Source organism: Pseudomonas triticicola (assembly GCF_019145375.1).
GTDB classification, from domain to species: domain Bacteria; phylum Pseudomonadota; class Gammaproteobacteria; order Pseudomonadales; family Pseudomonadaceae; genus Aquipseudomonas; species Aquipseudomonas triticicola.
On the sequence record NZ_JAHSTX010000001.1, the window covers coordinates 4,727,973 to 4,842,182 of the forward strand.

103 protein-coding genes and 1 pseudogene (1 of these 104 cut by a window edge) are annotated in these 114,210 nt (G+C 58.9%); 64 read left to right on the forward strand and 40 right to left on the reverse strand.

Annotated elements, in window-relative coordinates:
- Positions 1 to 109 carry the final stretch of an HU family DNA-binding protein gene (locus KVG85_RS20805; protein ID WP_003213368.1) on the forward strand. The gene continues 167 nt to the left of window position 1, outside the view, so 109 of the gene's 276 nt are visible here — the last part of the coding sequence; its start codon lies off the left edge, out of view; it ends in the stop codon at positions 107 to 109.
- 97 nt (positions 110 to 206) lie between these two features.
- On the opposite strand, the gene KVG85_RS20810 is transcribed toward KVG85_RS20805, so the two are convergent.
- From KVG85_RS20810 to tssI, 5 genes are all read right to left on the reverse strand, one after another.
- Positions 207 to 563 carry a hypothetical protein gene (locus tag KVG85_RS20810; protein WP_071172084.1) on the reverse strand — a complete coding sequence of 119 codons (357 nt, stop codon included), beginning with the start codon at positions 561 to 563 and terminating at the stop codon, positions 207 to 209.
- Between the two features lie 94 nt (positions 564 to 657).
- The gene (locus KVG85_RS20815; protein WP_217864840.1) at positions 658 to 2,988 is read right to left on the reverse strand and encodes a lipase family protein; all 2,331 of its coding nucleotides are present in this window, start codon (positions 2,986 to 2,988) and stop codon (positions 658 to 660) included.
- Positions 2,985 to 3,770 (reverse strand): hypothetical protein, encoded by a 786-nt coding sequence (locus KVG85_RS20820; RefSeq protein ID WP_217864841.1) that lies wholly within the window; start codon positions 3,768 to 3,770, stop codon positions 2,985 to 2,987. Before KVG85_RS20820 ends, KVG85_RS20815 begins: the two co-directional genes overlap by 4 nt.
- Positions 3,767 to 4,615 carry a DUF4123 domain-containing protein gene (locus KVG85_RS20825; protein WP_217864842.1) on the reverse strand — a complete coding sequence of 283 codons (849 nt, stop codon included), beginning with the start codon at positions 4,613 to 4,615 and terminating at the stop codon, positions 3,767 to 3,769. Before KVG85_RS20825 ends, KVG85_RS20820 begins: the two co-directional genes overlap by 4 nt.
- The gene (gene tssI, locus KVG85_RS20830; protein ID WP_217864843.1) at positions 4,612 to 6,636 is read right to left on the reverse strand and encodes a type VI secretion system tip protein TssI/VgrG; all 2,025 of its coding nucleotides are present in this window, start codon (positions 6,634 to 6,636) and stop codon (positions 4,612 to 4,614) included. The genes KVG85_RS20825 and tssI overlap by 4 nt, the downstream gene beginning before the upstream one ends.
- A 699-nt stretch (positions 6,637 to 7,335) precedes the next feature.
- Between tssI and tssA the strand changes: the two genes are divergently transcribed.
- From tssA to KVG85_RS21010, 36 genes are all read left to right on the forward strand, one after another.
- A complete protein-coding gene (tssA, locus tag KVG85_RS20835; protein WP_056790892.1) occupies positions 7,336 to 8,898 on the forward strand; it encodes a type VI secretion system protein TssA in 1,563 nt (520 codons plus the stop codon).
- A 32-nt stretch (positions 8,899 to 8,930) separates the two neighbouring features.
- Positions 8,931 to 9,434: a type VI secretion system contractile sheath small subunit gene (tssB, locus tag KVG85_RS20840; RefSeq protein WP_016772498.1), complete on the forward strand. Its 504-nt coding sequence runs from the start codon at positions 8,931 to 8,933 to the stop codon at positions 9,432 to 9,434.
- A 25-nt stretch (positions 9,435 to 9,459) separates the two neighbouring features.
- The gene (gene tssC, locus KVG85_RS20845) at positions 9,460 to 10,935 is read left to right on the forward strand and encodes a type VI secretion system contractile sheath large subunit (protein ID WP_016772499.1); all 1,476 of its coding nucleotides are present in this window, start codon (positions 9,460 to 9,462) and stop codon (positions 10,933 to 10,935) included.
- A gap of 9 nt (positions 10,936 to 10,944) precedes the next feature.
- Positions 10,945 to 11,352, forward strand: a complete 408-nt coding sequence (gene tssE / locus KVG85_RS20850; protein ID WP_007920274.1) for a type VI secretion system baseplate subunit TssE — start codon at positions 10,945 to 10,947, stop codon at positions 11,350 to 11,352.
- A gap of 11 nt (positions 11,353 to 11,363) precedes the next feature.
- Entirely contained in the window at positions 11,364 to 11,888 is a 525-nt protein-coding gene (locus KVG85_RS20855; protein ID WP_217864844.1) for a PAAR domain-containing protein, read from the forward strand.
- Positions 11,889 to 11,955: 67 nt separating this feature from the next.
- Positions 11,956 to 12,888 carry a DUF6402 family protein gene (locus KVG85_RS20860; RefSeq protein WP_071172087.1) on the forward strand — a complete coding sequence of 311 codons (933 nt, stop codon included), beginning with the start codon at positions 11,956 to 11,958 and terminating at the stop codon, positions 12,886 to 12,888.
- Complete coding sequence (locus KVG85_RS20865; RefSeq protein ID WP_217864845.1) at positions 12,889 to 13,314, forward strand: hypothetical protein; 426 nt, start codon at positions 12,889 to 12,891, stop codon at positions 13,312 to 13,314.
- A complete protein-coding gene (locus KVG85_RS20870) occupies positions 13,314 to 13,751 on the forward strand; it encodes a hypothetical protein (RefSeq protein ID WP_071172089.1) in 438 nt (145 codons plus the stop codon). Before KVG85_RS20865 ends, KVG85_RS20870 begins: the two co-directional genes overlap by 1 nt.
- Positions 13,752 to 13,897: 146 nt before the next feature.
- On the forward strand, positions 13,898 to 15,685 hold the full coding sequence (gene tssF, locus KVG85_RS20875) for a type VI secretion system baseplate subunit TssF (protein WP_122698730.1): 1,788 nt from the start codon (positions 13,898 to 13,900) through the stop codon (positions 15,683 to 15,685).
- On the forward strand, positions 15,649 to 16,656 hold the full coding sequence (gene tssG, locus KVG85_RS20880; protein WP_056790879.1) for a type VI secretion system baseplate subunit TssG: 1,008 nt from the start codon (positions 15,649 to 15,651) through the stop codon (positions 16,654 to 16,656). Before tssF ends, tssG begins: the two co-directional genes overlap by 37 nt.
- A gap of 11 nt (positions 16,657 to 16,667) precedes the next feature.
- A complete protein-coding gene (gene tssH / locus KVG85_RS20885) occupies positions 16,668 to 19,325 on the forward strand; it encodes a type VI secretion system ATPase TssH (RefSeq protein ID WP_217864846.1) in 2,658 nt (885 codons plus the stop codon).
- 10 nt (positions 19,326 to 19,335) lie between these two features.
- Positions 19,336 to 20,856 carry a sigma-54 interaction domain-containing protein gene (locus tag KVG85_RS20890; RefSeq protein ID WP_217864847.1) on the forward strand — a complete coding sequence of 507 codons (1,521 nt, stop codon included), beginning with the start codon at positions 19,336 to 19,338 and terminating at the stop codon, positions 20,854 to 20,856.
- 297 nt (positions 20,857 to 21,153) lie between these two features.
- A complete protein-coding gene (locus tag KVG85_RS20895) occupies positions 21,154 to 21,294 on the forward strand; it encodes a hypothetical protein (protein WP_003229566.1) in 141 nt (46 codons plus the stop codon).
- An 18-nt stretch (positions 21,295 to 21,312) separates the two neighbouring features.
- On the forward strand, positions 21,313 to 22,509 hold the full coding sequence (gene tagH / locus KVG85_RS20900) for a type VI secretion system-associated FHA domain protein TagH (RefSeq protein WP_217864848.1): 1,197 nt from the start codon (positions 21,313 to 21,315) through the stop codon (positions 22,507 to 22,509).
- 5 nt (positions 22,510 to 22,514) lie between these two features.
- Positions 22,515 to 23,015 (forward strand): type VI secretion system lipoprotein TssJ, encoded by a 501-nt coding sequence (gene tssJ / locus KVG85_RS20905; RefSeq protein ID WP_016772509.1) that lies wholly within the window; start codon positions 22,515 to 22,517, stop codon positions 23,013 to 23,015.
- A gap of 2 nt (positions 23,016 to 23,017) precedes the next feature.
- Complete coding sequence (gene tssK, locus KVG85_RS20910; RefSeq protein ID WP_016772510.1) at positions 23,018 to 24,349, forward strand: type VI secretion system baseplate subunit TssK; 1,332 nt, start codon at positions 23,018 to 23,020, stop codon at positions 24,347 to 24,349.
- A gap of 5 nt (positions 24,350 to 24,354) precedes the next feature.
- Positions 24,355 to 25,230 carry a type IVB secretion system protein IcmH/DotU gene (gene icmH / locus KVG85_RS20915; RefSeq protein ID WP_016772511.1) on the forward strand — a complete coding sequence of 292 codons (876 nt, stop codon included), beginning with the start codon at positions 24,355 to 24,357 and terminating at the stop codon, positions 25,228 to 25,230.
- Between the two features lie 14 nt (positions 25,231 to 25,244).
- Positions 25,245 to 28,784 (forward strand): type VI secretion system membrane subunit TssM, encoded by a 3,540-nt coding sequence (gene tssM, locus KVG85_RS20920; RefSeq protein ID WP_217864849.1) that lies wholly within the window; start codon positions 25,245 to 25,247, stop codon positions 28,782 to 28,784.
- A complete protein-coding gene (locus KVG85_RS20925; protein ID WP_041476618.1) occupies positions 28,784 to 29,512 on the forward strand; it encodes a PP2C family protein-serine/threonine phosphatase in 729 nt (242 codons plus the stop codon). Before tssM ends, KVG85_RS20925 begins: the two co-directional genes overlap by 1 nt.
- Complete coding sequence (locus KVG85_RS20930) at positions 29,509 to 30,510, forward strand: serine/threonine-protein kinase (protein WP_217864850.1); 1,002 nt, start codon at positions 29,509 to 29,511, stop codon at positions 30,508 to 30,510. The genes KVG85_RS20925 and KVG85_RS20930 overlap by 4 nt, the downstream gene beginning before the upstream one ends.
- 28 nt (positions 30,511 to 30,538) lie before the next feature.
- Positions 30,539 to 32,575 carry a type VI secretion system Vgr family protein gene (locus KVG85_RS20935; protein WP_217864851.1) on the forward strand — a complete coding sequence of 679 codons (2,037 nt, stop codon included), beginning with the start codon at positions 30,539 to 30,541 and terminating at the stop codon, positions 32,573 to 32,575.
- A gap of 10 nt (positions 32,576 to 32,585) precedes the next feature.
- A complete protein-coding gene (locus KVG85_RS20940) occupies positions 32,586 to 33,599 on the forward strand; it encodes an SEL1-like repeat protein (RefSeq protein ID WP_225926698.1) in 1,014 nt (337 codons plus the stop codon).
- Between the two features lie 15 nt (positions 33,600 to 33,614).
- Positions 33,615 to 36,671 carry a glycoside hydrolase family 19 protein gene (locus tag KVG85_RS26000; protein WP_225926699.1) on the forward strand — a complete coding sequence of 1,019 codons (3,057 nt, stop codon included), beginning with the start codon at positions 33,615 to 33,617 and terminating at the stop codon, positions 36,669 to 36,671.
- Positions 36,652 to 37,362 carry a hypothetical protein gene (locus KVG85_RS20950; RefSeq protein ID WP_217864852.1) on the forward strand — a complete coding sequence of 237 codons (711 nt, stop codon included), beginning with the start codon at positions 36,652 to 36,654 and terminating at the stop codon, positions 37,360 to 37,362. The genes KVG85_RS26000 and KVG85_RS20950 overlap by 20 nt, the downstream gene beginning before the upstream one ends.
- A 142-nt stretch (positions 37,363 to 37,504) precedes the next feature.
- On the forward strand, positions 37,505 to 38,080 hold the full coding sequence (locus tag KVG85_RS20955) for a hypothetical protein (protein ID WP_217864853.1): 576 nt from the start codon (positions 37,505 to 37,507) through the stop codon (positions 38,078 to 38,080).
- A 216-nt stretch (positions 38,081 to 38,296) separates the two neighbouring features.
- Positions 38,297 to 39,046, forward strand: coding sequence for a lysozyme inhibitor LprI family protein (locus tag KVG85_RS20960; protein WP_225926700.1), 750 nt, complete (start codon positions 38,297 to 38,299; stop codon positions 39,044 to 39,046).
- A 181-nt stretch (positions 39,047 to 39,227) separates the two neighbouring features.
- Positions 39,228 to 40,592 (forward strand): lysozyme inhibitor LprI family protein, encoded by a 1,365-nt coding sequence (locus tag KVG85_RS20965; RefSeq protein WP_217865010.1) that lies wholly within the window; start codon positions 39,228 to 39,230, stop codon positions 40,590 to 40,592.
- Between the two features lie 138 nt (positions 40,593 to 40,730).
- Positions 40,731 to 42,125, forward strand: a complete 1,395-nt coding sequence (locus tag KVG85_RS20970) for a TIGR01777 family oxidoreductase (protein WP_217864854.1) — start codon at positions 40,731 to 40,733, stop codon at positions 42,123 to 42,125.
- A 9-nt stretch (positions 42,126 to 42,134) separates the two neighbouring features.
- Entirely contained in the window at positions 42,135 to 44,585 is a 2,451-nt protein-coding gene (locus KVG85_RS20975) for an alpha/beta fold hydrolase (protein WP_217864855.1), read from the forward strand.
- Positions 44,582 to 45,091 (forward strand): hypothetical protein, encoded by a 510-nt coding sequence (locus tag KVG85_RS20980; RefSeq protein WP_349251726.1) that lies wholly within the window; start codon positions 44,582 to 44,584, stop codon positions 45,089 to 45,091. Before KVG85_RS20975 ends, KVG85_RS20980 begins: the two co-directional genes overlap by 4 nt.
- An 86-nt stretch (positions 45,092 to 45,177) precedes the next feature.
- Positions 45,178 to 45,633, forward strand: coding sequence for a hypothetical protein (locus KVG85_RS20985; RefSeq protein ID WP_217865011.1), 456 nt, complete (start codon positions 45,178 to 45,180; stop codon positions 45,631 to 45,633).
- 4 nt (positions 45,634 to 45,637) lie between these two features.
- Positions 45,638 to 46,009: a hypothetical protein gene (locus tag KVG85_RS20990; RefSeq protein ID WP_217864856.1), complete on the forward strand. Its 372-nt coding sequence runs from the start codon at positions 45,638 to 45,640 to the stop codon at positions 46,007 to 46,009.
- A 19-nt stretch (positions 46,010 to 46,028) separates the two neighbouring features.
- A complete protein-coding gene (locus KVG85_RS20995; RefSeq protein WP_217864857.1) occupies positions 46,029 to 46,577 on the forward strand; it encodes a hypothetical protein in 549 nt (182 codons plus the stop codon).
- Positions 46,564 to 46,743 carry a hypothetical protein gene (locus tag KVG85_RS21000; RefSeq protein WP_186568798.1) on the forward strand — a complete coding sequence of 60 codons (180 nt, stop codon included), beginning with the start codon at positions 46,564 to 46,566 and terminating at the stop codon, positions 46,741 to 46,743. The genes KVG85_RS20995 and KVG85_RS21000 overlap by 14 nt, the downstream gene beginning before the upstream one ends.
- Positions 46,744 to 46,745: 2 nt before the next feature.
- The gene (locus tag KVG85_RS21005; protein ID WP_217864858.1) at positions 46,746 to 47,819 is read left to right on the forward strand and encodes a tetratricopeptide repeat protein; all 1,074 of its coding nucleotides are present in this window, start codon (positions 46,746 to 46,748) and stop codon (positions 47,817 to 47,819) included.
- A 66-nt stretch (positions 47,820 to 47,885) separates the two neighbouring features.
- On the forward strand, positions 47,886 to 48,317 hold the full coding sequence (locus KVG85_RS21010) for a hypothetical protein (protein ID WP_217864859.1): 432 nt from the start codon (positions 47,886 to 47,888) through the stop codon (positions 48,315 to 48,317).
- A 57-nt stretch (positions 48,318 to 48,374) separates the two neighbouring features.
- Here the strand turns inward: KVG85_RS21010 and KVG85_RS21015 are convergent, their stop codons facing one another.
- Entirely contained in the window at positions 48,375 to 48,746 is a 372-nt protein-coding gene (locus KVG85_RS21015) for a DUF6124 family protein (RefSeq protein WP_016985802.1), read from the reverse strand.
- A 518-nt stretch (positions 48,747 to 49,264) separates the two neighbouring features.
- Between KVG85_RS21015 and KVG85_RS21020 the strand changes: the two genes are divergently transcribed.
- Together KVG85_RS21020 and KVG85_RS21025 are read left to right on the forward strand one after the other, a co-directional pair.
- Positions 49,265 to 49,648 carry a hypothetical protein gene (locus KVG85_RS21020; RefSeq protein WP_007920327.1) on the forward strand — a complete coding sequence of 128 codons (384 nt, stop codon included), beginning with the start codon at positions 49,265 to 49,267 and terminating at the stop codon, positions 49,646 to 49,648.
- 187 nt (positions 49,649 to 49,835) lie between these two features.
- Positions 49,836 to 52,400, forward strand: coding sequence for a hypothetical protein (locus KVG85_RS21025; RefSeq protein WP_217864860.1), 2,565 nt, complete (start codon positions 49,836 to 49,838; stop codon positions 52,398 to 52,400).
- Between the two features lie 87 nt (positions 52,401 to 52,487).
- On the opposite strand, the gene KVG85_RS21030 is transcribed toward KVG85_RS21025, so the two are convergent.
- The 6 genes from KVG85_RS21030 to exbB all read right to left on the reverse strand — a co-directional run bounded on the left by KVG85_RS21030 (position 52,488) and on the right by exbB (position 59,374).
- Positions 52,488 to 53,888: an aminoacyl-tRNA deacylase and HDOD domain-containing protein gene (locus tag KVG85_RS21030; protein ID WP_041476626.1), complete on the reverse strand. Its 1,401-nt coding sequence runs from the start codon at positions 53,886 to 53,888 to the stop codon at positions 52,488 to 52,490.
- Between the two features lie 79 nt (positions 53,889 to 53,967).
- Positions 53,968 to 56,043, reverse strand: a complete 2,076-nt coding sequence (recG, locus tag KVG85_RS21035; protein ID WP_217864861.1) for an ATP-dependent DNA helicase RecG — start codon at positions 56,041 to 56,043, stop codon at positions 53,968 to 53,970.
- Positions 56,044 to 56,052: 9 nt separating this feature from the next.
- Entirely contained in the window at positions 56,053 to 56,982 is a 930-nt protein-coding gene (locus tag KVG85_RS21040) for a hydrogen peroxide-inducible genes activator (protein WP_024014805.1), read from the reverse strand.
- A gap of 260 nt (positions 56,983 to 57,242) precedes the next feature.
- On the reverse strand, positions 57,243 to 57,989 hold the full coding sequence (locus KVG85_RS21045) for a TonB family protein (RefSeq protein ID WP_217864862.1): 747 nt from the start codon (positions 57,987 to 57,989) through the stop codon (positions 57,243 to 57,245).
- On the reverse strand, positions 57,986 to 58,414 hold the full coding sequence (exbD, locus tag KVG85_RS21050; protein WP_016772535.1) for a TonB system transport protein ExbD: 429 nt from the start codon (positions 58,412 to 58,414) through the stop codon (positions 57,986 to 57,988). Before exbD ends, KVG85_RS21045 begins: the two co-directional genes overlap by 4 nt.
- A gap of 6 nt (positions 58,415 to 58,420) precedes the next feature.
- Positions 58,421 to 59,374 carry a tonB-system energizer ExbB gene (gene exbB, locus KVG85_RS21055; RefSeq protein WP_024014803.1) on the reverse strand — a complete coding sequence of 318 codons (954 nt, stop codon included), beginning with the start codon at positions 59,372 to 59,374 and terminating at the stop codon, positions 58,421 to 58,423.
- Positions 59,375 to 59,562: 188 nt separating this feature from the next.
- On the opposite strand from exbB, the gene KVG85_RS21060 reads away from it, so the two are divergent.
- Positions 59,563 to 60,420, forward strand: a complete 858-nt coding sequence (locus KVG85_RS21060) for an SDR family oxidoreductase (RefSeq protein WP_217864863.1) — start codon at positions 59,563 to 59,565, stop codon at positions 60,418 to 60,420.
- A 140-nt stretch (positions 60,421 to 60,560) separates the two neighbouring features.
- Here KVG85_RS21060 and KVG85_RS21065 read toward each other — a convergent pair whose 3' ends face one another.
- From KVG85_RS21065 to KVG85_RS21090, 6 genes are all read right to left on the reverse strand, one after another.
- Positions 60,561 to 61,301, reverse strand: a complete 741-nt coding sequence (locus KVG85_RS21065) for a hypothetical protein (protein ID WP_217864864.1) — start codon at positions 61,299 to 61,301, stop codon at positions 60,561 to 60,563.
- 65 nt (positions 61,302 to 61,366) lie between these two features.
- On the reverse strand, positions 61,367 to 61,747 hold the full coding sequence (locus KVG85_RS21070; protein WP_014340863.1) for a RidA family protein: 381 nt from the start codon (positions 61,745 to 61,747) through the stop codon (positions 61,367 to 61,369).
- Between the two features lie 24 nt (positions 61,748 to 61,771).
- A complete protein-coding gene (gene spoT / locus KVG85_RS21075) occupies positions 61,772 to 63,877 on the reverse strand; it encodes a bifunctional GTP diphosphokinase/guanosine-3',5'-bis pyrophosphate 3'-pyrophosphohydrolase (RefSeq protein WP_007920338.1) in 2,106 nt (701 codons plus the stop codon).
- Positions 63,878 to 63,934: 57 nt separating this feature from the next.
- On the reverse strand, positions 63,935 to 64,198 hold the full coding sequence (rpoZ, locus tag KVG85_RS21080) for a DNA-directed RNA polymerase subunit omega (RefSeq protein WP_008030604.1): 264 nt from the start codon (positions 64,196 to 64,198) through the stop codon (positions 63,935 to 63,937).
- Positions 64,199 to 64,366: 168 nt separating this feature from the next.
- Positions 64,367 to 64,987, reverse strand: coding sequence for a guanylate kinase (gene gmk, locus KVG85_RS21085; protein ID WP_039757364.1), 621 nt, complete (start codon positions 64,985 to 64,987; stop codon positions 64,367 to 64,369).
- 12 nt (positions 64,988 to 64,999) lie between these two features.
- Complete coding sequence (locus KVG85_RS21090; RefSeq protein ID WP_016770639.1) at positions 65,000 to 65,863, reverse strand: YicC/YloC family endoribonuclease; 864 nt, start codon at positions 65,861 to 65,863, stop codon at positions 65,000 to 65,002.
- A 268-nt stretch (positions 65,864 to 66,131) separates the two neighbouring features.
- On the opposite strand from KVG85_RS21090, the gene rph reads away from it, so the two are divergent.
- The 3 genes from rph (at position 66,132) to gltS (ending at position 68,828) form a co-directional block, all read left to right on the forward strand.
- Positions 66,132 to 66,854, forward strand: a complete 723-nt coding sequence (rph, locus tag KVG85_RS21095; protein ID WP_024014799.1) for a ribonuclease PH — start codon at positions 66,132 to 66,134, stop codon at positions 66,852 to 66,854.
- 25 nt (positions 66,855 to 66,879) lie between these two features.
- Positions 66,880 to 67,248, forward strand: a complete 369-nt coding sequence (locus KVG85_RS21100; RefSeq protein ID WP_016772541.1) for a DUF4870 domain-containing protein — start codon at positions 66,880 to 66,882, stop codon at positions 67,246 to 67,248.
- A gap of 371 nt (positions 67,249 to 67,619) precedes the next feature.
- The gene (gltS, locus tag KVG85_RS21105; protein WP_217864865.1) at positions 67,620 to 68,828 is read left to right on the forward strand and encodes a sodium/glutamate symporter; all 1,209 of its coding nucleotides are present in this window, start codon (positions 67,620 to 67,622) and stop codon (positions 68,826 to 68,828) included.
- A 65-nt stretch (positions 68,829 to 68,893) separates the two neighbouring features.
- Here the strand turns inward: gltS and crc are convergent, their stop codons facing one another.
- A complete protein-coding gene (gene crc / locus KVG85_RS21110) occupies positions 68,894 to 69,673 on the reverse strand; it encodes a catabolite repression control protein Crc (protein WP_217864866.1) in 780 nt (259 codons plus the stop codon).
- An 82-nt stretch (positions 69,674 to 69,755) separates the two neighbouring features.
- Between crc and pyrE the strand changes: the two genes are divergently transcribed.
- Positions 69,756 to 70,400, forward strand: coding sequence for an orotate phosphoribosyltransferase (gene pyrE, locus KVG85_RS21115; RefSeq protein ID WP_008062842.1), 645 nt, complete (start codon positions 69,756 to 69,758; stop codon positions 70,398 to 70,400).
- Positions 70,401 to 70,488: 88 nt separating this feature from the next.
- Here pyrE and KVG85_RS21120 read toward each other — a convergent pair whose 3' ends face one another.
- The 6 genes and pseudogenes from KVG85_RS21120 to coaBC form a co-directional block, all read right to left on the reverse strand.
- A complete protein-coding gene (locus KVG85_RS21120) occupies positions 70,489 to 70,881 on the reverse strand; it encodes a hypothetical protein (protein ID WP_217864867.1) in 393 nt (130 codons plus the stop codon).
- Positions 70,868 to 71,440, reverse strand: coding sequence for a hypothetical protein (locus tag KVG85_RS21125; protein ID WP_123441840.1), 573 nt, complete (start codon positions 71,438 to 71,440; stop codon positions 70,868 to 70,870). Before KVG85_RS21125 ends, KVG85_RS21120 begins: the two co-directional genes overlap by 14 nt.
- Before the next feature lie 436 nt (positions 71,441 to 71,876).
- Complete coding sequence (gene argB, locus KVG85_RS21130) at positions 71,877 to 72,782, reverse strand: acetylglutamate kinase (protein ID WP_016772548.1); 906 nt, start codon at positions 72,780 to 72,782, stop codon at positions 71,877 to 71,879.
- Between the two features lie 17 nt (positions 72,783 to 72,799).
- Positions 72,800 to 74,203: pseudogene (locus KVG85_RS21135) on the reverse strand (phosphomannomutase/phosphoglucomutase); the annotation flags it as partial.
- Positions 74,204 to 74,442: 239 nt separating this feature from the next.
- Complete coding sequence (gene dut / locus KVG85_RS21140; RefSeq protein ID WP_041476635.1) at positions 74,443 to 74,898, reverse strand: dUTP diphosphatase; 456 nt, start codon at positions 74,896 to 74,898, stop codon at positions 74,443 to 74,445.
- Between the two features lie 5 nt (positions 74,899 to 74,903).
- The gene (gene coaBC / locus KVG85_RS21145) at positions 74,904 to 76,112 is read right to left on the reverse strand and encodes a bifunctional phosphopantothenoylcysteine decarboxylase/phosphopantothenate--cysteine ligase CoaBC (RefSeq protein ID WP_016772551.1); all 1,209 of its coding nucleotides are present in this window, start codon (positions 76,110 to 76,112) and stop codon (positions 74,904 to 74,906) included.
- Positions 76,113 to 76,245: 133 nt separating this feature from the next.
- On the opposite strand from coaBC, the gene radC reads away from it, so the two are divergent.
- Positions 76,246 to 76,920, forward strand: a complete 675-nt coding sequence (gene radC / locus KVG85_RS21150) for a RadC family protein (RefSeq protein WP_042608121.1) — start codon at positions 76,246 to 76,248, stop codon at positions 76,918 to 76,920.
- A gap of 147 nt (positions 76,921 to 77,067) precedes the next feature.
- Here radC and KVG85_RS21155 read toward each other — a convergent pair whose 3' ends face one another.
- Positions 77,068 to 78,654, reverse strand: a complete 1,587-nt coding sequence (locus KVG85_RS21155; RefSeq protein ID WP_217864868.1) for an ABC transporter substrate-binding protein — start codon at positions 78,652 to 78,654, stop codon at positions 77,068 to 77,070.
- A gap of 446 nt (positions 78,655 to 79,100) precedes the next feature.
- Here KVG85_RS21155 and rpmB point away from each other — a divergent pair, with 446 nt between their 5' ends.
- Positions 79,101 to 79,334 (forward strand): 50S ribosomal protein L28, encoded by a 234-nt coding sequence (gene rpmB / locus KVG85_RS21160; protein WP_007920377.1) that lies wholly within the window; start codon positions 79,101 to 79,103, stop codon positions 79,332 to 79,334.
- Between the two features lie 11 nt (positions 79,335 to 79,345).
- Positions 79,346 to 79,501: a 50S ribosomal protein L33 gene (gene rpmG, locus KVG85_RS21165; RefSeq protein ID WP_016772554.1), complete on the forward strand. Its 156-nt coding sequence runs from the start codon at positions 79,346 to 79,348 to the stop codon at positions 79,499 to 79,501.
- A gap of 161 nt (positions 79,502 to 79,662) precedes the next feature.
- On the opposite strand, the gene KVG85_RS21170 is transcribed toward rpmG, so the two are convergent.
- Positions 79,663 to 80,025 (reverse strand): cupin domain-containing protein, encoded by a 363-nt coding sequence (locus KVG85_RS21170; protein WP_016772555.1) that lies wholly within the window; start codon positions 80,023 to 80,025, stop codon positions 79,663 to 79,665.
- Positions 80,026 to 80,261: 236 nt separating this feature from the next.
- On the opposite strand from KVG85_RS21170, the gene KVG85_RS21175 reads away from it, so the two are divergent.
- Together KVG85_RS21175 and KVG85_RS21180 are read left to right on the forward strand one after the other, a co-directional pair.
- On the forward strand, positions 80,262 to 81,755 hold the full coding sequence (locus KVG85_RS21175) for an aldehyde dehydrogenase (RefSeq protein WP_217864869.1): 1,494 nt from the start codon (positions 80,262 to 80,264) through the stop codon (positions 81,753 to 81,755).
- Positions 81,756 to 82,015: 260 nt separating this feature from the next.
- A complete protein-coding gene (locus tag KVG85_RS21180; RefSeq protein WP_217864870.1) occupies positions 82,016 to 83,161 on the forward strand; it encodes an MFS transporter in 1,146 nt (381 codons plus the stop codon).
- A 104-nt stretch (positions 83,162 to 83,265) separates the two neighbouring features.
- Here the strand turns inward: KVG85_RS21180 and KVG85_RS21185 are convergent, their stop codons facing one another.
- Both KVG85_RS21185 and KVG85_RS21190 read right to left on the reverse strand, forming a co-directional pair.
- Positions 83,266 to 84,834 carry a phospholipase D family protein gene (locus tag KVG85_RS21185; protein ID WP_217864871.1) on the reverse strand — a complete coding sequence of 523 codons (1,569 nt, stop codon included), beginning with the start codon at positions 84,832 to 84,834 and terminating at the stop codon, positions 83,266 to 83,268.
- Between the two features lie 61 nt (positions 84,835 to 84,895).
- A complete protein-coding gene (locus KVG85_RS21190) occupies positions 84,896 to 86,317 on the reverse strand; it encodes an aminotransferase-like domain-containing protein (RefSeq protein ID WP_041476641.1) in 1,422 nt (473 codons plus the stop codon).
- Between the two features lie 175 nt (positions 86,318 to 86,492).
- Here KVG85_RS21190 and KVG85_RS21195 point away from each other — a divergent pair, with 175 nt between their 5' ends.
- Positions 86,493 to 86,735, forward strand: coding sequence for a DUF1127 domain-containing protein (locus tag KVG85_RS21195; RefSeq protein WP_186569467.1), 243 nt, complete (start codon positions 86,493 to 86,495; stop codon positions 86,733 to 86,735).
- 47 nt (positions 86,736 to 86,782) lie between these two features.
- On the opposite strand, the gene KVG85_RS21200 is transcribed toward KVG85_RS21195, so the two are convergent.
- Positions 86,783 to 88,093 carry an NAD(P)/FAD-dependent oxidoreductase gene (locus tag KVG85_RS21200; protein WP_217864872.1) on the reverse strand — a complete coding sequence of 437 codons (1,311 nt, stop codon included), beginning with the start codon at positions 88,091 to 88,093 and terminating at the stop codon, positions 86,783 to 86,785.
- A gap of 146 nt (positions 88,094 to 88,239) precedes the next feature.
- Between KVG85_RS21200 and KVG85_RS21205 the strand changes: the two genes are divergently transcribed.
- Entirely contained in the window at positions 88,240 to 88,593 is a 354-nt protein-coding gene (locus KVG85_RS21205; RefSeq protein WP_039757789.1) for a YkgJ family cysteine cluster protein, read from the forward strand.
- Between the two features lie 113 nt (positions 88,594 to 88,706).
- On the opposite strand, the gene KVG85_RS21210 is transcribed toward KVG85_RS21205, so the two are convergent.
- Positions 88,707 to 89,195, reverse strand: a complete 489-nt coding sequence (locus tag KVG85_RS21210; protein ID WP_010465173.1) for an Lrp/AsnC ligand binding domain-containing protein — start codon at positions 89,193 to 89,195, stop codon at positions 88,707 to 88,709.
- A gap of 153 nt (positions 89,196 to 89,348) precedes the next feature.
- Here KVG85_RS21210 and dadA point away from each other — a divergent pair, with 153 nt between their 5' ends.
- The 5 genes from dadA to KVG85_RS21235 all read left to right on the forward strand — a co-directional run bounded on the left by dadA (position 89,349) and on the right by KVG85_RS21235 (position 93,377).
- Positions 89,349 to 90,653: a D-amino acid dehydrogenase gene (dadA, locus tag KVG85_RS21215; RefSeq protein ID WP_217864873.1), complete on the forward strand. Its 1,305-nt coding sequence runs from the start codon at positions 89,349 to 89,351 to the stop codon at positions 90,651 to 90,653.
- Positions 90,625 to 90,978, forward strand: a complete 354-nt coding sequence (locus KVG85_RS21220) for a RidA family protein (RefSeq protein ID WP_217864874.1) — start codon at positions 90,625 to 90,627, stop codon at positions 90,976 to 90,978. The genes dadA and KVG85_RS21220 overlap by 29 nt, the downstream gene beginning before the upstream one ends.
- Positions 90,979 to 91,071: 93 nt before the next feature.
- Positions 91,072 to 92,145: an alanine racemase gene (alr, locus tag KVG85_RS21225; protein ID WP_051600813.1), complete on the forward strand. Its 1,074-nt coding sequence runs from the start codon at positions 91,072 to 91,074 to the stop codon at positions 92,143 to 92,145.
- Between the two features lie 88 nt (positions 92,146 to 92,233).
- Positions 92,234 to 92,782: a cupin domain-containing protein gene (locus KVG85_RS21230; RefSeq protein ID WP_016772566.1), complete on the forward strand. Its 549-nt coding sequence runs from the start codon at positions 92,234 to 92,236 to the stop codon at positions 92,780 to 92,782.
- A 181-nt stretch (positions 92,783 to 92,963) separates the two neighbouring features.
- The gene (locus tag KVG85_RS21235) at positions 92,964 to 93,377 is read left to right on the forward strand and encodes a c-type cytochrome (RefSeq protein WP_073470925.1); all 414 of its coding nucleotides are present in this window, start codon (positions 92,964 to 92,966) and stop codon (positions 93,375 to 93,377) included.
- Between the two features lie 55 nt (positions 93,378 to 93,432).
- On the opposite strand, the gene KVG85_RS21240 is transcribed toward KVG85_RS21235, so the two are convergent.
- From KVG85_RS21240 to KVG85_RS21250, 3 genes are all read right to left on the reverse strand, one after another.
- A complete protein-coding gene (locus KVG85_RS21240; RefSeq protein WP_016772568.1) occupies positions 93,433 to 94,152 on the reverse strand; it encodes an AAA family ATPase in 720 nt (239 codons plus the stop codon).
- Entirely contained in the window at positions 94,145 to 94,807 is a 663-nt protein-coding gene (locus tag KVG85_RS21245) for an ABC transporter ATP-binding protein (protein ID WP_217864875.1), read from the reverse strand. Before KVG85_RS21245 ends, KVG85_RS21240 begins: the two co-directional genes overlap by 8 nt.
- A gap of 222 nt (positions 94,808 to 95,029) precedes the next feature.
- Positions 95,030 to 95,908, reverse strand: coding sequence for an ABC transporter transmembrane domain-containing protein (locus KVG85_RS21250; protein ID WP_217864876.1), 879 nt, complete (start codon positions 95,906 to 95,908; stop codon positions 95,030 to 95,032).
- 305 nt (positions 95,909 to 96,213) lie between these two features.
- Between KVG85_RS21250 and KVG85_RS21255 the strand changes: the two genes are divergently transcribed.
- Positions 96,214 to 98,136, forward strand: a complete 1,923-nt coding sequence (locus tag KVG85_RS21255; RefSeq protein ID WP_217864877.1) for an acetyl-CoA hydrolase/transferase C-terminal domain-containing protein — start codon at positions 96,214 to 96,216, stop codon at positions 98,134 to 98,136.
- 133 nt (positions 98,137 to 98,269) lie between these two features.
- Here the strand turns inward: KVG85_RS21255 and KVG85_RS21260 are convergent, their stop codons facing one another.
- Both KVG85_RS21260 and rep read right to left on the reverse strand, forming a co-directional pair.
- Positions 98,270 to 98,842 carry a xanthine phosphoribosyltransferase gene (locus tag KVG85_RS21260; RefSeq protein ID WP_016772573.1) on the reverse strand — a complete coding sequence of 191 codons (573 nt, stop codon included), beginning with the start codon at positions 98,840 to 98,842 and terminating at the stop codon, positions 98,270 to 98,272.
- 57 nt (positions 98,843 to 98,899) lie between these two features.
- Positions 98,900 to 100,909, reverse strand: a complete 2,010-nt coding sequence (rep, locus tag KVG85_RS21265; protein WP_016772574.1) for a DNA helicase Rep — start codon at positions 100,907 to 100,909, stop codon at positions 98,900 to 98,902.
- A gap of 272 nt (positions 100,910 to 101,181) precedes the next feature.
- Here rep and KVG85_RS21270 point away from each other — a divergent pair, with 272 nt between their 5' ends.
- Positions 101,182 to 102,858, forward strand: a complete 1,677-nt coding sequence (locus KVG85_RS21270) for a putative bifunctional diguanylate cyclase/phosphodiesterase (protein ID WP_217864878.1) — start codon at positions 101,182 to 101,184, stop codon at positions 102,856 to 102,858.
- 78 nt (positions 102,859 to 102,936) lie between these two features.
- On the opposite strand, the gene KVG85_RS21275 is transcribed toward KVG85_RS21270, so the two are convergent.
- Positions 102,937 to 104,331 carry a NorM family multidrug efflux MATE transporter gene (locus KVG85_RS21275; RefSeq protein ID WP_217864879.1) on the reverse strand — a complete coding sequence of 465 codons (1,395 nt, stop codon included), beginning with the start codon at positions 104,329 to 104,331 and terminating at the stop codon, positions 102,937 to 102,939.
- 159 nt (positions 104,332 to 104,490) lie between these two features.
- On the opposite strand from KVG85_RS21275, the gene KVG85_RS21280 reads away from it, so the two are divergent.
- The 3 genes from KVG85_RS21280 to KVG85_RS21290 all read left to right on the forward strand — a co-directional run bounded on the left by KVG85_RS21280 (position 104,491) and on the right by KVG85_RS21290 (position 108,985).
- Complete coding sequence (locus KVG85_RS21280) at positions 104,491 to 105,411, forward strand: LysR substrate-binding domain-containing protein (protein ID WP_217864880.1); 921 nt, start codon at positions 104,491 to 104,493, stop codon at positions 105,409 to 105,411.
- A gap of 187 nt (positions 105,412 to 105,598) precedes the next feature.
- Positions 105,599 to 107,575 (forward strand): methyl-accepting chemotaxis protein, encoded by a 1,977-nt coding sequence (locus KVG85_RS21285; protein ID WP_016772578.1) that lies wholly within the window; start codon positions 105,599 to 105,601, stop codon positions 107,573 to 107,575.
- 195 nt (positions 107,576 to 107,770) lie between these two features.
- Positions 107,771 to 108,985 carry an aldose 1-epimerase family protein gene (locus KVG85_RS21290; protein WP_217864881.1) on the forward strand — a complete coding sequence of 405 codons (1,215 nt, stop codon included), beginning with the start codon at positions 107,771 to 107,773 and terminating at the stop codon, positions 108,983 to 108,985.
- Here the strand turns inward: KVG85_RS21290 and KVG85_RS21295 are convergent.
- Both KVG85_RS21295 and KVG85_RS21300 read right to left on the reverse strand, forming a co-directional pair.
- Positions 108,982 to 110,475, reverse strand: a complete 1,494-nt coding sequence (locus KVG85_RS21295; RefSeq protein ID WP_217864882.1) for a YifB family Mg chelatase-like AAA ATPase — start codon at positions 110,473 to 110,475, stop codon at positions 108,982 to 108,984. The two genes, KVG85_RS21290 and KVG85_RS21295, sit on opposite strands and share 4 nt — an antisense overlap.
- A 172-nt stretch (positions 110,476 to 110,647) precedes the next feature.
- Positions 110,648 to 110,818 (reverse strand): hypothetical protein, encoded by a 171-nt coding sequence (locus tag KVG85_RS21300; protein WP_185015296.1) that lies wholly within the window; start codon positions 110,816 to 110,818, stop codon positions 110,648 to 110,650.
- A 404-nt stretch (positions 110,819 to 111,222) separates the two neighbouring features.
- On the opposite strand from KVG85_RS21300, the gene KVG85_RS21305 reads away from it, so the two are divergent.
- Positions 111,223 to 111,492 (forward strand): HigA family addiction module antitoxin, encoded by a 270-nt coding sequence (locus KVG85_RS21305; RefSeq protein WP_150793773.1) that lies wholly within the window; start codon positions 111,223 to 111,225, stop codon positions 111,490 to 111,492.
- 213 nt (positions 111,493 to 111,705) lie between these two features.
- Here KVG85_RS21305 and KVG85_RS21310 read toward each other — a convergent pair whose 3' ends face one another.
- Positions 111,706 to 111,966, reverse strand: coding sequence for an accessory factor UbiK family protein (locus tag KVG85_RS21310; protein WP_007920416.1), 261 nt, complete (start codon positions 111,964 to 111,966; stop codon positions 111,706 to 111,708).
- 394 nt (positions 111,967 to 112,360) lie between these two features.
- On the opposite strand from KVG85_RS21310, the gene glnK reads away from it, so the two are divergent.
- Entirely contained in the window at positions 112,361 to 112,699 is a 339-nt protein-coding gene (glnK, locus tag KVG85_RS21315) for a P-II family nitrogen regulator (RefSeq protein WP_002555808.1), read from the forward strand.
- A 37-nt stretch (positions 112,700 to 112,736) separates the two neighbouring features.
- The gene (locus KVG85_RS21320; RefSeq protein WP_041476939.1) at positions 112,737 to 114,074 is read left to right on the forward strand and encodes an ammonium transporter; all 1,338 of its coding nucleotides are present in this window, start codon (positions 112,737 to 112,739) and stop codon (positions 114,072 to 114,074) included.
- Positions 114,075 to 114,210: the final 136 nt, after the last annotated feature.

Below are 114,210 nucleotides of genomic sequence, written 5' to 3' on the forward strand. Positions count from 1 at the left end.
CGCCCGCACCGGCAAAAACCCGCAGACCGGCGAGCCGGTCAAGATCAAGGCCAGCAACACCGTGGCATTCAAGCCAGGCAAATCGTTGAAAGACAGCGTCAATCCTTGATGGCGGCGTACTCCCCTGAATGACGGGGAGTACCGCAAATGAAAAATGGGCACACCGATTGCGGTCGGGTGCCCATTTTTTGTGGCTGTCTGTTGGCTTACTGGCGTCGGAAGCAGGCCTTGCCGTTGCCGAAATCCACGGCCAGGCAGTTTGGCTCGATCGCCAGTTGCAGGTCCTGGAACAGTCCGCCCAGATCGCTGTTGGAGGCAGGCTTGGTTTTGCTTTCCAGCACTACTGTCTGGTTCTCGACTTTCCAGGTGCCTTTGGCAAAGCCATCGGCGCTGCCATACGCCACACCGGCATCAAAGGTGCCGTCCTTGCGCAAGAGCAACTCGGCGCCCATTTCCATTGCGCCGGTCAGGTAGTAATGGCCGTCCAATGGTGGGGTTTCCGCTGACGCGTGGGTGATGGGCAGCCACATGAGCGCGGCGAAAAACAGTGGTTTCAGTTCCATGAAATGAAGCTCCTTGGCAGTTGTAGTAGAGGGATCGCATTTTCGAGCGTTGGATTCTGGCACAGCCATGTTTTGCCCGCCCGTTGTTCAGGCGCTACACAATCGAATCAATATCCAGCTGAAACGGCGCGCCAACCGAATGCCCGCCGGTCATCGCGGCGATTGCGGCATCGTGTTCTTCAGCGGCTGGCGGAATCATCGCCAGTTGCTCCTGAACCAGGTTTTCAGGGTGGGCGTTCCAGCGCAGCAGACTTTCCTCAACCCATTCGGGCTGGTCGGCATAGCTGCCGTAAACGTCGGTCTCAGTGACCCGTTGACTGCGCAGCGCTGTCAGGCGGGCCTTGGTCATGCTGATCTTGTCTATTTCCTGATTGAGCATCAGCGTCTTGTGCGCGCGCTCCTGCTCTCGCACGTAAGAACGGTGGTTGTTTTGCAGATCGCGCTTAACGGCCCGCAGCTGTTGCTGAATATTCTCCAGGGCGCTGCTGATCCACTCGTATTCGCGATTGGTCACCAGCGAACGCTTGAGCTGCAGTGCTTCCTGCCAACGGCGCAAGCTGGACCAGCAGCCTGGGATGTAGCTGCCGACCATTGAGTGGTGACCCCGGTCGAACAACTGCCGCAGAAACGATCCGCGTTCGGGCAAGCCGTTGGTAGCGCGCAGGGCCTTGGCGCAGCCGTGATCGACTATCGTGCTGCAACCCGGCTCCCAGAGAAGGGAGGATCGGTGGTCCTTGTCGAACTCAACGGGCATGAAGTGGCGCAAAGCACCGTGATGCCCATAGTCGTCGCCAAAGAAATTGATGATTCCCCAGATCAGCAGGCCGAGGCCGGCGACCGGGTTGAGGCCCAGCACTACGGCGTTGGTTGCGTACATCGGCACAGGCTTGGCAAAGGTGTTCATCCAGGTCGCCGGCACGCTCGGCACCGGATCGTTCTGATTGACGATGCGGTGATGAACCAGCGACTGGGCGCTTTCGATGAAGGTAGTGTCGTCGGCGCGGGGGGCGCCGTAGGTGTAGAGCACGATTTGCGGGGAGAACTCCAGGTTGCGTCTCAGCATCTCGGACAGGATCAATGCAACTGCACCGCCCAGACTGTGACCCGTGATCAGCAGCTTTTGCCCGCTGTAGAATTTTTCCAGATAAGTCACGATAAATGGGTAAGCCGCCAAAGCGCCACCGTAGAAACCGCGGTGCACTTTGCCTTCGCCTTCGGCAAAGGGAACCTGATAGGCATCGCCGTCACGCCGGCCGTCGGGCCAGATCTCACTGGTACCGCGTACGCTGATCAGGATCAGTTCGTCGTGGTGGCAGATGAAAGCTTGGGTGTCAGTACTGTTGTCTTTGTTACGGTCATCGAGACAGTGCAACTTGGCCGGGTGTTCTTGTTCGTCGCCCAACGCGGGGTCATTCACTTCGGGGTAAAGGTTCGGGTCGAACGGCACCACTTCCAAGCGTTTCGAATACGGCACGTCTTCGTACAGTGGGTAGTATTTCTGCGTTTGCGAGTCATCGACCTTCCACAACTCGTCGAACTGCGGTAGCGCGTGGCCGAACCAGTTGCCGCTGCTGGGCTGTAGCGGAAAGCTTACCGTGTCGGTCTGCACCGGTTGAGTGTTGGGTTCCTGCCCGAAATCGGTGTAGCTCAGCGTCGCCATCACCGACAGCTGATAAAGGTTAAGCGCGCAGAACGCTTCGCCTGTCGACAGCATTGGCCGTAGTGCTCTCATCGGCCGTACTTCCAGCACATGGTGTTTGTTCGGCAGCAGTGCGACGCCCTTGGGCGGCGGCGGGGAAAACCCCAGTTCGACGGTGGCCATCTCCGCCGCACTCAAGATTGTGTGCAGTCCGCCATCCGCAGAAGTTTTATCGACGAGCGTGAAGTCTCTGGACTTCGCCGCCGATCGCATGAGCTTGTGCGCCGCCCTCTTCGGAGGGTCGCGACGAGCAACCAGTGGTGGCAGGTGGGCGATGTGCTTTACCAGTTCACTGACTTCGACCTGACAGTACGCGTCGGTTTCGGGCAGGTCCTTGGCGGGGTTTGCCTGGGTGCGAGTGCCTGTTTTGTGGAAGAAGCGGGTTTTTTCGGCGCGGACTTGGAGTTCGGTGATGGGAAGGGGATAGTGGGGGCGCTTTTGCAAAAATGTGTAAGATTTTTCGCTGCCTTGATAGCGGCTCTTCAATTTGAGTACTAGCGGACCGCAATAATGATCGTCGATCTTTGCAGATCCAGTCGCATCAAGTTTTCCGCTATGGACCGTGTCTTCGTAATCAATCACTTCGTAAGACAGACCAGCGTATGGCTTACCGTCGCCGAATTCGTCCACTAGCTGGAAGCTGGTACGATGGCCGCGTTTAGGGCAGGCATGTATGTCGCCCTGCATGAAGCGCAAATCGGTCGCCGAGGGAGTCTCAATGTTCATGGTGCCCCTTGCTCCGTGCATCCCGGATAGATGGTGCAAACCCGCCCATCGACCATTTTAAAAGTGCTGAAATTTGTGTCGTTGCCGTAGCAAAAGGCGTATTGATCCTCGAAGTTCTCACCCATACAGCGCTTCCAGCCGCGGGTTACTTTGATCCAGGTATCGCCGATGGCTGGAAGTTCTTCACTTGCCAGCCTGACCTTCAGCGTCACCGTTTTGCCCTCAAGTTGAGTCAATGTGTACGCCGTGGAAGGTCTCGTTCGCAGCACGTTGCCCTGTGCATCCATGTTTTTGCAGGTCAGCAGTTTGATCAGGAAACGATGTGGACCGACGGTGCGGAATGACCACCTGCATTCACCATAAAACTCCCCTGCACCGTCCTCGTTGAAAGTGCCCTTTAGTCGTTCCAGCAACTCTGGACGCACGAAAATCGAGGCGTAGTCCATGCTGAAGTTGCTTCGGCCTTTTCCATAAAAGCCGATGACCTTGATTTCCACTTTGTTGAGCGCCAACGGACAATCGCTGACGGTTTTGTACAACTCGATTTCCGCAGTGCTTACATATTCCATGGTGGGTTTATTGAAGCTCACCCAGAAATCCGGCTTTCCTGGCACGCGGCAGGTTTCACCCGCTGCGGGCAGGTAGATAGCCTTCAGCTCATATTTGAATCCAGGCGGAAAATCCGGAACAAACGTAAACGTGTTCGGGGTCTTCACCGTCGTACAACCCACCAGCAATCCAAGGCAACCACTCAGCAGCAACCCTCGTTTCAAGTTCCTCATCGACCTACCTCTCCCTGCCAATACAACGCTTCCTGATATACCCGCTCAAAATGCATCGCCGGATCTTCACCGGGTTTGGGCAGCCATGATTTGCCTGGCCGATATCCCGGTAACTGCAAACTGCGGGTCAGCAAGAAATGCACGTGCTCCGGTTGTTGCCAGCCCCACAGGTGCGTCAGTTGAATCAGGCCCCACAACCATTCATCGACGTCCAGTTGTTCGGCCAGCTCGGCCATGGCTTCGGTGTGTTCGCCGACCAGGTAACGGCGGGTGTTGTCGAACAGCACGTTGGCGTAGATCAGCTCCGGGGTCGGGGTGTGCAGCCACGGCGGATCCATCGGCAGCGGATGGTGGCCGGGGTCCGGGTTGTCGATCGCGTTCCATCGCTCTGCGTGCCAATAGCAGACGCTGTTGAATGGCCCGAGAAACGCCGCGCGGTGCTCGGGTTGCAGGTGCGCCAGCGCACGGCCCAGAACCCGGTTGTCATGCACGCGGTACACCGCATGATTCGGGCGTTCGCCGGTTATCAGGCGCTCGCGCCAGTGCGCCGCCAGCGCGTCAAGTTCGACGTGACGGGCACTAGCCAGCCAGCCCCAATTGCGCTCGGGCGTGGCGAGCAAGGTCTGGAGGGCGGGATGCTGCGCCGTATCGATTTGCAACAGTAGCGGGCCGGTCGGCACCAGCGACTCGGCCGGCGTGCCGCTGTAGAGCGGACGAAACCGCTCGGTGCCGAGGTCGCGGGTCAACGCAGCGTGCTCTGCGCTTTGGCCGTCGGTGTCGAGCATCAGATACAGTTCGCAGCCGGCGCGGGACTGAGCGTGCAACCATTGTTCGACCGGGCTCATGCGACTTCTCCCAGCTCGCACAGACCCGCTGCGCAGGCTTCGCACAGCGGGCAAAAATCCGCTGCCTGCTGGCGGGCACTGTTGACGATCGACAGCGGCGTGGCGTTGATCGCAGCTGGCAGGCCGGCCTCAACTTGCAGCGGTTGTAGCGGTGCGAGACCCGGTAGTGGCGCTCCGCCCTGAACGATGGGCACACTGCTGAAAATCCCGCCGGCATTGATCACGATGTGATGACCGCCCGCTGACAGCGTCAGGCTCATGCCGGCATCGATCACCACGTTGCTTGCCGTGACATGCGCCTGCTGGCCGGCCTGGATTACCAGGGCGCCCAGGGTCTGGCTGCTGGTGCCGCTGACCTGCAACAAGTCGTCGGCGTTGATTACTGTGCTGCGCAGTCCTTGATGAGTGCGCGAATCCTTGCCCTCGATGAGACTGGTGCTGTCCTTGCCGACATGCTCATGGCGGTCGCGAGTGATCAGGCTGCGGCTGTCGTTGAGGATCAGTTGCTCGAGGTCGCGCTGCGCGCGCAGGTAGATCTTCTCCTGCCCGGCGCGATCCTCGATCGACAGTTCGTTGTAGCCGCCATTGCGCGGTGAGCTCTGGCTGCGTAATACCGTGCGGGTTTTACTCGCCGGCAAGGGATGGGCGACGGCATTGACCTTGTTGGCGATGCAGCCGGTAATCAGCGGTTGGTCCGGGTCGCCTTCCTGGAAGGTCACGACCACTTCCATGTCGACCCGGGGAATGGTCACCGCACCGAATCCGTCACCTGCCCAACTGGAAGCTACGCGTAACCAGCAGCTGCTTTTTTCGCTGTTGCGTTCAGCGCGATCCCAGGGAAACTCGACACGAACCCTGCCGTACTCATCGCAGAAGATCTCTTCTCCGGGAGGCCCGGTAACGCGCGCGGTCTGGCAGACCAGCAAGGGCCTTGGCGCGGGCAAAGGCGGACGGTAGACCACCTCTGCGGGAATGGCCCTGAAGGTATTGCGATAGCCCTGGGAAAAACCATCGGCAGGTTTCGCCTCGCTGCTGAAAGCCTCTTCGAGCACTGCCGGTTGCTTGCCTTCGTGACTGAGACTGACCAACAACCACAACTCGTTGCACTCGGCCCTGGGATGTTCGCTCAGCTCGAACAGGTGACCGCTGCGCAAAATCGCCTGATCGCTTTTGCCTTCAATCCATTGATAGTCGCTGCGATGGCGCTCCAAGGCCTGACGCGCCAGCTGTTTGCCGTGCTTCTCGGACTTCATCAACAGTGGATAGCGATACTCCTCCAGAGCCGGCGTGAACTCTGCGGTGAAGCGGCTTTCCAGCAGCAGGCTTGGCCGCTTGAGGTCATAGTCACGGCGGGTGACGGTGCTGGTACGGGTGTTGAAGCCCATGGTCAGGTGGTTGACCACCGGGTGTTCGGCAACCATGCCGCTATCAACCCGAAAGGCTGTCGTACCCAATTTGGGGGCGAACACCGGGCTGTCGCTGAATACCAGTAAGTGCCCGTCGAGCGAATGTTGATGGTGCCAGGCGATACCCTCTTCGGCGCACAGGCGCTGGATGAACAGGAAGTCGCTTTCGCCGTACTGCGTGCAGTACTCACGAGGCTCACCGGCGGCGACATTGAAGGTGAAGTCATCGGCCTGGATGCCATGCCCTTTGAGCACTTGCGCGATGATCTGCGGCACTGTCAGCTGCTGGAAAATCCGCTGGTCGTGGCTCAGTTGCAGATAATGCAGCGCCGGTACCAGTGTCAGTTCATAGCGGGTCAGGCGCTTGCCTGATTCGCCGAGCATGACGTTTTCGATCCGCCCGTGAATGCCTTCGCCCGCTGATCCGAACTGCAGAAACGCAGGTTGGCTGAGCAAGCTTTCCAGATCGAAATCTGCGTGCTCGCTCACCAGCTCAAGGCGAAATGCGTACAGCTGACTGATGGCTTCGGTGCCCGTGAACGCGAGCACCTTGAAGTCGTGACGAATGGCGGGGATATGGAGAAAGAATGGCGCGCAGTGGCCTTTGCCGAACATGGGCTTGTCCTTAAGCAAAGTGAGTCAAAGCGCGATGCTGTCCTCCCTGATCGCCGCGCATGAAAAGTCGCCAGGGCAAGCTAGCGGCGCGGCAAACTAATTGATGTAAGAAGTATCCCTGAAATTTGTCAGAGTATTCCGGTGTGGAAGTCTTGGTCGTGATGCGAGAAGTATCTGAAGGACGCGGCTTCGATAACTATCGAGTTGGCAGTGTTTGTTGGCGCGAGAAAGTTTCAGAATAATGAAATGCCATCATTATAGTGGCACTTTTTGCGTTGATCGTTGTCGCAGAAAACTTGTTGAGGCAAACCAGCTATTTTCGGAAGTGTCCTACTTCTATTTTTTTTTGAATTTGGCATCCTGCACGCCGCTCGAGGATACGAGCGTCAGGTAAACTCGCCCGGCTGCGGCGCAGGGCTCTGGGTCAAGGGTTTGGCAGAGCGGTGGAAAATTCGTCGTGTATTAATCGGCCTCAGGGAAACCCCTGCGACATATAGGGCGATCTCCTACAGACCTCAACGAACAGTTCGTCTTGTTGTTTAATCAGATGCTTGCTAGTGGCCATCATAGTGATTACGATGCGCCCACTTGAAAGAGCACATCTCAATTGGATGAGTCGCTGAACTGCTCTTCGATACTGTCCCGCGTTGCCGAAACTCCATTCGCGCGCATGACTGTAATCCTTAATAAAGGCCATGGATGTCCTACTCAAGCAAACTTTCCGCCCATTACCTCGAACTCGCAAAAGTCTCTGTTTCCAAAGAGAATTTCGCGGGCGAAGACGTTCGTTTTTCGAGCGAATTCGAGGCGCTGGAAAGTGAGCTGGCCAAGGCTTCGTCGATGCACGAAAGCGGGCAGATCGACTGGCTGAAAATCCGCGAAAACAGCGAAAATCTGCTGCGTACCCAATCCAAGGATCTGCGTGTCGGCGCCTGGCTGACCTGGTCGCTGTACCAGCGCGAATCCTTCCCCGGGCTGCTCGCCGGCCTCGGTCTGCTGCACCATCTGTCGGAAAACAACTGGGCCGACGTCCACCCGCTCAAACCCCGCACCCGTGCCGCCGCGATCGGCTGGCTGGTACCGCGTCTCGAGCAGGTCATCACCGAAAACATTGCGATCAAAGAGCAGTTGCCGATGTTCCGGCAGCTCTCCGAGCACCTGGCCGGCCTTGAGGCCGCGTGCACTGAACATCTGGGCGATGACGCGCCGCTGTTATTGCCGATCTCCCGCCGCCTGAAAACCATGATCCAGCGCGCCGCCGACAACCAGCCGGCACCCGGTGTGGTGGGCGCGGCGGTAGCGCAGGTCAAGCAGGCCGCGACCCAACTACTCACCCCTGGCGCGCCGATCGACAACGAGCGGGATGCGCACAAAGCCCTGCGCGCCCAGCAGGACAGCGCCCGGCCATTGTGTGCCTGGTGGCTGAAACAGAAAGCCACCGACCTGCGTGCCCTGCGCCTCAATCGCACGCTGCTGTGGATGACCATCGACGCGGTGCCCGAGCGCAACGCCGAGCAGATCACCGTGCTGCGCGGTCTGCCGCTGGAAAAGCTCAAGCTCTATCAGGACCGTTTCGATCAGGGCAAATACGCCGACCTGCTGGTGGAACTGGAGGCGAGCCTGGCGAAGGCGCCGTTCTGGTTCGATGGCCAGAGGATGGTCTGGGAATGTCTCCAGAACCTCAACGCCGAGCTGGCCATGCGCGAAGTGGAAATCCACTTCGCGCTTTTGATTCAGCGCCTGCCGGGCATCATCGAGTTGCGCTTCCATGACGGCGCGCCGTTTGCCGATCCGTCCACCCGGGCGTGGATCGCCGCCAACGTCATGCCGCATCTGCAAAGCGCCAGCGCGCCGCGCAAGGTTGAAAGCGAGAACGTCGAAACCCAGCCGGCCTGGGAAAAAGCCCTCGAGGAAGTCCAGCCGATTCTGCGCAAGGAAGGCTTGAAGCCGGCCGTGCAGATTCTCAAGCAGGGCCTGCAATCGGCCCACGGTGGCCGCGAACGCTTCTTCTGGCAGTTCACCCTCGCGCGGCTGTGTTTCCTGGCCAAGAAATACGAACTGGCCAAGAACCAGCTCGAAACCCTCGATCAGACATTACAGGACTCAGGCCTGCACGCCTGGGAGCCCGATCTTGCATTGCAAGTGCTGCACCTGCTGCACAGTTGCTGCGAGTTGTTGCCGCAGAACCACGCCGTACGTGAAAGCAAGGAAGAGATTTATCGCAGGCTGTGCCACCTCGACCTCGAAGTGGTACTCGAATAGGCCCCAGGGCCACAACCGCAAGGAGAAAAGCCATGGCCAAAGAAGGCTCGGTAGCCCCCAAGGAACGCATCAACGTCACCTTCAAACCCGCCACCGGCGGAGCTCAGGAAGAGATTGAACTGCCGCTGAAGCTGCTGGCAATCGGTGACTACACCCACCGCAAGGACGATCGCAAAATCGAAGATCGCAAGCCGATCAGCATCGACAAGATGACCTTCGACGAAGTGTTGGCCAAGCAAGAGCTGGGTCTGACGCTGAGCGTGCCGAACCGTCTGCAGGAAGATGGCGAGGCTGAAGAGCTGGCCGTGCAATTGCGCGTCAATTCGATGAAGGACTTCAACCCGGCCAGCCTGGTCGAGCAAGTGCCTGAGCTGAAAAAACTGATGGAACTGCGCGATGCGCTGGTGGCCCTCAAAGGCCCGCTGGGTAACGCACCTGCGTTCCGTAAAGCGATCGAAGGCGTGCTCGCCGACGACGAATCCCGCGGTCGCGTACTCGGTGAGCTGGGCCTGAACGCCGCAGCCCCGGACGCCTGAGACTCTTGCCAAGGAAGCCAACACAATGAGCACTAGCGCAGCACAAGAGAAGAGCGCCGCCAGCGGCGAATACAGCATTCTCGACAGCATCATCGCCGAAACCCGTCTGACCCCGGACGACGAAGCCTACGACATCGCCAAGCGTGGCGTGTCGGCGTTCATCGAAGAGCTGCTCAAACCGCAGAACAACGGTGAGCCGGTCAAGAAAGCCATGGTTGACCGCATGATCGCCGAGATCGATGCCAAGCTCAGCCGTCAGATGGACGAGATCCTGCACCACCCGGATTTCCAGGCGCTGGAATCGTCGTGGCGTGGTCTGCAGTTGCTGGTCGACCGCACCAACTTCCGCGAAAACATCAAGATCGAAATCCTCAACGTCTCCAAAGAAGACCTGCTGGACGATTTCGAAGATTCGCCGGAAGTCATGCAGTCGGGCCTGTACAAGCACATCTACACCGCTGAATACGGCCAGTTCGGTGGTCAGCCGGTGGGCGCGATCATCGCCAACTACTACATGTCGCCAAGCTCGCCAGACGTCAAGCTGATGCAGTACGTGGCCAGCGTTTCGTGCATGTCCCACGCGCCGTTCATCGCTGCCGCCGGGCCGAAATTCTTCGGTCTGGAAAGCTTCACCGGCCTGCCGGATCTGAAAGATCTGAAAGACCACTTCGAAGGCCCGCAATTCGCCAAATGGCAGAGCTTCCGTACCTCGGAAGACTCGCGCTACGTTGGCCTGACCGTGCCGCGTTTCCTGCTGCGTAACCCGTACGATCCGGAAGAAAACCCGGTGAAATCGTTCGTGTACAAGGAAACCGTTGCCAACAGCCATGAGCATTACCTGTGGGGCAACACCGCTTACGCCTTCGGCACCAAGCTGACCGACAGCTTCGCCAAATTCCGCTGGTGCCCGAACATCATCGGCCCGCAGAGCGGTGGCGCGGTTGAAGACCTGCCTCTGCACCATTTCGAAAGCATGGGCGAAATCGAAACCAAGATTCCTACTGAAGTATTGGTTTCCGACCGTCGTGAATACGAACTGGCCGAGGAAGGCTTCATCTCCCTGACCATGCGCAAAGGCTCCGACAACGCGGCGTTCTTCTCCGCAAGCTCAGTGCAGAAGCCGAAGTTCTTCGGCATCAGCGCAGAAGGCAAGGCGGCAGAGCTGAACTACAAGCTTGGCACCCAACTGCCGTACATGATGATCGTCAACCGCCTGGCTCACTACTTGAAAGTGCTGCAGCGCGAGCAACTCGGTTCGTGGAAAGAGCGTACCGACCTCGAGCTGGAACTGAACAAGTGGATCCGTCAGTACGTGGCCGACCAGGAAAACCCGAGCGCCGAAGTCCGTGGCCGTCGTCCGCTGCGCGCTGCGCAAGTGATCGTCAGCGACGTAGAAGGCGAGCCGGGCTGGTACCGCGTGAGCTTGAACGTGCGTCCGCACTTCAAGTACATGGGTGCCGATTTCACCCTGTCGCTGGTTGGCAAGCTGGACAAAGAGTAAGAGCGACTCATGGACGGATACGGCAGCCTGTTCGAACGCCTCAACGGCGACGCACAACTACGCAAGGGCAACAGCCTTGAGGCTTGCGCCATGGCGTCAGTGGCTGCCCATCTGGCCAAAATGCTCAGCACCCGGGCCGGCAGCGTGCAAACGCTGGCCGACTACGGGTTGCCCGATCTCAATGACATGCGTCTGAGCCTGCACGACTCCCTGAGTCAGGCACGTCTGGCTATCGAAAACTTCATCGAAGCCTACGAGCCACGCCTGAGCAATGTGCGTGTCATTTCCCTGCCGCGTGACCACGATCAACTTCGCCTGGCCTTCAGTATCGAAGGCCTGCTGGAAGTCGAGGGGTTCAAGCGTCAGGTCAGTTTCTCCGCGCGCCTGGATGGCAGCGGTCAAGTCAAGGTCACCTAAGGAGATCCCCGATGTCTGGCAAACCCGCAGCACGCGTATCCGACCCCACCGCTTGCCCGCTCCCCGGCCACGGCACCAACCCGATCGCCGCCGGTTCCGGCGACGTGTTCTTCGACGGCCTCGCGGCCGCCCGTGAAGGCGATGCCTCTGCGTGTGGTGGTGCGTTGGTCGGCGATCTTGCGACTACCGTGTTGATCAACGGAAAACCGGCCGCCACGGTTGATTCGGTGGGGACCCATGGCAACAAGGTTACGGCTGGATCCGGCACGGTGATTATTGGCAATTCGCATTCGCCAGCGCCGTTTGTTCCGCCGTTGCCGGTGGAGCTCAGTTGGCCGTTCAATGAGCACTTCGTCATCAATTGTCAGGACACCGGAAAACCGTTGTCCGGAATCGAGTACACATTGAAAACGGCATCCGGAAAAACCGTGAACGGTGTTACGGGCGCCGATGGCAAGACAAAGATGATTCATTCGGAGATCGCCGAGCCTGTTGAGCTGATCATTGAACAGCAAACTAAGGTGGCGATCGCTTGAGAATGTACAGAATGGCTCTCCGCTGTCTGTGGCAGGGTGGACGAGTAACAATGACCGGGATGTTGAAATGGCAAATACAACAGTAACTGCGACGCTGTCGCCGGCGAGTAACAAGACCGGGCAGACGGCAACTGCACGTCGATTTTCAGTCTCAGACATCCCTGGGGCAATGGACAAAATAAACTGGCCTGTTGCTGCTGGATTGATGCGCTATTGGTTTAAAGGCAATCCATGGGCCACCGAAGATGGCGGGATGGATGAACTCACCAAGGATCATAAAAAAGAGCCACTCGATCCCTATATAGAAAGCTCGATCGTAAAAATGGCTTGGGTGCTAAAGTTTGAACGCGCCAACAAGGTATTTAAAGAACTAAAGCTGAAATGGAATAGTCCGAACGCGCTGATTCGAATGCGTAATGATTTTCCGGCGAAGTTCGCAGGTAAAGTCGACGGTGCCTATCAGCAGAAATTTGGAAGTGCACGGGACGCTGAGAAATTTGGGTATACCAATACAATTTCGATTCAGACCTCAAATGCTAATGTTTTTCTGTTGGATGAACTTAGGGGTGCCCTTGCAAATTTCAATATGAGGGTCATTGCCGAAGGTGAAATTATTATTGCCTCAGGAAAAATCAGCTTTCTGGTTAATCGTCTGGGGTATTACGTTGATGATAGTTACGATTTCAGCGACGTGGGCAACCGTTTCAGTCAGCCTCTGGGTTATTGGAATTATGACGGTGTAGCTGATCCAGTAACAAGCAATGGGTCGAATTTCCTTGCGGCAATGGGTAAAGCAGAAATGGCCAGAACCGCTGCAATGCGTGGGGAGGACGTACAAGCTCTATTTAGGGATATAGACGGTAAACGCTACCACTTGATCCAAAACAGTGATTTTGCCGAGTACCGGGCGACCTATGGAAAAGGCGGAGATTTTACCGTGTATTCTGACATTTTGTATGAGGACGTAACTCCGCCTGTCTTAATCAAGGTAGTTGAGTAGATGCCTCTCAGAATCGCAGGTCTGGTTTTGTCAGCGACCCTGATGTTCGGGGCACTATCGTTTTATTTATTTATCGATAATCTTTCTGTGCGGCGTCCAGCTGTTATCGAGTTAAGTGATTCAAGGCAGTATATTGTTGAGCGTGTAGATTTTCCGTCTTTATTTTTCGGCGAAGATTTTTCTTATCTGCGAGTTACAGATCAAGATGCGCCTAAGTATATTTACCGTAGTCCTCTGTATCCAACCCGACTCTTGCTCCTGCAAGTAAATGAAGGCGAGGGAAGGGTAAGTGTTCCTAATATAGATTTTCTCACGGCTGAGAAGATATTTGTTTTTCATGATCGCCGTTGGATGGATCATGCGATGAATTATTTTGTGAGCAATACACCGTACGTTGTCGAGTCATTGGGTGAGGGTGAAAGATAATGGCTGGCCTGAAGTATTTAATATTTCATAAGTACAGGAAGGCGGCTTTCTGGGTGGCTGTATTATTTGTGTTTTTTTCTGTTTCATTGTTTTTTGTTGTGTCTGCCATGCGAAATTACCCGGCTAGCTCAACGGTAATTAGCCCTTCCGGCCGATATGTTATGGAAAACGTGCGGGTTGGAAAGATTCTTACCCTCGGTGGAATGGCCTATTTGAGAGTTATTGACAGGCAAAATCCGCAAGAAGTTTATCGTACACCGCTGTATGACACTCAGTCGTTGGACATGAGGGCATCAGAGAATGCATCAACTGTCGGTATTGTATGGATATATTTTAATAAGGATAAGAAAACTTTCGAGATAGCATTGCCTCAATGGGAAACCCATTGGTTGAATATTTTTATCAGTAATACGCCGTATGTATATCTTGAGAACTGAGATCCGTATGGGCCATTACGCAAATCTAGCCTGCACGCCTGATCTTAAGTTCAGGTCGGATACCGCGCATCATGCACAGGACAATCGGGACTGCGAATCCGGGCGGGATATTTTTTTGATGAGCTCCATTACCAGGCAGGTACCCCGTGTCCTTTAACCACTACTACCAAAGCGAACTCACCGCACTGCGCCAGCTCGGTCGCCGATTCGCCGAGCGTAGTCCGGCGCTGGCACCGTATCTGGGGCAGGCCGGGCGGGATCCGGATGTGGAGCGGTTGCTGGAAGGCTTTGCGTTCCTCACCGGGCGGCTGCGGCAGAAGCTCGATGACGAACTGCCGGAGCTCAGCCATTCGCTGATGCAACTGCTGTGGCCGAACTACATGCGCCCGCTGCCGGCGTTCAGCATTCTGCAGTTTGATCCGCTCAAGCGTTCCGGGCCGGCGCTGTTGGTTGAGCGCGATACGCCGATCGAGAGCAAGCCGATAGAAGACGTGCGCTGCCGTTTCCGCACCTGTTACCCGACCGAAGTCTTGCCGCTGGATCTGGCTGCGCTGAACTACTCGGTCAAGGGCGATGGCTCGCTGCTCAGCCTGCGTCTGGAAATGAGCGCTGACGGCCACCTCGGCGAACTGGAGCTGAGCAAGTTGCGCCTGCACTTTGCCGGCGAGCGTTACATCAGCCAGATGCTCTACCTGAGCCTGCTGCGCAACCTCGACGGCATCGAGCTGATTCCGCTCGACGCCGCCGGCAAGCCGATCGATGGCGTCAGCGGCAAGCCGATGGCGTTCAAGATTCCCGGCGACCGGGTGAAACCGGTGGGTTTTGCCGAAGAAGAAGCGTTGATCCCGTATCCGCTGAACACCTTCCGTGGCTATCGCTACCTGCAGGAATACTTCGCCTTCCAGGACAAATTCCTGTTCGTCGACGTCAACGGTCTGGACATTCTCAAGGCGCTGCCGGAAGACACGCTCAAGCAGATGCGTGGCCTCGAATTGCGTTTCGACATCCGCAAGAGCGGCATCATGCGCATGCGCCCGACGCTCGATAACGTGAAGCTGTTCTGCACGCCGATCGTCAATCTGTTCGAGCACGACGCTCTGCCGATCCGTCTCGACGGCAAGCAGGACGAATACCTGCTGCTGCCGGCGGAATACGACCTGGAAAACTGCGGTGTGTTCTCGGTGGAGACCGTCACTGGCTGGAAGCCCGGCGGCCTCGGTTATCAGGAGTACGTGCCGTTCGAATCCTTCGAGCACGACCCGAGTTTCGACGTGCCCAACAGCCGTCCGCATTACAGCATTCGCCAGCGTTCGTCCTTGTTGCATGACGGCCTCGACACCTACCTGAGCTTCGGCATCCGCCACACCGAAGCCCACGAAACGCTGTCGATCGAGCTGATGTGCACCAACCAGAACCTGCCGAAAAAGCTCAAGCTCGGCGACATCTGCATGGCCAGCGAGCAGACCCCGGAATTCCTCAGTTTCCGCAACATCACCCCGGCCACGTCGAGCTTCGCGCCGCCGCTGAACCGCGACTTCCTGTGGAAGCTGATCAGCAACATGTCGCTTAACTATCTGTCGCTGGCCGACGTCAATGCGTTGAAGGTGATTCTGGAAACCTACGACCTGCCGCGCTACTACGACCAGCACGCGGAGAAGGTCAGCAAGCGCCTGCTCGGCGGCCTCAAGCACATCAAGCATCACCACGTCGACCGACTGCATCGTGGTCTGCCGGTACGCGGTTTGCGCACCGAACTGACCATCGACCCGGAAGGCTATATCGGCGAAGGCGACCTGTTCGTCTTCGCTTCGGTTCTCAACGAGTTTTTCGCGCTTTACGCCAGTCTCAATTCATTCCATGAGCTGCGGGTAAAAAGCACACAGGGAGAGGTGTACCAATGGACACCACGTATGGGCCTGCAGCCCCTGCTTTAAGCGGGCTGACCAAGGTAATACGCGAGTACTCGCTGTTTCAGGCCGTGCTGCTGGTGATCGACCGGCTGCGCGAGGCACACCCGCATCTGAGCGAAGACGATCTGTACGACCAGGTCGAGTTCCAGGCCAACCCGAGTCTGGGCTTTCCGCGCAGCGACGTCGATCGCGTCGAGTTTTTCGAAGAACACGGCAAGATGCGCGCGCGCATGCGTTTCAACCTGATCGGTCTGGTCGGCTCCGGTTCGCCGCTGCCGGCGTTCTACGGCGAACAAGCCTTGGGCGACAGCGAGGACGGCAACCCGACGCGCAATTTCCTCGACCTGTTCCACCATCGCCTGCAACGGCTGATGCTGCCGATCTGGCGCAAGTACCGTTACCGCGCGAGCTTCCAGAGCGGCGCGATCGACCCGTTCTCGGCGCAACTTTTTGCGCTGATCGGACTGGGCGGCGACGAGATCCGCAAGGCCAAGGAACTCAACTGGAAACGCCTGCTGCCGTACCTCGGCCTGCTCAGTTTGCGCGCGCACTCGGCGGCGCTGATCGAAGCCGTGCTGCGTTACTACTTCAAGCACGAAGACCTGGTCATCGAGCAGTGCATCGAGCGCCGCGTGGAAATTCTCGACGAGCAGCGCAATCGTTTGGGCCGTGCCAACAGCGTACTCGGCGAAGACCTGGTGCTGGGCGAACACGTGCGCGATCGAAGCGGCAAATTCCGCATTCACATCACCGAACTCGACTGGCAGCGATTCCATGAATTCCTGCCGATCGGTTTCGGTTACCAGCCGCTCTGCGCGCTGGTGCGGTTCACCTTGCGTGACCCGCTCGATTACGACATTCGCCTGGTCCTGCGCCAGGAAGAAATCCGCGAACTGCGCATCGGTGAGCAGAACGCCTGTCGCCTCGGTTGGACCAGTTGGCTGGGCCGCGAAAAAGCGGACGGCGTGGTGACCCTGGGCAGCAAAATTCATTAAGGACGTGAGCCATGATCAACGTAGACCTGCAACAACTCATCCAGGCGCTGGACGCCGAAACCCGTCGTGATCTGGAACGTTCGGCCGAGCGTTGCGTCGCCCGTGGCGGCAGCAAGATTCTCGTCGAAGACTTGCTGCTGGGCTTGCTCGAGCGCCCGAACGGCTTGCTGTCGCGCGCGTTGCAAGATGCTGACGTCGACGCCGGTGAACTGACCGCTGCATTGCAATCGCGGGTCGAGCACAGCGCTTCGCGCAACCCGGTGTTCGCCCCGGAACTGGTGCAGTGGCTGCAAGACGCACTGCTGGTGGCCAACCTCGAGCTGGGCCAGACCCAGGTCGAAGACGCCGCGCTGATCCTGGCGTTGCTGCGCAACCCGATGCGTTATGCCGGCAGCCGCTATCAACCGCTGCTCGCCAAACTGAACATTGATCGCCTGAAGGAATTTGCCCTGTCGCAACAGGAGCAACCGGCGGCCAACGGCAAGCCGGCGGCGCAAGGCGAGTCGCTGTTGCAGCGCTTCACCCACAACCTGACCCAACAGGCCCGCGACGGCAAACTCGACCCGGTGCTGTGCCGTGACGGCGCGATCCGGCAGATGGTCGACATCCTCGCCCGTCGCCGCAAGAACAACCCGATCGTCGTCGGTGAGGCCGGTGTCGGCAAGACCGCGATCGTCGAAGGTCTGGCTTCGCGCATCGCTGCCGGTGAAGTGCCGCAGGTGCTCAAAGGCGTTGAATTACTCTCGCTGGACATGGGCCTGTTGCAGGCCGGCGCCAGCGTCAAAGGTGAATTCGAGCGTCGTTTGAAAGGCGTGATTGATGAGGTCAAAGCGTCGCCAAAACCGATCATCCTGTTCATCGACGAAGCTCACACCCTGATCGGCGCGGGCGGCAATGCCGGCGGTTCCGACGCGGCCAACCTGCTGAAACCGGCGCTGGCCCGTGGCGAACTGCGCACCATCGCCGCGACCACCTGGGCCGAGTACAAGAAATACTTCGAGAAAGACCCGGCGCTGGCCCGTCGTTTCCAGCCTGTGCAATTGCACGAACCGACCGTCAGCGAAGCGGTGACCATTCTGCGTGGTCTGGCTCAGGTCTACGAGAAGAGCCACGGCATCTACCTGCGCGATGACGCGGTGGTGTCCGCTGCTGAATTGTCCGCGCGTTACCTGGCCGGTCGGCAACTGCCGGACAAAGCCGTCGACGTCCTCGACACCGCGTGCGCCCGCGTGCGCATCAGCCTCGCTGCGGCCCCGGAAAGTCTGGAGCGCCTGCGTGGCGAACTGGCTGAAGGCGGCCGTCAGCGTCAGGCCCTGCGCCGCGATGCCGAGGCCGGTCTGCTGATCGACCACGAAGCGCTGGAAGCACTGGAAGCGCGTCTGGACGAAGCCGAAAGCGAGATGGTTGCGCTCGAGACCTTGTGGACTGAGCAAAAAGAACTGGCCGAGCGCCTGCTGGAACTGCGTCAGCAACTGGCCAAGGCCCGCGAGGCTGCAGCTGTTGAGCCGACCGTCAGCGTGGAAGAAGACGCCGAAGGCACCGTGATTGAAACTCTGGTCGCCGAAGTCGAAGAAGGCCAGAGCGTCGAAGCGCTGGAAGCCCAATTGCATGAAACCCACGCCGCGTTGACGGCTGCGCAAGTCAAAGAAGGTCTGGTCAGCTTCGAAGTCTGCCCGCGTCTGGTTGCCGAAGTGATCAGCGCCTGGACCGGTGTGCCGTTGGCGCAATTGGCCCGCGAGCACAACGCCAAGGTCGCCAGTTTCGCCACCGATCTGCGCACACGCATCCGTGGTCAGGAGCAAGCCGTGCATGCGCTGGATCGTTCGATGCGCGCGACCGCTGCCGGTCTGAACAAGCCTGATGCACCGGTCGGTGTGTTCCTGCTGGTCGGCCCGAGCGGCGTCGGCAAGACCGAAACCGCGCTGGCCCTGGCTGACCTGCTGTACGGCGGCGACCGCTTCATCACCACCATCAACATGTCCGAGTTCCAGGAAAAGCACACCGTCTCGCGTCTGATTGGCGCGCCACCGGGCTACGTCGGTTACGGCGAGGGCGGCATGCTCACCGAAGCGGTGCGTCAGAAGCCGTATTCGGTGGTGTTGCTCGATGAAGTCGAGAAGGCTGATCCGGACGTGCTCAACCTGTTCTACCAAATCTTCGACAAAGGCGTGGCCAACGATGGCGAAGGTCGCGAGATCGACTTCCGCAACACGTTGATCCTGATGACCTCCAACCTCGGTAGCGACAAGATCAGCGAACTCTGCGAAGACGGCGCGCGGCCGACCGCCGAAGTGCTCGAAGAAACCATTCGCCCGGTACTCAGCAAACACTTCAAGCCGGCGCTGCTGGCGCGGATGAAAGTGGTGCCGTACTACCCGGTGGGCGGGCCGGTACTGCGCGAGCTGATCGAGATCAAACTCGGCCGTCTCGGCGAGCGCCTGAACCGTCGTCAGCTGGAGTTCAGCTGGTGCCAGAACCTCGTCGATCACCTGTCCGAGCGCTGCACGCAAAGCGAAAGCGGCGCGCGCCTGATCGATCATCTGCTCGATCAACACGTGCTGCCGTTGGTGGCCGACCGTCTGCTCGACGCGATGGCGACCGGCGAGAGCCTCAAGCGTGTGCATGCCACGCTTGACGGCAACTCCAGCGTGACCTGCGAGTTCGTCTGAGGTGGGCGTGATGTTCACTCAAGTGCCGCAGCCACTGGTCTATGCCGAAGCGTTGCTGGCGCAGTTCGCCAGTCTGTCGCGGGCGGCGGACAGTGCTGCGCTGCTGGGTGAATTCGTCCGTGGCCTGGCCGAACTGAGTGGCTGCGAACTGACGCAGCTGTATCTGCTCGACGCCACCCACACCTGCCTGGGGATGAACGCCGAGTGTCTCGACGGCGCGTTGCAACCGCGTCAGGCGGCGAGCCTGCCGGCGGATTACAACGGTGAACAACTGCTGCAATTCGCCCTGTGCCAGAACCGCGTGGTGTGCCTCGACGACCTGACCGGCAGCCTGCACGAAACCAGTTTTCTGCCGGCGACGAGCACGCCGTGGCAGTCGCTGTTGTGCGTGCCGCTGGTCAATCAGCACAAGTCGGTTGAGGGCTTGTTGCTGTGTGCCAGTCGTCGTCGCACTGACTTGCAGGGTTTCGCCGACTCCCTTGGCCAGCTCGGCTCGTTCGTGCTCGGCCAGCTGCATCTGCTGCAACGCCTGCGTCAGCCAGCCGCCGAATCGGCCACCGCCACTCGCAGTGTGCCGAGCATCAGCGGCTACGGCCTGATCGGCAAAAGCGCGGCGATGCGCCAGACCTACTCGCTGATCAGCAAGATCCTCCACAGCCCGTACACCGTGCTGTTGCGTGGCGAGACCGGCACCGGCAAGGAAGTAGTGGCGCGGGCGATCCACGATTGCGGTCCGCGTCGCTCCCAGTCGTTCATCGTGCAGAACTGCGCGGCGTTCCCGGAAAACCTGCTGGAAAGCGAACTGTTCGGCTATCGCAAAGGCGCCTTCACTGGTGCCGATCGCGATCGGGCCGGGCTGTTCGACGCGGCCAATGGCGGCACGTTGCTGCTCGATGAAATCGGCGACATGCCGTTGTCGCTGCAAGCGAAGATTCTGCGTGTGTTGCAGGAAGGCGAGATTCGTCCGCTGGGTTCCAACGACACGCACAAGATCGACGTGCGCATCATCGCCGCGACGCACCGTGATCTGGCGGCACTGGTCAGCGAAGGCAAGTTCCGCGAGGACTTGTACTACCGCCTCGCGCAGTTCCCGATCGAGCTGCCGGCCCTGCGTCAGCGCGAAGGCGACATCCTCGATCTGGCTCGACATTTCGCCGAGAAGACCTGCACGTTTTTGCAGCGTGATCCGGTGCGCTGGTCGGATTCGGCGCTGGAGCATCTGTGCGGCTACAACTTCCCCGGCAACGTTCGCGAACTCAAGGCACTGGTCGAACGCGCGGTGTTGCTCTGCGAGGGCGGCGAGTTGCTCGCAGAACATTTTTCCCTGCGTCTGGAACCGATGCCCGAGGACAACAGCGGCTTGAATCTGCGCGAACGCCTGGAGCAGGTCGAGCGCACATTGCTGCTCGATTGCCTGCGCAAGAACGACGGCAACCAGACCCTCGCCGCCCGCGAGCTGGGCCTGCCACGGCGCACGCTGCTGTACCGCCTCGGGCGCCTGAATATCAATTTGGGTGACTTTGATGGTTGAGCTACAGCACTTCTTCGAACCCAACACATACCCTGTGGCGAGGGGATTTATCCCCGTCCGGCTGCGCAGTAGTCGCAGTCCGGTAAATACGGTTTCACTGAGAGACCGCGCTGGCAGGTTTTGGGGGCGCTGCGCACCCCAATGGGGACAAGTCCCCTCGCCACGGGAGGTCGCCGTACCTCCAGGCTATGGCGCAAGGCCCCGATCCAGAGGCTTCGAGCCCACCTCAAAAACTTATTTCAGCGCCGCCCGCAAGGGTCGGCGCTTTGTGCTTTGTCTACACCTGGAGACCCTCTGATGTCTGTTCGTCACTGGCACGCTGTCCTGCTGACCCTCGTCGTTCTATGCGGCCTTGGCGGCTGTAGCGGCAATTACAAATTCAACGACAACGACTATCGCCCGTTGGGTGATCCGCAAGCGGTCAATCGCGGCAAGTGACCGCAAGGAGCATCAAACATGGAATTGGTTTTCGAAATGCTGAACACCAAGCAGTTCGTGCCCACCGAGCTGTGCCAGCGGACCTTCAAACAGGCCGGTGGCGTGATCGGGCGCGGCGAGGACTGCGACTGGATCATCCCTGACCGCAAGCGGCACCTGTCCAATCATCACGCGATTGTCAGTTACCGCGAGGGCTCGTTCTTCCTTACCGACACCAGCAGCAACGGTGTCCAGGACGGCAGCAGTGGCGCACGCTTGCACAAGGGCGAGCCGGTGCGCATCGAGCACGGCAGCACCTACATTCTCGGCGACTTCGAGATCCGTGCGCGGCTGGTCCGTGACCCGGCGACCTTCGACGGCGAAGTCGGCCGTCCGCGCGCCGCTGGCAGCATCATTCCGGACGACGCGTTCCTCGACCTCGACCCGCTCAACGCCCTCGAACAGCAAGAGCGCGTGTACTCGGAAATCGACGAACTGCTGTCGCCCACCGCCAAGCCGGAAGACTCCCGTCAACGTGCCGACTACGCGCGCATCGACATGGAAAGCCTGATGGTCCCGGAGCTGATCGCCGCCCCGGTCGAACCTGAGCCGGCGCCTGCACCGAAAGCCGTCGAGCGTCAGAGCGAAGGTTTCTGGGAGCACTTCGGCGCGGCGCTGGGCGTCGACGTCAAAGGCCTCGGCCACGACGAACGCGAAGCGCTGGCGCTCAACGCTGCGCGCCTGCTGCGCCAGAGCATCGGCGGTTTGCAGCAAAGCCTGCGCACCCGCTCCGAGCTGAAAAACGAACTGCGTCTGGCGCAGACCACCGTGCAAGGCACCAACAAGAACCCGCTGAAATTCGCCGTCGATCCGAGCGAAGCACTGCAGATTCTGTTGCAGCCAAGCAAGCCTGGACACCTGCCGGCCGAGCAGGCGATCTCCCGTGCATTCCGTGATTTGCAGGCGCACCAAGTGGCTTTGCTGACCGCCAGTCGCGCCGCTGTGCGTGGCACGCTGGAGCACTTCTCGCCGGAGCAGCTGACCCTGCGTTTCGAGCGCGACAGCAAGCCATTGATCGCCACTTCGGGCGGGCGCTGGAGAGCATTCGGCCGCTACCACCAGGCACTGCGTCAGGACGATGACTGGAGCGAGCGTCTGCTGGCCCGCGACTTTGCTCAGGCCTACGAAGAACAGATCCGCCTGATCTCCACCCTCCACACCGACCACCAAGGATGATGCGCATGTCTCGCCGCTCGACCGCTTTTTTCAAGACGCTGACTGCGCTCACCGTGCTGGTGCTGCTGGCCGGTTGCTCGTCGCTGTCGCCGTACTCGAAAGTGACCAAGATCAATCTGAAACTGACCGGCAGCGATCAGCTCAACCCGGACCTCAACGGGCGGCCGTCGCCGATCGTCGTGCGCCTGTTCGAACTCAAGCACCCGGTGACTTTCGAGAACGCTGATTTCTTCAGCCTCTACGAACGCGCCAAGGAATCCCTCAACCCGGATCTGGTGGCCAGCGAAGAACTCGAACTGCGCCCGGGTGAAACCGTGGAACTGAAACTCAGCGTGGAGGAGGGCAGCCGTTACGTAGGCATCCTCGCTGCCTATCGCGACCTGCCGGATACCCAATGGCGGCACACCGTGCAGATCACTCCGCTGGAACTCACCGAGGCTGATCTGACCCTCGATCAGGCCGGTATCCGCAATACCCAACAAGTGCTCGCCAAGGCGGATGACTGATCATGAACACCCATAAAGTCATTTGGCAGGAAGGCATGCTGCTGCGCCCGCAGCACTTCCAGCACAACGATCGTTACTACGATCACCAGATGAAAACCCGCACGCAATTGCTCGGTGGCTACACCTGGGGTTTTCTCAATCTGGAAATCGACTTGCAGTTCCTCAACATGGGCAAACTGGTGATCAGTGAAGCCTCGGGGATTCTGCCGGACGGCAGTCTGTTCGAACTCGGTGGCAACACTGAGCCGCTGGCGCTGGACGTGCCGCCGAACACCGGCAACACGCCGATCTATCTGGCGCTGCCGCTGGTCACCGGCAACCACATCGAGGCCCGGCGCCCGGAGCAATCCGACGTGCTCGCGCGCTACACCGCCTATGACGCCGAAGTCGCCGACTCCAACGCCGGCGACGATTCCGCCAGTCAGGTCAGCTGCGGTCGCCCGGATTTCAAACTGTTGCTCGGCGAGCAGCAGAGCGATCAGGCCTACGTGAAGCTGAAAATCTGCGACGTGCTCGACACCACGCCCGACGGCGTGATCAGCCTCGACCCGGATTTCGTCCCGACCTACATTCAGGCCCACGCCTCCAGCTACCTGCTGTCGTGCCTGAAAGAAGTCATCAGCATGCTCAGCCACCGTGGCGACACCATCGCCGAGCGGATTCGCTCCAACGGCAAGGTCGGCGGCGCTGAAGTCGGCGACTTCATGATGCTGCAACTGATCAACCGCACCGAACTGCTGCTGCGCCATTACCTCGGTCTGGAACAAGTGCATCCGGAAGAGTTGTATCGCACGCTGCTGACCATGCTCGGCGATCTGGCGACTTTCTCCGGCGAGAGCAAACGCCCGCGCCTGGACAGCCGCTATTCCCACGCCGATCAGGGCGCAAGCTTCCGCAAACTGATGGAAGCGATTCGTCAGGTGCTGTCGATGGTGCTCGAACAGCACGCCATCGAGTTGATCTTGCAGGCGCGTCAGTACGGCATCATCGTCTCGCCGTTGCACGATCACAAACTGCTCGGCTCGGCCTCGTTCGTGCTAGCAGCCAGTGCCAACTGCGACTCCGAAGAACTGCGTCAGCGTTTGCCGCAGCACCTCAAGGTCGGCCCGGTGGAGCGCATCCGCCAACTGGTCAACCTGCACTTGCCGGGGATCAAGGTCAAACCGTTGCCGGTGGCCCCACGGCAGATCGCGTTCCATTCGAACAAAACCTATTTCATCCTCGAACTCAGTTCCGAAGACCTGGCACAACTCGAGCGCTCCGGCGGTTTCGCGTTCCACGTGTCCGGCGAATTCGCCGAGCTTGAACTGAAATTCTGGGCCATCAGGAACTGACCGACATGATCAAGGAAACGGATTACAACCAGGACGACAAAACCGTTCTGCTCGACCGTCAGGGCCACGGACCGGCATCGAGTCCGCTGACCGACTTCGCCGCGCCGCCGCGTTTCGAGCAACTGGAAGAACGCATGATCTACGCCGCGCGCCTGCGTCCGGCGGAGGCGTTCAACATCAGCCTCAACTCGCTGGTCGCGGCCTCGTCCGATCTGCTCTCGGAAGTGGTGCGTCTCAAGCACAGCGAAACCCGCGAAGACCTGTATGCGCTGAATGAGCGGCTGACCGCCGGGCTGAAATTGTTTGAAGTGCGCGCCCTGCACAACGGCGCCGAAAGCAGCCAGGTGATGGCCGCGCGTTACGTGCTCTGCACCGTGGTCGACGAAGCCGTCGTGACCACGCCGTGGGGCAACGAAAGCGAGTGGTCGCAGATGAGCCTGCTGAGCAGCTTCCACAACGAAACCTTCGGCGGCGAGAAGTTTTTCCAGCTGCTCGATCGGCTGTCGAAAAACCCGGTCAAGCACCTGCCGATGCTCGAACTGATGTACCTGTGCCTGTCCCTCGGTTTCGAGGGCAAGTACCGCGTGCAGGCGCGCGGCATGCTTGAGCTTGAAGGCATCCGCGACGCCTTGTACCGGCAGATCCGTCAGTTGCGTGGCGACGTGCCGCGCGAACTGTCGCCGCACTGGGAAGGCCTCAACGATCAGCGCCGCAACCTGGTGCGCATCGTGCCGGCGTGGATGGTGGTGCTCTTTACTCTGGTCTGCCTGGTGGTGATGTATTCGGGCTTCGCCTGGGTCCTGAGCGAACAACGCGACACTGTTCTGCATCCTTATCAGCCGCTTGATCCAGCCGCGGTGCAACCGCAGGCGCAGCCGTAAAACAGGGACGTGTGATGAAAAAGTTTTTCAAGAAAGTCGGCGCCTTCCTGCGCCAGACCTGGGTCTGGACTCTGCTGCTGGTGCTGTTCGTGGCGCTGCTGGTGTGGTTCGTCGGCCCGTTGTTGGCGGTCGATGATTACAAGTTCTGGGAAAGCGCGACCTCGCGCCTGCTGACAATCAGCGTGCTGTTCCTGATCTGGGGCCTGACCATGGTCTTCGTCAGCTGGCGCGCGGGTATCCGCAAGAAAGCCGAGGAGGAAAGCGAGGACGGCCAGGACCGTATCCGCCGCGAAGAGCTGATCGACGAAGAACAGAAAGAGTTGAAGGCGCGGTTCAAGGACGCGCTGAAAACCCTGAAGACGTCGAGCCTGTATCGCGGTCGCAGCGAGCGCTGGCGCAGTGACTTGCCGTGGTACCTGCTGATCGGTCCGCAGGCCTCGGGTAAGACCAGCCTGCTGGACTTTTCCGGTCTGGAATTCCCGATCAACAAGATCGACCGCAAGCTGACCCGCGACACCCTCGGCACCCGTCATTGCGACTGGTATTTCGCCGATCACGGTGTACTGATCGACACCGCCGGGCGCTACACCACTCAACCGGACGCGGAAGTCGACGGCAACGCCTGGACCACCCTGCTGGAGCTGCTGCGCAAGCGTCGTCGCGGCCGTCCGTTGAACGGCGTGCTGGTGACCATTCCGGTGGAAACCCTCACCGGCGGCAGCGAGCAGGACATCGAGACTCTCGCACGCCAGGTGCGCAGCCGTCTGCAGGACGTGCATCAGAAACTGCACGTCGACGTGCCGGTGTATCTGGTCCTGAGCAAGGCTGACAAGCTGCTCGGCTTCGACGAGTTCTTCGATCAACTGACCCGCGAAGAAAGCGATCAGGTGCTCGGCACCAGTTTCCGCAAGGATCAGGTCGGCACCGACGTCACGGTCCTGCGCAACGAGTTCGAAGAGCTGCTGCGCCGCCTGAACAGCCAAGTGATCATGCGCATGCACTCCGAGCGCGATACTCAGCGCCGTGGCCGCATTCTCGATTTCCCGCATCAGTTGGGGCAGATCGGCGAGCGTCTGTGCCTGTTCGTCGACATGGCGTTCACCGGCAACCGTTATCAGCGCGCCACGCAACTGCGCGGCTTCTACCTGACCAGCGCACCGCACCTGACCCAGGAAATGGATTCGACCACCGCCGGCATCGGCGCCAGCCTGGGCATGAACGCCGGCGTGCTGCCGACTCTGCGCAGCGGCCGTTCGCGGTTCATCCACCACTTGCTCAGCCAGGTGATTTTCCCCGAAGCCGATCTGGCCGGTCTGGACAAGCGCGAGCGCAGCCGCATTCATTGGGGCCAGCGGGCGCTGTACGTCGGTGCACTGGCGGCACTGGCACTGTTCGGCATGCTCTGGGCCGGTGGTTTCTCGGCCAACTACGAGCGGCTGGAAAACCTGCGCACGCTGGCGCAGAACTGGACCCAGCAACGCTCGGCCGTCACGCCGCGCGATGACGCCATGGGCGTGCTGAAAGTGCTCGACACCAGCTACGCTGCGACCCAGGTGTTCCCGAGCAAGGGCGACGTCTCGTACCACGAGCGTGGCGGCCTGTATCAGGGCGAAGAGATCAACCCGGTGGTGAAAACCGCCTACGAGCGCGAGCTGGAAGCGCAGTTGCTGCCACGGGTGGCGACCATGCTCGAAGGGCAGATCCGCGCCAACATGAAGGACCGCGATCGCCTGCTCAACAGCCTGCGTGCGTACCTGATGCTGAACATGAAGGATCGTCGCGACGCGGCGTGGCTCAAGGACTGGGTCGCCACTGACTGGTCGCAGCGCTACACCGGCAACACCGCGGTGCAGAACGGTCTGAACACGCACCTCGAACGTTTGCTCAAGCAGCCGTTCATCTACCCGCTGAACGATCAACTGGTGACGCAGGCGCGTCAGGTCCTGCGCAGCGAATCGTTGGCCAACGTGGTTTACCGCATGCTCCGCGAGCAGGCGCGCAACCTGCCGGACTATCGCTTCAGCCAACACCTCGGCCCACAAGGCTCGCTGTTCATCGGCACTGAATACGTGATCCCGGGTTTCTACACCCAGCAGGGTTATCAGCAGTATTTCTCGGTGCAGGGCGCCGCGCTGGTCACCGACATCCTGCGTGACAACTGGGTGCTGGGCGAAGGCGCGGGCATCAGCGACATGGACTTGCGTCGCCTGATGGTCGAGCTTGAGCAGCTGTACTTCCGCGACTACGCCAACTACTGGAGCGAAGCCGTTGGCCAGGTCGCACTCCCACCAATCAGCGACGCCGGCGAAGGCGCCGAGCAACTGGCGGGCCTGACGTCGGCCAACTCGCCGGTTCTCGCATTGCTCACCGAAGTACGTGAAAACACCCGCTTCGAAGCCGCTGCTGATCCGGTCGATGAAGCCGGCGAAGCTGCCGATGCGCTGGCCGGACAGAAAGGCAAACTGGGCAAGGTCGGCAAACTCGCCGCCGCTGCCGCCGACAAGGCTTCGGCGCTGAACGTGGCGAAGAACCTGCCGGACACCGCGAAGAAATCCCTGCAACGCCGCTTCGAACCGCTGCATCGTCTGCTCGACGACAACAACGGCCCGGGCGCCGACCTGACGCCAGCGTTCAGCGCACTCAACGACCTGCAACTGCAACTGGCCGGTCTGGCCCGTTCCAGCACGCCGGAGCAAGCCGCGTTCGAGATGGCCAAGACGCGCATGAGCGGCCAGCGTGATGCGCTGACCAACCTGCGCAATGCCTCCGGTCGTCTGCCGCGTCCGCTGAGCGTGTGGTTCAACGTGCTGGCCGAGGACTCGTGGCGCCTGGTGCTCAACGATGCCTATCAATACCTGAACGGCCGTTATCAGAACGAGCTGTACAGCGTGTATGGCAAAACCATCAGCAAGCGCTATCCGTTCAGCGCCAGCAGCACCAGCGACGTGGCGATCAGCGACTTCCGCGAGTTCTTCCGTGCTCAAGGTACCGTCGACCGCTTCTTCGACAGCTACATGCGTCCGTTCGTCAGCGGCGATCCGGGCAACTACCGCATGCGCAGCGTCGACGGCCACAGCCTGCCGGTATCGAAGGTCTACCTCGATCAGATGGCGGCGGCGCAGACCATTCGCCAGAGCTTCTTCTCGATCAACCCGGCCGAGCCGACCGTGCAGTTCAAGCTGGAGCCGTACACCCTCGATCCGGCGGTCAGCCGTTCCGAATTCAAGTTCGGCGACAAGACCATGGAATACCGTCACGGCCCGATCCTGCCAATGACCTTCAAGTGGCCGACCGATGCTGAAGACGGTCGCACCAGTCTGGTCATGGACAAAATGGCCGGGCGTCCTATCGGGATCGAGAAAAACTCCGGCCCATGGTCGCTGTTCCGTCTGTTCGACCTGATGCAGACCGAGTACCTGAACGGTCGTGACGTGCTGGTACTGAAAGCGGACGTGGGCGGCCTGCGCGCCAACTATCTGCTGACCAGCCAGCGCTCGCCGAACCCGTTCGACATGGGCGTGCTGCGCACCTTCCGTATGCCGGTGCAGCTCTGATGCTGGTGGCCAGTCCCTGGCGCAGCGCGGCGCGTACCGACCCGGGCAAGGTGCGGGCGCGCAACGAAGATGCCTTCCTCGACTCCCCGCAGCACGGGCTGTGGGTGGTCGCGGACGGCATGGGCGGTCATCAGGGTGGCGACATCGCCAGCCAGTTGATCGTCGCCAGCCTGGCTGAGTTGCCGCAACACGAGGACTTCGACGAACGCCTCAAAGCCATCCGCCAGTGCCTGCACTGGCTGAACCGGCGTTTGGGGCAGGAGTTGACCGTCACTGCCGGACGCCACGACAGCATCATGGGCAGCACCGTCGTTGCGCTGCTGGTGGAAGGCAATCGCGCGGCCTGCATCTGGGCAGGCGACAGCCGATGCTACATGTGGCGCGGGCAGCGGCTGTATCAGCTGTCCAAGGACCATTCGCTGCAACAGCAGCTGATCGACGAGCAGCAAATGAGCGTCGAACAGGCGGCAGCGCACCCGGCGGCTCAGGCACTGACCCGAGCCGTCGGCGCCGCCGACACACTGACCCTGGATGTGCTTGAACTCGAGGTCTATCCGGGCGATGTGTTTTTGCTCTGCAGCGATGGTTTGTATCAGGGCCTGAGCAGCGACGCCCTCGGCAACGCCCTCAGCCTCAGCGCGCCGCACGTGGCGCTGGAACGTTTGTTCGACGGCGCTCTGCGTGGCGCCGCGCGTGACAACCTGACTGCCGTGGTGATCCGCCAATGAGTGAACTCGAATCGCCCATCGATGACTTGCTGATCAGCGAAGAACAGGCCAACAACCTGACCTACTTCGCCTTCGCCAAGGGCAACAAGGCCGAACCGTTGCTGGCGCCAACCAAGGCCAGCATCGGTGCGCTGCCGGATGTACTCGCCGGTCGCTACCACCTCGAGCGTCTGCTCGGGGCCGGTGGCATGGGCGCCGTTTACCGGGCGCGGGATCTGCTGCACGAACAGTTCGGCGATCCCGACCCTTACATCGCGCTGAAAATCCTCAGCGAAGAATTTGCCGAATCGCCGGACGCCAGTGCCTTGCTCTACAGCGAGTTCGCCCTGACCCGACGCTTGCGCCACGACAACGTCGTGCGTGCGCACACCTTTGAAGTCGACACCGATTGCCAGCGGGCCTTCATCACCATGGAATACATGCGTGGCCTGACCCTGGACAAATTGCTCTGCGAGCGGCCCCTCGGCCTGCCGTGGCAAGAACTGCGCGACATCGTCCTGCCGCTGCTCGACACGTTGGCCTACGCCCACCGTCGCGGCGTGCTGCACGGTGACCTGAAGCCGAGCAACGTCATGCTCAGCGAAGACGGCCTGCGCCTGTTCGACTTCGGTCTGGGGCAGGCAGAGGAGGGCACCTTGCCCGGCCTGCCGCACCTGAGCCGCGAGCGCTTTAACGCCTGGACCCCGGGCTACGCCGCCCCCGAACTGCTTGAGGGCCAACCGTTGTCGGCCAGCGCGGACGTGTACGGCGTGGCCTGCGTAATCTATGAACTGGCGGGCGGCAAACACCCGTTCCGCCGCTTGCCCTCGACCCAGGCCCGCGACGAGCACCTGGAGCGCGAGCTGCGCGCCCCAGCGAATCTACCCCAGCACGGCTGGCAAGCGCTGCGAACCGCGCTGAGCTTCAACCCGGCAGAACGCACCATCACTGCCCAACAATTGCGTGACGCCTTGGGCGCCACTTCGTCCTGGCTGCAACGGTTGCGACTTCGGGCGTAACGGATGACATTCGAACAGGGAGCACACGATGTTCAACTCAGCTAACGAAACCCACTTCAGCCTAAAGGTCGAAGACTACGTCGGCGACCTGCAAGTGCTGTCGTTCACCGGCACCGAAGGCATCAGCCAGGCGTATCGCTTCGACCTCGAACTGGTCAGCGAAAACCCCGATCTGGACCTCGAACAACTGCTGCACAAGCAGGCGTTTCTCGCATTTGATCCGCAGGGCTCGGGGATTCACGGGCAGATCTACCGCGTCGCCCAGGGCGATGCCGGCAAGCGCCTGACCCGCTACAAAGTCTCGATCGTGCCGCAACTGCAATACCTGCATCACCGCACCAACCAGCGCATCTACCAGCAGATGTCGGCGCCGAAAATCATCGCGCTGATCCTCGAAGAACACGGCATCAAGAGCAACGCCTATAGCTTCCAGCTCAGCCAGCCGTGCCCGGATCGCGACTACTGCGTGCAGTACGACGAAACCGACCTGCATTTCGTCCAGCGCCTGTGCGAAGAGGAAGGCATTCACTACCACTTCCAGCACAGCGAAAAAGCGCACCTGCTGGTGTTCGGCGACGACCAGACCGTGTTCCAGAATCTCGGTCAGCCGACTGCGTACGTGCAGGGCAGCGGTATGGTCGCCGACGAGCCGGTGATCAAAGCTTTCAAACTGCGCCTGGAAACCCGCACCACGCGCACCACGCGCCGCGACTACGATTTCGAAAAACCGCGCCTGCGAATGGAAGCCGCGTACAAACCGGACGGCGACAGCACTGAACCGGATCTCGAAGACTACGACTACCCCGGCCGCTTCATCGACCGCGCGCGCGGCAAGTTCCTCAGCCAGCGCGCCCTCGAACGCCACCGCGTCGACTACCGCCAGGCCGAAGGTCGCGGCGACCAGACCAGACTGGTCAGCGGCCACTTCATGGAAATGTCCGACCACCCGCGCAGTGAGTGGAACGACCTCTGGCTGCTCACGGAAATCTTCCACGAAGGCAAACAACCGCAAGTCCTCGAAGAAGGCGTGACCAGCGACACCACCGACAACAAGGACGACTTCCACCAGGGCTACCGCAACACCTTCCTCGCCACCCCGTGGGACGTGTTCTACCGCCCGGCCCTCGAACACCCCAAACCACGCGTGCTCGGCAGCCAGACCGCGATGGTCACCGGCCCCAAAGGCGAAGAAATCCACTGCGACCAGTACGGCCGCATCAAAGTGCAGTTCCACTGGGACCGCGAAGGCCTCGCCGACGACAAAACCAGCTGCTGGCTGCGCGTCTCCAGCTCCTGGGCCGGCGACCGCTACGGCGCCATCAGCATCCCGCGCATCGGCATGGAAGTCCTCGTCACCTTCCTCGAAGGCGACCCCGATCAACCGCTGGTAACCGGCTGCCTGTACCACAAGGAAAACCCGGTGCCGTACGCCTTGCCGGCGAACAAGACGCGCAGCGTGTTCAAAACGCTTAGCTCGCCGGGGGGCGGTGGCTATAACGAGCTGCGCATTGAAGACAAGAAAGGTGCGGAGCAGATCTACATCCATGCCCAGCGCGATTGGGATGAGAACGTTGAGCACGACCAGAAGATTCGGGTCGGCAATGAACGTCATGACACGGTGGTGAAGAACACTTACACCGAGCTGAAGGCTGAAGAACACCGCACCACGATTGCCGACCGCAAGGTTGAAGCGAAGCTGGATGATCACCTGACGGTTGGGCAGAACCAGCATGTGAAGCTGGGGACTGCGCAACTGACCAGTGTGGGGAAAGAGATTCACCTCAAGGCTGGGGACAAGATCGTTATCGAGGCGGGGACGGAGCTGACCATTCTTGGGGGTGGGAGCTTTATCAAGCTGGATGGCGGTGGGGTCACGGTGGTTGGGCCGGTGATCAAAATCAATGCCGGTGGGTCGGCTGGGTCGGGTACTGGCATCGGGATTAAACCGCCGGTGCTGCCGGGGGCGGCGGATAAGGATAAGGCGGGGAGTTTGATGGATCAGGCGTTGGCGAATTCGCCGCCTGAGAAGGTTAAGCCGAAGGCTTTTTTTGTGTTTTCTGAGTGATGAGTTCGTGATGAGAAAGAACAACCGAGTGCGTCAATTCAAGCTGAAATGTCTGGCGCTGCTGGCGTTCGGGGCGTGTTCAGGAGCCTTTGCTGCGCAATCGAGCACAGTGCAATGCCCGAGTGATAACTTCGCAGATTTCGTAAAAGAATTCTCGGCCAAGCCGGAGGTGCAGCAAGCGTTTATTGCCTCGCCCGTGATCGAGCAGACGGTAGCCGCCACCGACTCGAAGCCGCGAGTGTTGGAGCGGAAGTCGAAGGTGTTAGACCTCCAGTCGCTAGTGATGCTTGCTCCGGACAGCATCGCGAAGTCTGAGTTGAGCATGCAAGTCCAGTTGCCAAACCAAGTGATTGTTCGCGATCACAACGGTGAAGTGCTGAAGATCTTTGTTTTCAAACATAACGACTGCTGGGTATTGACCCGTATTGAAGACTGGTCGCTTGAGGCAGTACTTGATGCTCAATACCCGAAGTTAAAAAACTCGTCGGGTGAGCGCGCATTAAAAAGAGGGGCATTGTATAACCAGCTGGGTATTGATACCGACTCATCTTCTGCCAGCCAGTTGTACATTTCCGCTCTGAATAGTTACTTGAATGGGGCAGATCAAGGCTCAGCAGAGGCGGCCTTCGCAGCGGCGGGGATCAGCCTTTCAGGTCAAGCACCACGGTTGGAAAATGGAAAGATCCTTCAGCTCCTGGAATCAGCTGCCATAAACGTGCCTGAAGCAGGGGTCGCCCTTGCCGATTTCTATTGCGACGAAGGCAATTACGAAGAGACACGAGCCTGTGTCAGTCCAGAAAAATCATTGGGCGCTCTTGTGAACTCTGCCCGGCTCGGCTCCCCGGATGCACTGATTCAACTAGGAGGCGCCTATGAGGCCGGCGCCATCGTCTCTGGTGATTTGCCCCGGGCGATGGCCTGTTATCAAGAGGCCGACAAGAAAGGCAATGAGGCAGGTGCAAGAGGCGTTGAACGACTAAGCACCCAAGGCATTACCGCAAATAATTCAATTCATTGCCTTTAAAGCAGGATGCTATCGATGAGCACAGGACTACTCGAGCAGCGGGTCAACTACCCCAGCAGCGGATACGAATACGGTTACGGTAAGGGTGGAACTGCGGACGAAGACAGTGACGGCCGGAAGGAAATCGATTGTTCTCACTTACTCAATCTCATGCTCGGTGATGCGGGGTACAACATTCCGTACCGCACCACACGCCAACTCGCGACAGACACCACGCACTTCGAAGTCATACCCCTCAACAGTGTTCAGCCGGGTGATATTGCGCTTTGGACAGGAATGCACCATACCGGTGTGATCGAGGATATGGACGTCCACCGGACCAAGGGTAACTTCTTCGGCTCACAGAGCTCGACTGGGCCGAAGTCCGCAAAGTACGGTGCCGGTAGCGGTTACTGGCCGATGCCTGACAAGTACTTGCGGCCGAAAGCAGAGTACAAAAGCGGTGCGCAACCGGCGCCTGCTCCCGCGCCTGCACCGACCCCTGCTCCAGCGGGGTCGCCGCTCATGAGTTTCCAATACCCATTCAGAAAGGCGGATGGGAAGCAGTTTGAGAGTGCCGATGAAATATATAAGGCGTTAGAAAAAGAAACTTCGGGTCACTATCTCCTCGGCAGTAATAAGTTCTGGCATGGTGGCATTCATATCAGCAATGCCAGCGCTCCCCAGTGCATCTTGAACGAACCGATCCGCTGCATGGCCGACGGCGAGGTGGTGGCCTATCGACTTAACGAAGACTATCTGGAGTCGACGTTCGGTGATAACGAGAAAAAACTGAAGTATTCCAACTCGTTCTGTCTGGTACGGCATGAGTACAAATCTGCGCCGAATCCGGAGGAAGGGCCTAATAAGGGCAAACAAAACAAGCTGACCTTTTTCAGTCTTTACATGCATTTGCTTCCCTTCAAACGTTACCCCTTGTCCGATAACGAAAGACCCAAAACAAAAGTAACCATGAAGGTTAGTGACTTCAAGGCTTACGATGATTTTCCCGCAACCAGTAGTGTTGAGAATGTAGGGAAATTAGTCGCCGGTACGAAGCTCGAGATCTTAGAGCAGAAGGATGTAGTTAACCTCACCTACGCCAAAGGAAAGATCTTGTCGGGTAGTGTGAAGAAAAATTCGCATAAGGTGAGGGAAGTCGGGCAAGAAGTCTGGTTCGTCTATCTGAAAGATGGAGAGCCCTACAAAAACTCCAAACCTGCTCGTATATGGCTGGAAGACCCGATCCCGGAGCGATCCAAGCCCAAATATTGGCAAGGTAAGGTGAAGGGTACTGCAGTCAAAAAGCTGGATCTCTATCAGGACCCCGCTTCACCGCAGAATGGTCAGCCTGCTGGCGCGAAAATGGGGACGATGCAGCTTACACAGGGCAGTATTGTAGAATTCGAAAGCAAGGACGTTTTGAACCTCAATGTCTCTGGTTCGACTCGCAGTATGGCGAAATGTACCAGCAGTGGTAGCTTGGCTGGGGCGGGCAACCTCCCTCCCAGCTTCTGGGCAATTGTAGAAAATGAGTTCGTTGCCTGGGAGGTAATCCCTGCTAGTTTTGATTCGGTAGAGCCAGCCAATAGCGGGATCAAGGCTGGTGACCCGATAGGATATCTAGGATTGACTGAAAACCTGACTGGCGAAGATGGAGGCGTCGCGAGTAAGCACCAAGTTCATGTTGAAATTTTTACCGCTGAGGCTGATGTTCAAGATTTTCTGAAGAATACGGCTGGGTTGAAGGTCGGCAAGCAGTACTTGTATTTGCCCGCTGAAAGTGAATTAAAGAAAAAATCTCCTGTAACTGGCAGTTCAGTGTTGAAGCTAGAGCACTCGGTTGATTTGAACATTGCACCTATTATTAAAGAAGGTAATGATGAGTATTATGAAATCACCGTTGCCGAAAAAGAGGGGGCAGTCAGCGGGCTGGTAAAAAAAGCAGGCGCGCAGATTATCACGCAACACGACTGGGAAAAGCTTGGTTTCAAGATTGTAGAGGAAACCAATGCAGCAGCGGATGGGTTTCTTGATCATAAGGATATGCCTCAGTTCTTTCAGGATCTTTTTAATAAGGTCGATAAAAGCGGCAATGGTGAAGTCGAACCGGATGAATTGACTGACGCTTTGAAAAATCCTGATACGAGAATGCAGTGGTCAAAATTGGTAGCCCATCATCCGACCGAATGGAAAGACAAGGCAGATGCACCTAAGTGGAGCAAACTGGATACAGAGCTGGTACATTCGCCCAAAACTCTAAAGCATGAAAAAGAAAGAATAAATAACTATGTTTTTTGGGATGAGTTGAGAGCAAAAGCTTCCATAAGTACCGGCATGATTTGGCATTTTCACCCTGTTGAATTCATTGCGAACGCCAAAGCGCAAAGCTCTATGATTATTACTTTGGCGATGCTTAAGGCGGTTTTCAAAAGTGCTGATGATTCCTCCCAATTGCAGCTTTTAGCGGATGAATTAAATCCAAGGCTTTCAGAGTATAAACTCGATACCCCTCTACGGTTAAGTCATTTTTTTGCACAAGTGCGCGTCGAGGTTGGCGATAGCTATGCTCTTGTGGAGTCGCTTAAATACCGGCCTCAAGTGTTGATTGATAAATTTGTTTATTTCAGAAACAGGCCAGACGAAGCTGATCTGTATGGGTTTAAACCTAATGTGCAAAGTGCGAATCAAGTTGAAATCGCCAACAGAGCATATAATGGAATTACTGGAAACTCTGATCTAGGTAATGGGAATATTGCAAGTGGAGATGGTTGGAAATATCGAGGTCGTGGTCTGAAACAGTTAACTGGGCGATACAACTACAATGATTTTACTAATAAGTACCCAGGGCTTTGGCCTGGTGAAAATTTGAATTTTATAAATAATCCAGCTTTATTGGAGCAGCCAAAGTATGCTGCTAGGTCAGCAGTCTATTTTTGGTTAAAAAATGAGCTGTATAATATTGCGGATAAGGGAGACTCTGGATCCTTTGTTAATGATATTACGAAAGTCATAAATCTGTACACGAGTAGTTATGCTGAGCGTCGAGCTCAATTTACAAGGATATGGGAAAATGAAAAAATTTTTAGATAGTTTGTTTTTGGGCTTATTTATTTTTTGCTTCGCTGCTAGGGTCAGTGCAGGGGATTATCTTGTCATTAATGCTGATGTGACGGGGGATGGGCAAGCAGACGTTATAAAGTTGTCCGAGGGCGGGCCTGATTTTTATGATCTCGTGGTCACTTCTGGCGGAAAAGATGTTCTTGAAAATAACAGTCTTGTACCAACGAAAAAAATGAACAATAGCGGGGGGCTGGATGTATCGCATGGTCTATCTGTAATAGACGGAAATTTGGTAATTCAGTATCACTTCTGTGAGCCATCAACCAGTGTTTGCTACAGCAGAAATGTTGTGGGCACTTATAAGGATGGAAGCTTTTTGTTTTCTCGTGAAGAAGTTGTCGCTTCAGCTGAAAAAACGATAACGCGTGACGTTTTTTACCAACGCCCTGCCACGCCTCTGAGTGATCTAACCTATCAAAAGTTTCTCGAGAACGATGGCGATGCAAAGAAGTTATTTTCTTCTGCGTTTGGCACGTGTGTTCAAGAGCTAGGAGGGGATTCTCTGATGAAAATCTCTGATGAGTTGGAGAAAGAAAGTCCCGCGGAGTGGGTCCGGAACACTGGTTGTGTGACACCTGCTTTGGTATTCAGTTTACAGGGTCAAGGATTGCTCACTATGGAAGCTGCTTTGCGGTATGTCAGCTCCTTAGCTATTAAGTGAAGCTTATTTAACTGTTGCAGGGGAATGGGAACAGACCACGGTTTGAGTAATTACCCACAAAACGTGGTCTGTCCCATTTTTTCCTTTTTTCTGTCCCCTTTTTTCTTAAGCTCCCAGATCTGTTTAAGGCGAGGAGACAGTGATGAAGGTTTGGTTGATTATTTTGGTTCTTTCAATTTCGTCGGTTTCGTTCGCTAATGAAGCGAATGTGAAGTCGTCGGTCATATTTGCAGATATCAATGCGTGCAAATTTAAAATGAATAATTTGTACGGAGGTGATTATGTGGTGGATAAGGAAGAAGTACCTGCGCTCTTATTTTATTCGAAGATTATTAAGCCTAATTCTAGGCGGCCGATAGAAGTCGATTTGAAATTACGATGTGTGGATCCCGCCGATGCCCAAACTTTTGCTAACTTTTCGGGTGGGAAAATGACTGACAAAGGATGGGTAATGAGTTTGGATCCAGATGTTGAGGCTGACACGTCCATGCATAATACTTTTTATGTATTAAAAGGGAAGAACTGGGAAGGTCTCGCGATATCTCAGGATGTTACAAATGGTGAAGAAGAGGATCGAACGCGTGGGTTTGGATTCTGCATCCCCCATGGATCTGCTGCACTTTGTGGAGGTGGAAGTGTGGCCTACTTGAATGATCTAAATGGTTCTGCGTTGAAGGAGGTTATTAAGATGGTTGAAACTATTGAGTTTGTTGAGTGAGGCTCTAAGGTAGAGGAAGGATTTGTTTTCATCTGAATTTTTTAATAATCAAAGGGGACGAATCAAAGTGGACGGATTTATTTGTTGCGTTCGATCGCTTTGAATTTGGTTGAGAACTTAAATAGATCTGGCCCGTTTTTCGGTTCTGACTCTATCTTCTGTCGCAGGCCCGTTCAGAATTGAACGGATCACTGAGTTTTTTACGGACGCCAAGGAATGCAGATTTTCAGATTCAGCCTCATTTTTTTACTTTCAATACTGTCGCCTGTGGTCATGGCTGAGGGCACGATGATTGCCACCATCCTTCAGGCCGACTTTTCCAAGGATCCGGAAGTCCGGTTGCTTGTCAGAGTCGTTGATGTGGGTGGCGGTTCGGATACCCCTTCCATGGCGGTTCGTACTCAATGCCTGGAGAGGAAGGCGTCCGCAGAACGTCCTGGGCCGGATCCGTGCTTTTCGATAGAGATCACTGAGAGCAATAAGCAACGGGCCATTGTTCGGCAAACGCTATTGAATGATCCTCAGCGCACAACCGACCCTATCTATTTGGAAATTGTTTATCGCTCAGAGGTCAGCGAAAGCGATCCGACGAATCACCATCAGCGATCCGCCACACTGAAGATCGAAGAAAACGGCCTCTACAATTGGAACAATGAGAGCGAACAGGCATTGGCGGACGTTGAGTGGTTTCCCTCGGGAAATGGCGTTCTTGATCTGATGGTTCCTGACGCGGATGCATTGTTGAATTCTGTATTTCGGGATCGTATGAGTCGGCTGGACGAAAGCGGTCAGAAAGCACTGAGAGAAACTCAAAGAGCCTGGATGAAATTTCGAGATGCGGAGTGCCAAGCCGACCCGAAATTGCATCAATCAGTTTTCGGTGAGTGGTCCGATGCCTGCCTAATTCGCGCGACGATAGAGCGTACTCGCCAATTGGCTTTGGCACCGGACAAAAGCAGACATTGAAAAGGACCAAAACCGGTGTGTTCGAAGAGTGGTAGCCGGACTGCGGCGATGGCTTCGTTAACCTGCGCGTCGACAAAAAAAGCAAAGCGTTGCTCAGCACTTACTGGGAAATGAACATACCCAAGCAATGCATCACCCGATTCACCAAACGCAAAACCTGAATGACTCAAAGATGAACACAGTGAACCGTTTTGTTTTAACCCTGCTGGCCGTAATGCTGCCGGCTTCAGCTGCCTATGCGCAGGACGACTGCAGCCAAGTCACCTCAAGTCTGGAAATGGTGCCGTGCTCGGAGGCGGCGAAGAAGGCTGCCGATACGCAGTTGAATGTCAGCTACAAGCAACTGATGTCGCGGCTTGAGTCTGACTATCGGGCAAATCCGGCGTTGGGTGCGGAGTACGCGGCGAAGGTTAAAGAGTCGCAACGTGCGTGGCTGAAATTGCGCGATGCGAATTGTCCGTTGGAGGCATTCGAAATCGAGACTGGGATGTCAGCGCATGTGTTTGCCGTTAACTCGTGTATCGCCAGAATGAGTCGCGAGCGCTCGGCGTATCTGGAGAAGATCGCCCCTGCTCTTGCATTCGACAAGAGCGCTTCGACGGCACCGACCAATGACGCTTGCCCCTCGGAGGAGTTCGCTCCTTTCCTGACAGCGTTTTCCGCCAACAGCGAATCACAACGTCGGCTCACTGCGATGACGGTCAAGTCGCTGGTGTTGAAACCGGTAGCGGGGAAGGATCGAAGTACCTTCGAGCCTTCGACCTCGGGTGTCAGTGGAACAACCTTCACCTATCCGCTGATGGCTGCAATCACACCCGGCAAGACACCTGGAGTCGAGATCGAAGAGGTCGATGACAGTCACGTCAACGTTGTGGACAAACGGGCGGGCAACAGCAATATCAAGATTTTCAACTTCTCTCGTCAGGCGTGCTGGGTGCTTGAGGGGATTGAGGATTGGTCGATCAGCGAAAAGGATCTTGTTGCAACAGATAACCTTGGAATGAGCCGCGCCGAAAACTTTTGTTATCAGCGTGCCGAAGCGTTAGGTGGGCTGGGGTTTCTTGAGCAATACCGGCTGACTGCGGAGTTGATTGAGGCGTCCCTGGAGAATTTTGTGTGTGCTGCAGAGTCAGGTGATGCACAGGCCAGCCTGTCGGCGGCAAGCCTGAGTCTTTCGCAAATGGCACCTCAGTTAGAAACCCCGAAGGTTGAGGCTTTGTTCAAAGCGGCTTCGAAAATACCAAAGGGTGCGATGGGCTATGCGACGTTTCTTTGTTCAGGAAACTCCACTGACTATAACGGCCCCTGCCTCCATCCCAAGCAGGCAGAAGAGCAGGTTATTCGAGCGATTACCATGGGCTCCACGGACGCGATGAATTACCTGGCCTCGACCTTTGAGGGTGGGGAATTGGGAACGAAGGATATATCGCGGGCGTTAGCCTGTTATCAAATGGCGGCTGACAAAGGTGATCAGTTGGGCCTCTTCAACGTGGGGCGATTGGGATCGCAGGGCGCTGAACCTATCAAGGCCAGTCACTGCATCTGAAATGCCGGGTCATGTCTGATGCGTTTTCGCAGTCGTTGAGTCTGAATCCGTCCGGTAAAACGTTTAGTTTTTGAGCATCTGACGACCGCGATTTTCCTTTAAACTCCCCACCCCCAAGGAACGCGCTCAGGATACGGAATGCCAGCCCCCTCGAACTCCCTTCGCCCAGCATTCGTGCTTTGGCTATATGCCGCTGGGATCACGCATATCCTCGCCGGTCTCACCCTGACCTGGGCCGGTCATTCCGGATTACTCGACGGCTATCTGCAAGTTCTCGAACTGGCATTCTGGGGCGCCGAAGCGGTGCCCGCCGCCGGCCACGAACAACAAGTCTGGTGGCTCGCGCTGTTCGGCGCGACGCTGCAAAGTTATTCGCTGTACATGCTCGCGCTGGTGCACCTGGGCAATCGCTTGAAAACCCCGGCAGTCTGGGGCTGGTTGATCGCCGGCATCCTGTTATGGGCGCCGCAGGACATGTGGCTTTCGGCGCAACAACAGGTCTGGTCGCACTTGTGGCTCGACGGTTTTGCGTTGCTGGTGTTGTTGCCGCCGCTGTTCTGGTTGTATCGGCATGACCGCCGGAAATCCCCTTCAGAAAAGACTCCGAGCCAATCCAACCCGTTTGCCGGCGGCGCTTTCAAGCGTGTGCTAATCACCGGCGGCACCGGGTTCATCGGTGAAACCTTGGTCAATCAATTACTCGACGCGGGCCACTCGGTCAGCGTACTGACGCGCGATCCATTGAGCGCGGCCAATCTATTCAACGGCCGCGTCCGCTGCGTGTATTCGCTCAGCGAACTCAGCCGCGACGAAGCCTTCGACGTAGTGATCAATCTCGCCGGTGCCCCTGTCGCCGGCCCACGCTGGACTCCCAAACGTCAGGCGCAACTGCTCGCCAGTCGAGTCGGCACCACCGAAGCGTTGATGACCTGGCTGAAGAAAACCAAGCACAAACCCACGCTATGGATTCAAGCCTCGGCCATCGGCTTCTACGGCGTGCGCGACGCCAGTGAAAACCTCGACGAACACGCCAGCAAGGGCGACGGTTTCATGGCCGAACTCTGTGCGCGTTGGGAAGCCGCCGCGCAACCGGCCACGGAATTTGGCGTGCGTCAGGTGGTGCTGCGCCTCGGCGTGGTGTTCGGCCCGGGCGGTGCGTTGACGCCACTGTTGCTGCCGTTCCGCTTTGGCTTCGGCGGGCGCATGGGCGATGGTCGGCAGATCATGAGTTGGGTGCATCGCGACGATGTGCTTCAGGTGATCGCGCGGGCTTTCAACGATGACACTCTGCGTGGCACCTACAACATTGTCGCGCCCGAAACGGTCAGTCAGGCAGCGTTCGCCGAGCAGGCCGGCAAGGTCCTCAAGCGTCCGGTGTGGTTGCACATTCCCGCCGCGCCAGTGCGTGCAATGGCGGGGGAGATGGCGCAGCTGTTTTTCGATGGTCAGCGCGTGGTGCCGGAGCGTTTGACCGAGGCCGGCTACACATTCCGCTATCCAACCCTCGACGCCGCTCTGCGCGATCTGATCTGAGGATCGTTCATGAGCAAGCCGTTGATGTACCTGCTGGCCGGCAACGGCAGCGCTGCCGATTGGTGGGATGACGCGCTGCCGCACTTTCAGCGCTACGACGTGGTGCCGCTGGAGTTGCCGGGCTTCGGCGCCAATCCGCTGCCACCCTGCGAGGATCTGGCGGACTACGCGCAATCCTTGCTGGCGATGACACAGCAGGGCAGTGCGATCATGGCGGTCGGGGTCAATGCGTTGCTGGTGTTGCATGCGTTGCAACGTCGGCCCGGACACTTTTCCCGCAGCGTTTTGTTGGCGCCGGTGGGGGCGTTTCTCTGGCAGCGGCGGTTGCCGGCGCTGATGTCACCGCTTCCGATCCGCAAGACCATCCACTGGCTGCTGTCGAACAACCCCACGCTGTTCGCGCGCAAGTTTTCCAACCAGACCTGGACACCCGCGCAGTACCAGCGCATGGGCGCCGGCTATGCTCGCTGCCGTGCGTTTGTGCCGCATTGGGATCTGGTGCGCGCCGACACCGCGCTGCCACTGTTGGAGTGGATCACCGATCCGGTCGAATTGGTCTGGGGCGATCAGGACGCGGTGCTCGGCATCGAGCAAGCGGCGGCATGGTCGGCGATTCTCGCCCGCGCTGATCTGACCATCAGCTTGAAACCCGGTTGGGGCCATTACCCGTGGATCGACTCGCCCGCTGAATTCGCACAGTGGCTGGAGTCGGACGAGCGCGGGTTTGTTGCGCACACCAAGGGCGGGCGTTTGCGCCTGGCTGAACTGGCCCGGCAAGCGGTGCCGGCGGCGCTGACCCTCAACGATTGCACCGATCCGCGTCTGCCTGCGTTTCTCGCCGCCCAACCTGATGTGATCTGGGCGGTGCGCTCCTCCAGTTATGGCGAGGATCAGGCCGATTCGGCGAATGCCGGTTTGAGCACCACCTATCTGCGCGAACCGACCGCCAACGTGCCGAAACGCATTGCCGAACTGACGGCCGAAGGCGTCGAGGAAGTGGTGGTGCAGCGCTTCATCACCCCGGTCGTTTCCGGCATCGCTTTCGTGCGCCATCTCTCGGTAGAACTGGAATGGGTGGAAGGCCATCTCGAATCGCTGGCCGACGGTCACGTCAGCCCCTCAAGGGCAACGCTTTCGCGGCTCGGTGATGCCTGGCGCAGCGGCACATTCACGCCATCCCACGGCTTGACCGAAGACTTGCTGTGGCGCTTTCTGCAAGACGTGCTGCGCGTGTTCCACTACGTGCCCGGCGACGTCGAGTGGGCCTGGGACGGCTCACAACTGTGGCTGCTGCAATACCGGCCAATCAGCGATTACGGCTGGCGCCGCCACCTGACTGCCGCCAACATCGCCGAGATCCTGCCGCCGCAACCGAGCGTACTGGTGGAATACGCCCAGCGCCGCGCGGCAGCGAGTATCCCGGCGATCATGGCGCGCTGGGATGCGCGGGTGTTGCAGGACAACGAGCCGTTCACCGCCGTGTTCGGCGGCGCGTCCTACATCAACAACGACCTGTTCCTCGCCCGACTCGCCGACTGGGGCATTAGCGCCGCTAACTACGCCGGTGAAGTCGGCGGTGCGACGCCGCATCTGCCGTGGCAACCGCTGAAGATACTGCGTTCGTTGCCGCTGTTTTTGCGTATGCAACGCAAGGCTCGCGGCCATTTGCTGAACCTTGAAAATGGCTTGCAGCGCTTCGATCGGGAGCTGGCTGAACTCGTCGCCCAAGCTGCCGATGGTCAACAACTCGCAGACTGGTTCACCCGGTTTTACGTGTTCGTGGTGCAAGGCAATCTGTGCATCGCCACGGCGCTGGCCAGCAGCGGCGGTGACGCGTTGGGCCGCCCGCCGACCGCTTACAACAATTTAGAAAACAGTCCACATCGATTGCCGTGGGAAACCGATCCGGCTACACCTCGACCCGCGTCGAGCGAACTGCCGTTACAGCCATTCCCGCCATGGTCAGGGCTGATCCGCCTCGCGCATTCGACCGGCCTGCCGGGCCTGCGTGGCTACTACCTGCAAGTACGCGAGTGGTATCGCGACAACCTGATGCGCATCTTCTTCCGCCTGCACCACGCGATGCCGCTGGCGGATCGCGAGCACTGGTTTGCACCGCATCCCGACGTTCGCACCCGAGACGGCAGCTTCTGGCAGGACGGTCGCGAAGGTGCGGAGCAGGCGACCGGGTTCATGATTTATCCGGGGCAAGTGCGGGGCATCCTCGGCGAGGACATCTTGCTGGAAGACACTCTCGATCCGGGGCGGCACGCGCATTACCAAACAGCGCGGGCAGTGATTGCGCGGATGGGTGGGCGGTTGTCGCATGGCTCGACGTTGCTGCGCGAATTGCGAAAGCCGTCGGCGGTGATGCCGCAGGTGGACCCCGCATGGGTGGGGTGTGAGGTGTTGTATCGGGATGGTGAGTTGGAATTGATTAATTCGAAGGATGCGAAGTGAAACGACTGTTGTTGATGTGTTTGACCTGGTTGCCGATGGTGAGCATGGCGACGGATCTGTGCAATTCGGAGACCGATACGAAGAACTTTCTCTCGCAATGGGTGGAAAGATCCGATTACGTCTTGGACATACATTCAAGTCTTCAAACTGATGGATTCAGTCTGGAGGAGGGCAAGGTGGTGTACCGCGGCGATCTCAATGACGACGGTCAGGAGGACTTCATTTTCACCTCCTACTCAAGCCGTGGTTCAGCGGGTGACTCGACCTTCGCCTTTCTCATCCAGTGCCACGGTTACTTGAAGCATGTAGGGGGCGATTATTTCGCCGAGGTCAAGGTTCTGGACGGTCCGCCCAAGAACGGCGGCGATGTAAAAGACATCGAGATCTACTCCTACATCCGCGATAAGCGCGACCAGATCCGCTACAAGGGCAAAGAAGCCATGACCCGACCCCATCTATGGCAATTCAACTCGCAAACACAGCTTTATGAAGGGCAGTCTGAGTAAGCCGACGCTCCCCACTGCATTTACGGAGTTATTACGTGAAAGGATTTTCAGTTCTTCTCGGCAGCTTGATATTGGCTGCCGCGTCCATGGCATTCGCTGCCGATCCAGCCTTCAAGGATTACACCGTCACGCCAGTTTTCACCGGCCCCAGCCATAAGCTGGTGCCGCAAGAAAACAGCAGCCCAAAGATGGATCAGGCACGGGTGCAAGCCCTGAAAGGCAAGGTCAACTTCGCCGGCCATTACATCCTGCACAGGCTCGGCTGTGGCGGTAGCGCCATTTGTGGCGAAGTGCTGGACGCCCAGACCGGTGAAGTGGTTGGCGGTCTACCGAATGCTTACGACGGCAGCACCTTCGGTATGGTTTACCAGCCCGACAGCCGCTTGATCATCGTCTCCGGCGTCACGCTCGACGGCGAAGAAGATGCCCAAGGGAATGCGTTGGAAAGCGGTAACCGGGATCGTTACTACGAGTTTGTGGACAATGAGTTTCGGCTGCTGAGCATGACCGACGTGGAATCGTCGCCGATGGATGAGGAGTGAGTGGATGAACCGGTTTTTCATTCGGCCTATGCTGATTGCGCTTTTGCTTTTACCTCATTCACTGCCCGCGACTGCCAGCGAAGGGAGTTGCTACGGCTACCTTACTGAGCTTGTCAGGAGCAGCGATTTTCCGTTTCGTTATGTCGGCAAGGACAAGGTCAATTTGCTGATCGACGAGGACGACGGTGAAGTAGTGCGCGCTCAGCTGTTTTTCGACACCGACGGAACCGGAACAATCGGCTGGATCAAATACACCCCGGCTACCCGTGTATTGCTCAATAGCTCGGCGGAGTTGGAGGAGCCAGTGGCATTGTCATTCGATGCCAAGTTTGCGGACGGCTATGCGAAGTGCTTGGCGGAACAACAGGCTGGTTAACGGCGAAAAGGATTTCTCAATGAATCAGCTTTTGTTCGCCGGGAGCCTGGCATGGTTGTTCTCTTCCCCAGCCTTCGCCGCGCCGACGGATGCTTACACCCAACGCGATGTCATGCAGTGTGGCGGTGTTGAAGTGGTGTTGGTTTCGTCCTGTCGATCCGTGACAGTGGATGATGCGGAAACCCACGTCATCCCGGTCTGCTCCGACCAGACCATCAATATCGACGGCAAAGTGCTTCGGCGTGATATCAGCAAAGTTTCACAACTCACTTCCGACGGTGCGAAGACGAAAATGTTGAGCAATGTTGTTGTGGCGATGGATTGCGTGGAAGGCACCCAAGGCAGCCTTGTTTCGATAGGCGGATATGGCGGTTGCGGTGCCTGTGCGGAGTGGCATGGGTATTACTCGACAGCAGGGCGATTGGAGCAATACAGCTTCGATAATAACCAACGCTTGTTTGGCTCGAAGGGATCTCGGGAAGAGTTGATCAAGGCCTATGGCGTTACGAAGAGACAGTTAATGTCAGAAAGCCCGGCGGTGAAGAGGATCGTCTATGGCCAGCCTTAAATGGGTGTTGATGATCAGCAGTTTGTTCAGCGCTACCAATGTCTCGGCAAGAAGAAGCGCAGCGTTATTACCGCGATACCGCGACGCGATGAGTGCCGCCGGTAAAGCGCAGAAGATTCCGCAACGCGTCGTTGAGCGATCTGAAATTCAGGGACTGAGACAGTAAATATGTTCTTCCGCTTTATCGTGTTGAGCCTTGGGCTGCTAACCACTTCATACGCACTCGCTGCCCCACAAGTCCTGAAGGAAATTCCGGCTAGCTTGCTGGGTGATGCATCACGGCAAAAGGTATTTGTTCTGACAGGGGATGCGGACGAGGCCTCCAATCGGTTGTTGATCGCGCCGGTGCAGGCACGTAATGAGGAAATTTTGCTCGATACGTCGAAGGCGCTGCCTCTGATCAAGAGTCAGTACTCGTCCGCTCTTCAGGGTGTCTTCAGCGTCCATGTACTCAAAGGTCGCGCTGGCGTCATGACCGTCATTGATCCACAGGCTGAGGAAGCTGTGGTCAAGCAACCGTTCGTTGAGGCTGGGGATTACATCGCGCTGGTAACCAGCGAGGAAGATAACGCGGTTTACAACTTCAACCTGTTGTTCGCCTTCAACAAAGGTTCAAAGCAGTTTGAGCTGAAAGCTCTGCTGGAAGTGGCGAACAACGACTCCTGTGACCGGTCGCTTGTTAGCGTAGTGGAGTTGCCGGTGCAGACACTGGGCCCCATCGCTCTCGCTTCTTTCGATGGGCGTGAAGTGCTGCAGAAGCTGCAGGTTGCTCGTACTGGCAGTATTGAGGGCGTTAGAAAGAAGTTGATGACCGTCGATTCGGCTGATTTGCTGGATATGGCGCTGGCAGCCTACCGAAAGGGTGATGACTCTTCCTTCAAGGATACGATGAGCTACGCGTTGATGGGCGGTGGTTCGCATGACACTTGTCCCCCGGATAGCTATATCGTCGCAAAGTACTACTACCCGCAGCGTCCCGGCTGGTCCAACGACCTTGGGTTTTTACTGGGCGAGGCGGGTTTCTACGCTGAGTCGATTGAGTTGCTCGATGCAGTGGTTGCCAGCCACCCAAATAGGACGGTTGCTTACCTGAATCTCGCTGACAGTTATTGGGCCGTGAACGATAAAGAGCGGGCGGTGGCGGCGTACAAGCAATACGCATCGCGAATGTCTGAAGCGGGAAAAGCTTCGAAAATCCCGGCGAGGGTGGGTGAGCGCAGCGCTGTGGCGCCCGAGGCGTGACAAGAGCTCGTTGAGTTGCTGTAACTGTGTGTTCTGTACCCATGAACCGCTAAAGGAATATTCGGTTTGAAATTTTCGTCTGCAGTGTTTTCCGCGTTGCTCGTTTTCGTTCCTCTGGCGGCTCATAGCGAGGTCACGACCGAGGTTTTTTGCTTCCGCTCCTACGAAGGCAAACCCATAAATTTTGAATTCCGAACCTATTACGACTCTGTCGCCAAGTGGAGCGGTGCTGGCGTCAAATACAGCAAGTCAAAAAAGGCTATTGGGCTGGTTCATCGCAGTACTGAACAAGAAGAACTCGTGTATGGCCGGCCCTACCAGTACACGACAACTTGGGTTGAAGTAGTTGATGGCGCACTGACAGGTGAGTATCAGATGGTCACTCAGGGTGGCCGGGTTGATGCGATGTCGTATACGAATTACAAATCCGCAAAGAAGTATTCGTTTGAAAACGATTACAACGTGGATTCGAAACCTGAAACAGGTTGCCAGTGGTGAAGCAGGGAATATTCAGAAAGGGGACTTAACGTCCCCTTTTTTCATCCACAGACTTCGCTACGGCTTGGCCGCCACGCTTCGCACTTCAATCTGGTCGAGCGTCCCTTCCACCATCAATCTCACCCCGTCCGCCATTCTGCTCAGGGCCAGTGCCACCGAGCGGCGGGAGCCGTGGAGGTCGTCGGCGAGGTCGCAGGCGATGACGCTGATGGACAGGAGGTCTTCGGAGGCGTTGGCCATGAGGGCTTCGGCGTCGGTGCCGGGAGAGAGTTTGAAGAGGCCGTTTTCACGTTTGGGATGTGGTTCGACGGCTGGTTTGAAATGGTGGTCGAGGGCGCGTTCGGCGGCTTCGTGGAATTTCTTTGATTCCAGAGATTCGTAGGGCGAAATATCCGGGTTTTCTGGGGGGTTAGGTGTTGGTTTGATCATTCGGTCTTACTCCAGTTTAAGGAGCCGACACCGTTTCGCTCGCACTTCGAAAGTGGTGGCAGCTGTGCATAGGTGTGCAAGACCGGTGGAGTAACCCGGCAGACCCGAAGGCCTCCCATACACAGCCGCCATAACGATCCGCGAGCATAGGAAAACGCTCGGCGAATTGCCATAACCAATGTGTACTCCAACCGGACTTGCACGTCCGTATCGCCAATCTGCGGCGACACACAGAGCCTATCGATAGCCAGCCAACTCGCCTAGTTCATGGACAGCACCGCACTTTGCAGGAAATTTCCCATAGATTCGCGCGCCGGAAGATCAAAAGATCGCAGGCTTCGCCAGCTCCTACAGGGATGTGTTTCAACAGGTGTAGGACGTTGTTTTCGGAATCGTGACTTGGCAGTCATCGTGCGCGAAATGGTCTGCATCCTCTTCCAATAGAGTCAGATACTGGCGTTATCGTCCGAATCCCTTACACTGCCCCGGCCGTTCATTTTCCTTTTGAGGCTGTGCGCATGAAATTTCGTTTTCTCCTGTGGATGATGGGTTTGTTGATGGGTAAGGCCAGCCGGACAAATCCTGCGTTCCAGCAGCAGTTGGGTGACAAGGATCTGGTGTTTCAGCTGCAGACGCTGGACGGGAAAGTGGCGCGGCATTTCGTGGTCAAGGATCAGCGCATCACCAGCAAGTCTGGGGTGGTCGCAGAACCGGCGTTTGCGATTGCGTTTAAAGATGCCGGTTATGGCTTTGCGACGATGCAGGCGAAGAACAAGCAGTTGGCGTTTATGCAGGGGATTCAGGACAAGTCGATCCAGCTCAAGGGCAATCCGGCGCTGGTGATGTGGTTTCAGGGATTGATGAAGTATTTGAAGCCGAGGAAGGCAAAGGCCAAGGCTTGAGATTCTCCTGGTTGGCTCCAAGCGAAGCGCATCGAAGAATGGTGTGCTCGCTGGCTCGCAAGGTTGCTGTTTAGGCCTGTAAAGACAGTCGAACTGTCATTTCTGTCAGGTGCTTCGCTCATCTTCACGATGCTCTACTCAAGTTCTGGTCCCATAAAGGACGTAACGCACTTGATGGAGCAAGAACATGACTCAGGCTCAAGTCTTAACCACCCCAGGTACCCCTGATCCATCTTTCGCCCTGAATGGTTTATTGAAGTTGCCGATACCGGGCATCGCGAGCCATGAGGCTGCGGCCGTTTTGGCACTCCCCGACGGGAAGTTGCTGGTCGCTCTTCCTCTGGAAGGAAATGATGCGCCGCTGGCCATCGCACGATTGGCCGAAGACGGGACGCTCGACAAGTCCTTCGGCAGTCATGAGACAGGTTTCGTCGAGATATCTTTAAAGGACGCGAGCATCAGCACCGTGTTTGGGCTCGATGCGCTGCAGGACGGCGGCTGGCTGGTGCGTGTTCAGTACTTCACACAGAAGGCCGTCGACGCTGGCCAAGCAATGATCCGCTTGAAAGGCAACGGTGAGCTGGACGATTCGTTCGGCGATAACGGTGTGAGTTTATTTTCTTTCTACAAGATCCCAAGCTCCACGCCTGCGTCGTCGGCAGGGGCGAAGTCAAGACAAAAGTCCCCCGCTACAAATGCCTTTACCGGCTCTCCAGTTCAGCAGGCCGATGGCAAAATCGTCCTGCTCCATTTCCTGCTGATCGATGAGCCATGGCCATCGCCCGTCGTGATGCGTCTTTTGGCGAACGGCTCGCTCGATCCATCATTTGACGGCGCGGGGTACGTCTTGGTAGATGTTGGTGCCACCTCGAGCACCGCCAGCGCTATCGCTGTTCAAGCCGATGGCAAGGTGTTGGTTTGCGGATCCTTTCAGAATGGTGAGACAGGCTCCGGAGTTTTTCTGGCACGTTTGGACGCAGCGGGGAAGCTGGATAAGGATTTCAACAATGGCCAGGCGAAGCTGATTTTCAACGAGGATGGCGAGCGCTCTCTGAAAGCCATTTCGGTGCGGGGAAGTGATGGCCGGATCGTTGCGGTCGGTGATGCCTGGCAAGAAAACGTCCACGGCGGGTTAGTGGTTGTGCTGACCGCCAGTGGAGCGGCCAATCTTGTATTCAATGATGGCCAGCCTCTGTTTTCTCCGTTACTGCCAGACGGGTTGACGTGGTGGCATACATCACAGCTCGACGGTTCGATCATTGTCGTTGGTGCCGGGGATTCAGCGGTAATGACCGCGCGCTTTCTTGCTGACGGCAAACTGGACACGGCCTTCAACGGTATTGGCTATACGCTCTTCGATGACGTCGCGGGGCCAGTGTTTCCTCGGGATCTGGCAATCATGGAGGACGGTCGGATAGTGGTGTCCATGACCCACACCAGCCTTTCTGACCCTTCTCGGGTGGATGGCTGGATCACCCGCTATCTAAGCGCAAACCTGACGAGTGGCACGCTGAATTTTGATCCGTCTTTTGGCGAAAACGGCATTGTCAGATTTCCGCTGGGAGGATTGTCTGAGTTTGACGTAAGAGCGGTATTGGCTCTGCCGGACAACAAGTTGCTGGTGGCTATTCGTCGACGCAAGGATGGCCTGGAAACGCTGATCGCCCGGCTTCTGGAGGACGGCCAACTGGACCTCGGTTTTGGTGAAGAAAAGACCGGATTCGTCGAGATTTCACTCAAGGACGGTTTGTATATGCACTCGATGCTCGAGTTGACGCCGTTTCCGGATGGCGGTTGGCTCGTTCGTGCCGAGTACCAGAACAATGGGCCTGATGTTTCTGCCGGGCTGGTTGTCGTGAAACAAGACAAAGATGGACGGCTGGATCACAACTTTGCTGACCAGGGTGTGCGTTACATTCCTTATGCGCAGATGGGGAGCGCGGGTCATGGCGACAATGTCGCGCGGCAAGACGAGAAAATCCTGCTGGTCGGCTCCGTCGAAGACGATACTGGCCGTGTGAGCGGCATCGTCATGCGGCTCAATGCGGATGGCTCCGACGACACCACGTTCAATGGCACGGGTTTCGCGCTTGTCGAAATCGCTGGCATTGCACACCAACACAGTTCTGCGCAGCTGGTCGCGCATCAACCTGACGGTGCTGTGGTGGTTGGCGGCAGATATAGCGGGCCATCTTCGGGCGCGTATGTCATTCGATTCGACGCTAACGGCAAGATCGACAGGTCATTCGGCGAGAGCGGTAACGGCGTCGTGATCATCTCTGGTGAGGATGAGATGCACCTGTCCGCCATTTCAATTGTGGATAGCAAGATTGTTCTTGCAGGGGCTGCCGTAAGGGACGGTGCCATGCGTGGAGTGATTGCGGTCCTCACGTCCAAAGGCTCCTACAATCTCGTATTCAATAACGGTAAACCGTTGTTCTCCGCCTTCGTCCCGCAAGGCTTGAGGTGGTTGCACTGCGTGGCGCGACTTGACGGTTCAATCGTCGTCAGCGGCGATACCGGGATCGGAGTCACTGACGATGATCCGAGTGCGATCACGGCGAAGTTTTTGGCGGACGGAACACCAGACCTGTCATTCAACGGCACAGGGTTCAGTATTTTCGACGAGGACGGCGTCCTGGAAGCTCTTTATGACATGACGGTATTGGCGGACGGCCGAATTGTAGTGGGAGGGTATTTCATTGGAAGCTTCCCGAACCCGCAGGGCTGGGTGATTCGGTACCGCGGTTGATTACGCCAATAATCAACAGTTGGCCGCAACTCACCCGCTCCCAAAGATCGCATCGATCTTTGGGAGCGGGCTTGCCCGCGAAGCTTTTCAGGCCTGGCTGAATTGCGAAGCCAGTTCACGTAGCAGCACTTCAGCCTCAAGCACTTTGCTGACGACATCGTTGGCTTTGTCGCGGCTCAAACCAACACGTTCCAACAGTGCATCCGGAATATCTTCATCCGGGCCAGAGCCAATCCCGCGACTACGCAGCAGGCGCACGGCCAGGCAGACGAGGTTCGGGTATTCGGCGTAGGCGCCGTCGTAGCTTGGGTCGTGCTGGAAGCGCAGGGCGGTGGCCAGCTCATCCGGCATGTCCCAGTAGCGCATCAGCCACGAGCCGATCTGTTCACGGCTGATACCGAGCAGGTGTTGCTCGATGTAGCTGTGGCACAGGTGCGGGTTGACCTCCAGGTGGCGGCAGATCAGTGAGAAGTGCGGCGGGAACACGTGGGCCAGCAGCAGGTAACCGAAGTTGTGCAGTAGACCGGCCAGATAGGTCAGGCCGGCTTCCGGGCGCTGGGCGCGGGGCATGGCGCGGGTCAGGCCTTCGATGACGGCGGCGGTGTAGATCGATTGCTGCCAGTACGGCGTAGTGTGTTGCGGGTGGTCTTTGGGCAGGCTCAGGGTCTTGCCGAGGGCCAGGCCCAGCGCGAGGTTGATCACCAGATCGAAGCCCAACACGCGGACGATCGCGTCTTCCACCGAACGAATCTTGCCCGGCGAGGCGTAGTAGGGCGACGCCGCCCAGCTCACCACTTGCGCGGCCAGCGCCGGGTCGGTTTCGACGACGCCGGTGATGTCGTCGATGGTGGCGTTGGGGTCGACGCGCAGCTTGATGATTTTTTGCGCGGTTTCGGCCAGCGGTGGAATCTCGATGGTCGCTTCCAGACGCTGCTGAATGCGCCGCGCAGTGAACGCCTGCACGGCCTGGGTGATTTCCTCGCGGTCATCGTCCGGGCGGTCGAGGTTCGGGCGGATGCTGCTCAGGGCTTCGCCGAAGTTGGCAGCGCTGGCTTTGGTCAGCATCGATTTGAAGTCTTCGCTGCTGATTTCCAGCAGCAGGCCCGGCTCGCCGGAGTTGATCAGCAACTTCGGCTCGCGCAGCAGGCTTTCTTCGTAGAGGCACGGCGAACTGGTCAGCGCCGGCAGGCCCGGCAACAGGCTCAGATTGTGTTTGCCGAGCATCTTCTCCAGGCGCTCGGTGGACACGGCTGTGAGGCGGCGGCCAGTGAGTTCGGCGAGGCGATTGAGATCCAGCAACTGGCTCTGTGGAAACAGCACCATCAACGCGCCCACGGCGTCGTCCAGCAACACGGCCTGCACTTTGCGCGAGGCATTGAGGCCGTGGTGGTCGAGCACTTCTTCGTAGGCAACGCCCAGCTTGTTGAGCAGCAGCCGAATAACAGACGGAGCTTGCGGAGATTCGGGGACGAGAGCAGCTTCGGTCATGGTCTGTATCCGTTTTTGAAACAATTGCAGGAGTATAACCAGCTCTGTAGGAACGATCCTGCACAAACTGCGACGGTGCTCACACTTGGCCGTATTGCTGCCCATGGCGCAGCCAACGGTCAAGCAATGGGCTGACGTGGGTCGGCCAGCGCTCCAGCAGAGCCTGGGCGGCGTCGCGCACGGCGGGCAGCAGGTCGGCGTCGCGCATCAGGTCGGCGACCTTGAATTGCAGCAGGCCGGTCTGACGGGTGCCGAGCATTTCCCCGGGGCCGCGCAGTTCGAGGTCTTTTTCGGCGATGACGAAACCGTCGTTGGTCTCGCGCATGATGCCCAAACGCTGACGGCCGATCTGCGACAGCGGCGGGTGGTAAAGCAGTACGCAGTGGCTGGCCGCGCTACCCCGACCAACCCGACCGCGCAACTGGTGCAGTTGCGCGAGGCCGAGACGCTCGGGGTTTTCGATGATCATCAGGCTGGCGTTGGGCACGTCGACGCCAACTTCGATCACGGTGGTGGCGACCAGCAGTTGCAGGTTGCCGGCCTTGAACTCAGCCATCACTGCGGCTTTCTCGACCGGCTTCATGCGCCCGTGAATCAGCCCGACTTTCAATTCGCCGAGGGCGGCGGTGAGGTCTTCAAACGTGGTTTCGGCGGCCTGGCAGGTCAGCTCTTCGGATTCTTCAATCAGCGTGCACACCCAATAGGCCTGCCGCCCTTCGGCACAGGCGCTGCGCACGCGTTCGATGACTTCGACGCGGCGGGTGTCGGTGACCAGCACGGTGTTGACCGGGGTTCGGCCGGGCGGCAGTTCGTCGAGGATCGAGGTGTCGAGGTCGGCGTAGGCACTCATCGCCAGTGTGCGTGGAATCGGCGTGGCGGTCATGATCAGTTGGTGCGGGCACATGCGCCCGCCGACGCCTTTCTGCCGCAACGCCAGACGCTGCTGCACACCGAAGCGGTGCTGTTCGTCGATGATCACCAGAGCGAGGTTCTTGAACTGCACTTCGTCCTGAAACAGCGCGTGGGTGCCGACCACCATCGGCGTGCCGCTGGCGATCTGTTCCAGCGCGGCGACGCGATTCTTGCCCTTGAGCTTACCGGCCAGCCACGCGACTTCAATGCCCAGCGGTTCGAGCCAGCGCTTGAAGGTGATGAAGTGCTGTTCGGCGAGGATCTCGGTCGGCGCCATCAATGCAACCTGGTAACCGGCCTCCAGCGCCTGCAACGCGGCGAGCGCGGCAACCACGGTTTTGCCCGCGCCAACGTCACCCTGAATCAGGCGCAACATCGGTTCGTGCTGGCTGAGGTCGTAGGCGATTTCGTTGCCGACGCGCTGTTGCGCGCCGGTCGGGTTGAAGCCGAGGTTTTTCAGGTATTTCGGTGGCAGCTTTGTGGCTTTCGGCATCGCCGGCGCGCGCAGTGAACGCATGCTTTCGCGCAGACGCTGCTGCGACAGTTGATGAGTCAGTAGCTCTTCGAAAGCCAGGCGATGCTGGGCCCAGTGATGACCAAGGGCGAGTTCGTCGACGTCGGCGTCAGCGGGCGGGTTGTGCAGGTAACGGATCGCGTCGGCCAGCGGCGCCAGTTGATAGTCGCGGGCGAGTTCGGTCGGCAGCCAGTCGGGCAGGGTGCTCGGCTTGAGCAGCGTCAGGGTCTGCATGCACAACTGACGCAGGCGCTGTTGGGTCAGGCCTTCGGTGAGCGGGTAGACCGGGGTCAGGGTTTCGTCCACTGGCGGTGGTTCATCACCGGTGATCGCGCGGTATTCCGGATGATAGATTTCCAGGCCTGAGGCGCCGGGCCGGGCTTCACCGTAGCAGCGAACCCGCGTGCCACGCTTGAGCCCTTCCTTCTGCGCGTTGCTGAAATGGTAGAAACGCAGGCTCAGCCCGCCGGTGCCGTCCTGCAAGCGCACGACCAGACTGCGCCGGCGACCCATGACCACGTCGGCACCGCTGACGGTGCCTTCGACCACGGCGTCCTGCCCCGGCCGCAATGCGCCGATCGGCACCACGCGGGTGCGATCCTGATAACGCAGCGGCAGGTGAAACAGCACGTCCTGCAGATTCTCGAGGCCGACCTTGGCCAGTTTCTCGGCCATGGCCACGCCGACACCCTTGAGTGCCGTCACCGACACTTGCGACAGCTCCGTCATGACGCTCGCTTAACCAGCCGTAACCGGCGCGGCAGGCTTGGCCACCGAGCACAGGCGAATGGAATCGGCGAGGATCTCGATGGCTTTCGGCCGTGGGAAGCTCGCGCGCCAAGCGATCGCCACGGTGCGGAACGGCACCGGCGCGGTCAGTGGACGCACTTCAATAACGCCCGGGGCGTAGTGATGGCTGTCCACCGCCGACAGCGGCAGGATCGAGATGCCCAGGCCGGAAGCGACCATGTGGCGAATGGTTTCCAGCGAGCTGGACTCGACCGTGGTGTGCTTGGCGCCGTCGTTGCCTTTGGTCAGGGTCGGGCAGGCCTCGAGCACCTGATCGCGGAAACAGTGGCCTTCACCGAGCAGCAGCAGACTCTTGTCATTGAGCAGGCCGGCGTCGATGGATTCTTTCTTGGTCCACGGGTGCTGCGCCGGCATCAGGACGTAGAAAGGCTCGTCGTACAGCGGCAGGGTCAGCACGTCGGCTTCGTTGAACGGCAGGGCGATGATGATCGCGTCGAGTTCGCCGTTGCGCAGTTTGTCGCGCAGCACGTGGGTGAAGTTCTCTTCGATGTACAACGGCATCTGCGGGGCAACCCGGTGCAGTTGTGGGATCAGGTGCGGGAACAGGTACGGGCCGACGGTGTAGATGGCGCCGACTTTCAGCGGTGCGGTCAGCTGGTTCTTGCCGGCCTGGGCCAGCTCGCGGATGCCCTGGGCCTGTTCCAGGACTTTCTGCGCCTGGGCGACGATGCCTTCGCCGACTGGGGTCAGGCGCACGGCGCTTTTGCTGCGCTCGAAAATCAGCACACCGAGTTCGTCTTCAAGCTTTTTCACGCCCACCGACAGCGTCGGCTGGCTGACGTGGCAACGCTCGGCCGCGTGGCCGAAGTGCTGCTCTTGGGCGAGGGTAACGATGTAGCGTAATTCTGTGAGGGTCATAGCAAGCGTCCATGAAGATGCGCCAAGCATACCGGCTGCAATCGATAGACGCACGTTATCAGACTGCGGGTTGAGTGCGACACCGGTCGAGGACGGTTTGCCGCTGGCAAATACGCAAAAGGCACCTTTCGGTGCCTCTCCCTGTTTACGCTGAACCCTGTGGGAGCGAGCCTGCTCGCGAAAGCGGTGGGTCAGGCAAAAATGTGCTGACTGACACGACCTCTTCGCGAGCAGGCTTGCTCCCACAGGTTGCGGTGTATCTAACGGCGACGTTCCAGCGAATAAACAAACGGCGCAACAATTTCGATCGAGCCGTTATTGAGCATGTCGGCCGGTGGCTTGGGCAGCGGTTGGGCGCGGCGGATCATGTCCAGGGTGGCCCGGTCCAGATCGGCGTTACCAGAGCGGCCGACCAGTTCGAACGACAGCACATTACCTTCGCCATCAACCACGAAGCGCAGACGATTCAAACCTTCCTTGCCACGCGACTGTGCACTCTGCGGGTACTTCTTGTACTTGGCCAGATGCGTGAGCAGGGCGCCTTGCCAACTGGCCTTGGCCGCCAGTTGCGCTGGCGACGGGCCCGGTGCCGGCTGGGCGGATTTCTCCGTTGGCGCCTGGGTCGGCTGAGTGTCGGCCGGTTTTTCCTCGGAAGGTTTTTCCTTCGGCGGCTCTGGCAGTTTTTTCTCGACCGGCTTCGGCGGTTTTGGCTTGGGCTTCGGCTTGGGTTTCGGTACCGCGATTTCCGCTTTCGGTGCTTCAGCCAGTTTCGGAATCGGCAATTCTTCCACCGGAGCCGGTGGCTGCGGCGGTGTGACGACTTTCGGCGGAGCCGGCGGTGGCGGGGCAGGCAACGGGGCCAACTCGACCATCATTGCCTGCGGCGGCAATTCGATGGGCGGGCGGGCAGTCCAGTTCAGCGCCAGCGCGATGGCCAGTGCATGCACGCCCAGCACCACGGCCAGGCTACCGCTGTAACGCGTCAGCTTATGGCGCGTCGTGATCATTTCTTGGCTGCCGTCTCGAGACCGACCAGACCGACCTTCAGGTAACCGGCGGCGCGCAGGCTGTCCATCACGCTCATCAGGTCACCGTAATCCACGCCTTTGTCGGCCTGGAAGAAGATGGTGGTGTCTTTCTTGCCCTGGGTTTTGGCGTCGAGGGTAGCGCCGAGGGTTTCGGCTTTCACTTCGTCGTCACCGAGGAACAGGCGCTGGTCAGCTTTCACACTGAGGAACACCGGTTTCTCCGGCCGCGGCGCCGGTTTGGCGGTCGAGGCGGGCAGGTCGACTTTGATGTCCACAGTGGCCAACGGCGCGGCCACCATGAAGATGATCAACAGCACCAGCATCACGTCGATGAACGGCGTGACGTTGATTTCGTGATTCTCGGCCAGATCGTCGTCTGCGCCTTCTTTCAAATGCAGGCCCATGGCCGATTACCCCACTTTAACCATGTGCGGCTGCGAGCTGCGCTCAGGCTGGTGGTCGAGATCGCGGCTGACCAGCAGCAGGACTTCTGCCGAGGCATCGGAGACCTGCGCCTTGTAACCGGCGATGGAGCGGGCGAAGACGTTGTAGATCACTACCGCAGGAATCGCCGCAACCAGACCCAGTGCAGTGGCCAGCAGGGCTTCAGCGATACCCGGTGCGACAACGGCGAGGTTGGTGGTCTGGGTTTTGGCGATGCCGATGAACGAGTTCATGATGCCCCACACGGTACCGAAGAGACCTACGAACGGTGCGGTCGAACCGATGGTGGCGAGGACGCCGGTGCCGCTGCTCATGTTGCGACCGCAGGCCGCTACGAGGCGCTCGAGGCGGAAGCTGACACGCTCCTTGATGCCTTCTTTCTCGCGGCTGTTGACCGACAGGCGCATCTCTTCGAGCGCGTCATGCACCAGCAGGTTGGCGAGGGTGCCTTCTTTACCAGCGGTGGCGCTGGCTTCCTTGAGGGTGGTGGCTTTTTTCAGTGCGGCAATTTCGCCACGCAGACGACGCTTGGCGCCCATCAGCTCGAAGCCTTTGGCGATCCAGATAGTCCAGGTGATGATCGATGCGATGGCCAGACCGATCATCACGATTTTCACGATGATGTCGGCGTTCTGGTACATGCCCCACGGCGACAGGTCGTGGGCCATGCCCAAGGTGTTGTCGGCTTCGAGGACTTCAGGTGCGTCGGCCGCGTCGACAGCCTGCACTGGATCGGTGGCGGCCGGTGCAGCCGGAGCGGCAGCGGGTGCGCTCTGCTCGGTGGCGGCTGGGGTGGCGGGTGCTTGAGCGTCGGCGAAGGCGGCGGTCGGTGCCAGCATCAGGCTGAGCAGCAAAGCCGCGACAGCGCTCCAGGCGCGAGGTCGAGTGGTTGGCGAAGCGGGAGTTTGATTACGTGTCATGCTGGCCGGACCTGAGATAGAAAAACGTTGTTGCTCTTCCAGGCCTCGTGAGGCCGAGAACAAAAGTGGCGTGCATTATTGCAAGTAATTCTTGTTAACAAAAGTAATAGAGTAACTTTTTTTCCTTCATTGCTAGCCGTTCGTCCTGTGCCAGAGCTAGTCTGTGCCTTTCTGATGGGAGTTTTCTGATGTCCGCGCCTTCTGTTTTGATTGCCGGTTGTGGTGATGTCGGCAGTCGTCTGGCCACGCAATTGCTGGCGGCTGGCTGGCAAGTTCATGGCCTGCGCCGCGACGTTTCCAAGCTGCCGGAGGGTGTCATCGGCGTCACCGGCGATCTGTTCAACGAAGAGTGCCCGGCGACCTGGCCGGTGGGTGCCGTGGATTATCTGGTGTATTGCGCTGCGGCCACCGACCACGATGAAGAGGGCTACCGCAAGGCCTACGTGCAAGGCTTGCAGAACGTGCTGAGCTGGCTGGACGACTATGGGCAAGTGCCTGAGCGGCTGATCTTCGTGTCGAGCAGCAGCGTGTACGGCCAGCAGGATGGAGCATGGGTGGATGAGACCTCCGAGACTGTCGCGGCCGGATATTCAGGTCGCTTGATGCTTGAAGCCGAGCAGGTCGCGCTCAATAGTGGCATCCCGGCTAGCGTGGTGCGCCTGACCGGCATTTACGGCCCGGGCCGCGAGTGGCTGCTGACTCAGGTGCGTCGCGGGTATCGCGTGGCTACGGAGCCACCGCTGTATGGCAATCGTATTCATGCCGATGATGCAGCGGGGCTGCTGGCGTTCTTGCTGGAAAAAGACCGCGAGGGCATCAAGCTGGACCAGCTCTATATCGGTGTGGATGACGCGCCAGCGCCGTTGGCCGAAGTGGTGGGCTGGTTGCGCGAGTATCTGGGCGTGACTGAATGGGCGGAAGACGCCAGTGTGCGGCGCACTGGCAGCAAGCGTTGCAGCAATGCGCGGGCGAAAGCGTTGGGGTGGGTGCCGAAGTATTCGAGTTATCGCGAAGGCTATGCAGCGATTCTTGAAGGTAAGTGCTGAATTTTCAGCAACACAAAAACCACTGTGGGAGCGAGCCTGCTCGCGAATGCGGTATGTCAGTCATTATCAGTTTGACTGACCCACCGCGTTCGCGAGCAGGCTCGCTCCCACATTTGATCTTCTGAGATTTCGGAGGCAGGTTACTGCTTCTCCAGCAACCACTTGCGCTCACCTGCGGCAAACTGCGGTTGCTCATCCGCCAGCGCAGCGTTGACTGCCTGCAAAATCTCCAGCTCCTTGCCCTTGCGCACAAAGATCCAGTTGTTGCCCTGGCCATTGAGTTGTAGCCACATGCTGTCGTTGCCATTGCTCATCGATGCGCAATCGCCGGCCAGGCACAAGGCATAACGATCAACGCCCGGCAGGCCCGTCACCTGGCCGTCGGCCTGGAACTGCACGGTGCCGCCTTCACCCTGGCCGCTGGCGATGGTCCAGTTGCCGCCCAGATACGCTGAATACAGAGCGCGTTCGAAGCTGGCACCGATTGGAGCGCCTTCCGGCACCGGGATCTGTGCACGATCGAAAAGCTGCTCGGGTTCGTTGTCACTGGCAGCTTGCTGCAAACGTCCACCGTCGCGTTTCAGTTCGCTGGCGGAGCTGCCATAGAAGTCGACTTTCCAGGCGCCGGACTCTCCGCCCAGCAGCCGTCCTTCGACGTTCTCAAAACCGTTGGTGTAGCGGGCCTGACCGGCCTTGGTGTTGACGTCCCACTCCAGATTCGGGCCGTAAGCCTGCAGCGCTTCACGCAGGGGACCGCCCTTGGCGGCGGCATCGATCGCCACCTGGTTGATCCAGGTGCCGCTGATGTCACGGTCGGCAGGGTCGCTGGCGCAGCCGCCGAGAAACAGGGCGAGCAGCGAGAGAGCTAGCGCTTTGCGCATGGTGAAATCCTTTCAAAACCTTTTCTTGCAGCAGTCGGCGCGGCGTGAAGGCCGCGCCGTGCGCATCACTCGATGACCAGAATGGCATCCATTTCAACCTGCGCACCCTTCGGCAGGGCGGCCACGCCAATGGCGGCGCGGGCAGGGTATGGCTGGTCGAAGTACTTGCCCATGATCTCGTTGACCTTGGCGAAGTGGCTCAGGTCGGTGAGGAAGATGTTCAGTTTGACGATGTCCTTGAACGAACCGCCGGCAGCTTCGGCCACGGCTTTGAGGTTCTCGAAGACCTGGACGGTCTGGGCTTCGAAGCCCTCAACCAGTTCCATGGTTTTTGGGTCCAGAGGAATCTGGCCCGACATGTAAACGGTGTTGCCTGCCTTGATCGCTTGGGAGTAAGTGCCGATGGCGGCCGGGGCCTTGTCGCTGGTGATGACGGTTTTGGTCATGTAGGACTCCTTGTAATAGGCAGGTTATGCGCGCATGCGGGTGATGCGGATCACCCCGGTCAAGGCGCGCAGTTTCTTGATCACGCGGGCCAGGTGCACACGGTCGTGGACGCTGACCACCAACTGCACGACGCTGATGCGACCATCGCGTTCGTCCATGCTGATTTTCTCGATATTGCCGTCGGCCGCGTTGACGCTGCTGGCCAGCAGTGCGATCAGGCCGCGCTGGTGTTCCAGCTCGACGCGCAGCTCGACGTTGAATTCGCCGGTGACATCCTTGGCCCACGAGAGCTGGATGCATTTTTCCGGGTTGTGCCTGATTTCGCTGATGTTGCGGCAGTTATCCAGGTGCACGACCATGCCTTTGCCCGCCGACAGGTGCCCGACAATCGGGTCGCCCGGGATCGGCGTGCAGCATTTGGCGTAGCTGAGCACCAGGCCTTCGGTACCGCGAATCGCCAGCGGACCTTCCGGGCTCGGCAGCTGCTCACCTTCGCCGAGCAGGCGACGGGCAACGACATAGGCCATGCGGTTGCCCAGGCCGATGTCTTCGAGCAGGTCTTCGATCAGTTCGAGGCGGTACTCGGTAAGCATTGCTTTGACGCGCTCTGCCGGGATCTTCTCCAGGGAGCTGTCGAAACCGTTGAGGACCTTGTTCAGCAGGCGTTCGCCAAGACTGATGGACTCGGAGCGGCGTTGTAGCTTCAGCGCATGACGAATATGTGTGCGTGCCTTGCCGGTGACCACGAAGTTGAGCCACGCCGGGTTCGGCCGTGCGCCGGGAGCGCTGACGATCTCGACCGTGGAGCCGCTTTGCAGCGGTTCCGACAGCGGCGCGAGACGACGATTGATGCGGCAGGCGATGCAGCTGTTGCCGACATCGGTGTGCACTGCGTAGGCAAAGTCGACCGCCGTGGAGCCTTTTGGCAGCTCCATGATCCGGCCTTTCGGCGTGAACACGTAGACCTCGTCCGGGAACAAGTCGATCTTCACGCTTTCGATGAATTCCAGCGAGTTGCCGGCACGTTGTTGCATTTCCAGCACGCCTTTGACCCACTGGCGAGCGCGGGCGTGCGTGCCTTTCGGTTGCTCGTCACCGCTGGATTTGTACAGCCAATGGGCGGCGATGCCGTTGTTGGCCATTTCTTCCATTTCGCGGGTGCGGATCTGGATCTCGATCGGTACACCGTGCATGCCGAACAACGTGGTGTGCAGCGACTGATAGCCGTTGGCCTTGGGGATCGCGATGTAATCCTTGAAGCGCCCTGGCAACGGTTTGTACAAATTATGCACAGCACCCAATACGCGGTAGCAGGTATCGACCTTGTCGACGATGATCCGGAACGCGTAAACGTCCATGATTTCGTTGAAGGCCCGACGCTTGCCGCGCATTTTCTTGTAGATGCCGTAGAGGTGTTTCTGCCGACCGCTGACTTCGCCCTGGATGCCGTCGATGGCGAGGCAATGGCCGAGGGACTCTTCGATCTTGTTGACGATTTCCTTGCGGTTGCCCCGGGCGCGCTTGACCGCCTGGTAGATCCGCGCGGAACGCATCGGGTGCATGGCCTTGAAGCCGAGGTCTTCGAATTCGATGCGGATCGCGTGCATGCCCAGCCGGTTGGCGATGGGTGCGTAGATCTCGAGGGTTTCCTTGGCGATACGCCGGCGTTTTTCGCCGGACAGCACTTCCAGCGTGCGCATGTTGTGCAGACGGTCGGCGAGCTTGACCAGGATCACCCGGATGTCGCGCGCCATGGCCATGGCCATTTTCTGGAAGTTTTCAGCCTGTGCTTCGGCCTTGGTCTCGAAGTTCATCTGGGTCAGTTTGCTGACCCCGTCGACCAGTTCGGCCACGGTTTCACCAAACTGCGCTTGCAGCGCTTCCTTGGCGATACCGGTGTCTTCGATCACGTCATGCAGCATCGCGGCCATCAGGCTCTGATGGTCCATGTGCATGTCGGCAAGTATATTGGCCACGGCAAGAGGATGCGTGACGTACGCCTCACCACTGCGACGGCGTTGACCGTCATGGGCTTGTTCGGCGTAGAAATACGCTCGGCGGACCAGGTTGACCTGGTCGTTGCCGAGGTAGGTCGATAAGCGATCGGCGAGGGCGTCTATGCTCGGCATGATGATTCCTGCCGAAAGCTGTGACCCCGCGCCGTGCTACGTCGACCAGGCATAGGCTTAGACGGCCTCGTTCGACTCGTCCTCGAACGCTGCGAACAGCGGTTCATCCTGGACGATTTCCTGCTCGGCGATGAACTCGTAGCTCATCAGGCCTTCAGCAATTTCACGCAGCGCGACAACGGTCGGCTTGTCGTTTTCCCACTGCACCAATGGCTCTTTGCCGCCGGTGGCCAGTTGACGGGCACGCTTGGTAGAGAGCATGACCAGCTCAAAGCGGTTTTCCACGTGTTCTAGGCAGTCTTCAACGGTTACGCGGGCCATGGTATTCCTCGGAGCGAATGCAATATGCGCGCTGCCCGGTTGGGCGAGCGGACTGAGCAGTTTAAAAAATCACCAGCGATTAGGGAAGCGCTGATTTTTTGACCAGACCCTTCAACGCGCTGCAAGCACCAATGTAAAGCGCTTGCGGGCGTTTTGGGAAGTGCTGTTTTAACCGAGCAATTCAGCCAGTAATTTGCCGAAACGCACTTGCTGGCGCTTCTGTTGCAACTGATTGGCGCGGAAAATCGCTTTCAGATCGTCCAGCGCGTGAGCGAAATCGTCGTTGATGATCAGGTAGTCGTAATCGACATAGTGGCTCATCTCGCTGACCGCTTCGCGCATGCGGCCGTCGATGATCTCGTCGCTGTCCTGGCCGCGGTTGGTCAGGCGCTGGTGCAGGGCCTGCAGCGATGGTGGCAGGATGAAGATCGAGCGCGCTTGCGGCATCAGCTTGCGCACTTGCTCGGCGCCTTGCCAGTCGATTTCCAGAATCAGGTCGTGACCTTCGTCCAGGGTCTGTTGCAAACGGCTTTGCGAGGTGCCGTAGAAGTTGCCGAAGACTTCGGCGCGCTCAAGAAAGTCGCCGTGCTCGCCCATCTTCACGAACTCTTCGCGGGTCACGAAGTGATAGTTCACGCCATCCACTTCGCCCGGGCGCATGGCGCGGGTGGTGTGCGAAACGGAAACGCGGATCTCCGGATCGGCGTCGGTCAAGGCCTTGACCAGACTGCTCTTGCCCGCGCCCGATGGCGCGGAAATGATGTACAGGGTGCCGGTGTGTTGGGTCATGTCAGGGTAGCCTTACTCAATATTCTGCACTTGTTCGCGCATCTGCTCGATCAACACCTTGAGGTTGACGGCGGCCTGGGTGCTGCGCGGGTCGAAGGCTTTGGAGCCCAGTGTGTTGGCCTCGCGGTTGAGCTCCTGCATCAGGAAGTCCAGACGCCGCCCGGCGGCACCACCGGACTTGAGCACCCGGCGAACTTCGATGATGTGAGTGCTCAGGCGATCCAGTTCTTCGGCCACGTCGCTTTTTTGCGCGAGGATGACCATTTCCTGTTCCAGGCGCTGCGGGTCGAGCTCGGCCTTCATGTCGGCGAAGCGGTCGAGGACCTTCTGGCGCTGGGTGGCGAGCATCTGCGGCACCAGTTCTCGAAGGGTCACCACGTCTTCTTCGATGGACGTCAGGCGGTCGTTGATCAAGCGAGCCAGCTCCGCGCCTTCGCGCTCGCGGCCAGCCTTCAGATCCTTCAAGCCCTGATTGAACAGCGCCAGCGCTTCGGCGTTCAGCGCTTGCGGGTCGGTCGCATCGGCCACCAGCACGCCGGGCCAGGCCAGCACTTCCAGCGGATTCAGCGCAGCCGGATTCTTGATCAGCCCGGCAACGGTTTCCGCAGCGGCCACCAGTTGCGCGGCGCGTTCGCGGTCCACTTGCAGCGGTTTGCCGGTGCTTTCTTCAGTGAAGCGCAGCGTGCATTCCAGTTTGCCCCGCGACAGGCCCTGACGCAGCGCTTCACGCACGGCGCCTTCGAGGTCGCGGAACGATTCGGGCAAGCGCAGGTGCGGTTCCAGATAGCGGCTGTTGACCGAGCGCAGTTCCCAGCTCAGGGTGCCCTGAACGCCGGCTTTCTCGACGCGGGCGAAGGCGGTCATGCTGTGCACCATGGCGGTGACCTCGCAATGCAGATCGGCGCGAAACGCTGTTTCGCAGGCGCGATTTCAATGAATTTAAGCCGACTGGCAGCAAAGGCGCAGGATTGTAGCGCAGTGCGGCGAATGCGCCCAAACACACGGTGTGACAAACCGCTGCAGCCCGTCGGTTATGCGCGCTTGAGGGGCTTCGGTCGTCGGCCGGCGGTTTTAACCAGTGCCCACTCGCGGTGCAGCGCTCTATAATGCTCGGCAGTTTTCCGTCCTCAGTACAGGTATCCCTATGAAACGTCCAAGTGGTCGCGCTGCCGATCAGCTCCGCTCGATCCGCATCACCCGCAACTACACCAAACACGCCGAGGGATCCGTACTGGTCGAATTCGGTGATACCAAAGTCATTTGCACCGTCAGCGTCGAAAACGGCGTACCGCGCTTCCTCAAAGGCCAGGGCCAGGGCTGGTTGACTGCCGAGTACGGCATGCTGCCACGCGCCACCGGCGAGCGTAACCAGCGTGAAGCCAGCCGTGGCAAGCAGGGCGGTCGTACTCTCGAAATCCAGCGCCTGATCGGCCGTTCCCTGCGCGCAGCGCTGGACATGTCCAAGCTCGGCGACGTGACCCTGTACGTCGATTGCGACGTGATCCAGGCCGATGGCGGTACTCGCACCGCCTCCATCACCGGCGCCATGGTTGCGCTGGTCGATGCCCTGAAAGTGATCAAGAAGCGCGGCGGCCTGAAAGGCGGCGATCCGCTCAAGCAGATGATCGGTGCGGTCTCGGTCGGCATGTACCAGGGCGAGCCCGTGCTGGATCTGGACTATCTTGAAGATTCTGCAGCTGAAACCGACCTGAACGTGGTGATGACCAGCACCGGCGGCTTCATCGAAGTGCAGGGCACCGCTGAAGGCGCGCCGTTCCAGCCTGACGAGCTCAATGCCATGCTGGAACTGGCCAAGCAGGGCATGAACGAAATCTTCGAATTGCAGAAGGCTGCGCTGGCCGACTGAGGTTTTTGACCACAAGGAGGACGTGATGAGTGACGAGCAAGAGTTGCTGCCCAAGCCGAGCCAGGAGGTTCGCCAGTGGGCGATGTTCTGTCACTTGTCCGCCTTGCTGGGGATCTGGATTCCGTTCGGCAATCTGATCGGGCCGCTGATCCTTTGGCAGATGAAGCGCGAGAAGGACCCGTTCATCGACGCGCAGGGTAAAGAGGCGCTGAATTTTCAGATCACTGTCGCCATTGCCTCGATGATCTGCTTCCTGCTCATGCTGCTGATCATTGGTTTCTTCCTCTTTGGCTTGCTGGCGATAGCGGCACTGGTCCTGACGATCATTGCAGGGGTCAAAGCCAACGAAGGTTTTCCTTACAGATATCCGTTCACTTGGCGACTGATCAAGTAATAGTCTGTTGTATCGCTATATGAAAATGCCCCCGACTTATCGGGGTCTTTTTATTTGTGCAACTCAATAATTGGTTTTTGTTGTAGGACTAGTCTGTTAACGATGTGCGGTTTGGCATTTATTTGCTGATATTTCTCTATTACATCTTTGGTCACAACTGATCGACCACGTGCTTATTCTCGTTCTTGTTATTGGCGAGAACTGGTTGTTAAAGTTGCCCGATGCAATGTTTCGATTGAAACATTTCGATATGTTCAAGCCATCGATGGCACTTGAATTCCCCAGTAATCAGTGTTGATAAAATCAGCCGGTTCACCCGTCGAGCCCAGGTAAACGCTCGCCTCGTGAATACTTAGCCAAGAATAATCCACATGATTGAGCTCGATTTCTACGGCACGCTCGTGGCCGCTTCTTTAGTACTACTGCTCGGACGCGGGCTTGTTACGCGTGTCGGCTTTCTGCGAAGTTACAATATTCCTGAACCGGTAGCGGGCGGCCTTCTGGTTGCCATGCTCCTGTTGATATTGCGCACTTTCGATATTGAAGTCCGCTTTGATACATCATTGCAAACACCGTTAATGTTGGCTTTCTTTGCCACCATTGGCTTGAGTGCCGACCTTGCCAGTCTGAAGAAGGGCGGCCGCATTGTCGGTATCTTCCTGCTTGCGGTCATTGGCTTGCTGGTGGTGCAGAACGCCATGGGCATCGGGTTGGCAACCCTGCTCGGGCTCGACCCTTTGATGGGCTTGCTGACGGGCTCGATCACGCTGGCCGGCGGCCACGGCACTGGCGCTGCATGGGGCGCGGTGTTCAGCGAGAAATATGGCCTGGCTTCGGCTTCGGAGCTGGCGCTGGCCTCAGCGACGTTCGGTCTGGTGCTGGGCGGGTTGATCGGTGGGCCCGTCGCCCGGTTGCTGATCAAGCGTGTTCAAGTGCCAGGTTGCAATCCGCAACAAGCGCCGCGACTGCCAAGAGGTTTTGAACAGCCGAACAAGGAACGCTCGATCACGCCGTTTTCTTTCGTCGAAACGCTGGCGCTGATTGCCGTCAGCCTGCTCGCTGGCAATCTTTTGAATGGCTTGCTGCAGGGCACTGCTTTCGAGCTGCCGACGTTTGTTTGCGTGCTGTTCGTGGGTGTGGTTTTGCGCAACAGTCTGTCAGCGCTTGGCTTGTATCAGGTATTCGAGCGCGAAGTTTCTGTGCTCGGCAATGTCAGCCTCTCGCTGTTTCTGGCGATCGCGCTGATGTCGCTGAAGCTTTGGGATCTGGCGGCGTTGGCATTGCCGATCTTTATCATTCTGGCCGTGCAGGCGCTGGTCATGGCGCTGTTCGCGATTTTCGTGACGTTCCGGGTGATGGGCGCTAACTACGATGCCGCAGTGCTGGCTGCGGGACATTGCGGCTTCGGTCTGGGCGCCACGCCGACGGCGATTGCCAACATGCAAGCGGTGACGCAGCGCTATGGGCCATCGCAGATCGCGTTTCTGGTAGTGCCGATGGTAGGAGCGTTCTTCATCGATATCGTTAACGTCATCGTGATCAAGCTGTACCTGGCCTTGCCATTCTTCGCTGCCGTCTAGAAAGCATGGCGCATAAAAAATGCCCGCATCTCACGATGCGGGCATTTTTTTGGCTGCGAGGACGCTTAGGTGGTCAGCGTCCAGTCGTAGTCGACGATCAGCGGCGCGTGCTGCGAGAACCGTGGCTGACGCGGCAGGCGTGCACTGCGCACCGAGCGACGCAGGCCCGGGGTCAGGATCTGATAATCGAAACGCCAGCCCAGATTGAGCATCTCGGCCTGTTCGTTGTCCGGCCACCAGCTGTACTGGTCGCCTTCGCGGCTGACTTCGCGCAGCGCATCGACATAGCCCATGTTGCCGACAATCTCGTCCATCCAGGCGCGTTCCGGCGCCAGGAAGCCTGGAGATTGCTGGCTGTCGCGCCAGTTCTTGATGTCGAGCTTCTGCTGCGCGACGTACAGCGAGCCACAATAAATGTACTCGCGACGTTTGCGTCGCTGTTTGTCCAGGTACTTGCCGAAATCGTCCATGAGCTTGAACTTCTGGTTCAAGTCCTCATCGCCGTTCATCCCCGAAGGAAACAGCAAGGTGGCAATACTGACTTTGTCGAAATCTGCTTGCAGGTAGCGCCCGTAGCGGTCGGCCGTCTCGAAACCGAGACCGCTGATGACAGCCTTCGGTTGCAACCGCGAATACAAAGCCACGCCGCCTTGGGCAGGGACTTCAGCATCGCAGGCATAAAGGAAGTAGCCATCCAGTTGGAAGGCTGGGTCATCCAGTTCAAAGGCGGAGGCACGGGTGTCCTGCAGGCAGATGACGTCGGCATTCTGGGCTTGCAGCCAACTGAGCAAACCGCGCTCGACTGCCGCCTGAATACCATTGACGTTCACACTGATGATCCGCATAAATGGCCCCAAAAATCGCGTGCGTGTATGATACACGGCGTCAAGCTAATTAGCTAAATCCGTGGTATTTGGGGTTTTTTTCATGCAAGCGTATCAGCGCGATTTCATTCGTTTTGCCATCGATCGCGGCGTTTTGCGCTTCGGTGAGTTCACCCTGAAGTCCGGGCGCACCAGTCCCTACTTCTTCAACGCCGGCCTGTTCAACTCGGGTTCGGCCCTGGCGCAGCTGGGGCGTTTCTACGCCGCTGCCATCGCCGAGAGCGGCATCTCCTTCGACGTTCTGTTTGGCCCGGCTTATAAAGGCATTCCGCTGGCGGCCACGACCGCCGTTGCGCTGGCCGAACATCACGGCCGTGACCTGCCATGGTGCTTCAACCGCAAGGAAGCCAAGGCCCACGGCGAGGGCGGCAGCCTGGTCGGCGCACCGCTGACTGGCGACGTGCTGATCATCGACGACGTGATCACCGCCGGCACCGCGATTCGTGAAGTGATGCAGATTATCGCTTCCCAGGACGGCGCCAAGGCCGCCGGTGTGCTGATCGCACTGAACCGCCAGGAGCGTGGCAACGGCGAATTGTCGGCCATCCAGGAAGTCGAGCGTGATTTCGGCATTCCGGTGATCAGCATTGTCTCGCTGAATCAGGTGCTGGAATTCCTCGCCGATGATCCGCAGCTCAAACAGCATTTGCCAGCCGTGGAAGCGTACCGCGCGCAATTTGGCGTGTGATCCATACCTGTAGGAGCTGCCGAAGGCTGCGATCTTTTGATCTTGTTTTTCAGGATCAAGATCAAAAGATCGCAGCCTTCGGCAGCTCCTACAGTGGTCTACGCAGTTTTTGCCATTTCCTGAGCAGTCTCAGCGCGAATCCGACATTGACCAGCGCAAACACCAATAGCGCAACAACCACCATCACGTACAACGTGCGATCCACATCGAAATCCCACAAATCCAGCGTGCTGCTGCGCATGATCCCGACTGCTGCCGGCAAGTTAACGTAAAACAGCGCCACGAAAGCGCACGTCAATGGCAATGCTCGCCAGTAGAAAGCTGCCATCACCTTGTCTCGACTGCGCTTGCGGCCCTGCGAACCTTTTTGAAATTCATCCTCAGCCAGCGCTGCATTGAGCGCCGGCCACGCCAGATTGAACATGAACGTGGTCAGGGTCAGCAGCAAGCCACTGACCGCGACGATGTCACTGAACGGCATTCAGACCCAACGTTGCACAGAGCAATGCGTGGGAATCTTCGCTGATCTCGAATTGCCCGGCGCTGCCCTTGCGTTTGGTGATGGGTTTGAAGGTCGGCTCGTTCTGGGTGATGAGCATGTTCAATTCATCGCGGATCACGTCCGAGCTGATCACCACCAGAAACACGTTTTGCGCATGTTCGGCGGACTCGATCACTGCGCGCATGCTGTGCTGCAGGATGTCGTCGAGCTGATTGCGAAAACGCGAAACGGTGTTTTTCAGCAGGGTTTTGCTTTGACTCTGGGTCAGTTGAAAGATCGTCGAGATCTGCGATTCGGTCGGCAGGGTTTGCCCGAAGTAACTCTGAATCAGATACAGCAGGCGATCCTGCTTGGCTTCGTCGGCCCGGCTGGGCATGCCGCCCTCGACCAGCATTTTCAGGTATTCGGTCAGGCTGGCTTTGGCGATGCGCTCCAGCGCATGGGCGATTTCAGCGTCGCCGATGCGCAAGGTCTTTTTTACCGGTTCCTTTTGTTCCTGCTCGAAAGCATCGGCGTCGATCGTGAACGAGATCTGCATGAGGCGCCGCTCCGGTTATTTGTCGCTGGCGGCTGGATAGGGATCCTGGGGTGCATCTCCTTGGCCGCTGAGCACTTTCCAGCCCTTGAGTGGGTGAGAGGCTTCGGTGAAGTCAGGGCAGGGCGGCATCGAAGTCTGCGAAGGGGCTGAATATTCTCGGCCGCAGTCCACGCAGGCGTAAGTGCCAGCCGAAATGTCACTGCCGTAAGGAACGCTGTTTTTTTGCATGGGAGGATCTCCGTTGGATGAGAGGAAGATCCTATGGAGATTTGTTCTGAAGGGATGTCGGACGTTTCGCTGTGTCGAGTCAGGCTTTTCCTGCGCGCATAAAAAGATCGCAGCCTTCGTCAGTTCCTACAAAAGCGGATTCTCGCGTGTGCGAAATCCCTGTAGGAGCTGCCGAAGGCTGCGATCTTTTGCTTTCAGCGATCAGCCATCAAGGACGCTTGCGATTACTGATCAGCGTGCCCACGCCGGTATCAGTGAAGATTTCCAGCAGAATCGCGTTCGGCACACGACCGTCGATGATCAACGAACTGCCAACCCCACCCTGAACCGCTTCCAGTGCGCAGCGGATCTTCGGCAGCATGCCGCCGTAGATCGTGCCGTCAGCGATCAGGTCGTCGACCTGCTGCGTGCTCAGGCCGGTCAGCACGGTGCCCGACTTGTCCATCAGGCCGGCAATGTTGGTCAGCAGCATCAGCTTTTCAGCTTTCAGCGCTTCGGCAACCTTGCCCGCCACCAGATCGGCGTTGATGTTGTACGACTCGCCGTTCTCACCGACGCCAATCGGTGCGATGACCGGGATGAAGTTGCCTTTGACCAGCAGGTTCAGCAGCTCGGTATTGATGCCTACGACTTCGCCGACATGGCCGATGTCGATGATTTCCGGCTGGGTCATCTCAGGGGTCTGGCGGGAAACGGTGAGCTTCTTCGCCCGGATCAGCCCGGCATCCTTACCGGTCAGGCCGATGGCGCTGCCGCCATGGCGGTTGATCAGGTTGACGATGCTCTTGTTGACCTGACCGCCAAGGACCATTTCCACCACGTCCATGGTCGCCGCATCGGTGACGCGCATGCCGTCGACGAAATGGCTTTCGATCGACAGACGCTTGAGCAGGTCACCGATCTGAGGGCCGCCACCGTGCACGACCACCGGGTTGATGCCCACGGCTTTCATCAGCACGATGTCGCGGGCGAAGCCGGTTTTCAGCTCCTCGCTTTCCATCGCGTTGCCGCCGTATTTGATCACCAGGGTCTTGCCGACATAGCGTCGGATGTAAGGCAGCGCTTCGGACAGGACCTTGGCAGTGTTGGCGGCGGCTTCGCGTTCGAGGGTCATTCAGGGCTCCGGGTGGATCAGAACGGTAGTTGGAGATCAGGTGCAACGCGTTTCAGTTGGGCGTGGAACACATCCTTGATGCGCTGCAATTCAGCCTCGTCATCGGCCTCGAAGCGCAGCACCAGCACCGGTGTGGTGTTGGACGCGCGCACCAGGCCCCAGCCTTTGGCGTAATCGACCCGCACGCCGTCGATGGTGGTCAGGTCGGCGCCTTCGCCCCACTGAGCATCGTGCAGTGCATCAATGATGCTGAATTTGCTCTCTTCGGTCACATGGATATTGATTTCCGGCGTGGAAATATCGTTCGGGAAGGTCGCAAACAGCTCTTCCGCAGTGGATTTTTCCTTGCTGAGAATCTCCAGCAGGCGTGCGGCGCTGTAGATGCCGTCGTCGAAACCGAACCAGCGCTCCTTGAAGAAGATGTGCCCGCTCATTTCGCCGGCCAACAGCGCGCCGGATTGTTTCATTTTCTTTTTGATCAACGAGTGACCGGTCTTCCACATTAGCGGCCGACCGCCGTATTCCTTGATCAACGGCACCAGGCGACGGGTGCATTTGACGTCAAAGATGATTTCCGCGTCCGGGTTGCGCGCCACTACGTCGCGAGCGAACAGCATCAGCAGACGATCCGGGTAGACGATACTGCCGGTGTTGGTCACCACGCCGACGCGGTCGCCGTCGCCGTCGAAGGCCAGGCCGATATCGGCGTTGGTTTCCTTGACCTTGGCGATCAGGTCGACAAGGTTTTCCGGTTTGCCCGGGTCCGGGTGATGGTTAGGGAAGTTGCCGTCGACTTCGCAGAACAGCGGGATGACTTCGCAGTTCAGCGCTTCGATCAGTTGCGGGGCGATCACGCCGGCCGCGCCGTTGCCGCAGTCGACCACGACTTTCAGGCGACGAGCGAGTTTGATGTCCTGGACGATTTCGGTGTTGTAGCGGTCGAGGATTTCGACCTGAGTGACGCTGCCCTGGCCAGTGCTCAGGTCGTTGTTCTTGATGCGCTCGTGGAGCACCTGAATCTGCTCGTTGGCGAGGGTGTCGCCGGCGATGACGATTTTGAAACCGTTGTAGTTCGACGGATTGTGGCTGCCGGTGAGCATCACCCCGGACTTGCCGGCCAGCACGTTGGCTGCGTAATACAGCGCTGGCGTGGGCACCAGGCCGACATCGCTGACGTGGCAACCGCTCTCGGCGATGCCGCGAATGAGCTCCGCCACCAGCTCCGGGCCGGACAGGCGGCCGTCACGACCGACCGACACATTCGGTTCGCCCTGGGCCAGGCTCTGCGAGCCGATGGCACGGCCGATCCAGTAGGCGGTTTCGCCGTTGAGGAATTCCGGCACGGTGCCACGAATGTCGTAGGCGCGGAAAATGCTGTCAGGCAGCTTCGGGGCGATCTTGGCGGGGGTGCTCATCTGTGGACATGCTCCATCTCGAAAAGGGCGGGACAGACCGGCGAAATGTTCGACGGCAGGCTCAAACTGAAGGGTATGACGGCGTTTTCCACAGAGAGTTCGTGCTATGAAAGGGCCATGACGCCCCGGCTGGCGTGGCTTTCGGCCGGCAAAACCTTGATTTACGGTGTTAAAACCTGCTGCCGATGTAGCGCATTTTTTGTGGTGAGGGGATAAACCCCCTCACCACAATAATTTTTATCCGGTTATTTGGTGCCGGTATGGCCAAAACCACCGGTACCGCGCTCGGTCTCGACAAACTCTTCAACCATTTCGAAATGCGCCTGCACCACCGGCACCAGCACCAATTGCGCCAGACGTTCGCCGACGGTCATGGTGAAGTCGCTCTGGCCGCGGTTCCAGCAGGAGACCATCAGGGGGCCCTGGTAATCGGAGTCGATCAGGCCGACCAGATTGCCCAGCACGATGCCATGTTTGTGGCCCATGCCCGAGCGCGGCAGGATCAGCGCGGCGAGATTCGGGTCGCCGATATAGACCGACAGGCCGGTGGGAATCAGCACGGTTTCACCCGGTTTGATCACGATGTCCTGTTCCAGCATGGCGCGCAGGTCGAGGCCGGCGGAGCCCGGAGTGGCGTATTGCGGCAGCGGGAATTCGCTACCGATGCGTGGATCGAGGATCTTGGCTTGCAAAGCGTGCATGTAAATTAAACCTGGTTCAGACGTTCGGCGATAAAAGTGACCAGTTGACGAGCGATCTTGCTCTTGCTGGTCTGGGCGAAAACCGTGGCGTGCAGCTCACGGTCGATGACGCTGCAGGCGTTTTCTTCGCTGTTGAAACCGATGCTCGGGTTGGCGACGTCGTTGGCGACGATCAGATCGAGATTCTTGTCCTTCAGCTTGCGTGCAGCGTAGTCGAGCAGGTGTTCGGTTTCGGCAGCGAAGCCGACACTGAACGGACGGTCGGGACGGGTCGCGATGGTGGCCAGGATGTCCGGGTTGCGCACCATTTGCAGGACGAAGCCGTCACCGCTCGTAGGATCTTTCTTGAGTTTATGCGGAGCTACTACTTCCGGGCGGTAGTCCGCCACCGCTGCCGACGAGATGAACACGTCGCAAGGCATGGCCGATTCGCAGGCGGCGAGCATGTCGCGGGCGCTGACCACATCGATCCGCGTCACGCGATCAGGTGTCGGCAGGTGCACCGGGCCGCTGATCAACGTCACACGGGCGCCGGCTTCCACGGCTGCTTCGGCGAGGGCAAAGCCCATTTTTCCCGAGCTGTGGTTGGTGATGTAGCGCACCGGGTCGATGTTTTCCTGAGTCGGGCCGGCGGTGATCACCACATGCTTGCCGGTCAATGCCTGGCGCTGGAAGCAATCAGCGGCGAGCAGCGCCAGGTCGGTGGCTTCCATCATGCGGCCCATGCCGACGTCGCCGCAGGCCTGGCTGCCCGAGGCCGGGCCGAAAGTCTTCAGGCCTCGGCTTTCCAGCAGTTGCAGGTTGGCCTGGGTCGCCGGGTCGCGCCACATCGCCTGGTTCATCGCTGGCGCGACAGCAACCACGGCGTCGGTGGCCAGCACCAGCGTGGTCAGCAGATCGTTGGCAATGCCTTGGGCCAGGCGGGCGATCAGGTCGGCGGTGGCCGGAGCGATCAGCACCAGATCGGCCCATTTCGCCAACTCGATATGGCCCATGGCGGCTTCGGCGGCAGGGTCGAGCAAGTCGAGGTGAACGGGATGGCCCGACAGGGCCTGCATGGTCAGCGGGGTGATGAATTCGGCGCCGCCATGGGTCATGACCACGCGCACTTCGGCACCCTGGTCGATCAGGCGGCGAACCAGATCAGCGCTCTTGTAGGCCGCAATGCCGCCGCCGACGCCCAGAACGATGCGTTTCCGATACAGCCGCTGCATAGGTCTGCCTTTCATTTCGTTGATGACTGCGGTGCGATGCCCCTCCCCAGGGTTGAATCGACCGCCAAAAAGATGGGCTACGATATCACAGCGACCGCTACGGAACAGCGGCGCCCACAGACAAGGAGGTGCTATGAGTATTCGCGATTGGCCGGCGGCGGAACGGCCGCGGGAAAGGCTGTTGGAGCATGGGGCGGGAAGTCTTTCGGACGCCGAGTTGTTGGCGATTTTTCTGCGCACCGGATTGCCCGGAAAAAGCGCTGTCGACCTTGCCAGACATCTGCTGACGCAATTCGGTGGCCTGCGTTTGCTGCTTGAGGCCGATCAGGACGCATTCAGCAAACAAATGGGCCTCGGCCCGGCCAAGTTCGCCCAGCTGCAAGCCGCGCAGGAAATGAGCAAGCGCCATCTGGCCGAGCGCTCACGACAGAAGCCGGCACTGGAGAACCCTCAGGTCGTCCGCGATTACCTCAAAGCGATGCTGCGGCATGAGCCGCACGAGGTGTTCGGCTGCCTGTTTCTCGATTCAAAGCACCAGGTGCTCAATTTCGAGGCGCTGTTTCGCGGCTCGATCGACAACACCAGCGTGCACCCCCGGGAAGTGGTGAAGCGCGCGCTGGCCAATAACGCTGCAGCGGTGATCCTCTGTCACAACCACCCGTCCGGCAACACCGATCCGAGTCAGGCGGACAGGCTGCTGACCAAACGGCTACAGAAGACCCTGGAGTTGATCGACGTGCGAGTGCTCGATCACTTTATCGTCGGAGACGGCGAACCATTGTCGATGGCGGAGTGTGGCTGGATGTAGTTCTCGGCGCCAATTCTGGACCCTGTGGGAGCGAGCCTGCTCGCGAAGGCGTTTTATCAGTCAGCATCATTGTTTGCTGACAGACCGCTTTCGCGAGCAGGCTCGCTCCCACAGATTGTTTACATCCACCGGTTTGTGTCAGACAGGTTATTTGAGGATGACCTTGGAATAATCCTGCCGGCCAAACGGGCTGACGGAATAACCCTGAACATCCTTGCGCGTCAAAGCGTAGGCCGTCGGGTGCGCCAGTGGCAGCCACAACGCCTGCTGCTGGATCTGCGCCTGTGCCTGTTCATACAGCTTGGTGCGCACGCCTTGCTCGCTGGTGGTCTTGCCGGCGCTGATCAGCTTGTCCAGATCGGCGTTGCAGTACCGCGCGAAGTTGGTCCCGGACTTCACCGCCGCGCAGGAAAACTGCGGAGTGAGGAAGTTGTCCGGGTCGCCGTTGTCGCCGGCCCAGCCCATGAACAGCAGATCATGCTCGCCGGCCTTGGCGCGACGAATCAGCTCGCCCCATTCGATCACACGAATTTCTGCCTGGATGCCGATCTCGGCCAGATCCGATTGCAGCATCTGCGCGCCGAGACTTGGGTTCGGGTTGAGCAGGCTGCCCGATGGCCGCGTCCAGATTGTGGTCTGGAAGCCATCCTTCAAGCCGGCCTTGGCCAGCAGCGCCTTGGCTTTGGCCACGTCGTGTGGATAGCCCGGCAGGTTCTTCGCGTAGCTCCAGGTGTTCGGCGGGTACGGGCCGTTGGCCGCTTCGGCGGTGTCTTCGAACACGGCTTTGATGTAGTTGGCCTTGTCGAAAGCGAGGTTGATCGCCTGGCGCACTTCCGGCTTGTCCAGCGGCGGATGCTGGCTGTTAATGCCCACGAAAGCGGTCATGAACGCGTCAGTCTTTTCGACTTTCAGCGTCGGCTCCTTCAGCGCAGCCTGTACGTCCAGTGGTTTTGGCGACAGGGCAATCTGGCATTCATTGCGCCGCAGCTTTTGCAGGCGCACGTTGGCGTCCGGCGTGATGGCGAAAATCAACGGGTCGACGGCAGGCTTGCCACGGAAATAGTCTGGATTGGCCTTGTAGCGAATCGCCGCGTCTTTCTGGAAGCGATTGAACACGAACGGGCCGGTGCCGATCGGCTGGCTGTTGAGTTTGTCGGTGGCGCCGGCCTTCATCAGTTTGTCGGCATATTCGGCGGAATAGATCGAGGCGAAACCCATGCTCAGCGTCGCGAGGAAGGTCGAATCCGGATGGTCGAGGGTAAAACGCACGGTCAGCGGGTCGAGGGCGTCGATCTTCTTGATCAGGCTCGGCAGTTGCATCGACTGCGCATGGGGGAAGCCGCTCTGGGCGACCTTGTGCCACGGGTTGGCCGGGTCGAGCATGCGGTCGAAGCTGAACTTGACGTCTTCAGCGCTCAGCTCGCGGCTCGGCTTGAAATAATCGGTTGTATGAAATTTCACCTGCGGGTGCAGCTTGAACACGTAGGTCAGGCCGTCGGTGCTGACTTCCCAGCTATCGGCGAGGCTCGGGATGACCTTGCCACTGGCGGTGTCGAAATCCACCAAGCGGTTCATCAGTACGTCAGCCGAAGCATTGGTGGTGGTCAGCGAGTTGTACTGCACCACGTCGAACCCTTCGGGGCTGGCCTCGGTACACACGCTCAACGCGGCGGCCTGGGCGAGGGGGCTCAGCAACAGCGGAGCGAGTAACAGGGGTAGGGCAGCGAGGCGCATGGTCGGTTTCCTTTACAGATCGAAGGCCCATCTGCAAGTGCAGTCTGGAAAAGTCCTACCCTAGAGCTCTGAATTGCAAATGACTATCCCCTTTTTGCATTTTCAGGCGCACTCTTGCGCGGTTTCGAGCGTGGGCAGCCAGATGAAAAGTCTGAATCGGCTGTAGGACGGGATTTCTGCGACGAGTGGTCAAAACTGGCCGCAGCCTTTGCCCAAGGCGTCTGCGGCGGAAAAAATCGCCCTTTTGCCGATTGATTGCACACCGATTGTTGTTGCACCCCGGTCTTTCTGGTATAAAGCAGCGCTCTTTTCTAGGGGCCCGGTTCCTTCACTGTAGGTGTAGCCGGTAAGACCTCTAAAGAAACGCGGCGCCTGGCGCCAAATGACTGAGAGATTAAGCGGCCAACCCATGCCGGGTTGGGCATGTGGTTTTAGAGGGCTGAGGCATGTCGAGAGTATGTCAAGTTACCGGTAAGGGTCCGGTGACTGGGAATAACATTTCCCACGCAAACAACAAAACCCGTCGTCGTTTCCTGCCGAACCTGCAGCATCACCGCTTCTGGGTTGAAGAAGAGAAACGTTTTGTGCGTCTGCGCGTATCTGCCAAAGGCATGCGTATCATCGACAAGCGTGGCATCACTGTCGTGCTCGCCGAACTTCGCCGCGATGGCAAGATTTAAGGGAGCTAATCATGCGTGAATTGATTCGTTTGATCTCGAGCGCCGGTACTGGTCACTTCTACACTACCGACAAGAACAAGCGTACTACCCCGGACAAAATCGAGATCAAGAAATATGATCCGGTTGTTCGCAAGCACGTGATGTACAAGGAAGGCAAAATCAAGTAATTGATTTTTCCTGACTGCGAAAAAGGCCCGTATCGTGAGATGCGGGCCTTTTTTGTTTGCCTTGCATTTGGTGTTGCCTGTCCTGCGCTCCCACAATGGAATGCGTTCGAATGTGGGAGCGAGCCTGCTCGCGAAGAGGCCGGTGAAATCAGCGCACAGACTCAAGCCTTCTGTTCAAAGATCACATAAACCTTGCGGCAAGCCTCAAGCACTTCCCAGGTTCCGCGAAACCCTGCCGGAATCACGAAGCGATCGCCAACGCGCAAGGTCTTGGCATTGCCATCGCTGTCACGCAATACCGAAACCCCCTGCAGAATCTCGCAGTACTCATGCTCGGTGTAATTTACCGTCCACTGACCCACCGCGCCTTCCCACACACCCACGCCCATTTGCCCACAAGGGCTGTCGTATTGATGAAACACCGCCTGCTCAGGATCGCCCTTGAGCACCTTCGCCGGGTCCGGGCGATAGCGCTCGGCTTCGCTGCTGGCGAGGCTGATGTCGACGACGTTCTGGATGTTCATTGTTGTTTTCTCCGCTAATGACGGCGCGTGGGCTGGAATGGGCCAAAGTCTATGTTTATTAAAATGAACACCGCAAGGCCGTATGGCCAGCTTATGTCAAATATATTGAAACAAACCCGGCCGCTGGTTTAGGGTGGCGGGTGCCTCGGGCCGAAAGTGCAGGCTGGCCGGGCAGAATTCTTGAACAGCGCCGCAGCGCTTGCGGTGCTCGTATTCAATAAGAGGAGGACACCCGAATGACCACCCTGACTCGTGCCGACTGGGAACAACGCGCCCGCGATTTGAAAGTCGAAGGTCGCGCCTTCCTGAATGGCGAATACACCGACGCCGTCTCCGGCGAAACCTTCGAATGCATCAGCCCGGTCGATGGCCGCCTGCTCGGCAAGATCGCCAGCTGTGATGCAGCTGATGCCGACCGTGCCGTGGAAAACGCCCGTGCCACTTTCAATTCCGGCGTCTGGTCGCGCCTGGCGCCGACCAAGCGCAAAGCCACCATGATCCGCTTCGCCAGCCTGCTGAAACAGCACGCCGAAGAACTGGCGCTGCTGGAAACCCTCGACATGGGCAAGCCGATTAGCGACTCGCTGTACATCGACGTACCGGGCGCGGCGCAGGCGTTGAGCTGGAGCGGCGAAGCGATCGACAAGATCTACGACGAAGTCGCCGCGACTCCACATGATCAACTGGGGCTGGTGACTCGCGAGCCGGTAGGCGTGGTCGGCGCTATCGTGCCGTGGAACTTCCCGCTGATGATGGCTTGCTGGAAACTCGGCCCGGCGCTGTCGACCGGTAACTCGGTGATCCTCAAGCCGTCGGAAAAGTCGCCGTTGACCGCCATCCGCATCGCTGCGCTGGCCATTGAAGCCGGGATTCCGAAAGGCGTGCTCAACGTGCTGCCGGGCTATGGCCACACCGTCGGCAAGGCGCTGGGTCTGCACAATGACGTCGACACGCTGGTGTTCACCGGTTCGACCAAGATTGCCAAGCAACTGATGGTCTATGCCGGCGAATCGAACATGAAGCGCGTCTGGCTGGAAGCCGGCGGCAAGAGCCCGAACATCGTCTTCGCCGATGCGCCGGATCTGCAGGCCGCCGCTGAATCCGCCGCCAGCGCCATCGCCTTCAACCAGGGCGAAGTGTGCACCGCCGGTTCGCGCCTGCTGGTCGAGCGTTCGATCAAGGAAAAATTCCTGCCGATGGTGATCGAGGCGCTGAAAGCCTGGAAGCCGGGCAATCCGCTGGACCCGGCGACCAACGTCGGCGCGCTGGTCGATACCCAGCAGATGAACACCGTGCTGTCGTACATCGAATCCGGCCATAGCGATGGCGCCAAATTGGTCGCCGGCGGCAAGCGCATCCTCCAGGAGACCGGTGGTACTTACGTCGAGCCAACCATTTTCGATGGTGTGAGCAATGCGATGAAGATTGCTCAGGAAGAGATTTTCGGTCCAGTGTTGTCGGTGATCGCTTTCGACAGCGCCGAAGAAGCCATCCAGATTGCCAACGACACGCCATACGGTCTGGCCGCAGCGGTGTGGACCCAGGACATTTCCAAGGCGCACCTGACCGCCAAGGCCTTGCGCGCCGGTAGCGTGTGGGTCAACCAGTACGATGGCGGCGACATGACCGCGCCGTTCGGTGGCTTCAAGCAGTCGGGCAACGGTCGCGACAAATCGCTGCATGCCTTCGACAAGTACACCGAGCTGAAGGCCACGTGGATCAAGCTGTGATTCATTAAGAGAGCCTGAGTTAATCAGGCTCTCGAACCTACAGAGATCCCCTGTGGGAGCGAGCCTCTGTGGTGAGGGGATTTATCCCCGTTCGGCTGCGAAGCAGTCGCTAAACCATTGCACGCGGTGTACCTGGTACATCGTGGATGCAGGTTTTGGGGCCGCTGCGCGACCCAACGGGGATAAATCCCCTCGCCACAGGGGCTCGCTCCCACAGTGATTTTGTGGTGCATATAAAAATATCCACAGGAGCGTGGAACATGCGGTGGGCGACGTATTTCGCCGTGTTGGCGTCTGTCTTGAGTGTCGGCCTGGCCCTGGGGGTCAGCATGCCGCTGGTGTCGTTGCGTCTGGAGGGCTGGGGCTACGGCTCGTTCGCAATCGGTGTGATGGCGGCGATGCCGGCAATAGGCGTGCTGCTTGGGGCGAAGATTTCCAGCCACCTCGCCGCGTATTTCGGCACGGCGAACCTGATGCGTCTGTGCCTGTGGGCCGGGGCATTGTCGATCGGCCTGCTGGCGCTGCTGCCGAGTTACCCGATCTGGTTGCTGCTGCGCCTGCTGATCGGGGTGATCCTGACCATCGTGTTCATCCTCGGCGAGAGCTGGATCAATCAACTGGTGGTCGAGCAGTGGCGCGGGCGTCTGGTCGCGCTGTATGGCAGCAGCTATGCGCTGAGCCAACTGTCTGGTCCGTTGCTGCTGGGGGCGCTCGGTACCGAGCATGATTACGGTTTCTGGGTCGGGGTCGGTCTACTGACGCTCTCGCCCCTTCTGCTGCTGGGGCGCAGCGGTGCTCCAAGCAGTGAGGCCAACAGCGTCACGTTTGGCGATCTATGGGGCTTCGCCCGTGAGTTGCCGACGATTGCCTGGGCGGTGTCGTTGTTCGCCGCGTTCGAGGCGATGATTCTGACGCTGCTGCCGGTGTACTGCCTGCAACAAGGGTTCACCGCCGAAATCGCGCTGGCCATGGTCAGCACCGTGGTGGTCGGCGATGCGCTGCTGCAATTACCGATCGGCGCGTTGGCCGATTACCTGTCGCGGCGCACGCTGTTCGCCGGATGCGCGGTGGTATTGATGCTGTCGAGTCTGGCCATTCCGATGTTGCTCGACACGCTGCTGATCTGGCCGCTGTGGGTGCTGTTCGGCGCCAGTGCCGGCGGCTTGTTCACCCTGTCGCTGATTCTGATTGGCGAGCGTTATCGAGACGATGCGCTGGTTCGCGCCAATGCGCATATCGCGCAGTTGTGGGGTGTCGGTTGTCTGGTCGGGCCGTTGGCGGCAGGGGCGGGCAGTCAGTGGATCAACGGACATGCGTTGCCGCTGTTGATGGCGGCTGGGGCGTTTGGCCTGGTGCTTTTGTTGTTGCGCCAAGGGGCCTTTGGCACAACGGCGGAAGCAGCCTGAGCGCATTCTTGTGGGAGCGAGCCTGCTCGCGAAAGCGGTGCACCAGTCAGCTCATTTGCTGGATGTGAAACCGTTTTCGCGATCAGGCTCGCTCCCACAAAGGATTACAACATCCGCTCCAGGCCAACGCTGGTGCTGAACCACGAGTTGAACCGCCGCCACCAGCTCCCCGGCTCCTTGGTCAGAGTGTGCATCTGGCCGTTGTCCTCGGTGACCCAGACGACCTTACCGTCCTCGAGTTTCGCCTGATAACTCAAGGTCGGCGCCATGCCTTGCAGTGCCAGTGCGCGGACGTGTTCGGCCAGTTCCGGGCTGTCGACGAGCACGCCGACTTCGGTGTTCCACAGCACCGAGCGCGGGTCGAAGTTGAACGAGCCGATAAACGATTTGCGCCGGTCGAAGATCATCGCCTTGCTGTGCAAACTCGAATCCGAACCGCGAAACGACTTGCTGTAGAACACCCGCGGCCCGCTGCCATAGTTATCCCCAGGCTGGCGGCGCAGTTCATAGAGTTTCACGCCGTGTTCGAGCAACGCCTTGCGATAGGGCGCATAACCACCATGCACCGCCGGCACGTCAGTGGCCTCCAGCGAATTGGTCAGCAGGCTCACGGAAACCCCTGCATCGGCGCGCCCGGTCAGGTAGACCAGCCCCGGCTGGCCGGGCACGAAGTAGGCGGAAATCATGATCAGCTCTTTGCTGACACCGGTCAGTTCCGGCGCCAGTTGTGTGGTCAGCAACAGATGCGGATCGGGTTCGCCCTTGGACAGGACCTTGCTCGGTGCATCCCATAGTGCCTGGTTCCAGGCCCAGATCAGCTCTCTGCGCCAGATGTCCATGCGCGGGTCAGTAGTGAATTTCATCAACTGTTGATACAGCGCGTGGTTCTGCTTGCGGGTTTCTTCCAGCGATTCTTCCAGGCGCGTGCGCGTGTTTTGCAGGTCGGCGGCGGTCGGTTGGCTGGAGAGGAATTCGTCGATCGGCTTGCTCAGCGCACTGTTCCAGTACTGGTCGAAACTGTGTCCGAGCTGCTCGGCCACCGGGCCGATGCTGAGCATGTCGATGTCGGTGAAATTCAGGTTGGCTTCGGCATCGAAATATTCATCGCCCAGATTGCGCCCGCCGACGATGGCCGCGCTGTTGTCCGCCAGCCACAGTTTGTTGTGCATGCGCCGGTGCTGCACGGACAGATTGAACAGTCGCCCGGCCGCACGCGTGACGCCGGTGCTGCGCCCGAGATGCAACGGATTGAACAAACGAATCTGGATCTGCGGATGTGCCGCCAGCGTCGCGATGATCTGGTCGAGGCCGTCGCTGGTGGTGTCGTCGAGCAGGATGCGCACGCGCACACCACGGTCGGCCGCCTTGAGCACTTCCTCCACCAACATCCGCGTGCTGATGCCGTCGTGGACGATGTAGTACTGCAAATCGAGGCTGACCTGCGCATGACGAATCAGCTCGGCGCGGGCGGTAAACGCCTCGCCGCTGTCGGAGAGCAGGCGAAACCCCGACTGCCCTTTGTAGGGCGCGGCCTGAGCCTGAATCGAACGGCCGAAGCTGGAGTCCGACGCCGGCAGGGCCTGGCTTGGTTCGCGCGGCACATCAAGGCTGGCGCAGCCGCTGAGGAACGAGGCGAGTATCAGTAAAGCGAGTAAGGGCTGTCTGAAGCTCACGTAGGGTCGTTCCGGTTGGCGGCTGAGGTCGGCATTTTGGACGCCGGGTGCGCAAAAAAGGTCAGTCGGTCTCAGCGAGTAATTTGATTGCCGCAGCGCCGACCTTGCGCACCGCTTCTTCGATCTGCGCTGTTGGTTTGGCAGCGTAGTTCATCCGCAGACAATTGCGGTACTTGCCCGAGGCGGAAAAGATGCTGCCAACGGCAATCTGTACGCCCTGATCGTGCAGCGCGCGATTCAGTTTCAGCGTGTCGAAGCCCTCCGGCAGCTCCACCCAGAGCATGAAGCTGCCCTGCGGTCGACTGGCGCGGGTGCCGGCGGGAAAGTAGCGCGTCACCCAGTCGATCATCGCGTCACGATTGCGTTGGTACTGCATGCGCATACGCCGCAAGTGCGGCTCGAAATGGCCGGCCTTGATGAATTCGGCGATGGCGATCTGCGGTTGCGGCGCGGTGGATCCGGTGCTGATGTATTTCATGTGCAGCACCCGCTCGAGATATCGGCCCGGCGCCACCCAGCCGATGCGCAGCCCCGGCGCCAGGGTCTTGGAAAACGAGCTGCACAGCAACACGCGGCCGTCTTCGTCGAAGGATTTGATCGTGCGCGGGCGCGGGTAGGTATAGGCCAGCTCGCCATACACATCGTCTTCGATGATCGCCACGTCGAAACGCTGGGCGAGCGTCAACAGCGCGCGTTTGCGCGATTCGGGCATGACGTAGCCGAGCGGGTTGTTGCAGTTCGGCGTTAGTTGAATGGCCTTGATCGGCCACTGTTCCAGCGCCAGTTCAAGGGCGTCGAGGCTGATGCCGGTGAGCGGATCGGTGGGGATTTCCAGGGCTTTCATGCCCAGGCCTTTGAGGGTCTGCATGGCGCCGTGGAAACTTGGCGAGTCCACCGCGACGATGTCGCCCGGCTCGCAGATCGCGTGGATGCTGGTGGACAGCGCTTCGTGGCAGCCAGTGGTGATCACCAGATCGCTGGCGCTCAACTGGCAGCCGGAATCGAGCATCAGCCGTGCGATCTGTTCGCGCAGTTCGAGGTTGCCATGGATGTTGTCGTAATACAGACCGGGCATATCCTGCCGCCGGCTGATTCGCGCCAGTCCGCGCAGCAGCGGCTTCATGGTCGGCGAGCCAACATCGGGCATGCCACGGCCCAATTGCACGACGTCCTTGCGCGGTACCGCGCGGATCAATTCCAGCACCTGATCCCATTGCGAAATCTCGACTGGCCGCTGCGCCGGGCGGCCGACCGCGGGCAATTCCGGCAGCTCTCGACCGACCGGCACAAAATAGCCGGACTTGGGTTTCGGCGTGGCGAGGCCGCTGTCTTCAAGCACGCGATACGCCTGCTGCACCGTGCTCAAACTGACTCCGTGCTCGACACTCAAGGCGCGCACCGACGGCAAGCGATCGCCAGGACGATAGAAGCCCTGTTCGATGCGGGTGCCGAGCAATTCGGCGAGGTTTACATACAGAGTCATGGAAGCCTCGGTGCGTCTTGGTGGAAACCAGTACAGATGTGGCAAAAATCAGTCATTCAGTCGACGAATCGGCAAATCTGTATGGAGTTAATACAGGCTCTTTGAGTCTGTAATGGTTTTGCTCGCCCGCGCATCATGGAATCTCTGGCTACCCAAGTAAACAGGAGCAACGAAAATGAACGGCTTGAGCGATGTGCGGCTGACGTTACACAGTCAGGAACTGGCGGCAGGGCAGAAGGACAGCGCGCGCAATCTGCTGCGTAACGCACCGTCCGGCCTCAGTCGCTGGGGTCTGTTCTGGCATCGTCTGCACACGCGCAAGGCTTTGCTCGGACTGACAGCGGAGCAACTCAGGGATGTCGGGCTGACGCGAGAGCAGGCAAGGGAGGAGGGGTTGAAGCCGTTTTGGCGGATATGAATACCACAGAGCGTTCCCACGCTCTGCGTGGGAACGATCCTGATTCGTCAGACCAATTCTTTCAGCCGATGCCACAACATCCCCAACGCCAACAACGGCGAGCGCAAATGCTTGCCGCCCGGGAAGGTGATGTGCGGCACCTTGGCGAACAGATCAAAGCCGCCGCTGTGCTGCCCGCTGATTGCTTCGGCAAGCAGCTTGCCGGCCAGGTGCGTGGCATTCACCCCATGCCCTGAATAGGCCTGGGCGTAATACACGTTCGGCTGCTCGGCGAGCCGGCTAATCTGCGGCAGGCGGTTGGCACCGATGCCGATCATTCCGCCCCACTGATAATCGATTTTCACCCCGGCCAGTTGCGGGAACACTTCAAGCATCTTCGGCTGCATATAGGCGCCGATGTCTTTCGGATCGCGTCCCGAGTAATGACACGCGCCGCCGAACAGCAAACGTCGATCCGCCGAGAGCCGGTAGTAATCCAGCGCTACCCGCTGGTCGCAGACCGCCATGTTCTGCGGCAGCAGGTTGTGCGCCTGCTCTTCGCTCAGCGGTTCGGTGGCGATGATGTAGCTGCCGGCGGGCAGGACCTTGCCGCTCAGTTGCGGGTTGAGGTCATTGAGATAGGCATTACAGCCCAGCACCAGCGTCTTCGCCCGCACCGAGCCTTGCGCGGTGTGCACCTTCACTTCGGGGCCGTAATCGATGCGCGTCACTGCCGAACGCTCGAACAACCGCACGCCCAGTTGCTGCGCCGCTGCCGCTTCGCCCAGCGCCAGATTCAGCGGATGCAGATGCCCGGAGCCCATGTCGATCAAGCCGCCGACATAGCGCTTGGAGCCGACCACCGTGTGCATTTCACTGGCTTGTAACAGGCGGGTTTCGTAGCGGTAACCGAGGCTGCGCAGTTCTTCGGCGTCTTCGGCAAAACCATCGAGATCAGCAGGTTTGTTGGCGAGGTCGCAGTAGCCCCAGGTCAGGTCGCAGGCAATGCCGAAACGCTCGACGCGCCGGCGGACAATCTCCACCGCTTCCAGGCCCATGAGTTTCATCTCGCGCACGCCCTCGGCACCGATGACATTGGCGAACTGATCAAGGCCGTGACCGACACCGCGAATCAACTGCCCGCCGTTGCGACCGCTGGCGCCCCAACCGATCCGGTGCGCTTCCAGCAACACCACGCTGAAACCGCGTTCGGCGAGTTCCAGCGCCGTGTTCAGCCCGGAAAAGCCACCGCCGACCACGCAGACATCCGCCACCACCTCGCCTTGCAGCACGGGATGGTCAGGCTGCGGCAGGCTGCTGGCGGCGTAATAGGAGGCAACGTGGGGTTGGCTCGCGGTGATCGGGGCGCGGGCGGTCATGGGCATCATCCAACGGCTGAGTGTCGAGAAAATTTGACGGAGCATAAGCCGCACGCCCGAACGTGGGCAACATCGGTCGGCCTGCGGTGTCTGGACCCGGGCTTTTGCGGCACAATCATCAGCCCGCCACTTTGGTCACCGTTTCGATGAGCTGCAACAGCCAGAAAATCCGCACCCTGCGTCAGCAGATTCCCACGTTCGACTGCGTGCCGGGCTGCCACGACTGCTGCGGGCCGGTGACCACTTCGCCCGAGGAAATGGCCCGGCTGCCGCGCAAGACCCGCGCCGAGCAGGATGCCGCGCTGGAAGAACTCAACTGTGTGCATCTGGGGCCGAATGGCTGCACGGTGTATGAAGAGCGACCGCTGATCTGTCGGCTGTTTGGTACGACCAAGACCCTGCCATGTCCGAACGAGCGGCGGCCGGTGGAGCTGATTCATCCGCGGGTAGAGAAGCAGATTTTCCAGTACATGGCGGCGAATCGGCAGGTGTTGGTTTAGCCGTTGCGTTCAGTTCAGACCGAGTCGACTTCTTCGCGAGCAGGCTCGCTCCCACAGGAGATTGCATTTCAAATGTGGGAGCGAGCCTGCTCGCGAAGGGGACGCCGCCGATTTCAGTCCGGAATCGGCAGGCACAGGCTCTCTTTCACCTCTTCCATGACGATATAGCTTTTCGATTCACGCACATGCGGCAGCTTCAACAGAATGTCGCCGAGCAGTTTGCGATACGAGGCCATCTCGGAAATCCGCGCCTTCACCAGATAGTCGAAATCCCCTGACACCAAATGGCACTCCAGCACATGCGGCAGCTTCAGCACCGCGCGTCTGAATTCTTCGAATGTGTCGCCGGATTTGTAGTCGAGACTGATCTCGACGAACACCAGCAGGCTACCCTTCAAGTGCTGCGGATTGAGCCGGGCGTTGTAGCCCATGATGATCCCCTCGCGCTCCAGACGCCGCACGCGCTCGGTGCACGGCGTGGTCGAGAGGCCGACCTTTTCCCCGAGTTCGGTGAAGGAAATCCGCCCGTCCGCCTGGAGGATGCGCAGGATATTGCGGTCGATCTTGTCCAGCTCACGTTTGGTCTGAGTGTTGGTACGCATAGGGGATGCGCCTCCGTGAAAAGGGTTTTTGCCGAGAATTGTCGCCAAATATAGGCGCTTATATAGTGAAAAGCACTGGCATTTCTTTTTTACACTGCGCCCATCATTGCTCTAACAAACAGTTCGGCGAAAAGCCGCGATGAGGGATTGAAAATGCGCGTCATGGTCTTGGGTAGCGGCGTCATCGGTACCGCCAGTGCTTACTATCTGGCCCGTGCCGGGTTTGAAGTGGTGGTGGTCGACCGGCAGCCTGCTGCAGCCATGGAGACCAGTTTCGCCAACGCCGGCCAGGTCTCGCCGGGTTACGCCTCGCCGTGGGCCGCGCCGGGCGTGCCGCTCAAGGCCATCAAGTGGCTGCTGCAACGCCACGCGCCGCTGGCGATCAAAGCCACTGCCGACATCGACCAATACCTGTGGATGGCGCAGATGCTGCGCAACTGCACCGCCAGCCGTTACGCGGTGAACAAGGAGCGCATGGTGCGTCTGTCCGAGTACAGCCGCGACTGCCTCGATGAATTGCGCACTGAAACCGGTATCGCTTACGAAGGCCGCAGCCTCGGCACCACGCAGTTGTTCCGCACTCAGGCGCAACTGGATAACGCCGCCAAAGACATCGCCGTGCTGAAAGAATCCGGTGTGCCGTTTGAAGTCCTCGACCGCGCCGGCATCGCCCGCGTCGAACCGGCGCTGGCAGGCGTGACTGACATTCTCGCTGGCGCGCTGCGTCTGCCCAATGACCAGACCGGCGACTGCCAGATGTTCACCACCCGTCTCGCCGAAATGGCGCGCAAGCTCGGCGTGGAATTCCGTTTCGGCCAGGACATCCAAAAACTCGACTACGCCGGGGATCGCATCAACGGTGTGTGGATCGACGGCAAGCTGGAAACCGCTGATCGCTACGTGCTGGCGCTCGGCAGCTACTCGCCGCAACTGCTCAAGCCGTTGGGCATCAAGGCCCCGGTGTATCCGCTCAAGGGCTACTCGCTGACCGTGCCGATCACCAACCCGGACATGGCGCCGACCTCGACCATTCTCGACGAGACCTACAAGGTCGCGATCACCCGCTTCGACAACCGCATCCGCGTCGGCGGCATGGCCGAGATCGCCGGTTTTGACCTGTCGCTTAACCCGCGTCGGCGCGAAACCCTGGAGATGATCGTCAACGACCTTTATCCTCAGGGCGGCAATCTGGCCGAGGCGAGTTTCTGGACCGGCCTGCGTCCGACCACGCCTGACGGCACGCCGATCGTTGGCGCCACGCCGTTCAAGAATCTGTTCCTCAACACCGGTCACGGTACGCTCGGCTGGACCATGGCCTGCGGTTCCGGCCGTTTGCTCGCCGACCTTATGGCGAAGAAAAAGCCGCAGATCAGCGCCGAAGGCCTCGATATTTCCCGTTACGGCAACCAGACCCAGGAGTCCGCAAAACATGTCAATCCAGCGCCAGCTCACCAATGAGCGCATGAGTCAGATCGTCAGCCACAACGGCATCGTGTATCTGGCCGGGCAGGTCGGCGACGACTTCGACGCCGGAATTGAACAGCAGACCCGCGACGTGCTCGCCAATATCGAACGTCTGCTCGATCTGGCCGGGACGGACAAACAGCATCTGTTGTCGGCAACGATCTATTTGAACGACATCGAAGCGCACTTCGCCGGGATGAACGCGGTGTGGGACCAGTGGCTGCCAAAAGGCGCCGCGCCGGCCCGCGCCACCGTCGAAGCGAAGATGGCCAAGCCGAGCATTCTGGTGGAGATCTCCATCGTCGCCGCGCTGCCATAACGTTCCCAAGATCCCTCTCCCGGTGCTGTTGGCGGTTCACGTCGTCAGTCAGCGCCGGTTTTTCTTCCCATGACCGCCCAGAAGTCTGCCGCCATGCGTCCTGCCCGTGCTCTGATCGACCTTCAAGCCCTGCGCCACAACTACCGAATTGCCCGCGAAGTCACCGGCGCCAAGGCGCTCGCGGTGATCAAGGCGGACGCCTATGGCCATGGCGCGGTACGTTGCGCCCAGGCGCTGGAAGCCGAGGCTGACGGGTTTGCGGTGGCCTGCATTGAAGAAGCATTGGAGCTGCGTTCCGCCGGGATTCGCGCGCCGGTATTGCTGCTGGAAGGCTTCTTCGAAGCTGATGAGCTGGCGTTGATCGTCGAGCATGATTTCTGGTGCGTGGTGCATTCGCTGTGGCAGCTCGAAGCGATCGAGCAGGCAGTCCTGAGCAAACCGATCACGGTATGGCTCAAGCTCGATTCCGGCATGCACCGCGTCGGCCTGCATCCGAAAGATTATCCAGCGGCCTATCAGCGTCTGCTGGCCAGCGGCAAAGTGGCAAAAATCGTGTTGATGAGCCATTTCGCCCGCGCTGATGAACTGCACGCGCAGAGCAGCGCCGAGCAGGTCGCGGTGTTCGAAGCGGCGCGTCAGGGGCTGGCGGCGGAAGTCAGCTTGCGCAACTCGCCAGCGGTGCTCGGATGGCCAGAAATCCAAAGCGATTGGGTACGCCCGGGCATCATGCTCTACGGCGCAACGCCGTTCGAAGAAGCCAACGCCGTCGCTGAACGCCTGCAACCGGTGATGACTCTGGAATCGAAAGTCATCAGTGTGCGTGAATTGCCGGCCGGCGAACCGATCGGCTATGGCGCCAGATTCATCACCGACAAGCCGATGCGCATCGGCGTGGTCGCTATGGGTTACGCCGACGGTTACCCGCGCCAGGCACCGACCGGCACACCCGTGCTGGTGGCGGGCAAACCCAGCCGCCTGCTGGGGCGCGTGTCGATGGACATGCTCTGCATCGATCTGACCGACGTAGCGGAAGCGGGGCTTGGTTCAACTGTCGAGCTGTGGGGTAAAAACATCCTCGCCAGCGACGTGGCAAAGTGGGCCGATACCATCCCGTATCAGATCTTCTGCAACCTGAAACGGGTGCCAAGGCTCTATTCCGAGGGTTGACGCCGCTGCGGGGGCCAGCTGTTGTAAATACTGAACGCTGTCGCCATGATAACGCTCAATATTCTTACAACATCAGGAGGCTCCCGCCTTGGACGTCGGTGAACGACTGCAATCGATCCGCAAGCTCAAAGGGCTTTCCCAGCGTGAACTCGCCAAACGCGCGGGCGTCACCAACAGCACCATTTCGATGATCGAAAAGAACAGCGTCAGCCCTTCGATCAGTTCGCTGAGAAAGGTGCTCGGCGGCATTCCCATGTCGATGGTCGAGTTCTTTTCCGAAGAGATCCTGCAGGACCAACCGACCCAGATCGTCTACAAGGCCAATGAGCTGATCGACATCTCCGACGGCGCCGTGACCATGAAACTGGTCGGCCGCGCCCACCCGAGCCGCGCCATCGCCTTCCTCAACGAAATCTACCCGCCGGGCGCCGACACCGGCGAAGAAATGCTCACCCACGAGGGCGAGGAAACCGGAATTCTGGTGGAAGGCCGCCTCGAACTGGTGGTAGGGCTGGAAACTTTTATCCTCGAAGCCGGCGACAGCTACTATTTTGAAAGTACCAAGCCGCATCGTTTCCGTAACCCGTTCGACGTGCCGGCGCGACTAATCAGCGCAGCCACGCCGGCGAATTTTTAAGCAGAAGGCGCCAGGCCGATATGGCAAAGGCCCCCGAACCGATTTACCGATGGGCAACAAGACCCCTCTAACCATGGGGTTGTTTCAGTACAGCGGCCTACCCGCTATACTTGCGCCCGCCTGCGAACCGTGGCCGCAGGCGTGAATAGCCACCATTGAGGGTGAACGCGTGAACCTAATTATGAAAATGCTGGCTGCACCAGCAACCGTACTGGCCCTCTGGGCTGTCAGCGCTCAAGCTGCGACAAATGACGACATCGCCAAACGCCTCGAGCCCGTCGGCCAGGTGTGTGTTCAAGGGCAGGAATGCAAGGGTATGGAAGTGGCCGCGACGGCTGGCGGCGGTGGCGGGGCGAGAACCCCGGACGAGGTGATTGCCAAGCACTGCAACGCTTGTCACGGTACCGGCCTGTTGGGCGCGCCGAAAATCAAGGACACTGCAGCCTGGAAGGAGCGCGCTGACCATCAGGGTGGTCTGGACGGCATCCTCGCCAAAGCTATCACCGGCATCAACGCCATGCCGCCAAAAGGCACCTGCGCCGATTGCACCGATGAAGAGCTCAAGGGTGCGATCAAAGAGATGTCCGGTCTGTAATCAGCGGCGTCTTTGAAAAAAACCGTCTTCGGACGGTTTTTTTGTGCCTGCAATCTCACTGCATGTTTTTCGTGATGTAGGCGCCGGCAGAATTGAGCACCGCTTTGTACACGGCGTAAGCATCGGTATCTTCAGGCGCTATTTGCTCGCAGCGCCCTCCCGATATCTGCCTGAGATCACATCCCGGGATCGACATGATGAGGGGAGAGTGAGTAGCGATGATGAACTGCGCGCCGCCGCGCGACAGCTCCATTATCCGGTTGATAAAAACCAATTGCCTCAACGGGGATAACGATGCTTCCGGCTCGTCGAGCACATACAGACCTTGGGCTTTGAATCGATGTTGAAACAACGCCTCCATGGCTTCACCGTGCGACAGGCAATGCATATCCACGCCGCCGTAGTAGCTCTTTATTTCGGGATCAAAGCTCGCCTCTGCATCAAGCTTGCGAATTGCAGTATTCAAGTTGTAGAAGGTTTCTGCCCTGTAGAAAAAAACGTCCTTCTCCCTTCGGTAGCCTTTTGAGAGCGTCAGGCTTTCGTACAGTTTTGAATGAGTTTTCTCAGTCGAGAAATTGAAATTTTTCCCACCGCCCTCTGGATTGCAGCCTGCCTTGATGGCAATAGCTTCAAGTAATGTGGATTTCCCAGCACCATTTTCGCCAATAAAAACCGTTATCGAGTTGCGCAGTTCAAGGGGGAAGAGGTTTTGCAGCCGGTCACCCACCGTCACGTCTGGCTTCAGGCGTATTTGCTGGATAAACAGATCATTCATATCGATGCCCTCTGAAGATTCTATCGACGGATACCTTCACGCCAATCATCGTGATGCCGAGTCTTATCGAACCCGTGCTGGCCATGGTAAAAATTCCGATATAACCGAGACAGGCAATAAGACGCTCGCCAAATAATTCCGGCGTGGCAGCGGCGCTGAAGAAAATAACCGATACCGTCCCCGCCGATATAGCCATTTCCGGCCAGAAGGATTGTATGGCGCTTGCTTTCAGATACTTGTAGCGTGCTCTTACCGTGTCCTTCAAATATCCATAGCTTCTAATGAGTTGCATTTTACTTTGCTTGCCATCGCTGGAAGCGTTGAAAGCGCTGATAAGCGACTCCTTGTAAAAATCCTCCTTCGACATTTCCGCTGCATATAGCCGCTGAATTACAGGCTTGGCAAATCTCAACTGCACGCACGTCAACACAATAATTAAAGCGATGGGCAGGAAGAAATAGATGTTTTCCCGGAGCAGAATATAGGCTGCGGAAACCGTCAAAATGCAAGAGCCCATGAGATGGATTGTGTCATGAATGACGGAAGCAATTTTTTCCGCGTCTTCTTTTATCAATTTCACCCGAGAACATAATGGAGAGGGGCGTTTATCATGCACAATGAAGTTGATAAGTAGAAAGCGGGATCTTGCTTCCATGAGCGTTGCCAAGGAATTGCCCAGAGCTTGGCTTGATAGCTTGGTTAGAAAAACAGCGATAAGAGTGAAATAAAATTCAGCGTTAATGGAGCCAGTAGTAAGAGCCGACAGGCTCTTTGCGACGACTGATGGTATTAACAATTGACATATACTTGCTACGGTAAGGCAAATAACCGAAAGCAGAAAAACGGTCAGGTTATTTCGCAAGCATATAAGCATAGTTCAATGCCCCTCGTGCTGCAGTTCGTAGCTACGAATTCGACTACGTCTATAAGATGCCTCTCTGCTCGAGTAGTAGATAGATATCAGTGACATCGTGGGGCTCAGAACGCGTTCAAGATAGATGGCTGAGGCAAAAATTGAGCCTATAGTCGCTTCGCCAACGCTTAGCAGATGAGCCGATAGCAATAATAAGACCACTATCGCTATCGGATAACATGTACCTGACATTGATTCGAATGTTGTGGCTTTGAGGCTTGAGCGAAAAGCGAGGCGTTCGATATTTTTTATATCGGCCTTGGTCCTGTTGGTGTATGGCTTTGCATTAACTAAAAGTTCACAGAGGGCGCCTATTGTTAAGGTGTTTTCTTGAACGTACTCATCAAACAGTGAATTGCTATTTTTTCGAGTTATAAGGTATGCCGCAATAGCATAAACAAGGCCGGTAAGTGGTGCGAGTGCCAGAAGTGGATGATAGTGGGCAGTCACCAGGAGCGCAGCGATAATGATGCTGCAGTTCAGCGATAAATCCAGATAAATTGAGTGATACAAATATATCGAGCCATCAACGTCGCCATCGATGAGTTCGATCCGCTCGCCTGGCTTTTGCGTATGCTCGAAGCTTCTGTCTAGTAGGTGATTCAGGATTGCCTTCTTCAGAATAAATCTTGTTTTGGACGCGGTTTTTTGTAGATAGATGTTGGCTGCCAGCTTTAATGGGGGCGTGGCGATGAGGAGGAACGAAGCGCCCGCGAGCGCGTACAAATAAAAGCTGTCGCTTGCCAGATACAGATTGATTGAGGCGCCAATTAAATAGGGGGATGCGCTCGTTAAAATCGCAATGCCTACACCAAAGCAGCAGAGTATCAGGTTGCTTTTCATTAGAGGTCAGCGCTTCCGAAGCGAGAGGTCCTTTTTTGCAAAGCGTTTGAATCTTGCGTCCAATGCTAGCTATGTATGAAATAAGTACAATTGAGACGCGTCTGGTAGTTGCGCGTGATTGAATTACAGGTGATGTAGGAAAAAAGCTGTGCGCTTGTGAGGCAGTTCGTCTTGCTGACTCAACAGAGGCGATTCGCCCTATGTCGAAACTTTGGCCATTTTTTCGCACCAATCACCTTCCCTCGGAAGTAATTCCCCGGCAATCTCGGTCTACCCCTATCAACAGAACGGGCGGGAGGCTTCAGATGGTGCAGTTGTGTTCGATCGAACAGGCGGTGGACGATGTGCTGGCGCGTTTGCCTGCGCACATCCACATGGGCCTGCCGCTTGGGCTGGGCAAGCCGAATCACTTCGTCAACGCGCTGTACCGGCGCATCAAGGAGCTGCCCGAGCGGCAGCTGACGATCTATACCGCGCTGTGCCTTGGTCGGCCGAATCTGGGCGATGGCTTGCAGAAGCGCTTTATCGAGCCCTTTGTCGAGCGGGTGTTTGGTGATTATCCGGAGTTCGATTTCCTCGCCGATCTGCAGCGCGACAGCCTGCCCGCCAACATCCGCATCCAGCAGTTCTTCATGCAACCCGGTAGTCTGCTCAACAGCGCGCCGGCGCAGCAGGATTACGTCAGCAGCAATTACAGCCATGCCGCCCGCGACATCAACGCAGCGGGTCTGAACCTGGTGGCGCAATTGCTCGCCAGCAGCAGCGAACACCCTGATCGCTTAAGCCTGAGCTGCAACCCGGACATCACCCTCGACCTGTTGCCGATGATCGCCAAGCGTCGCGAAGCGGGGGAGACCATTGTGGTGGTCGGCCAGGTGCATACGGATCTGCCGTACATGCCCGGCGATGCGGAAGTCGATATCGACACGTTTGATTTGCTGATCGACGAAAAGGACAGCAGCACGCTGTTTTCCACGCCGAACATGCCCGTGGGCTTTCAGGATCATTTCATTGGCTTGCACGCCAGTACGCTGGTGCGCGATGGCGGCACATTGCAAATTGGTATCGGCTCGATGGGGGATGCGTTGACTGCTGCGCTACTCGCGCGGCAGGCCGATAACGCCGGTTATCAGGCGGTGCTCGATGACATCAACCTCAGCCAATGGGCGCAGTTGATCCAGCGCGAGGGCGGCACCGCGCCATTTGCCAAAGGCCTTTACGGTTGCAGCGAGATGTTCGTCAACGGGCTGTTGGTATTGGCGGATGCCGGGATCATTCGGCGCAAGGTCTATCCGGATGTGCCGACCCAGGAGCAGGCCAATGCCGGTACCCTCGACGAAGCCGCGCAGCCCGACGGTATCTCGGTGCACGGCGGCTTCTTCCTTGGCCCGCGCAGTTTCTATGAGCGGCTGCGCGAGTTGCCGCAAAGCAAGCTGCTTGAATTCAGCATGACCCGCATCAGCTACATCAACGAGCTGTACGGCCAGGAAGAGCTCAAGCGCTTGCAGCGCATCGATGCGCGCTTCATCAACACCGTGTTCACCATGACTCTGCTCGGCGCTGGCGTGGCTGATCAATTGGCAGACGGACGCGTGCTCAGCGGGGTTGGCGGCCAGTACAACTTTGTTGCTCAGGGCCACGCGCTGGAGGGCGCGCGATCGATGTTGATCCTGCGCAGCTGGCGTGAGTCCGGCGGCGAGGTCAGCTCCAATATCGTCTGGGACTACGGCCACTGCACGATCCCGCGGCACTTGCGCGACATCGTCGTCACCGAGTACGGCATCGCTGATCTGCGCGGTAAATCCGACGCGGCGGTGATCGAAGCGTTGCTCAATATCAGCGACTCGCGGTTCCAGCCAGGGCTGATCGAACAGGCGCAGAAAGTCGGCAAGCTGCCGAAGGACTTCCGTCTCGATCCACGGTTTGCCGACAACACACCGCAACGCTTGCAGGCGATTGCCGCGCGGCATCCGAACCTGTTTCCGGAGTATCCGCTGGGCTGTGATTTCACCGCCATCGAACGGGATCTGCTGCGGGCGCTGAACTGGCTGAAGAGCAAGTTCAAGCTGACCGAGATTCTCGACTTGGGCAAGGCAGCGCTGGATGCGCCGGAGGCCTCGGCGTTCCCGGAACATCTTGAGCGGATGCAGCTGACGAATCCGGAGGGCCTGAAGGAGGACCTTTTCCAACGCCTGCTGCTCACAGGCCTGAAAGCTACCGCGCAATAACTGACCACCCCCAGAACCCACTGTGGGAGCGAGCCTGCTCGCGAAAGCGGTGTGTCATTCACTCAACTGGGTGACTGACACAGTGCATTCGCGAGCAGGCTCGCTCCCACAGGGGATAACTTGGTGCCGCTGGTTACTCGATGAAGGTGACGACGCCATCCTTCAGCGATTGCACGCGAGCCAGCGACTCGACGCGGTAGCCCTGCGAGTCCAGTTCGGCGCGGCCGCCCTGGAACGACTTTTCGATGACGATGCCCAGACCGGCAACGGTGGCGCCGGCCTGTTTGATGATCGAGATCAGCGCTTGCGAGGCCTTACCGTTGGCCAGGAAATCGTCGATGATCAGCACGCGGTCGCTGCTGGTCAGGTGGCGCGGGGAGATGGCCACGGTGCTTTCGGTCTTCTTGGTGAACGAGTAGACGGTCGCCGAAAGCAGGTTCTCAGTCAGGGTCAGTGACTGTTGCTTGCGGGCGAAGATCACCGGCACGCCGAGGTTCAGACCGGTCATGATCGCCGGGGCGATGCCCGAAGCTTCGATGGTGACGATCTTGGTGATCCCCGAGTCCTTGAACAGTGCGGCGAATTCGTCACCGATCAGCTTCATCAGGGCCGGGTCGATCTGGTGGTTCAGGAAAGCGTCGACTTTCAGGACCTGATCGGAAAGCACGATGCCTTCTTCGCGGATTTTTTTGTGCAGTGCTTCCACAACAGCTTCCTCTGTTGGCGCGATGGGCGCCGAAGGTAGATTAAAAAGTAGTCGATTCTAGCGCTTTAACATCGCGCGTATGTCAGCCAATGCGCTATTGCCACGCACGGCTTTGACTTCAGTCGGGGTGTCGTCGTTGCCTTCCCAGGCCAGATCGTCCGGTGGCAGTTCATCGAGGAAGCGGCTCGGCGCGCAGTCGATGATTTCACCGTACTGCTTGCGCTTGGCTGCGAAGGTGAAGGCCAGGGTCTGGCGGGCGCGGGTGATGCCCACGTAGGCCAGGCGGCGTTCTTCTTCGATGGTGTCGGCTTCGATGCTGGAACGGTGCGGGAGGATTTCCTCTTCCATGCCCATGATGAACACGTAGGGAAATTCCAGCCCTTTGGACGCATGCAGCGTCATCATCTGCACACCTTCGGCACCGTCCTCTTCTTCCTGCTGGCGCTCAAGCATGTCACGCAGCACCAGTTTGCCGATGGCGTCTTCGACGGTCATTTCGCCGTCTTCGTCTTTCTCGAGGGTGTTTTTCAACGCCTCGATCAGGAACCAGACGTTGCCCATGCGGTAGTCGGCAGCCTTGTCGCTGGAGCTGTTGGTACGCAGCCAGTTCTCGTAGTCGATGTCCATGACCATGCTGCGCAGCGCCGAGATCGGATCTTCGCCGGCGCACTGCTCGCGGACCTTGTCCATGAAGCGCTTGAAGCGCGCCAGGCGATCAGTAAAGCGGCTGTCGAGATGTTCGCCGAGGCCAATTTCGTCGGTGGCGGCGTACATCGAGATCTTGCGCTCGGTGGCGTAGTTGCCGAGCTTTTCCAGGGTGGTCGAGCCGATCTCGCGACGCGGCACGTTGATCACGCGCAGGAAGGCGTTGTCGTCATCCGGGTTGACGATCAGGCGGAAGTAGGCCATCAGGTCCTTCACTTCCTGGCGACCGAAGAAGCTGTTGCCGCCGCTCAGGCGATACGGCACCTGATGGTGTTGCAGCTTCAATTCGATCAACTTGGCCTGGTAGTTACCGCGATAAAGAATGGCGAAATCGCTGTACGGGCGGTCGGTGCGCAAGTGCAGGCTGAGGATTTCCATGGCCACGCGCTCGGCTTCGGCGTCCTCGTTGCGGCAGCGGATCACGCGGATCTCGTCGCCGTGGCCCATCTCGCTCCACAACTGTTTTTCGAATTCGTGCGGGTTGTTCGAGATCAGTACGTTGGCGCAGCGCAGGATGCGGCTGGTGGAGCGGTAGTTCTGCTCGAGCATTACCACTTTCAGGGACGGGTAGTCGTCCTTAAGCAGCATCAGGTTTTCCGGGCGCGCGCCACGCCAGGCGTAGATCGACTGGTCGTCGTCGCCCACCACGGTGAACTGGTTGCGCTTGCCGATGAGCATTTTCACCAGCAGGTACTGGCTGGCGTTGGTGTCCTGGTATTCGTCGACCAGCAGGTAGCGCACCTTGTTCTGCCACTTTTCGAGAATGTCGGCGTGTTCTTCGAAGAGCTTTACCGGCAGCAGGATCAGGTCATCGAAGTCCACCGCGTTGAACGCCTTGAGCGTGCGCTGATAGTGGGTGTAGACGATGGCAGCGGTCTGCTCCTTGGGATTGCGCGCGTTTTCCAAGGCCTGGGCGGGCAGGATCAGGTCGTTTTTCCAGGCGCCGATCATGTTCTTGATCTCGTCGACGCCGTCGTCGCCTGCGTATTCCTTCTGCATGATGTCGGTCATCAGGGCTTTGACGTCGGTCTCGTCGAAGATCGAGAAACCGGGTTTGTAGCCCAGCCGCGCATGCTCCTTGCGGATGATGTTCAGGCCCAGGTTGTGGAAGGTGCAGACGGTCAGGCCACGCCCTTCGCCGGCACGCAGCAGGGTGCCGACCCGCTCCTTCATCTCGCGCGCAGCCTTGTTGGTAAAAGTCATGGCGACGATGTACTGGGCGCGGATGCCGCAGTTCTGGATCAGGTGCGCGATCTTGCGCGTGATCACGCTGGTCTTGCCGGAGCCAGCACCGGCGAGCACCAATAGAGGGCCGCCGACGTAGTTCACGGCTTCTTGCTGCCGGGGATTGAGTCGGGACATACGAAAATTCGGGAGTCGTTGACGAAATGGGCCGGCATTTTAACAGGCTCAGCGATTTCTGCTGCTCTGTCCGACTTGTGACGCAGCACGCGATTCAGATTTGCCGCTTTTGTTACTTTCACGCAGGATACGCGGGGATTTTGCGGCTAATGTTCTCATTCGTGACACAAAATAACGTTTCGATGCCGTTGTCATCAGACAACGCATTGGTCATTGTTCAGCACACCGGCATAATGCCCCGCCTACATCATTGCAGAGTCTAGGGAGTCAGCTTGTCTACGCCTGTCGAACCCTTGCGTTTGCTGCTACTGGCCGAAGAGCCGGCGTGGACAGCGTTGTTGCGTGAGTGTCTGGCTCCGATGGGGAGCGCGGCGGTGCTGATCAGCGCGCCGAACTGGGATTCGGTCAGCCGCCTGTTCGAGGACAACCGCCACGCGGTACTGCTGACCCTGCCAGCGTTGCAACCGCCGCCCGGGCGCTGCAGCCTGCCGACCGTTCTGCTGCTGGAGCACGAGCCGGCCACCGCGCCGGTCGGTGTCAGCGACTGGCTGGTGTTCGACGCCCTCGACGCCGGCATGCTCCAGCGTTGCCTGCGCCATGTGCGCGAGCGCGGCGTGCTGGAAAACACTCTTCAGCGCCTCGCCGAACAAGACCCGCTGACCGGTATCGCCAACCGTCAGGGCTTCCAGACCCTGCTCACCGCGCGCCTTGCCGAAGGTGACGGTCGCGGTCTCGCCCTCGCCCTCGGCCATCTCGATCTCGACAACTTCCGCCATGCCAACGATGCCCTTGGTCATCAGGCCGGCGATCGCTTGATCCTGCAAGTGGTCGCGCGGCTGAAAAGTCAGCTGGAGGCCGGCGATCAACTGGCACGGCTGGGCAGCGATGAGTTCGCCCTGCTGATCGACACCCGCCGTGCACCGCAACGCGCCGAGTGGATGGCCGAACGCATCACCGAGGCGTTGGCCGAACCTTATTGGGTCGACGGCGAGAGCCTGCTGATCGGCTCCAGCCTTGGCATCGCCCACGCTCGCGCCAATGGCGGTGCCGATCCTTTGATGTGGCACGCCCATATCGCCATGCAGCAGGCCAAGAGCACGCAGGGCTGCACCTTTCATATCTTCAACGAACGCATCAATCGCAACGCGCGCAGCATGGCCGATCTCGAAAGCGAACTGCGCCGAGCCCTGCGCCGCGATGAGCTGGAGCTGCATTACCAGCCACGCCTGAATCTCGACGATGGCCAGATTGTCGGGCTCGAAGCGCTGGTGCGCTGGCGTCATGGTGAGCGCGGTCTGTTGCCACCAAGCGAATTTGTACCGCTGGCCGAACAAAGTGGTCTGATCGTGCCATTGGGCTACTGGGTGATTTCCCGCGCCTTGCGCGATATGCAGGCCTTGCGCGAGCAGGGGCTGCCGGCGCTGCACATGGCGATCAACCTGTCGTTCCGCCAGTTTCAGGACAGCCAGTTGCTGCCGACGCTCAGCCGCCTGATTGCCGAACGCGGCGTCGAGGCGCAGTGGCTGGAATTCGAACTGACCGAAACCGCAGTGATGCGGCGCAGCGATCTGGTCAAACAGACCATGGACGCCCTCGGCCGCCTCGGCGTGCGCTTCTCGCTGGACGATTTCGGCACCGGGTTTTCATCATTCGTGCACCTCAACAGCCTGCCCATCACCTTGCTGAAGATCGACAAGAGTTTTGTCGGCGGCATGGAACAGCGCGAAGAGAACCGCAAACTGGTGCACGCGATGATCAACCTTGCGCACAACCTGCACCTGGAAGTAGTTGCCGAAGGGGTCGAGACGCCGGAGCAACTGGAGTTGCTGCGCGGGTTCGGCTGCGATCAGGTGCAGGGTTACCTGATCAGCCGACCGCTGCCGTTGGATGAGTTGGTGGAATATCTGACCTTTGGAGCCAGTCAGCAGGCTTCGGTGGAAGCCATTTAAAAGATCGCAGCCTTCGGCAGCTCCTACCTTGGAATGTGTTCCCTTGTAGGAGCCGCCGAAGGCTGCGATCTTTTGATCTTAATCCGCGCCGATGGCCTCGAACCTCTCTGCAACTGGCTCGCGCCGAATCATCCGCTGCATCTTCCACTCGAATGCCAGCGTCAGGCTCACCGCCGCGCACGCCAGGCCCAGCGCCAGACCCCACCAGACACCCGTCGGCCCCCAATTGAGATGGAAAGCCATCCACCACGCCGCTGGCGCGCCAATCAGCCAATAGCAAGCCAGCCCCACGAGAAACGTAGTCTTGGCATCCTTGAGCCCGCGAATACAGCCCATGGCAATCGTCTGCGTGCCGTCGAACAGCTCGAACCACGCCGCTACTGCCAACAGGCTCACCGCCAGACGGATCACTTCGGCAAACGCCGGATCGTTGTGGTCAAGGAACAGGCCGACCAACTGGTTGGGCCACAGCCAGAACACCAAGGCAAAGCCGAGCATCACCACGGCGCCGAAGGCGATGCCGACACGCCCGGACATGCGCGCATCGACCAGTTGCCCGGCGCCATAGTGCTGGCCGACGCGCATGGTGATGGCATAGGACATCCCGGCCGGGACCATGAACGCCACCGAAACGATCTGCAGGGCGATCTGATGCGCACCCATTTGCGTGCTGCCCATGGTGCCCATGCACAGCGCAGCGAAAGCGAACAACCCGACCTCTACCGCATAGGTGCCGCCAATCGGCAGACCCAGGCGCCACAACTCTTTCAGGTATTGCCGGTTCGGCCGCCCCAGGCCGGCGCGCAACGGATAAGCGTCATACGCCGGATGCCGGCGGATATGCCAGGCCAGCGCCAGTGCCATGCAGTTGGCGACAATCGCCGTGACCAGGCCGATACCGGTCAGGCCCAGTTTCGGCAGGCCGAACATGCCGGTGATCAGCGCGTAGTTGAGCAGGAAGTTGGCCACCGTACCGGCGAGGCTGATGACCATCACTGGCGTCGCCCGGCCAATCGCACTGGTAAAACCGCGCAGGGCCATGAAGCTCAGGTAACCGGGCAGGGCGAAGGGCAGGGCGATGAGAAATTGCCCGGCGGCGTTGACGTTGGTTTCGGTTTGGCCGAACAGCAGCAACACGGGTTTGAGGTTCCACAACAACAGCCCGGCGCCGAGGGCCATCAGCCAGGCCAGCCACAGTCCGGCCTGGGTCAGGCGTGCGGCACCGATGATGTCGCCGGCACCCTGACGGATTGCCACCAATGTGCCGACCGCTGCAATCACGCCGATGCAGAAAATCGACACGAACGAGTAGCTCGCGGCACCGAGGCCGCCACCGGCCAGCGCTTCGGGGCTGAGGCGCGCCATCATCAGGGTGTCGGTCAGCACCATCAGCATGTGCGCCAACTGCGAAGCAATCAGCGGCCCCGCCAGCCGCAGAATGGCCCAGAGTTCGGTACGCACAGGATGCTGCATGGTCATCACCACCCAAATATCAGAGGAAGCAGAAGAGCGTCGATTCTCGGCGCTTGGCAGGCTTTGCACAAAGGGATAAAAAGGATGGGTGGCATGATTAATACTCATCTTGAATCGTCCTGCCGAATTGGCTGTATCCCCGCTATTGGAGCTTTGTGTATGTCCCGACGCCTTCCGCCGTTGTATGCCCTGCGCGCATTCGAAGCTGCAGCGCGACACAGCTCGTTTACCCGCGCGGCGGAAGAACTGTCGATCACCCAGAGCGCGGTCAGTCGGCACATGCGCACTCTTGAAGAACACTTCGCCTGCCGGCTGTTTCATCGCAGCGGGCGCAACCTGCAACTGACCGAATCGGCGCGGCTGCTGTTACCCGGTATCCGCGAAGGCTTCGCCGCCCTTGAGCGCGCCTGCAATACCTTGCGCGCCGAGGACGACATCCTGCGCATGAAAGCGCCATCGACCCTGACCATGCGTTGGCTGCTGGCGCGGTTGAGTCGCTTCCGCCATTTGCAGCCGGGCAATGAGGTGCAACTGACCAGCGCATGGATGGATATCGATTCGGTGGACTTCAACAATGAACCGTTCGATTGCGCGGTGTTGCTCAGTGACGGGCATTTCCCGCCGGACTGGGAAGCGAGCCTGCTGTTTCCCGAGGAATTGATTCCGGTCGGAGCGCCGAACCTGCTCAATGACAAACCTTGGGACGTAGCGCGTCTGGCGGCTGCTGAACTGCTGCACCCAACCCCGGATCGCCGCGATTGGCGCAGTTGGCTGGAGCGCATGGGTCTGTCCGAGCAGGTTTCGCTCAAGCGCGGGCAAGTGTTCGATACGCTGGAGCTGGGCATGATCGCCGCGGCGCGTGGCTACGGCGTTTCGATGGGTGATCTGTTGATGGTTGCCGAAGATATTGCGCAAGGACGCTTGAGCCTGCCGTGGCCGACCGCCGTCGCCAGTGGCCTGAATTATTACCTGGTGTGGCCGAAACCGCGTCCGGGAGGTGAACGTTTGCGCCGCCTCAGCGATTTTCTCCAAGGCGAAGTCCGTGCCATGCAATTGCCGGCGGTAGAGCGCTTGAGCTGAAACGTTCGAGCCGGCACAATGCCACTACTGCGCCATACCCACGCAATCCGCTCAAGTATTCGGTTTTACCGCCGACTACGAGCATGTGGAACCGTCGTGCCGGTTCCGCGCTACCCCCATTATTAGAATATTTTCCGGGCAATTACCGCGATCAAGGAGGATTCGGTGGCTCGGCCAGGAGCTGTTCATGTCTCAACCTCGTGCTCGGATCGCCTCGCAGCTGGGCCTTGCCCTTGCTGTGATACTGGCGATAGTCATCAGCGGCAGTACGGTGTTCGCCTTGCGTTCGCTGGATTCCGCCAACCTCGCCACCCGTGAAGAGCATCTGGCCAGTGAGGCCCGGCTGCTGGCCGATCAGCTGAGTACCTTCCACGGTACGCTGCGCGAAAGCACCCTGCGCCTGAGCGGGCTGTTCGAAAAGCGCTTCGGCAGTGGTTTGAGTGTGCACCCCGATCAGCCAGTGACCGTGGCCGGCGTGCAGACTCCGGGCCTGCATCTGGGCAACGAGGTGCTGAACAACAACTTCAAGGAAGTTGACGAGTTCAAGCAGATGACCGCTGGTGTGGCCACGGTATTCGTGCGCAGCGGCGAAGACTTCATCCGCGTCAGCACCAACGTCAGCAAGCAGGACGGCACCCGTGCCATCGGCACCGTGCTCGATCATGCCAACCCGGCGTACGCGAAGTTGATGGCGGGGCAGAGTTATGTCGGCCGCTCGTTGCTCTTCGAGCGCTACTACATGTCGCAGTACACCCCGGTGCGCGATGCGGGCGGCAAGATCATCGCCGTGCTGTACGTCGGCTTCGACTACACCGACGCGCAGAACGCGCAGTTCGCCAATCTCAAGCGCTTCCGCATTGGCAAGACCGGCTCGCTGGCGCTGCTCGACGAGCAGAACAAATGGCTGGTGCCGATTGCCGGCGTCGAAAACCTGGATCAAGCCGCCCCGACCATCAACAACCTGGTGAAAACCCCGGGCAAGGGTGAGTTCTGGAGCGACAAGGGTGAGGACTTCTACAGCATCGCCGTGCCGTTCGAAGGTGGCCCGTGGTCGGTGGTGGCGAGCATGCCGAAAGCCGAGATCCGCGCGGTGACCTGGAGCGTCGGTACGCAACTGGCGATCGGCAGCCTGCTGGCGATGTTGCTCGCGGTCGGTTCCGTGGTCTGGCTGCTGCGCAGCAAACTCGCGCCGCTGGGCGATCTGGTGCGTCAGGCCGAGGCTTTGGGTGCTGGTGATCTGAGTGTGCGGCTGAACGTATCGAGCCACGATGAAATCGGTCAGCTGTCCCGCGCGTTCAACCAGATGAGCCAGGCGCTGTCGACCATGGTCGAGCACATCCGCCGCGCTTCGGAAGAGGTCAACAGCCGTGCGCAGGCGCTGTCCGGTTTGTCCGGCGGTGCGTATGAAGGCATGGAGCAGCAGTCGGGCGAAATCACCAGCATGGCCGGCGCCGTGGAAGAGTTCAGCGCCACCTCGCTGAACATTGCCGACAACATGGGCGCGACCCAGCGCCTGGCGCAGGAAAACGCTCAGCAGACCCAGATCGGCCGCAGCTCGATGGAAGAGGCGTCGTCGTCGCTGGAGCAGATCGCTGGCGCGCTGAACAGCACCGCCAGCGTGATCAACACGCTGGGGCAGCGCTCGCAGGAAATCGGCGGCATCGTGGGTGTGATCACCTCCATCGCCGAGCAGACCAACCTTCTGGCACTTAACGCAGCAATCGAAGCTGCCCGTGCTGGTGAGCAGGGGCGCGGTTTTGCCGTGGTCGCGGACGAAGTGCGCAGCCTCGCCTCGCGTACCCGCCAGGCGACCGATGAAATCTCCAGCATGATCCACAGCATCCAACAGGAAACCGGCAACGCGATCAGCACCATGGAACAGGGCAATGTGCTGATGCAGGAAGGCCTGTCGCGCAACGCCAATGTCGCCTCGGCGCTGGCGCGGATCGATGAGCAGAGCCGTTCGGCAGGCCAGCAGTTCGCCGCGATCACCACCGCCACTCAGGAACAAAGCAGCACTGCAACGTTGCTGAGCAGCAACTTGCAGAGCATCGCCTTGGCCAACAGCGAACAGCGCGAGGTTGTGTCGAACCTGGCTGTCACCGCGAAAGAGCTGGAGAAGCTGGCGGCGGATCTGCGTTCCGAGGTTGATCGCTTCCGTTGATGCGTCTCTGAAACAGCTATCGCGAGCAGGCTCGCTCCCACGGTTTTTGGTGTGATTCACAAATGTTGTGACTGCCCGAAATCCATGTTGGAGCGAGCTTGCTCGCGAATGCTCCGGCACAAACCGGTTTTTGCACTTGCTGAAACGTTTCCGCAGCGCTATAAAAATGGCACAACTCCAATAAAGGCTGCTGCCATGACCCCGCTCAAACTCCTCGTCGCCCTCGGCGCATTCTCTGCCGCTTCTCACGCCATGGCTTGGGACTATGTCCTGCTCGACGCCAACACTCCGGCGAAAAACTGGACGATCACCAGTGAGCAACTTGGTGTAAAAACCGCCAAACCGTTCTCCGTGACCCTGCGTACTCTGCATGGCGGTCGTCAGGAGGGCGTCAGCATTGTCGATATCGATAACGGCACGATGAAGCTGTCGGTCGTGCCGACCCGTGGCATGAACGTATTGCAAGCTTCGGTGGGCGACGTGCGCATGGGCTGGGATTCGCCGGTCAAGGACGTGGTCAACCCGGCGTTCATCGAACTCAACGGTCGCGGTGGCCTGGGTTGGCTCGAAGGTTTCAACGAACTGGTCACCCGTTGCGGTTACGAGTGGGTTGGCCATCCCGGCATGGACAACGGCGAATTGCTGACCTTGCACGGTCGCGCCGCCAACATCCCGGCCAGCACTGTCACCCTGCACATCGATGAAAAGCCGCCGTATGCCATCACGCTGCGTGGCGAGCTGAAAGAGCAGGCATTCAAGAAAGTCGATTTCTCGGTAGCGACCGAACTTGTCACCGAACCGGGCAGCGCCAGCTTCGCCCTCAACGACACCCTGACCAACAACGGCGACTATGCGAAGGAATATCAGGCGCTGTATCACAGCAACTTCAGCACGCCGTTTCTTGAGCAAGGAGCAAAATTCGCTGCGCCGGTGAAGCAGGTTTCGCCGTTCAACGACAAGGCCAAGGGAGATCTGCCCGACTGGCAGACCTATCGCGGGCCAACCAAGGACTACGACGAAACTGTCTACAACGTCGTGCCGTATGCGGACGCCAAGGGTGACACCCTCACCGTGCTGCACAACAAGGCCGGTAGCCTCGGCGTATCCGTTGGCTTCAATACTCAGCAGCTGCCAGTGTTTTCGCTGTGGAAAAACACCGATACCCAAGGGCAGGGCTACGTCACCGGGCTGGAGCCGGGAACCAGTTTTTCCTACAACCGTCGCTATCAGCGGCCGTTGAATCTGGTGCCGACCATTGCCCCAAAAGAACATAAACAGTTCCAGATCAGCTACAGCCTGCTGGCCGATAAAGCTGCAGTGGATAAGGCCTTGAAGCGCGTGACTGATATTCAGGCCGGACGCGATGCTGAAGTGCGTCAGGCACCGCTGGTTGATCTGACTGAGCATTAAGGTGTCGCCGGCCGGTATTGCAGTGCCTCGGCCAGATGCTCGCGGGTAATCGCATCGGCCTGTTCAAGATCCGCCAGCGTGCGCGCGACCTTGAGCAGGCGATGCGCCGAGCGCAGCGACAGGATCAGTCGCTCGCAGGCCGCCTCCAGCCATATCTCGTCAGCTGTGGATAACTTGCAGTGACGCTTGAGCCCCGGCAGATCGAGAAACGCATTGGCACAGCCCTGACGTTTCTGCTGACGCTCCCGCGCTTCGGCCACCAACGCCGCAGCGCTGGCGCTGTTTTCGCCGGGCTTGGCTGCCGGATTCAAGGCGGTTGCCTCCCGCGCGACGGTCAGGTGCAGATCAATCCGATCCAGCAGCGGCCCTGACAGCTTGTTGCGATAGCGCTGGACCATGTCCGGTGTGCACGAGCATTTGCCGCTGGGTTCGCCAAGATATCCACAGGGACACGGATTCATCGCTGCCACCAATTGAAACCGTGCGGGGAAACGCACGCGATCCTTGGCCCGAGCGATGACGATATGCCCGGACTCCAACGGCTCGCGCAGCACTTCCAGAACCTTGCGATCAAACTCCGGCAACTCATCGAGAAACAGTACGCCATGGTGGGCGAGGGTGATTTCGCCGGGTTGCGGTTTCGAGCTGCCACCGACCAGCGCCGGCCCGGAAGCGGAATGGTGCGGTTGGCGGAAGGGGCGTTGCGGCCAGTGAGTCAGAGGCACCCCACTGGCGACCGATTGAATCGCTGCCACTTCCAGCGCCTCACATTCGGAAAGCGGTGGCAGCAGCCCCGGCAGACGACTGGCCAGTAATGTCTTGCCCGTCCCCGGTGGCCCGCTGAACAACAAATTGTGCGCGCCTGCTGCGGCAATCAGCAGTGCGCGTTTGGCGGCTGTCTGCCCCTGCACCTCGTTGAGGTCGGGATAGGGCTTGGCAGCGTGCATCAAACCGTCGGAAACGTAAGGCTCCACCGGCGTATGCCCATTGAAATGCGCCACCGCTTCCAGCAAATGATCGACCGCAAACACCTTCAACCCCGACGCCAGACACGCCTCCTCGGCATTCGCTCGAGGCACCACCAACGCCCGCCCGGCCTTGCGCGCCGCCAGTGCCGCCGGCAGCACGCCACGCACTGGTCGCACGGCACCGGACAATGCCAACTCACCCAGACATTCCACCTCGTCCAGCGTCAGACACGGCACCTGCACGCTGGCCGACAAAATCCCCAAGGCAATTGCCAGATCGAAGCGCCCGCCATCCTTGGGCAGGTCTGCCGGCGCCAGATTCAAGGTGATCCGCCGCGCCGGAAATTGCAGCCCGGAATTGATGATCGCACTGCGCACCCGGTCCTTGCTCTCCTTCACCGCCGCCTCGGGCAGGCCGACCATGGTCAGCGACGGCAGACCGTTGGCCAGATGGACTTCGACGGTGACAGCGGGGGCTTCCACGCCAATCTGGGCGCGACTGTGGACAATGGAGAGGGACATGGTCGTTCCTTGAGCTGAATCGGGGAGCCGCTTCCTGCGGGTTTTTGAAGGGTAGTCTGGGGAGAGAGCGTTGGTCGGACAGTTTTAAGGGCGAACTTTCACTGGATGTTGCTGAAGGCACTAATCCTCAGGCATAAAAAAACCGCCTGTCAGGCGGTCATTTTTGCGGTACTCAGGTTCCACCACCGGCGAGCCAACCATCGGGCTCCATTTCCTTGCCATAGGTCGCGGCTACTTTCAGAAAATGCCGCTGGCTGGCTGAAACTCTGTCCGGCAAACCGAGTGCCCCGGTACCTGGTTTGGAAACCCGTGCCGGTTGGGTTTTCTGTTTCTTCTGCTTCATAAACACCTCACGTGCCGGGATGCTTGATTCGATCTTATTGGGCTTCTACCGGCCAGCGCGCCGCTTGGCTCAAGCGCTGGCCCACATGTAACAGCAACTTCAATAAATCGCCGTTGGTTGGCTGACATATTTCCAGCCAAACGGAGTGCTTCGAGGTGCAAATCAACAATCTGAAATAGCTTTTCCTTCCTCTTCTTATCCTTCAGATACCTCCATCTTGATGGGCGTATTTCGTTTGCCAATGTAATGACATGCGTAAGGGCTGCGTAACTGGGCGAAGATGCTGATGTTTGTAGGACTATGCCCTAATAGATGTAGGACGCCGGCGAAAGGTTTCAACGGTCTGGTATCGCGGAGTCGGATGCTCCAGTTTGGTCACTCAACGCAGCCTCTGGAGGCGAAAAATGAACCGCAATGGTATGCGCCCGATTCATCCGGGCGAGGTTCTGAATAAGGAGTTCATGGAGCCGTTGGGCATGACTGTCATGGATCTGGCCATGCCCACGAACTGGCCCGAAAGTGAGATCGAAAAGCTTGTGAAATGCCAGCTCAGGATCTGCGCCGATCTGGCAATCAGCCTTGCCACTCATCTCAACACTACGCCTGAGTTCTGGATGAATCTCCAATCGACTTACGATTTGCGCAGGGCCCAGCTCCGGCATGCGGGCTTATAGCGATTGCAGCATCCGCGAAGCCCTTTTCCACCATGGCCCTGCCCGGGTCGCCAAACCCGCTGCTGAACATTCAGCATCAGATGAGCTTAGAAACCTGGGCTTTTTGGCGCAATCGGACGGCGGTTATTTAAGGTTGTAGGACGTTGCCGGGATGGTCGAAGGGCTATAGATCAAAAAATCGCAGCCTTCGGCAGCTCCTACAGGGGACGCGAATTATTCAGCGGGCGGTGTCAGCTTCGCTTCCATCTCGGCGACTTTGGCTTCGAGGCTTTCGAGGCGGGCGCGCGTGCGAGCCAACACCACCATCTGACTATCAAACTCTTCCCGGCTGACCAGATCGAGTTTGCTGAAGGCACTTTGCAGCAGCATTTTGAACTGGCTTTCGATTTCGGCTTTCGGCAGTGGCGTGTCGCCGCTGAACAGGCGGGAGGCGGTGCCGCTCAGGGCGTCGAGGAAGTCTTTGGGCGCGAGCATGGGGAATGTCCTGGAAACAATGGCCGGCAGTGTATCACGCAGTGTCTATAGTCAATCCCGTTGCACGGATGCACGCTTTTCGCGCAGGGGGACGGACGGTGGCGCACCGTTGTTGTGCGTATCGGCAAAAGCTTTTCTGCCCGAGCGCGTGCAACAGGGGCCAAGAGATTGAAATGCAGGGTTTTTGCCGAGCTGGCAAGGTTTCTGCTTAGTCACCCTCGACCCATGCACTGATGCAGTCGCTGTGACGAATGCAGTGCGGCAGACGAAGCGGGGAGTTTCGTCTGATGCGGTTAGCTGGCGTCAACGATGCGTTACAAAGCCAGGCACTGCGCTTAGACTTGAGACGGGTTTGTTTTCCTGGGGCAAGTCCACCAATTCGGGAGAGAGTTTCATGAAGCTAGTCACTGCCATCATCAAGCCGTTCAAGTTGGACGACGTGCGCGAGTCGCTGTCCGAAATCGGCGTGCAGGGCATTACCGTTACTGAAGTCAAAGGCTTCGGCCGGCAGAAGGGTCACACCGAGCTGTATCGCGGCGCGGAATATGTGGTCGATTTTCTGCCCAAGGTGAAAATCGACGTGGCCATCGACGACAAGGATCTGGATCGGGTTATCGAGGCGATAACCAAAGCGGCCAACACCGGCAAGATCGGTGACGGCAAGATCTTCGTGGTCAATCTGGAACAGGCGATCCGCATCCGTACCGGCGAAACCGATACCGACGCGATCTAAGCGCCGCCACAAACCCAACGCCCCAGGAGAAAACAATATGACTCTGCGTAAATTCGCAGGGCTAGGCGCCCTGTTGTCCATCGTAATGCCCGGCATCGCCATGGCGGCAGACGAAGTGGCAGCGCCAGTCCTCAATTCCGGCGACACCGCCTGGATGCTCACCTCGACAGCGCTCGTGCTGTTCATGACCATCCCCGGGCTGGCGCTGTTCTACGGCGGTATGGTTCGCTCGAAAAACATTCTTTCCGTGCTGATGCAGTGCTTCGCCATTACCGGTCTGATCAGCATCCTGTGGGTCATTTATGGCTACAGCATTGCGTTCGACACCACCGGCATGGAGCAGGGCGTCGTCAACTTCAATTCGTTCTTCGGCGGCATGGGCAAGGCGTTCCTCGCCGGTGTCACGCCTTCGAGCATCACCGGTCCGGCGGCGCTGTTCCCTGAGGCGGTGTTCATCACCTTCCAGATGACCTTCGCGATCATCACCCCGGCGCTGATCGTCGGTGCGTTCGCCGAGCGCATGAAGTTCTCCGCGATGCTGATCTTCATGGGCATCTGGTTCACTCTGGTTTATGCACCGATCGCGCACATGGTCTGGTCCGGTAACGGCGGCCTGATGTGGGACTGGGGCGTGCTCGACTTCGCTGGCGGCACCGTGGTGCACATCAACGCCGGTATCGCCGGTCTGGTCGCGTGCCTGGTACTGGGCAAGCGCAAAGGCTTCCCGACCACACCAATGGCTCCGCACAACCTCGGCTACACGCTGATGGGCGCGGCGATGCTGTGGGTCGGCTGGTTCGGCTTCAACGCCGGTTCCGCTGCCGCTGCCAACGGCACTGCCGGTATGGCCATGCTGGTTACCCAGATCGCCACGGCCGCTGCGGCACTGGGCTGGATGTTTGCCGAGTGGGTCACCCACGGCAAGCCAAGCGCACTGGGCATCGCTTCGGGTGTGGTCGCCGGTCTGGTCGCGATCACTCCGGCCGCTGGCACCGTGGGCCCGATGGGTGCACTGGTGATCGGTCTGGCCGCAGGCGTGGTGTGCTTCTTCTGCGCCACCACCCTGAAACGCAAACTCGGCTATGACGACTCCCTGGATGCCTTCGGCGTGCACGGCATCGGCGGTATCCTCGGCGCGATCCTCACCGGTGTGTTTGCCGCACCGGCACTGGGTGGCTTCGGCACCGTGACTGACATTGGCGCGCAGGTCTGGATCCAGATCAAAGGCGTCGGCTTCACGGTGATCTACACCGCGATCGTCACCTTCATCATCCTCAAGGTGCTGGACGCCGTCATGGGTCTGCGCGTAACCGAGGAAGAAGAGTCGGTCGGCCTCGATCTGGCACAACACAACGAGCGCGGCTACAACCTGTAAGTACGCGCGATAAAAAAACTGCCCGGTTCGCCGGGCATTTTTTTGTCCGGGATTTGTCATTCAGGGAGCGGCTGAAAGGATTTTTCTTACGGCTTTGGTCGTCTTTACGACGAGGCTTTTTCTGCGGGCAATCGCT

Coding starts and splice junctions, on each gene's coding strand:
- KVG85_RS20810 (WP_071172084.1), bottom strand. CDS start 563: ATGGAACTGAAACCACTGTTTTTCGCCGCGCTCATGTGGCTGCCCATC.
- KVG85_RS20815 (WP_217864840.1), bottom strand. CDS start 2,988: ATGAACATTGAGACTCCCTCGGCGACCGATTTGCGCTTCATGCAGGGC.
- KVG85_RS20820 (WP_217864841.1), bottom strand. CDS start 3,770: ATGAGGAACTTGAAACGAGGGTTGCTGCTGAGTGGTTGCCTTGGATTG.
- KVG85_RS20825 (WP_217864842.1), bottom strand. CDS start 4,615: ATGAGCCCGGTCGAACAATGGTTGCACGCTCAGTCCCGCGCCGGCTGC.
- tssI (WP_217864843.1), bottom strand. CDS start 6,636: ATGTTCGGCAAAGGCCACTGCGCGCCATTCTTTCTCCATATCCCCGCC.
- tssA (WP_056790892.1), top strand. CDS start 7,336: ATGTCCTACTCAAGCAAACTTTCCGCCCATTACCTCGAACTCGCAAAA.
- tssB (WP_016772498.1), top strand. CDS start 8,931: ATGGCCAAAGAAGGCTCGGTAGCCCCCAAGGAACGCATCAACGTCACC.
- tssC (WP_016772499.1), top strand. CDS start 9,460: ATGAGCACTAGCGCAGCACAAGAGAAGAGCGCCGCCAGCGGCGAATAC.
- tssE (WP_007920274.1), top strand. CDS start 10,945: ATGGACGGATACGGCAGCCTGTTCGAACGCCTCAACGGCGACGCACAA.
- KVG85_RS20855 (WP_217864844.1), top strand. CDS start 11,364: ATGTCTGGCAAACCCGCAGCACGCGTATCCGACCCCACCGCTTGCCCG.
- KVG85_RS20860 (WP_071172087.1), top strand. CDS start 11,956: ATGGCAAATACAACAGTAACTGCGACGCTGTCGCCGGCGAGTAACAAG.
- KVG85_RS20865 (WP_217864845.1), top strand. CDS start 12,889: ATGCCTCTCAGAATCGCAGGTCTGGTTTTGTCAGCGACCCTGATGTTC.
- KVG85_RS20870 (WP_071172089.1), top strand. CDS start 13,314: ATGGCTGGCCTGAAGTATTTAATATTTCATAAGTACAGGAAGGCGGCT.
- tssG (WP_056790879.1), top strand. CDS start 15,649: ATGGACACCACGTATGGGCCTGCAGCCCCTGCTTTAAGCGGGCTGACC.
- tssH (WP_217864846.1), top strand. CDS start 16,668: ATGATCAACGTAGACCTGCAACAACTCATCCAGGCGCTGGACGCCGAA.
- KVG85_RS20890 (WP_217864847.1), top strand. CDS start 19,336: ATGTTCACTCAAGTGCCGCAGCCACTGGTCTATGCCGAAGCGTTGCTG.
- KVG85_RS20895 (WP_003229566.1), top strand. CDS start 21,154: ATGTCTGTTCGTCACTGGCACGCTGTCCTGCTGACCCTCGTCGTTCTA.
- tagH (WP_217864848.1), top strand. CDS start 21,313: ATGGAATTGGTTTTCGAAATGCTGAACACCAAGCAGTTCGTGCCCACC.
- tssJ (WP_016772509.1), top strand. CDS start 22,515: ATGTCTCGCCGCTCGACCGCTTTTTTCAAGACGCTGACTGCGCTCACC.
- tssK (WP_016772510.1), top strand. CDS start 23,018: ATGAACACCCATAAAGTCATTTGGCAGGAAGGCATGCTGCTGCGCCCG.
- icmH (WP_016772511.1), top strand. CDS start 24,355: ATGATCAAGGAAACGGATTACAACCAGGACGACAAAACCGTTCTGCTC.
- tssM (WP_217864849.1), top strand. CDS start 25,245: ATGAAAAAGTTTTTCAAGAAAGTCGGCGCCTTCCTGCGCCAGACCTGG.
- KVG85_RS20925 (WP_041476618.1), top strand. CDS start 28,784: ATGCTGGTGGCCAGTCCCTGGCGCAGCGCGGCGCGTACCGACCCGGGC.
- KVG85_RS20930 (WP_217864850.1), top strand. CDS start 29,509: ATGAGTGAACTCGAATCGCCCATCGATGACTTGCTGATCAGCGAAGAA.
- KVG85_RS20935 (WP_217864851.1), top strand. CDS start 30,539: ATGTTCAACTCAGCTAACGAAACCCACTTCAGCCTAAAGGTCGAAGAC.
- KVG85_RS20940 (WP_225926698.1), top strand. CDS start 32,586: ATGAGAAAGAACAACCGAGTGCGTCAATTCAAGCTGAAATGTCTGGCG.
- KVG85_RS26000 (WP_225926699.1), top strand. CDS start 33,615: ATGAGCACAGGACTACTCGAGCAGCGGGTCAACTACCCCAGCAGCGGA.
- KVG85_RS20950 (WP_217864852.1), top strand. CDS start 36,652: ATGAAAAAATTTTTAGATAGTTTGTTTTTGGGCTTATTTATTTTTTGC.
- KVG85_RS20955 (WP_217864853.1), top strand. CDS start 37,505: ATGAAGGTTTGGTTGATTATTTTGGTTCTTTCAATTTCGTCGGTTTCG.
- KVG85_RS20960 (WP_225926700.1), top strand. CDS start 38,297: ATGCAGATTTTCAGATTCAGCCTCATTTTTTTACTTTCAATACTGTCG.
- KVG85_RS20970 (WP_217864854.1), top strand. CDS start 40,731: ATGCCAGCCCCCTCGAACTCCCTTCGCCCAGCATTCGTGCTTTGGCTA.
- KVG85_RS20975 (WP_217864855.1), top strand. CDS start 42,135: ATGAGCAAGCCGTTGATGTACCTGCTGGCCGGCAACGGCAGCGCTGCC.
- KVG85_RS20985 (WP_217865011.1), top strand. CDS start 45,178: ATGGCATTCGCTGCCGATCCAGCCTTCAAGGATTACACCGTCACGCCA.
- KVG85_RS20990 (WP_217864856.1), top strand. CDS start 45,638: ATGAACCGGTTTTTCATTCGGCCTATGCTGATTGCGCTTTTGCTTTTA.
- KVG85_RS20995 (WP_217864857.1), top strand. CDS start 46,029: ATGAATCAGCTTTTGTTCGCCGGGAGCCTGGCATGGTTGTTCTCTTCC.
- KVG85_RS21000 (WP_186568798.1), top strand. CDS start 46,564: ATGGCCAGCCTTAAATGGGTGTTGATGATCAGCAGTTTGTTCAGCGCT.
- KVG85_RS21005 (WP_217864858.1), top strand. CDS start 46,746: ATGTTCTTCCGCTTTATCGTGTTGAGCCTTGGGCTGCTAACCACTTCA.
- KVG85_RS21015 (WP_016985802.1), bottom strand. CDS start 48,746: ATGATCAAACCAACACCTAACCCCCCAGAAAACCCGGATATTTCGCCC.
- KVG85_RS21020 (WP_007920327.1), top strand. CDS start 49,265: ATGAAATTTCGTTTTCTCCTGTGGATGATGGGTTTGTTGATGGGTAAG.
- KVG85_RS21025 (WP_217864860.1), top strand. CDS start 49,836: ATGACTCAGGCTCAAGTCTTAACCACCCCAGGTACCCCTGATCCATCT.
- KVG85_RS21030 (WP_041476626.1), bottom strand. CDS start 53,888: ATGACCGAAGCTGCTCTCGTCCCCGAATCTCCGCAAGCTCCGTCTGTT.
- recG (WP_217864861.1), bottom strand. CDS start 56,043: ATGACGGAGCTGTCGCAAGTGTCGGTGACGGCACTCAAGGGTGTCGGC.
- KVG85_RS21040 (WP_024014805.1), bottom strand. CDS start 56,982: ATGACCCTCACAGAATTACGCTACATCGTTACCCTCGCCCAAGAGCAG.
- KVG85_RS21045 (WP_217864862.1), bottom strand. CDS start 57,989: ATGATCACGACGCGCCATAAGCTGACGCGTTACAGCGGTAGCCTGGCC.
- exbD (WP_016772535.1), bottom strand. CDS start 58,414: ATGGGCCTGCATTTGAAAGAAGGCGCAGACGACGATCTGGCCGAGAAT.
- exbB (WP_024014803.1), bottom strand. CDS start 59,374: ATGACACGTAATCAAACTCCCGCTTCGCCAACCACTCGACCTCGCGCC.
- KVG85_RS21060 (WP_217864863.1), top strand. CDS start 59,563: ATGTCCGCGCCTTCTGTTTTGATTGCCGGTTGTGGTGATGTCGGCAGT.
- KVG85_RS21065 (WP_217864864.1), bottom strand. CDS start 61,301: ATGCGCAAAGCGCTAGCTCTCTCGCTGCTCGCCCTGTTTCTCGGCGGC.
- KVG85_RS21070 (WP_014340863.1), bottom strand. CDS start 61,747: ATGACCAAAACCGTCATCACCAGCGACAAGGCCCCGGCCGCCATCGGC.
- spoT (WP_007920338.1), bottom strand. CDS start 63,877: ATGCCGAGCATAGACGCCCTCGCCGATCGCTTATCGACCTACCTCGGC.
- rpoZ (WP_008030604.1), bottom strand. CDS start 64,198: ATGGCCCGCGTAACCGTTGAAGACTGCCTAGAACACGTGGAAAACCGC.
- gmk (WP_039757364.1), bottom strand. CDS start 64,987: ATGACCCAACACACCGGCACCCTGTACATCATTTCCGCGCCATCGGGC.
- KVG85_RS21090 (WP_016770639.1), bottom strand. CDS start 65,863: ATGGTGCACAGCATGACCGCCTTCGCCCGCGTCGAGAAAGCCGGCGTT.
- rph (WP_024014799.1), top strand. CDS start 66,132: ATGAAACGTCCAAGTGGTCGCGCTGCCGATCAGCTCCGCTCGATCCGC.
- KVG85_RS21100 (WP_016772541.1), top strand. CDS start 66,880: ATGAGTGACGAGCAAGAGTTGCTGCCCAAGCCGAGCCAGGAGGTTCGC.
- gltS (WP_217864865.1), top strand. CDS start 67,620: ATGATTGAGCTCGATTTCTACGGCACGCTCGTGGCCGCTTCTTTAGTA.
- crc (WP_217864866.1), bottom strand. CDS start 69,673: ATGCGGATCATCAGTGTGAACGTCAATGGTATTCAGGCGGCAGTCGAG.
- pyrE (WP_008062842.1), top strand. CDS start 69,756: ATGCAAGCGTATCAGCGCGATTTCATTCGTTTTGCCATCGATCGCGGC.
- KVG85_RS21120 (WP_217864867.1), bottom strand. CDS start 70,881: ATGCCGTTCAGTGACATCGTCGCGGTCAGTGGCTTGCTGCTGACCCTG.
- KVG85_RS21125 (WP_123441840.1), bottom strand. CDS start 71,440: ATGCAGATCTCGTTCACGATCGACGCCGATGCTTTCGAGCAGGAACAA.
- argB (WP_016772548.1), bottom strand. CDS start 72,782: ATGACCCTCGAACGCGAAGCCGCCGCCAACACTGCCAAGGTCCTGTCC.
- dut (WP_041476635.1), bottom strand. CDS start 74,898: ATGCACGCTTTGCAAGCCAAGATCCTCGATCCACGCATCGGTAGCGAA.
- coaBC (WP_016772551.1), bottom strand. CDS start 76,112: ATGCAGCGGCTGTATCGGAAACGCATCGTTCTGGGCGTCGGCGGCGGC.
- radC (WP_042608121.1), top strand. CDS start 76,246: ATGAGTATTCGCGATTGGCCGGCGGCGGAACGGCCGCGGGAAAGGCTG.
- KVG85_RS21155 (WP_217864868.1), bottom strand. CDS start 78,654: ATGCGCCTCGCTGCCCTACCCCTGTTACTCGCTCCGCTGTTGCTGAGC.
- rpmB (WP_007920377.1), top strand. CDS start 79,101: ATGTCGAGAGTATGTCAAGTTACCGGTAAGGGTCCGGTGACTGGGAAT.
- rpmG (WP_016772554.1), top strand. CDS start 79,346: ATGCGTGAATTGATTCGTTTGATCTCGAGCGCCGGTACTGGTCACTTC.
- KVG85_RS21170 (WP_016772555.1), bottom strand. CDS start 80,025: ATGAACATCCAGAACGTCGTCGACATCAGCCTCGCCAGCAGCGAAGCC.
- KVG85_RS21175 (WP_217864869.1), top strand. CDS start 80,262: ATGACCACCCTGACTCGTGCCGACTGGGAACAACGCGCCCGCGATTTG.
- KVG85_RS21180 (WP_217864870.1), top strand. CDS start 82,016: ATGCGGTGGGCGACGTATTTCGCCGTGTTGGCGTCTGTCTTGAGTGTC.
- KVG85_RS21190 (WP_041476641.1), bottom strand. CDS start 86,317: ATGACTCTGTATGTAAACCTCGCCGAATTGCTCGGCACCCGCATCGAA.
- KVG85_RS21195 (WP_186569467.1), top strand. CDS start 86,493: ATGAACGGCTTGAGCGATGTGCGGCTGACGTTACACAGTCAGGAACTG.
- KVG85_RS21200 (WP_217864872.1), bottom strand. CDS start 88,093: ATGACCGCCCGCGCCCCGATCACCGCGAGCCAACCCCACGTTGCCTCC.
- KVG85_RS21205 (WP_039757789.1), top strand. CDS start 88,240: ATGAGCTGCAACAGCCAGAAAATCCGCACCCTGCGTCAGCAGATTCCC.
- KVG85_RS21210 (WP_010465173.1), bottom strand. CDS start 89,195: ATGCGTACCAACACTCAGACCAAACGTGAGCTGGACAAGATCGACCGC.
- dadA (WP_217864873.1), top strand. CDS start 89,349: ATGCGCGTCATGGTCTTGGGTAGCGGCGTCATCGGTACCGCCAGTGCT.
- KVG85_RS21220 (WP_217864874.1), top strand. CDS start 90,625: ATGTCAATCCAGCGCCAGCTCACCAATGAGCGCATGAGTCAGATCGTC.
- alr (WP_051600813.1), top strand. CDS start 91,072: ATGCGTCCTGCCCGTGCTCTGATCGACCTTCAAGCCCTGCGCCACAAC.
- KVG85_RS21235 (WP_073470925.1), top strand. CDS start 92,964: ATGAAAATGCTGGCTGCACCAGCAACCGTACTGGCCCTCTGGGCTGTC.
- KVG85_RS21240 (WP_016772568.1), bottom strand. CDS start 94,152: ATGAATGATCTGTTTATCCAGCAAATACGCCTGAAGCCAGACGTGACG.
- KVG85_RS21245 (WP_217864875.1), bottom strand. CDS start 94,807: ATGGAAGCAAGATCCCGCTTTCTACTTATCAACTTCATTGTGCATGAT.
- KVG85_RS21250 (WP_217864876.1), bottom strand. CDS start 95,908: ATGAAAAGCAACCTGATACTCTGCTGCTTTGGTGTAGGCATTGCGATT.
- KVG85_RS21255 (WP_217864877.1), top strand. CDS start 96,214: ATGGTGCAGTTGTGTTCGATCGAACAGGCGGTGGACGATGTGCTGGCG.
- rep (WP_016772574.1), bottom strand. CDS start 100,909: ATGTCCCGACTCAATCCCCGGCAGCAAGAAGCCGTGAACTACGTCGGC.
- KVG85_RS21275 (WP_217864879.1), bottom strand. CDS start 104,331: ATGCAGCATCCTGTGCGTACCGAACTCTGGGCCATTCTGCGGCTGGCG.
- KVG85_RS21280 (WP_217864880.1), top strand. CDS start 104,491: ATGTCCCGACGCCTTCCGCCGTTGTATGCCCTGCGCGCATTCGAAGCT.
- KVG85_RS21285 (WP_016772578.1), top strand. CDS start 105,599: ATGTCTCAACCTCGTGCTCGGATCGCCTCGCAGCTGGGCCTTGCCCTT.
- KVG85_RS21290 (WP_217864881.1), top strand. CDS start 107,771: ATGACCCCGCTCAAACTCCTCGTCGCCCTCGGCGCATTCTCTGCCGCT.
- KVG85_RS21295 (WP_217864882.1), bottom strand. CDS start 110,475: ATGTCCCTCTCCATTGTCCACAGTCGCGCCCAGATTGGCGTGGAAGCC.
- KVG85_RS21300 (WP_185015296.1), bottom strand. CDS start 110,818: ATGAAGCAGAAGAAACAGAAAACCCAACCGGCACGGGTTTCCAAACCA.
- KVG85_RS21305 (WP_150793773.1), top strand. CDS start 111,223: ATGAACCGCAATGGTATGCGCCCGATTCATCCGGGCGAGGTTCTGAAT.
- KVG85_RS21310 (WP_007920416.1), bottom strand. CDS start 111,966: ATGCTCGCGCCCAAAGACTTCCTCGACGCCCTGAGCGGCACCGCCTCC.
- glnK (WP_002555808.1), top strand. CDS start 112,361: ATGAAGCTAGTCACTGCCATCATCAAGCCGTTCAAGTTGGACGACGTG.
- KVG85_RS21320 (WP_041476939.1), top strand. CDS start 112,737: ATGACTCTGCGTAAATTCGCAGGGCTAGGCGCCCTGTTGTCCATCGTA.